This window comes from Massilia aurea (assembly GCF_014200505.1).
GTDB classification, from domain to species: domain Bacteria; phylum Pseudomonadota; class Gammaproteobacteria; order Burkholderiales; family Burkholderiaceae_D; genus Telluria; species Telluria aurea_B.
On record NZ_JACHBX010000003.1, the window covers coordinates 285884 to 401226 of the forward strand.

Here is a 115343-nt window from a genome sequence, read left to right on the forward strand (position 1 = left end):
TAGCGGCTACTGCCAGCGAAGACGGACTGGCAAATTGTTGTGTTGTCATGGTTTGCGCCCGAGACGGGCTTTAATTCGGCAAAGATTCGGTATGGGTAAAGCGTGTGGCTATTGTTTTTATGCCAAGCAGCAAACGCTCTACAGAGCGCTAGAACGTTTTTGGGCTGGGTTTGGATGACACGAAATGTGTTTTGGTGAAAATATTGCGGCTAAGTAAAAGCCGCAACTGGATCAGATCAGCGCGTGATGTGCGCTGCGATTGGCGACCTTTCGCTAACGTAGTGACACCTCAGGCATACAAGGAAAAGTCGCCGGTGTGGGAGTAGCGCCAGGCGACCAACGTATTTACATGACGAAAAAGAACGACATCAAATTCCTGCGCATCAATTATCTGGCGGGACCAAACATCTGGACCTATCGGCCCGTGATCGAGGCCTGGCTCGACATCGGCGAACTGGAAGACTATCCCTCGAATCTGCTCCCCGGGTTCACGACGCGCCTGACCACCTGGCTGCCGGGCCTGATCGAGCACCACTGCGGCGTCGGCTACCACGGCGGCTTCATCGAGCGCCTGAACGAAGGCACCTGGGCCGGCCACATCCTCGAGCACGTCGTGCTCGAAGTGCAGAGCCTGGCCGGCATGAAGACCGGCTTTGGCAAGACCCGCTCCACCGGCGAACATGGCGTCTACAAGATGGCCTTCCGCACGCGGGACAACGTCGTCGGCCGCGCCGCGCTTGACGTCAGCCATCGCCTGATGATGGCCGCCATCAACGACGAGCCGTTCGACCTGCCCGCCGCCATTGCGCGCCTGACCGACATGGTCGACCGCCTGTGCCTGGGCCCGTCGACCGCGCACATCGTGGACGCCGCCACCGACCGCCGCATCCCGTCGATCCGCCTGACCGACGGCAATCTGGTGCAACTGGGTTATGGCGCCGCGCAGCGCCGCATCTGGACTGCCGAGACCGACCGCACCAGCGCGATTGCCGAAGGCATCGCCAGCGACAAGGACATGACCAAGAACCTGCTCGCTTCGTGCGGCGTGCCGGTGCCGGAAGGCGCCATCGCGCGCAGCGCCGATGCGGCCTGGGAAGAAGCGGCCGACATCGGCCTGCCCGTGGTCGTCAAGCCGATCGACGCCAATCACGGCCGCGGCGTCTCGCTGAACCTGAACACCGAAGCCGAAGTGCGCGCCGCCTACGTGATCGCATCCGAAGAAGGCGAAAGCCGCTCGGTGCTGGTCGAGCGCTTCATCACGGGCAGCGAGCACCGCCTGCTGGTGGTTGGCCGCAAAGTGGTCGCCGTCGCGCGCGGCGAATCGCTGTGGGTGACGGGCGATGGCCGCCAGAACGTGGCCGAGCTGTGCGACAGCCAGATCAATATCGACCCGCGCCGCGGCGAAAGCGAAGAATTCCCGCTCAGCCCCGTCGAGCCGCGCAAGAGCGAAGAAAACCAGTTGCAGCTCAAGCGCCAGGGCCTCACGCCCGACACGGTGCCGCCGGCCGGCCAGAAGGTGCTGATCCAGATGAACGGCAACGTCGCCGACGACGTCACCGACCAGCTGCACCCGGAGGTCGCGCACGCCGCGGCACTGGCCGCGCGCATCGTCGGCCTGGACATCGCCGGCATCGACCTGGTGTGCGAAGACATCAGCCGCCCACTGGCCGAACAACGCGGCGCGATCATCGAAGTAAACGCCAGCCCGGGCCTGCTGGCCCACACCAAACCCGCCAGCGGCACCGCCCGCAACGTCGGCAAGGACATCATCGAACACCTGTTCGCACCGGACGACACGGCGCGCATTCCGGTGGTCGGCGTGACCGGCTCGCTCGGCTGCAGCCTGATCACGCGCCTGATCGGCTGCCTGGTCAACATCACCGGCAAAGAGGTCGGCGTGGCCAATGGCGAAGGCCTGTACCTGAATGCGCGCGTGATCTCGAACCGCGACAGTACGGGCGTCGAAGCCGGCCAGCGCATCCTGATCAACCGTAACGTTCAGACGGCGGTGTTCGAATCAAACGCCCGCTCGATCCTGCAGGACGGCCTGCCCTACGACCGCTGCACCGTGGGCGTCGTGACCGACATGGCGGGCCTGGCCGACCTGGCAGAGTTTCATATCCATGACGACGACGCGCTGCGCAACGTGATCCGCACCCAGGTCGACGTGATCCTGCCGGACGGCGTGGCCGTGCTCAATGCCGCCAACGAGCAGGTCGCGGCGCTGGCCGAACTGTGCGACGGCGGCGTGATCTTCTACGCCTTCGACGAACACCATGCGGTGCTGGCGGCGCACCGCGCGGCCGGCGAGCGGATCGTGTTCGTCCGTGACGGACGCATCATGCTGGCCGAAGGCGACGCGGAAACGCGCCTGAACACGCTGGATACGATGAAGCCGTCGACCGTGAAGTACCCCGAAAACGTGCTGGCAGCAGTGGCAGCGGCGTGGGCGCTTGGCGTGCCGAGCGACCTGCTGTGCGGCGGCCTGCGCGCGTTCGACGCGACACCAAAACAAACGACACATTGAATGACACTGCCCGGCAACCTGCCGGGCCTGGCGCCCGCCCCCGCGCATGTGCGCGCGGTGCACGGCCCGCGAAAGGAATGACGGTTTATGGAAGTATCTCGCGTACGGGCCCTGCGTGGCCCCAATCTCTGGAGCCACCACACCTCGGTCGAGGCGATCGTGACGTGCACGCCTGAAGAAGAATCGATTGGCGAACTGCCCGGTTTCGAATCGCGCCTGCGCGTGCGCTTCCCGCAGATCGGCGGCCTGCAGCCGTTCGGCCACTACGAAACGATCCCGCTGGCCCACGTGCTCGAACTGGTCGCGCTGCACCTGCAGGCCGAAGCCGGCTGCCCGGTGACGTTCAGCCGTACCACCGCCACGCTGGAAACCGGCACCTACCAGGTGGTCGTCGAATACAGCGAAGAAGACGTCGGCCGCCAGGCCCTCGAACTTGCGCAGCAGTTGATCGAAGCGGCCCGCAACGACACCCCGTTCGACGTGCCCGCCGCGCTGGCGCAACTGCGCGCGACGGATGAAGACGTGCGTCTGGGACCGTCGACCGGCTCGATCGTGCAGGCCGCCGTGGCCCGCAACATCCCGTTCCGCCGCCTGACCGAAGGCAGCATGGTCATGTTCGGCTGGGGTAGCCGCGCGCGCCGCATCCAGGCCGCCGAGATCGACGCCACCGGCGCCATTGCCGAATCGATCGCGCAGGACAAGGAACTGACCAAGAAGCTGCTCGACGCAGCCGGCGTGCCGGTGCCGCAGGGCCGCGGCGTCTCCGACCCCGACGACGCATGGGCCGCCGCGATGGAAATCGGCCTGCCGGTGGTGATCAAGCCAAAGGACGGCAACCAGGGCAAGGGCGTGACGGTCAACGTCACCACCCGCGAGCAGCTCGACGCCGGCTTCAAGGCCGCGAGCGAGTTCCGCGACGACATCCTGGTCGAACGCTACCTGCCGGGCCACGACTACCGCCTGCTGGTGGTAGGCGACAAGCTGGTAGCAGCCGCGCGCCGCGAACCGCCGCAGGTGGTGGGCGACGGCGAGCGCAGCGTGCGCGAGCTGGTCGAACAGGTCAACCTCGACCCGCGCCGCGGCGATGGCCACGGCACGTCGCTGACCAAGATCCGCTTCGACGACATCGCCATCGGCACGCTGGACCAGAACGGCTTGACGCCGGACTCGGTGCCCGCCATCGGCCAGCGCGTCGTCCTGCGCAATAACGCGAACCTGTCGACCGGCGGCTCGGCCACCGACGTCACCGACGACGTGCACCCTGAAGTCGCGGCGCGCGCGGTTGCTGCCGCCCACATGATCGGCCTGGATATCTGTGGCGTCGATCTGGTCTGCGACAGCGTCCTCAAACCGATTGAGGACCAGAACGGCGGCATCGTCGAAGTCAACGCCGCACCGGGCCTGCGCATGCACCTGGCGCCATCATTCGGCAAACCGCGCCCGATCGGCGAGGCGATCGTCGACACGCTGTTCAAGGACGGCGACGATGGCCGCATCCCGATCGTGGCCGTCACCGGCACCAACGGCAAGACGACCACCGTGCGCCTGATCGCACACCTGCTCACGGCGTCCGGCCTGCGCACCGGCATGACCAACACCGACGGCGTCTACATCGAAGGCCGCCGCATCGAAAGCGGCGACTGCAGCGGCCCGCGCAGCGCGCGCAACGTGCTGCTGCACCCTGACGTTGACGCCGCCGTGTTCGAAACGGCGCGCGGCGGCCTGCTGCGCGAAGGCCTGGCCTACGACAAGTGCCAGGTCGCGGTGGTGACCAATATCGGCTCGGGCGACCACCTCGGCCTGAACTACATCACCACGCTCGAAGACCTGGCGGTGCTCAAGCGCGTGATCGTGCAGAACGTGGCCGTGGGCGGCATGGCGGTACTCAATGCCGCCGATCCGACCGTGGCGGCGATGGCCGAACGGACGCGCGGCGACGTGACGTTCTTCGCGCAGGACGTGGGCAATCCGGTCATGGCGATGCACCGCGCCCAGGGCCGCCGCGTCGTCTTCGTCGAAGAGGGCTATCTGGTGGCGGCGCAGGAATCGTTCGTCGAACGCATCGACCTGAAGGAAGTGCCGATCACGCGCGGCGGCGTGGTGGGCTTCCAGGTTGAGAACGTGATGGCCTCGGTGGCCGCCGCCTGGGGCGTGGGCACGTCGTGGGACGCGATCCGCCTGGGCCTGAAGACCTTTGTCGGCGAGAGCGACAATGCGCCAGGGCGCTTCAACGTGTTCGATTACAAGGGCGCGACCGTGATCGCCGACTACGGCCACAACCCGGATGCCATTGCCGCGCTGGTCAATGCGGTGGAAAGCATGCCCGCCAAGCGCCGCTCGGTGGTGATCAGCGGCGCCGGCGACCGGCGCGACCAGGACATCACGCAGCAGACCGAAATCCTGGGCGCGGCGTTCGACGACGTGCTGCTGTACCAGGATCAGTGCCAGCGTGGCCGCGCCGATGGCGAAGTCATTGCGCTGCTGCGCGCGGGGTTGAGCAATGCGACCCGCACCGGCCACGTCGAGGAAATCAATGGCGAGTTCGTGGCGATTGATCGTGCCCTTTCGCGTTTGGAAGATGGAGACTTGTGCCTGATCCTGATCGACCAGGTTGACGAGGCGCTGGCGCATATTACGGCGCGGGTCAAGGCAGCGAGCTGAGTATCGTTGCTGTGTTACCGGGGGCGGGCGACGACGCGGTATGCTGCGTCGATGAATAGCCCGTCCCCGTCATCCCTCCCTGCCCTGCCCGGGGCCAGTGCCTGGCCGCTGCTGCGGGCATTGTTCAAGCGGCCCGCGCGGGTGTCGCCGCAACCGGTCCAGGCCAGTTATCGGCTGGACCGGATCGATGCGGATCACGTGCGGCGCTACAGCGATGCATTCGGCTTCCCCGCTGGCCCCGTGCCGCTGACCTACCTCTACCTGCTAGCGCAGCGCGCGCAACTGGCGACGATGCTTGATCGGGCGATTCCGTTTCGGATTGTCGGGTTGATTCATGTCGCGAACTCACTGACCATGCATTGTGAGGTTCGGCTCGAAGCAGCACTGACGCTGGTGACAACGCTGTCGATGCCGGAACCTCGGCCCAACGGCGCGGTCGAATGTCTGCTGGAAACGAAGGCGACGGACGGCGAGCAGCTGGTGTTCACATGTACCAGTCGGTATCTGATCAAACGCGGACAACGGACCAAGCGCACGGCACCGTCGCAGATCGTCGCGCCCATGGGCAAAGCCGACGAACAATGGGTCGTGCAAGCCGATGCGGGGCGACGCTATGCGGCGTTGTCGGGTGACTGGAACCCGATTCATCTGTGGGCATGGAGCGCGCGATTGATGGGAATGAAGCAGCCCATCATTCACGGCATGCACACCGTTGCCATGGCCTGCTCATTGCGCCAGCGGTCGACAGGCCGGGTGCCGGTGACAATCGATTGTCATTTTCGTAGCACTGTCCCGCTCCGATCGGTGGTCTCGCTGTCGCTTTCTAATGCTAGCGACCCGGCGGCATTTGCTGTCATCTGCAGGCAGCGGGTCGCGGTAGAAGGAACCATGGGTTTTATCTAGCACTTGGCACATTTCCAGACCAGTGCCAGATGGCGCATCAAAACTCGACGCAATATCACGAGAAGGTGATAATTGACTCCGAAGTATAAGGGCCATCGGCTTAGAGTGCCATTCAGTTAGCGGACCGTAGGGTGGGCGGCTATGCCGCACACGCGTTCAAACTAAGCTGATTTCGCGGCGCACTAAGGTTCAACAAACGCGTGGATGGGGAATCCATCCAACAGTAAGGTGCGTAACTGATCTGCACAGAAGACCATAAGTTGAATCAATGAAAACGAGTCAGCCACGGTCCACGCGCAGGCTAAGTACGTCGGTCCGCAAAAAATAGGAGATGCAAATGGGAAGAACTCTGGACGAAGTCATCAACCAACTGCCACCGGATCGGCAAGCCCGCATTGCTTCACTTGCCGAGAAAAAAATGGATGAGATGATTGCCCATGCCACAACGCTGACCGACTTTCGCAAAGCTGTTGGCAAGACCCAGGTAGAAATGGCGAAAGAACTAGGAATAAAACAAAACGCTGTATCACAACTTGAACAACGTTCCGATACCTACGTCTCGACCTTGCGTCGTTTCTTGCAATCTCTCGGTTTGACGTTAGAGCTTTCCGTCGTTTCTAAAAATGGTACGAGGATCAACCTACCGAACTTCCATCCATGGGAAGAGGCAGATCCGGATGTACCTGCTGCAAGGCCGGATAACGTTGCCATGGCATCTCCCATGGTGTCTGGGGATTCAGCCATCAAACAGCCTCGTGAAACGTTTACGAAAAAACAGACACGCTCACTATCGAAACCGCCGTCATCTGACCAAAAAGCTCCCACGCTCAAGAAACAGCGCACACGTATTTAAGCGCTCTGCCCTTTCCACAATAAGTGGTGCAAAAATCACTTAGGTGCAATGGGCGCCGTTTCATAGTTAATCCTTCGAACCAGTCGACGATGACCAGGGCAATTCGACTGAACGAACCGAGAAGCGAGGGGGCAGCGCAACGCGTCGCGTGCCAGATGCGGGAAATAACAGACTGGGCGAGGGCTCGTCCGGTATGAGACACGCCCCACCAATACTTCACGCTGTTGCTAGTCTGCCCCGCCTCGTCCGATTAAAGTGTAATTTAACGAACGCGCTTGCCAGACAAACTTCCTTGCCTCAGTGGGGTTTAGTGGCTCGGTTGAATGAGCTGCCAAATTGCGTAAACGTCGCAGTTCGTAGATTGCAGTTGCCTCAGCTTGAGAGAAAACGCCGGCATCCGTCAACCGAGCCACTGTTGTCAATATATCGCCGATTTTAAAGCGCAGAGTCTTGCCGCTAACTAGGCTCGCTGAAGCAATCCGGAAAATTGTCGCCTCCAATTCCTTCCAAGCTTCCATCACAACTCCGGTAGGATGTGCGTCAGCTTCTGTAATCGTACTAAACCAATTGCTTAAGATGGACGATTGTGTGAGAGGGTCAATACGCTCAGGCAGGTTGTGCTCATCCTGCACTGGGTCTTGATTCGTAGGCATGCTTTCGCCGGCCCCAGCAACAGTGCCGATTCCAACAGTACTGGCAACACCAGGCACATCTGCCGTCGCATCTATTCGGTGGGTCTCACCAGCTTCTGTATGGGAGAGTGCCGCACTGACATTCGCTTGCTCGACGTTAGCGAGGCCCTTACCGAATTCAGTCGAGATGCCCCCTGGCAATTCAAGCTTGGTAATCTTAGCGAGCAAGTCGCCCAGTTTCTTTCGAAAAATCAAAGACACTAAGACCACACAAACAGGCCACGCTAAAGAGGACACAATGCTGGACCAAAACTGAAGCCAATTCATATTTCACCAATACAAAATTAATGTCTTACCTTACTTATAACAGTTCATTTGAGTTGTTGGAAGGATCTTAACTGAGAGGGAGGGGTCAAAAGCTGGGGCAGGTCCGACCTCCGGACATGATCTCAACAGTCGATTAGTCTGAACCAGCAGGCACGGCGCCATGCTAATTTAAACAAGATACCATTGGCAGTGGCTAAGGCTGAGGTCGTGTCCGAATGTTAGACCGCCCCCCAACTGTGTCATATCGAATCCTTCGATTCAATCGATGATGACCAAGTCAAGACGCGTAGGCAGACCAGCGCCCCGTTCTAGCTGCTGATCAGACGTGATGCTCCCCGTGCTTTGACGAAGCAGCGACCCTTAGGACATGCGAAAAGGCTTAGCACATGCGTTGCAGCCCTTGCCGCGCGCGCAACATCAATCGCGGTAAAATACGCAGCTCTGGCCAGCCTCTGCCTCGCCGTACCCAATCCGAAGAAATGACCACCGTTCCCACTGAAATCAACGCCGCAGCCGTCAAGAACAGCGCGACCGACAAGCACACCCCGATGATGCAGCAATACCTGCGCATCAAGGCCGACTACCCCGACATGCTGGTGTTCTACCGCATGGGCGACTTCTACGAACTGTTTTTTGACGACGCCGAAAAAGCCTCGCGCGTTCTCGGCATCACGCTGACCGCGCGCGGCAAGTCCGAGGGCAATCCGATCAAGATGGCCGGTGTGCCGTTCCACTCGCTCGATGGCTATCTCGCCAAGCTGGTGAAACTCGGTGAATCGTGCGCGATCTGCGAGCAGATTGGCGACCCTGCGCTGTCCAAAGGCCCGGTCGAACGCAAGGTCATGCGCGTGGTCACGCCCGGCACGCTGACTGATTCCGACCTGCTGCCCGAAAAAGCCGAGCGCCCGCTTCTCGCCCTGTGCCTGCAAACCCAACGCAAGACCGTCACTGCGGGTCTGGCCTGGCTGTCGCTGGCCAGCGGCAATCTGCGCCTGATGGAATTTTCGGGTGACGCGCGCGCCATCGAGGCGCGTCTGGCGCATGAACTCGAGCGCATCGCGCCGGCCGAAATCCTGCGCGCCGATTGCGGCGACATGTTCGACGATGGCGCATCCACCGTGCACACCCAGCGCGTGCCGGAATGGCACTTCGACGTCGTCAAGGGCCATGGCGCGCTGCTCGAACAGTTGAAGGTCGCCACGCTCACCGGCTTTGGCGCCGATGGCTTGGGCGCCGCGTTCGGCGCGGCCGGCGCGCTGCTGCGCTATGCCCAGTCCACGCAAGGCCGCGGGCTGCAGCATGTGCGCGGCCTGGCGTGCGAAAACGAGAACGAATACATCGGCCTCGACGCCGCCACGCGCCGCAATCTGGAGCTGACCGAAACCATTCGCGGGCAAGAGTCGCCGACGCTGTTTTCGCTGCTCGATGGCTGCCGCACGGCGATGGGTTCGCGCATGCTGCGCCACTGGCTGCACCATGCGCGGCGCGACCAGTCGATCGCGCGCAGTCGTCACCAGTCGATCGCCGCGCTGCTGCAGGCGGATGCCATCGACAACCTGTCCCCGACGCTGGCGCAGGTGCCGGACATCGAGCGCATCACCACGCGCGTGGCGCTACTCAGTGCGCGTCCGCGCGACCTGGCAAGCCTGCGTGATGGCCTCAAGGCCTTGCCGATGCTGCGCGAGCTGGTGGCGCGTTGCTTCGTGCCGGGCGATACGTCGCTGCTGCGCGAGCTGCACGACGACCTGGCCACGCCCGCCGATTGCCTCGACCTCTTGGTACGCGCCGTGCTCGAAGAGCCTAGCGCGATGATCCGCGATGGCGGCGTGTTCGCGCGCGGCTACGACGCCGAACTCGATGAGCTGCAGGCGCTGTCCGAGAATGCCGGCCAGTTCCTCGTCGATCTCGAAACACGCGAACGCGCCCGTACCGGCATCGCCAACCTGCGCGTCGAGTACAACCGCGTGCACGGCTTCTACATCGAAGTCACCAACGGCCAGGCGACCAAGGTGCCGGACGATTACCGCCGCCGCCAGACGCTGAAGAACTGCGAACGCTACATCACGCCCGAACTGAAGGCGTACGAAGACAAAGCGCTGTCGGCGCAGGACCGCGCGCTGGCACGCGAGAAAATCTTGTACGACGACCTGCTGGCGCAGCTCGCGCCGCACATCGGCGTGCTGCAAACCATCGCGCGGGCGATCGCGCAAGCCGACGTGCTGGTGGCGCTGGCCAGCCACGCGCTGCGCCATGGCTGGTGCGCGCCGCAGCTGGTCGATGCACCCTGCCTGAACATCGTCGAAGGCCGCCATCCGGTCGTAGAAAACCAGATCGAGCGCTTCATCGCCAACGATTGCCGCTTCTCGAACGAACGCCGCCTGCTGTTGATTACCGGTCCGAACATGGGCGGTAAATCGACCTTCATGCGCCAGGTCGCGTTGATCACGCTGCTGGCCTATGTCGGCAGCTATGTGCCTGCGGCTGAAGCCACGCTGGGCCCGATCGACCGTATTTTCACGCGCATCGGCGCCAGCGACGACCTGGCCAACGGCCGCTCGACCTTCATGGTCGAGATGACCGAATCGGCCGCGATCCTCAACGGCGCCACCGAGCATTCGCTGGTGCTGATGGATGAAGTCGGGCGCGGCACGTCGACCTTCGACGGCCTGGCGCTGGCGTGGGCCATCGCGCGCCACCTGATCGACACGAGCCGCAGCTTCACGCTGTTCGCGACCCATTATTTCGAGCTGACCCAGTTGCCGGAGTCGTACCCGAGCGCGTACAACGTGCACCTGTCGGCGGTCGAACACAAGGACAGCATCGTGTTCCTGCATGCGGTGCAGGGTGGCCCGGCGTCGCAAAGCTACGGCTTGCAGGTGGCGCAACTGGCCGGCGTGCCGCAGCCGGTGATCAAGGCCGCGCGCAAGCACCTGGCGCGCCTGGAAGCGCAGGCCGCCGGTGGCACGCCGCAGCGCGACCTGTTCGCCGCGCCCCTGCCCGAACATGATATTGACGACGCCCCGGCGCCAGTCGTGGCGGAAGCCCAGGATGACGGCCTGCGCGACGCGCTGGACGCCATCGATCCGGACGCGCTGACGCCGCGCGAAGCGCTCGAACGGCTGTACGAGCTGAAACGGCTGGCTGCCTGATGTCGATCCCGCGTCCGGTCATTGTCCGCGCTGCTCTGCTGGCGACGCTGCTTGCTTGCGCCCCGCTGGTGGGCCAAGCCAAGGATAAGGATAAAGACAAGGAAGCGCGCCCCACGCACCGCTTCGCCGTGGTCGGCAATGACGCGCGTGCCGACAGTGACGACCGTCTGAAGCAAGCGCTGGCCGATTCGTCCGAAAAGTCGGTCTCGTTCGTGGTCCTCACCGGCATCAAGGGCGAGAACGAAAGCTGTGGCGACAAGCTGTACCTGCAGCGGCGCGACCTGTTCGAGCATGCGAAGCGGCCCGTGATCGTGTCGCTGTCGGGCAGCGACTGGACCGGCTGCCGTAACTCGGCCAAACGCACCAATGCGATCGAGCGCCTGAACCGCCTGCGCGAACTGCTGTACGGCGAGCCCGAATCGCTTGGCGCAACCAAGATCCACCTGACGCAGCTATCGGCCAGCCCGCGTTTTCGCAGTTACGCCGAAAACGCGCACTGGAAGGTGGACAAGGTGCTGTACGCCACCATCAATCTGCCGGCTGCGAACAACCATTTTCTGCCGGCCGCGGGCCGCAACAGCGAATATGAAGACCGGGCCGTGGCCAACCGCTTCTGGCTGAACCGCCTGTTTGCGATGGCGCGCAGCGACAAGGCGCAGGCACTGGTGCTGTTCTCGGAAGGCGCCGTGCGCCCGTTCCATCTCGATCAGCCGGCGGGGCTGCGCGGCTTGTTGCGCCGCGCACCGGTCGAGCGCGACGGGTTCGAGGCAGCGCGGCGTCAGATCCAGGCGCAGGCCGTCAAGTTCGATGGGAAGGTGCTGCTGGTCGATAGTGACGCGCCGGGTGGCCACAAGCCGCAGATCGCATGGAAAGGCAATCTGGGACAGCTGTCAGTGGGAACCAAGGCGGTTGAGGTGAATGTGATGCTGGGGAAAAATGCGGCGTTCACAGTGGTGGACGCGAAGCAGTAGAACAGAAATTACAAGCGCGGCCACCGCGTGATGCGGTGGCCGCGCACCAACCGAATTACTGCAGCGGCTGGGTACGGAAGTGGTCGCCATCATCGCTGTCATCGATCTCGTGATGATGACCGCCAGCGCCGTGCACGTGACCGTGCTGGATTTCTTCGGCGGTTGCAGCACGCACGTCGACCACGGACAGGTCAAAGCGCAGCGCCATGCCGGCCAATGGATGGTTGCCATCCAGGACGACCTTGTCGTCAGCGATTTCGGTGACGGTGAAAATCACCGGCTCGTCGTCGCCGTTTTCGGCCACGCCTTCGAACTGCATGCCGACTTCGATCGGTTCCGGCAGGCGCGAACGCTCTTCAACCTTGACCAGCTCTGGCTCGTAGTCGCCGAACGCGTCGTCTGGCTCCACCTGGATCGTCGAGGCGTAGCCGGTTTCTTTGCCGTCCAGCTCTTCTTCGATCTTCGGCAGGGTATTCTCGTAGCCGCCGTGCAGGTACACCATCGGCTGGGAGCCCTCCTCGATCAGATTGTTCTGGGCATCCGACAGTTTGTAATTAACCGTCACGACTGTGTCTTTAGCAATCTTCATCGTCCATCCTTTCATTGTGAGCTGCGGATTATACTCTCGATGGGTTCAGGCCCCGCTTCGGCTGGTTATAATGTCGCATGAAAAAATTACCGCTTTTGGGGAATCTTTCCCCTGCTGAATTCCTGCGCGATTACTGGCACAAGAAGCCGCTGCTGATCCGTGGCGCCATCCCCGGCTTCAAGCCGCTGCTCAAGTTCGAGAAGCTGGCCGAGCTGGCCGCGCTGAACCACGTCGAATCGCGCCTCGTGTCACTGCGCGACGGCGAGTGGGACATGCAGCATGGCCCCCTCGCCGAATTGCCGGCCCGCAGCGAGCCCAACTGGACGATGCTGGTCCAGGGTGTGAACCTGCACGACGAGCGCGCCGACGAGCTGCTGCGCCAGTTCCGCTTCGTGCCCGATGCTCGTCTGGACGACCTGATGGTGAGCTTCGCCACCGATGGCGCCGGCGTCGGCCCCCATTACGACTCGTACGACGTGTTCCTGCTGCAGGCGCACGGCAAGCGCCGCTGGCGCATCGGTGCGCAGCAGGACTTGACGATCATCGAAGGTTTGCCGCTCAAGATCCTGGCCAATTTCGAGGCCGAAGAAGAATTCGTGCTCGAGCCGGGCGACATGCTGTACCTGCCGCCACAGTACGCGCACGACGGCATCGCCGAAGGCGAATGCATGACCTATTCGATCGGTTTCCGCTCGCCGTCATTCCAGGAACTGGGCGAATCGTTCCTGCAATTCATGGCCGATTCGATCGACCTGCCGGGCCGCTACGCCGATCCCGAATTGCAAGAAGCAAAGAACCCGGCCGAGATTCCAAAGCACATGCTCGCCACCGTCACCGAAGAACTCAACAAGGTGCGCTGGGATGAAGAAGACGTCACCATCTTCCTCGGCGAGCACATGTCCGAGCCGAAGCACAATGTGTTCTTCACGCCGCCCGCCAAGCCGCTGACTTTCGGCCGTTTCATGGAAACGGCGGCCAAGCGCGGCATCAAATTGTCGAGCAAGACGCTGATGCTGTACCGCGGCAAGAACGTGTTCATCAATGGTGAATCGCTGGCCGCCGGCCGCGCCGACAAAGTGGTGCTGGACGTGCTGGCCAACGATCGCCGCATCGATGGTGCCACGCTCGGCAAGGCCACTGACGACGTCACCGAATCCCTGTACGCCTGGTACCAGGACGGCTGGGTCGAGCTGGGCTGACCATGGATGCGCGCGCCATCCCGTTCGACACCCGGCGCGACTGCGAGGCGCAATTTCTCGCCGTCGTGGCGGCCGCGCAGCACAGTCTGCGCCTGTTCGATCCGGATGGGGCGGTGTTTGCGCTGGGCACGATCCAGGTGGATGCGGCGCTGCGCGCCTTCCTGCAACGGGGCGGCACCTTGCGCCTTGCGCTGCACGAGCCGGGCCACATCGAGCGTCACTTCCCCCGCTTCCTGCGTCTGCTGCGTGACTATGGCCACGCCTGCGAATGCCGCCAGAGCCCAAAAAACCTGCGCCAGCTGACCGACTCGTTCTGCATCGCCGACGAGCAGCACGTGGTACGGCGCTTTCACAGCGACCACATGCGTGGCGAAGCCAATTTCGACGATCCGCGCGCTGTCGATGTTCCCCACCATCGGTTCGAGGCGATCTGGGAAGCTTCCCGGCCCACGCTGCACCCGACGACGACCGGGTTGTAAGGACGCCACGAAAAGCACAATTAGTTGCCCAAGAGTTAATTCTCAGGTGTTTCAGTATTTGCGTAGCATCTTGTAACAATATGAAGCTTATCAAAGCGGAAAATTCTTACACCAGAGCATGTGTTAGCTATTGCGAAACTGTAAAATTGTCTATAATATCAATCAGGAAGGTTCCGTTGCGCCCGTGGCAGTCTTGCTATTTGTGAAGGCACGAGAATTCCATCGAGAAATAATTACCGGTAATTATTATTCGTATCAAGTAGTTCTACTTTTGTAAATACTAAGGAAAAAACCATGAAAAAATCCCTGCTGATCGCATCCCTGTTCGCTGTTACCCTGGCTGCTTGCGCTAAGAAAGAAGAAGCTCCAGTCGCACCAGTGACCGAAACCCCAGCTGCTGTCGTCGCTCCTGCTGACGCAACCATGCCAGCTGCTGACGCAACCGCTCCAGCTGCTGCTGCTGCTGACGCTGCTGCAACCGACGCAGCTGCTGCTGCTTCGACCGCAACCGACGCTGCTGCCGCTGCTCAGACCTCGGCTACCCAAGCTGCTGACGCTGCTGCTACCACCAAGTAATTCGTTACTCGGTATGAAGAAACCGGCCTGCGGGCCGGTTTTTTTACGTCTGTCGCTTTCGAACGCGTGGACGGGAAACCCGTCCACCCTACTGAATACGATGACAACAAGCATAAAAAAACCGGCCAGTTGGCCGGTTTCTTGTTGCTGCAACGAGGATTACTTGAGCTCGTTGTTCAGCAGTGTCAGGATCTTGGTCGTCGTCGGCGATGTTTCTGCCTTGCCGTCGTTGGTCTGCACCGACACTTCGCTCACGTTCGCGCCCTGTGCGGCCTTGACCAGCACGCGGTAGCGCTGCGCTTCTTTCGCGTCGTCTTCCGACTTGCCGAACGTGAACAGGCGCTTGAAGAAGCCGTCCTTGGTCTCGCCTGCATCCGGATCGACGTAGCGCACGAAGTAGATACCCTGCACGCGGTCGCGGTCTTCGACAGTGAAGCCGACGCGATCCAGTGCCAGGCCGACACGGCGCCATGCGCGATCGAAGCCTTCATCGACCTCGACCTTGTCACCCACCAGCTTGGCGTGCTGCGGCGCCAGTGGCGCGTTGGCAACCATGGCTTCGGCCGGGGCGACTTCTTTCGCGCCGGTCAGCAGAGCGACGATGCGGCTCAGGTATTGCGATTCCAGGCCCGGATCATTGGGACGCACGGTCCAGGTCGTGGTTTCGCTTTGTGGGCCGGTCAGGACTTCTTCGGCGCCGCGGTGGCTGACCCAGATCTCGGTCGAGCCATCTGGCAGGCGCTCGAGGCGCGTGCGGAACTTGTCGCGCTCGCCGGTCGAGTAGGCGCTGTCGAACACGCGACCAATGGCACGGCGCACGAAGTCTTGCGGGATCTTCGAGCGATTCTCGACCCAGGCGGTTTCCATGGTGCCGGTGGTGGCCGATTCGGTTTCGAGTGCGAAGCCCTGCTCTTCCCAGAACTGGCGCAGTTGCGGCCACAGCTGTTCAGGCGTTTGCTTGACCACCAGCCAGCGCTGGTCGCCATTGCGTTGCACGCTGACGGCGTCGGTCGAGATCGGACCGATCGGCTGGCCGGATGCCGAGACACCGGCCACCGCAGGCACGCCGCCGGCAGCGGCTGCGGCCTGGCCCTGCTGGAATTCGGATGCGGTGGCGACGCCACGGCCGTCCGGGATCGCGTAGCGGTTGTCGCGCTGCAGCTTGGTCAGGTCGGGCGGCACGTCCAGCGGTGCGGCCTTCTTGGTGCCTTTGTAGTCGACTTTGTCGCCACTGAAAATCGTGGTGCAGGCTGCCAGGCTGAACGCGATGACCGTGAGCGAGAGCACACGGGCGGCGGCAGGAGCGTTGATCAGGGATGCGCCGTTTGAATTCTTAGTCTTGCGAATAGTCATGTCGTTCGATATCAGGTCAGTAACCCGAACCCTCGCGGGTTCAGGATGGGGAATGAACGCCGGCTTCCACCAGGGCGGCACGTACGATCTCGTGGTATTGGGAGGACAGCGGCGCGAGCGGCAGGCGCAGGCCCGCCGGCATCTTGCCCATCTCGGCCAGCGCCCATTTGACGGGCACCGGATTCGGTTCGACGAACAGCCTGGCGTGCAGGCCGAGCACGCGGTTGTTGATCTCGAGCGCGCGCGCGATGTCGCCGCTCATGGCGGCCACGCACAGCTCGTGCATCGCGCGCGGCGCCACGTTGGCGGTGACCGAAATATTGCCGGCGCCGCCGCAGAACATCAGCGCCATTGCGGTCGGATCGTCGCCCGAATACACGGCAAAGGATTTATCGACCATCTTGAGCAGCTCGATGCCGCGCCCGATATTGCCGGTAGCGTCCTTGATGCCGACGATGTTCTCGATCGGCGCCAGGCGCGCGACGGTCTCGTTGGCCATGTCGGCCACGGTACGGCCTGGCACGTTGTACAGGATGATCGGCAGGTCGACGGCTTCGGCGATCGTGCGGAAGTGGCGATACATGCCCTCTTGCGTCGGCCGATTGTAGTACGGCACGACCTGCAGGGACGCGTCTGCGCCGACGCTCTTCGCGTGACGGGTCAGCGCGATGGCTTCCACGGTCGAATTGCCGCCGGTGCCGGCGATGACAGGGATGCGGCCGGCGACATGGTCGACGGCCAGCTTGACGAGTTCGCAATGCTCTTCCGGCGACAGGGTCGCCGATTCGCCGGTCGTGCCCACGATGACGATCGCGTCGGTACCTTCGGCGATGTGCCAGTCGATCAGCGCGCGCAGGGAATCACGATCGACGGTGCCATCTTCGAACATCGGGGTGACGATTGCTACGATACTGCCCTTAATCATAATCTTTGGACCGTGCCATTCATTTAAAAATCTGATTGTAGCGGATAGCCCGCCCCTATGGTTCATTCCTGACCACAATATGGTCGAGCCAGGCCTCGGTTTTGCGGTACGCATGACCGGCGGCGCACAGGCGCTGCACCTGCGCCGGATGGGGCCGCTCAACGTGGCCATCCTCGTAGGCCAGCACCTGCAGGCCGCCATCCTGGGCCAGCGCCAGCAGTTCGCCGGGCGCGAGCAGGAACGCCGGATTCGACGGTTTCCCATACACCTCATTACCTTGCGCGAAGGTTTCGTAGATCAGGATACCGTCGGGCCGCAGGCTGGCCGCGATCTGCGCAAACAGCGGCCGGTGCAGGTAATTGGTGACGACGATGACGGCAAAGCGCCCGGCGTCGAATGGCCAGCTTGCACCATCGGCTTCGAGATCGCAGGCCAGTGTCGTCACGCCCTCGCCTGCGCTGGCAGCCAGCGCCGCCGGATTGCGGTCGACGGCCAGCACCTGAAACCCTTGCGCCGCGAGCAGCCGCGTGTGGCGCCCGTTGCCGCAGGCCAGATCGAGCGCTTCGCCTGGCCTGGCCAGCGGCGCAAAGCGCGCCACCCAGGGCGACGCGGGCAAGGCCGCCATATGTATGCCGGTGCTCATCGGCTCAGAGCAGGAAGAACGTGAACGGCGTGGCCGCCAGTTGCACCAGGTAGCCACCCAGCGCCATCACCGGCGTGAGCCAGTAACCGACGACCCGGAGCATCACCAGCGCCAGCACGATGAAGAAGCCGTATGGCTCGATGCGCGCGAACGCGTAGGCCGCGCGGTGCGGCAGCATCGCCGTGACGACCCGGCCACCATCGAGCGGCGGGATCGGCAGCAGGTTGAAGGCCATGATCAACAGGTTGGTGACGATGCCGGCCTGCGCCACCTTGTGCGGGAATTCTTCACCGACCTGGAAGAATACGAGCAGCACACCCAGGATCAGCCATAAGACGGCCATGATGAAGTTGGCAAACGGGCCGGCCAGCGCCACCCACGCCATGTCACGCTTCGGATTACGCAGGCGGCCGAATTCGACGGGCACCGGCTTGGCGTAGCCGAACACGAAACCGCTGAACAGGAACATCACGATCGGGATCACGATGGTGCCCCAGATATCGACGTGCACCAGCGGGTTGAGGCTCATGCGCCCCTGCGAATAGGCGGTGTTGTCGCCAAAGTACTTGGCGGCGTAGGCGTGGGCGGCTTCGTGCAGCGTAATCGCAAACAGGACCGGCAGCGCATACACCGCGATGGTGCGAATCGTTTCTTCCATGGGGGCTGATTCTATCAGAGCGCGGCGCGTACTTGACCGGTGGAATACTTAAGGCAGCCTTGCAGGCTACAGCCCGCCTGATTACAGGCCGAACGCCGCCGGGTCGCCCCTGCCCTCACGAATCAGCACCGGCTCGGGGCCGGTCAGATCGATCACGGTGGTCGCTTCCAGCATGCCGGCGCCGCCATCGATGATCAGTTCGATCTGCTTTTCGAGGCGCTCGCGCACTTCATCGGGATCCGACAGCATGTGCTCGTCGCCCGGCAGTTGCAGCGTGGTGCCGATCAGCGGCTCGCCCAGCTCTTCGAGCAGCGCCAGCGTGATGCGGTTTTCGGGCACGCGCAGACCGATCGTCTTGCGCGACGGGTGCGACAGGCGCCGCGGCAGCTCGCGCGTGGCTTCCAGAATCACCGTGTACGGACCTGGCATCGTGGCCTTGAGCAGGCGGTATTGCGTATTGTCCACGCGCGCATATTGCGCCACTTCGGAGAGGTCGCGCACCAGCAGCGTCAGGTGGTGCTTGTCATCGACGCCACGGATACGGCGCAGCTTCTCGACCGCGTTCTTGTCGTCCAGCCGGCAGACGAGTGCGTATGCGGAATCGGTCGGCAGCGCGACGATGCCGCCAGCGCTGACGATCTGCGCGGCCTGCTTGATCAGGCGCGCTTGCGGATTTTCAGGGTGAATCTGGAAAAACTGGCCCATGGATGTTGTCCTTGTTATTGGTTAGGCAGCGACTGGAGCGCGGCAATACGCTGCTCCATCGGCGGGTGGGTCGAGAACAGCGCGCCCCAGCCGCCGCCGCTGCCGGAGATGCCCGATGCCGACATCGCTTTCGGCAACGCGCCCGGCGCGAAGCCGCCCAGGCGGGCCAGCGCGTGCTGCATCGGCACCGGGCTACCCATCAGTTTGGCGGCGCCGGCGTCGGCGCGGAATTCGCGCTGGCGCGAGAACCAGGCCACGATGATCGAGGCGAGCAGGCCGAACAGGACTTCGCAGACCATCACGGTCAGGAAGTAGCCGATGCCGGGCGCGTCGCCCTCTTTACGGAACAGCAGCTTGTCGACAAAGAAGCCGACCACGCGCGCGAAGAACACGACAAAGGTATTGACCACACCCTGGATCAGCGTCAGCGTGACCATGTCGCCATTGGCAATGTGGGCGACTTCATGGCCCAGGACGGCTTCGACTTCATCCTGGTTCATGCTTTGCAGCAGGCCAGTAGAAACGGCGACCAGCGCCGAATTCTTGAAGGCGCCGGTGGCGAACGCATTCGGCTCGCCATCATAGACGGCGACCTCGGGCATGCCGATGCCGGCACGCTCGGCCAGGCGGCGCACGGTGTCCACCAGCCACTGCTCGGTGGAGTTGGCCGGTTGTTCGATCACGCGGGCGCCGGTCGACCATTTGGCCATCGGTTTGCTGATTAGCAGCGAGATAAACGAACCGGTGAAGCCGATGACGAGCGACATCACGGCCAGCGAAGCGAAGTCGATGCCCTGCGCCGAGACGGCGCGGCCAAGACCGAGCACGTTCATGACCAGCGACAGCACCAGAACGACGGCGAGATTGGTGGCGAGGAAAAGAACAATGCGCTTCATGGCGGACAACTCCTGAATTAGTGACAGGATGCCAATATTGGGCTTCCTGTCGGAAAATTCAAGGGCGGACTCGCCTGCCTCACGATCTCCAGCACGTCGTTCCCGCGAAGGCGGGAACCCAAGTCCGCTGCGGGCCGATCACATGATGGCGACCACGTACGCTGAACTTGGGTTCCCGCCGGCGCGGGAACGACGTGCGGGTAGCTTGGATGCAGAAACCTCAGCGGCACTCCTTCAGGAAGAAGCGCAGCATTTCCTTTGACGCCGACGGCCCTGCCGCATCGGTATGCGATCCGGCCGCGTTGCCGCCGGCCCAGGCATGTCCTGCGCCCTGCACGACCCACTGCTCCGCCATCGCCCGGCCCGCGTCATCGCGCCAGACACTGCGGCGGCAACGGCGCCCACCATGGGCGGCATCGTCGTGGCGCACGCTCAGTGGCGCGGCGTGCAGGCCGGCGTGAGCGCCCACATACTGCTGCAGCACGGCGTCGCCATTGGCCGGCGCCACCACGTGATCGGTACTGCCGTGGAACACGATGACGGGCACCGCTTCGCGCAAGGCGCGGCCCTTGGCCGGTTTCTTCATGGCCTGCAAGCCGGTGATCATGTCGCGCCCGCTACCGGCCGGCAAGCCGGAGTGCACGCCCACTGCCGCGAACAGGTCGGGATATTCGGCGCCCAGCACGGCCGCCATCGCCCCGCCCGCCGACATGCCGGCCACGAATACCTGGGCCGGATCGGCGCCGTGCTCCTTGACGATCTGCCGCGTCAGCCCGGCGATGATGCCCGGCTCGCCCGCATCGCGCGCCTGGTGGCCTGATTCGAACCAGTTCCAGCACTGCGTGCGGTTCGACGCGCTGTCCTGCTCCGGATACAGCACGAGGCAGTTCGCTTCTTCAGCGAGGCGATTCATGCCGGTGCCGAGCGCGAAATCGTCGGGATTCTGCGTGCAGCCGTGCAGCATGACGATCAGCGGGCGCGGCGCGGTCGCCGGCTGCGACGGGATATACAGCTTGTAGCGGCGGCGGCCGGCGGCGTTCGAAAAGACGCCTGCCGTGAAGGTGCCACCGGCGACGTCGTCCATGACCGCCACATCGTCATTTTGAGGCACGCCAATGCCGACACCGACGCCGGCGGCGCGCATGGCCGCCTGCCCCTTGCGCAGCTGGGCTTGCCAATCGGGCGCCGGGTTGATGTCCACAAATGCCGTGGCGTCCTTGCTGGCGGGCGCGGCGCCCTGCCCCTGCCCCGGCATCAGGCCGGCCTGCGCCAGCGCTTGCTGGATCGTGGCGGTGGCCGAGGCCACATCCTTGTTCTGCACGAGGCGGGCAGAGGCCATCATCTTGTTCATGAATTGGTCGAGCGATTTCATAGCGTTCCAGTCTAGGTAAGGGTGCGATCTGCCAGCGCGGCGCGCACGGCAGGTGATGCAACAAAGGCGCCCAGGACCTGGATCGAAGCGATCGCATTCCGGGCAAGTTCAGGTGATACGTTGTCTTCGATGACCGCCAGGCCCAGCACATGGATATCCAGTTGCTGCCCTTCTGCCACCAGTTGCTCGAGCTCCTGCACCGAGTAGCGGTACAAGCCCATCACATAGCGCTTGCGCACGATGGTCTGGCGGATCACGTCGGCGTGCTGCGTGAGCAGATTGCGAATGGCCGTGCGCACCAGGTCGGTACGGTTGGAATAGAACCCTTCCTCGACGAGCAGGTCGACCTGGGCCAGGTCGACCAGGCCGACATTGACCGTGACCTTGTCGCTGTCAGGGAGTTTCTGTTGGGGTAAAACTGCTTTCATCGTGCTCTCCATACGCGGCATATACTCCAATTGGAGTATAAAACGGCTTTTACAAGAGCTGATGGGCAAATTCTTTATAAAAACAGGAAAGCAACAGGCGTGACGCGGCCAGCCGCAGGAGCGGCTGGCCGTACAGTCAAGCGCAAGGGAGTGTTAGAACCAGTCGTGCCAGACCGGCGTCACGCCGGATGGCAATGGTGGCAGCTCGGCGAACTCGACCCGCGATTCGCCGGGGGCGTGGAAGTCGGTGCCGCGCGATGCAAGAAAGCCATAACGGCGCGCAACTTCGGCATAAGTGCCGTATTGATCCGGCGTGTGGCTGCCTGTGACCACCTCGATGGCGGTGCCGCCCAGTTGACGGAACTCATCGAACAGTGCGCCCTGGGCCGTGTCGCTGAAGCGGTAGCGCCCCGGGTGCGCGATGACGGCGATACCGCCCGCGCCCTGGATCCAGCCCATTGCTTCGCCGAGCGTGGCCCAGCGATGCGGCACATAACCCGGCTTGCCTTCGGTCAGGAAGCGGCGGAACACGTCGGAGGTCGTCGTGCAGACGCCGATCTCGCACAGGTAGCGCGCAAAGTGGGTGCGCGACATCAGGTCGGGATTGGCGACATAGCGCAGCGCGCCTTCATACGGCGTAGGAATGCCGGCCTGCTCCAGCTGCGCCGCCATTTCGCGGGCCCGTTTTTCGCGCCCGTTGCGGGTTGCTGCCAGGCCGGCGATCAGCGCGGGGTTGTTTTCATCGACCTGCAGGCCGACGACGTGGACCGTCTCGTTGGCCCAAGTCACCGAAATCTCGACGCCCGCCACGAAACGCATGCCCAGCGCCGTGGCCGCCTGCCGCGCCGCCTTCACGCCGCTGATTTCGTCATGGTCGGTCAGCGCCCATACATTCACGCCGCTCTTGCCGGCGTAAGCGGCCACGTCCGCTGGCGCAAGGACGCCGTCGGAAACATTGGAATGGCAGTGCAGGTCGACTTTCAGCATGGGATATTCAGCAGGCGGGATGGACACTCCATTGTACGCGCATCAATCTGTCGGTGCAGCGAGGAAGTCTTCGATCATGCGCGCCAGCAATTCGGGCTGGTCGTGGTGCAGCATATGCCCCGCCTGCGGCACCATGCGCGCCGTGACGTGCTGCAAATAGCCCATGCGGCGGTCGACTTCGGCGCGCGCCTGCTCCTTCGCGCCCATCCAGCGCCACATATCGGTGTCCTCGGCCTCGACCCACAGCACCGGCGCCGTGATAGCCGACCACGCCGCCATCATTTCGTCGACGTGGTACAGCAGCGGCCCCGTCATCTTGTGCGCCGGATCGCCCAGGATGCGCCACTGGCCGTCGCGATCCTGCTCGGACCAGTGCGCAGCAAGAAAGCTCGAACGCTCATACGACAGGCGCGGATTGGTCTTGCGCAGGCGCGCCGCCACTTCGTCCAGGCTCGCATAGCCACGCATCTCGGGTGGCGCGCGCAGCTCGTCGAGCCAGTTGGCCAGCCGTTTCGGATACTGGGCCGCTTTCGTGCCCGGCAGGCCAAAGCCTTCCAGGTTGATCAGCTTGCCCACGCGGTGGGGCCGCACGCCGGCGTACAGGCCGGCGATATTGCCGCCCATGCTGTGGCCGAGCAGGTTCACGGCCTGGTCCGGTGCGAAACGGTCGAGCAGCGCATCGAGGTCGGCCACGTAATCCGGGAACCAGTAGGTATCGGCGCCCGAACGGTCGCTGTGTCCGAAGCCGCGCCAGTCGGGTGCGATCACGTGCCAGTCGCCCGCCAACGCATCGACGACAAACTGGAACGACGCCGCCACGTCCATCCAGCCGTGCAGCATGAACAGCTTGGGCGCACCTTCGCTTCCCCAGTGGCGCACGTGAAGGCGCAGGCCGCGCACGGTGACAAATTCTGAACGTGAAAGTTTCATGAGGCCTCGAAAAAAGTACGATCGTTCAGGCAATTATATCGCCGGGCCGTTGAATTCGCGCAGCGTGGCCCCATCTGCCGGTCTTCGGGCGATGGCGAAGCCGGCGCTGCCCGGGGCATGGGGCGGTAAAATAGCGCCATTCCAACCTTCTGCGAGCGCATCCATGGCCATTTACCAGCTGGGCGAACATGCACCCGAGATCGATCCGTCGGCATTTGTTGCCGATTCGGCCACGCTGATCGGCAAGGTCACACTGGCGGCCAATACGTCGGTGTGGTTCGGGGCCACGCTCCGGGGCGACAACGAACGCATCACCATTGGCGAAAACAGCAATGTGCAGGAAGGCACGGTGATGCATACCGATATGGGCTATCCGCTCGACATCGGCCAGGGCGTGACGATCGGCCACCAGGCCATGCTGCACGGTTGCACGGTCGGCGACGGTTCGCTGATCGGCATCGGCGCGGTGATCCTCAACGGCGCCCGCATCGGCAAGGGTTGCCTGGTCGGCGCCGGCGCGCTGGTCACCGAGAACAAGACATTTCCGGATCACTCGCTGATCCTGGGTTCGCCCGCGAAAGTGGTACGGACACTGACACAAGAAGACCTGCTGCGCCTGCAGGGCAATGCCGCGAGCTATGTCGCGCGAGGCCAGCTATTCAATACACAGCTAAAGAGAATCGGATAAAGAATGACGACACCAGACACCACGCTTGACATCACGAGCACCACCGGCGACACGCTGCAAAAATTCATCTTCGACAACGCCGCCGTGCGCGGCGAGCTGGTCGAGATTTCCGACACCTGGCGCGAGATCCAGGCGCGCCACGGCTACCCGAGAGCGGTGCGCTCGGTGTTGGGCGAGATGGTGGCCGCCTGCGCCCTGCTGTCGGCCAACCTCAAGTTCAATGGCTCGATCGTGATGCAGATCCACGGCGACGGCCCGGTGCGCCTGCTTGTCGTCGAATGCGACGCCGACCTGCGCATGCGCGCCACGGCCAAGCTGGCACCGGACGTTGACGTCACCGACGACGCGACGCTCGGCCAGCTGGTCAATGTGCAGGGCACGGGCCGCTTCGTGATCACGCTCGACCCGCTCGAAAAGATGCCGGGCCAGCAACCGTACCAGGGCATCGTGCCGCTGGATGGCGACGACGTCGCCACGGTCATCGAAAACTACATGCTGCGTTCGGAGCAGCTCGACACGCGCCTGTGGGTTGCCGCCGACGACAAGGTCGCGCGCGGCATGCTGCTGCAAAAGCTGCCGCGTCACAGCGGTGGCGAAGACCAGACCAAGCAGGCATCCGAAGCGGAAGACCTGGAAACCTGGAACCGCGCCGCGGCGCTGGGCGGCACGCTCAAGCACGAAGAGCTGCTGTCGACCGACATCTCGACGCTGCTGCACCGCCTGTTCTGGGAAGAGACGATCCGCGTGTTCGACCCGATGCACCCGCAGTTCCATTGCAGCTGCAACCGTGAAAAGGTCGGCAATATGCTCAAGATGCTGGGCCAGCAGGAAGTCGAAACGGCGCTGGACGAGCTGGGCGAACTGGGCATAAACTGCGATTTCTGCGGCAAGCACTATTCGTTCGACAAGGTCGATTGCGCGCAGCTGTTTGCCGTCGATACCGCAGCCCAGACCTTGATCCCGCCGAGCGGCAGCACGCACTAATAGCACGCACTAATACAACTCACCAGATTGTCGACAGGCCGGCCTTGCGCCGGCACTGTCGGACTATTCAGGGCGCTTCGGCGCCCTGTTCTTATTGAGCGGCCTGCAGCGGCGCGGCCTGCTGCACATCGGCTGCGAATTCGTAGGTAATCAGGCTGTCGTTGTCCCACTCCTTGCTGCGCACCGGAACGATAAAGCTGTGATGATCTTCGCTCAGCGTCAGTAGCCTGGTGCGCTCACCCGATGTCAGGCGCGCTGCCTCGAGCCGCTTTGGCGCGCGATAGTACAGCGCCGTCATCGGCGCATGACACATCCCGCCGACGACTGCCATGGCGGTGCGCGCCACAATACCGATCTCATCCTTCATCACTGCCCACGCCACTTCGCATTCAAGCCGCATGTCGCCCAGCCGGCGCGCGTTGTCCGGCACGCCGGGACTGCGCACACGCGGACGCCAGCGCATCCGCGATTTTTTACGGTTCAAAACCAGGTCGGCATTGTCATCGAATGCTTCCTGGCTACGCGGCAAAATGAACGTCGCATCGCTGTCGAGCGCGAGCGGGAGGTCCACCGTATCACCGGACAGGCGCAGGGCCAGGCCGTCCGGCGACCGGGTCGTGCCATCCTGGTTCTTCAATTCAAAGCGCAGACTGGCGCTTGGCGCGAGGCCATGGTGCTTGTCGAACGCGTCCAGCCCACGCGACATGATGCGGTAGGGGCGTAGCTCAGGGTCCTTGACGCCGCTGACTTCGACCTTCGTTTCCATACTGGCTTCGGGTGCCGCTACCTGCGCCCATGCCGGGCCGGAAAGTACCAGGACCAGTGCCACTACCGCGCGTTGCGACGTCATGTGATGACCTTTATTATCAGAAACAAATCAGTCTACGCGACTGGCGCGCGCCAATTCTCACCCTTCGTCACACGCCTCGTACCATCCTGCGGCGATTCGGCTGTGGTGGTAAGCTGATGTTTGTTTGATACTGTTGCATTTTCAGACAGTGGCACCAAATACATCTCACTGACTAATGGAGAAATACACATGAACATCGATATTGGCATCAACACCGAAGACCGCGCAAAAATCGTCGAATCGCTCTCGACCGTCCTGGCCGACAGCTACATGCTGTACCTCAAGACCCACAACTTCCACTGGAACGTGACCGGTCCGATGTTCCAGACCCTGCACGTGATGTTCCAGGAGCAGTACACCGAACTGTGGACCGCACTGGACGACATCGCCGAGCGTATCCGCGCACTGGGCCACTTCGCACCAGGCACCTACAAGCGTTATGTGGAACTGTCGACCATCACCGAAGAAACCGACGTGCCGTCGGCCAAAGAGATGATCCGTCAACTGGTCGAAGGCCAGGAAGCCGTGATCCGCACCGCGCGCGCTGCCGTGCGTATTGCTGACGAAATTGACGATTTCCCGACCGCCGACATGCTGTCGACCCGCATGGAAGTGCACGAGAAAAATGCATGGATGCTGCGTGCATTCCTGGAGCAAGGCGCAGGCCACGAGCAGGGCGACGCATCGTCGCAGTCGAAAGAGTAAGCATTAACGCGGCCTTTGCAGGCCGCTGTAGTCGTGCTCAATGAGTTAGCGTAGAAACGTCGTTCCAGCGAAGGCTGGAACCCAAGCACGTCGCGCAACCGGTAACCTTAAAAGTAACCGGTCTGCATGCAAACTTGGGTTCCCGCCTTCGCGGGAACGACGTTTTTTTGTGTGCGTGGCGAAACGTTTTACTTCCCGCCACTCATGTGCAGGTCGACGACCTTCATGATCTCAAGCGTGAGATCCATATCGAACTCCCCCGCCGTCATTGCCGCCTGCAGCGCGTCGCGCGGCATGCCCACGCTGGCGGCCAGTTCGCCCAGGGCGGGCGCTTGCGCCACTGCCTGCAGGGCTGCGGTAATCAAGGCGCCATCGCCATCTTCGAACGCTTCGGCCAGGCAGTCTGCGATCGCGTCGAGCGAATCGAGGCTGGCGGGATCGATCGGGGTAGTTTCTTCGGTCATGGTGATAGGTTCAGTGTGCGGCAGCGCCGGTTGGCTTGGCGCCCGGTTTCGGCGGTGGCGGTGGTGGCGGCACGGTCATCGATTCGACCGGGATTTCGTTCTTGCGCAGCACCTGCACGAAAATCTCGTTCTGCTTAATCATGCCCAGGTCATAACGCGCACGCTCTTCGACGGCGCCCGTACCTTCGGTCAGGTCATCGACTTCAGAGTCGAGCTTGCTGTTGCGCGCGGCGAGCTGCTCGGTCTTGATGCGCGTGGTTTCGACCTGGTTCTGCATGTCGGCCACGGACAGCCAGCCGCCCTTGCCAAGCCAGAGGGGATACTGGATCAGCACGAGCAGCGCAGCCAGGACAATCGTGATCAGGCGCATGGTGAGAAACGAAGGAGATAAAAAAGCCGACGCGCGGGTGGGATGGTCCCATCCCGCGCGCCGGCCCCAGAGGATTACTTCAGGTTGTAGAACGCGTCACGGCCAGGGTAGCTGGCGATGTCGCCCAGGTCTTCTTCGATGCGCAGCAACTGGTTGTACTTGGCCATGCGGTCCGAACGCGACAGCGAACCGGTCTTGATCTGCAGCGCGTTCAGGCCCACGGCGATATCGGCGATGGTCGAATCTTCGGTTTCACCCGAGCGGTGCGAGATCACGGCGGTGTAGCCGGCGCGCTTGGCCATCTCGATGGCGGCGAACGTTTCGGTCAGCGTGCCGATCTGGTTGATCTTGATGAGGATCGAGTTGGCGATGCCCTTCTGGATGCCCTCTTTCAGGATCTTGGTGTTGGTGACGAACAGGTCGTCGCCCACCAGCTGGACTTTCTTGCCCAGTGCGGCGGTCAGGGTAGCCCAGCCTTCCCAGTCGCCTTCGTGCATCGCGTCTTCGATCGAGATGATCGGGTACTTGTCGCACCAGGTCGCGAGCATGTTGGTGAAGTCCTCTGCCGACAGGCTCAGGCCGCCTTCGCCTTCGAGCACGTAGCGGCCATCTTTATAGAACTCGCTGGCAGCGCAATCCAGGCCCAGCGCGATGTCCTTGCCGGCAACGTAGCCAGCCTGCTCGATCGCTTCCATGATCAGCTTGATGGCTTCTTCATGGTTGGCCACCGACGGGGCGAAACCGCCTTCGTCGCCAACTGCCGTGTTCAGGCCGCGTGCGTGCAGGATTTTCTTGAGCGTGTGGAACACCTCGGCGCCGTAGCGGATGGCTTCCTTGAACGATGGGGCACCCACCGGGATGATCATGAATTCCTGGATGTCCAGGTTGTTGTCGGCGTGCGCGCCGCCGTTGATGACGTTCATCATCGGCACCGGCATCTGCATCGCGCCCGAACCGCCGAAGTAGCGGTACAGCGGCAGGCCCGCTTCTTCGGCAGCGGCCTTGGCCACGGCCATCGACACGGCCAGCATGGCGTTGGCGCCCAGGCGGCTCTTGTTTTCGGTGCCATCGAGATCGATCAGGGTGCGGTCCAGGAACGCCTGCTCGTTCGCGTCCAGGCCCATGATCGCTTCGGAGATCTCGGTGTTGATATTTTCGCAGGCTTGCAGCACGCCTTTGCCGAAGTAACGCTTCGGATCGCCGTCACGCAGTTCGATCGCTTCGCGCGAGCCGGTCGATGCGCCCGACGGCACTGCCGCGCGGCCCATCACGCCCGATTCGAGCAGGACGTCGCATTCGACGGTGGGGTTACCGCGGGAATCCAGGATTTCGCGGCCGATGATATCAACGATAGCACTCATGTTTCTCAGTCTCCAGAAGGTAGGTAATCTTGGGGGGACCACCGTGCTCCGGGTCCCTCAGGGATACCCGCAACACGGTGCATCCAAACCTGAACGGTTACTTGAAGTCGAATTCCAGGAACGGCGACTTCTTGACGACGCGGTCGATCTCGACCAGGGTCGTCAGGAGCTCTTTCATGCGCGCCAGCGGCACTGCATTCGGACCATCCGACATTGCATTGGCCGGATCCGGGTGCGTTTCCATGAACAGGCCGGCAATGCCCGACGCCACGGCGGCGCGCGACAGCACAGGAATGTGCTCGCGCTGGCCGCCCGACGACGTGCCCTGCCCGCCCGGCAGCTGCACCGAGTGGGTCGCATCGAACACCACTGGGCAATTTGATTCGCGCATGATGGCCAGGCCACGCATGTCCGACACCAGGTTGTTGTAGCCGAACGAGGCGCCGCGCTCGCAGGCCATGAAGTTATCTTCTTCGAGGCCTGCGTCGCGCGCAGCGGCGCGCGCCTTGTCGATGACGTTCTTCATGTCGCCCGGGGCCAGGAACTGGCCTTTCTTGATATTGACCGGCTTGCCCGAACGCGCGCAGGCGTTGATGAAGTCGGTCTGGCGGCACAGGAACGCCGGCGTTTGCAGTACGTCGACGATGCTCGCGACATGCGGGATCATTTCGGCGTCATGCACGTCGGTCAGCACCGGCACGCCGATTTCGCGGCGCACGTCGGCCAGGATCTCGAGACCCTTTTCGATGCCGGGGCCGCGGAACGATTTGCCCGACGAGCGATTGGCCTTGTCGAACGACGACTTGTAGATGAATGGAATACCCAGTGCCGCGGTGATTTCCTTGAGCGTACCCGCAGTGTCCATCGCCATCTGGCGCGATTCGATCACGCAGGTGCCGGCGATCAAAAAGATCGGGTGCTCGAGGCCGACGTCGAATCCGGCGAGTTTCATGCTGCGTCTCCTTGGAGTGCTGGTGCGGCCAGTTCAACGTTGGCGGCAGGATTGGTGTTCGATGCCTGGTGCGCCAGGGCGGCCCGGATGAACGACGTAAACAGCGGGTGGCCGTTGCGCGGCGTCGACTTGAACTCGGGGTGGAACTGCACGCCCATATACCAAGGGTGCGAGTTCGCGCCGGTGCGTGGCAGCTCCATGATTTCGCACAGGTCTTCGTTCGGCGTACGCGCCGACACCGTCAGGCCGGCAGCCTCGACCTTTGGCAGGTAGTGGTTGTTGCCTTCGTAGCGATGGCGGTGACGCTCGGTGACGACGTTGCCGTAGATTTCAGCGGCCAGCGTGCCCGGGTTGACGGCGCAGGTCTGCGCGCCCAGGCGCATCGTGCCACCCAGGTTCGAGTTGGTGTCGCGCTTTTCGACCTTGCCGTCGTGGTTCTGCCACTCGGTGATCAGGGCGACGACCGGCTGGTCGGTCTCAGGGTCGAACTCGGTCGAGTTGGCGTTGGCCAGGCCCGCCATATTGCGTGCGTACTCGATCAGCGCGACCTGCATGCCCAGGCAGATGCCCAGGTACGGGATCTTGTTTTCACGGGCATAGCGGGCAGCGGCGATCTTGCCTTCGACGCCGCGCTTGCCAAAGCCGCCCGGCACCAGGATCGCATCGTACTTGGCCAGGTGGTCGCAGCCACGGGTTTCGATTTCTTCAGAGTCGAGGTACTCGATGTTGACGCGGCTTTCGGTGTGGATGCCGGCGTGGCGCAGCGCTTCGGTCAGCGACTTGTACGACTCGATCAGGTCGACGTACTTGCCGACCATGCCGATCGTGACTTCGTGCTTCGGATTCTCGAGCGTATGGATCAGCTTGGTCCACATCGACAGGTCAGCTTTTGGTGCGTCCAGACCGAGCGCTTCGAGGATGATGTCATCCAGGCCCTGGTCGCACAGCACTTGCGGCACCTTGTAGATGGTGTCGACGTCCCACACCGAAATGACGGCCTGTTCTTCGACGTTGGCGAACAGCGAAATCTTGGCGCGCTCGTCGTCGGGGATCGGGCGGTCGGCGCGGCACAGCAGCGCGTTGGGCGAGATGCCGATTTCGCGCAGCTTCTGCACACTGTGCTGGGTTGGCTTGGTCTTGAGTTCGCCGGCCGAAGCGATGAACGGCACGAGCGTCAGGTGCACGAATGCGGCGCCCTTGCGGCCCGAACGCAGCGACAGCTGGCGCGCCGCTTCGAGGAACGGCAGCGACTCGATGTCGCCGACGGTGCCGCCGATTTCGACCAGCGCCACATCGACGCCTTCGGCGCCGCGGCGGATGTAATCCTGGATCTCGTTGGTGATGTGCGGGATCACCTGCACGGTCTTGCCGAGGTATTCGCCACGACGTTCCTTGCGGATCACCGATTCATAGATCTGACCCGTGGTGAAATTATTCACCTTTTTCATGCGGGTGCTGATGAAACGCTCGTAGTGGCCAAGGTCGAGGTCAGTCTCGGCGCCGTCGTCGGTGACGAACACTTCGCCGTGCTGGGTTGGACTCATGGTGCCCGGATCGACGTTGATGTACGGATCGAGCTTGAGCATGGTGACTTTGAGACCGCGGCTCTCGAGGATTGCGGCGAGGGAGGCGGCTGCAATCCCTTTGCCCAGGGAAGAGACGACGCCGCCAGTGACGAATACGAATTTGGTCATTGTGCTGATGGTGCCGAACGGCACACGCGGGAAATAGAAATTATACCTTAAAGCGGCAAATATCGCCTCATATCAAGGCGTTAACTTCTCTGGCAACACTGTCGCTGGCCGATCACAAAATCACAAATTACCACCCATTCTGAGTGCTTTTTAATTTCAGTTGGGCAATAATCGGGGCCAGTAACCTCGAACTTCACGTCAATGGCAACACCGGTCGAGATCATCGGCTGGCCACCTATTCCCGGTGCTGGACCGCGCCGCATTCACACATTTCACGCAGATCACACATGGGCAACTTCATCAAACTCAATATCGGTACGCGACTGGCAGCAGGGTTCGCACTGACCCTCATGATGACGGTCATTATCGCGACCGTCGGCGTCTGGCGCCTGAATCAGGTCGCGCAGGAAACCCAGATCATTCTGGCCGAGCCGCTGGCGAAAGAACGCATGATCGCCGAGTGGTACACGCAGATTTTTGCCGCCGTGCGCCGCACCGCCGCCATTGTCAAGAGCAGCGATGGCTCGCTGACCGCCTACTTCAAGGAAGACGCGGCCGCCACCGGCAAGCTGTCGGCCGATCTGGTCAAGAAGATCGAACCGTTGATCAGTGGTGACGAGGAAACGGCCCTGTTCAAGTCGGTGATGGAACACCGCGCCGCCTACAGCAAGGCGCGCGACGGCGCCATCAAGGCCAAGGCCGATGGCAACACCGAACTGGCTGAACAGATCCTGACCCAGCAATTCACGCCGGCCGCCAAGGCCTATGAAGAACGCGTCCATGATCTGGTCAACCTGCAGCAACAGCACATCAGCGACAGTGCAGCAATGATTGCCGGCACCGCATCACGTGGCAAGGTCGTCATCGGCTCGCTGGCGGCCGGTGCCCTGCTGCTGGGCGGCGTCTTCGCCTGGCTGCTGACCCGCTCGATCACCCGGCCGCTGCGCCGCGCCGTGCAGGCTGCCGAACAAGTTGCCGCTGGCGACCTGACCGTGCGCATCGACAGCAGCGCCAGCGATGAAACCGGCGCCCTGCTGCGCGCGCTGGGCAATATGAATGACAGCCTGGCCAAGATCGTCGATGAAGTGCGCACCGGCACCCAGACCATCAGCGGCGCCTCGGGCGAAATCGCCGCCGGCAGCTTCGACCTGTCGAGCCGCACCGAACAGCAGGCCGCCGCGCTGGAGGAAACCGCCGCCTCGATGGAAGAACTGACGGGCACCGTGCGCCAGAACGCCGACAATGCGCGCCAGGCCAACCAGCTCGCCATTGCCGCCTCGAGCGTGGCGACGCAGGCCGGCGCCTCGGTCGACCAGGTGGTCGCCACGATGGGCTCGATCAACGAGTCGTCGCGCAAGATCGTCGACATCATCAGCGTCATCGACGGCATCGCGTTCCAGACCAATATCCTGGCACTGAATGCTGCCGTGGAAGCAGCACGCGCCGGCGAACAGGGCCGCGGCTTTGCCGTCGTCGCATCCGAAGTGCGCACGCTGGCGCAGCGCTCGGCGGCCGCCGCCAAGGAAATCAAGGGCCTGATCGGCGACTCGGTCGACAAAGTCGACACCGGCACCAAGCTGGTCGACCAGACCGGCGCGACGATGCGCGAAGTAGTGGACTCGATCCGCCGCGTGACCGACATCATGGGCGAGATCTCGTCGGCCAGCCAGGAGCAGATCACCGGCATCGACCAGGTCAACCAGGCCATGGGCCAGATGGACAACGCCACCCAGCAGAACGCCGCACTGGTCGAGGAAGCCACCGCCGCCACGGCGTCGCTGCAGGATCAGGCCAAGCGCCTGGCGCAGGTGGTCGACGTGTTCAAGCTCGACGCCGCGCACACGACACCGGTCGTGGTAAGCGCGCCCGTCAAGCGTCCGCCACCGGCACGCCCGGCGCTGAGCAAGCCTGCGCCGCGTGCGGTGGCCAAGCCTGCTGTGGTGTCTACCCCCGTGCCTGCCGAAGCGCCAGTGAACAAGCCGGCAGAAAAGCAGGCAACGAAACCAGTCAGCAAGCCGATCGCCAAATCAGCCAGCAAGCCGGTCGCCACCACCAAGATGAATGAAGCGGAGTGGGAAGAGTTCTAAGCTTCCAGCTGTTGCCATCAAAAACCGCCGTCCCCGCTCCGGGCACGGCGGTTTTTTACTTCCTGATCGTATCTTTCAACAACGTCGCACATCCGCACGAAATTCACTAACAAGTTAACACATTTGTGCAAATGTGATACTATTTAGAAAGATCAACTCCGGTCTCACGCAATGGCGCGGTCACGTGTCGTTGCTTGTCGTTCCCACGGCATGTCACGGGCATCCTTGCCCTGAGTTCCTCTCCGGAACTGCCCTACCACGCGCCCCCGCTGCGCGCACTTCGCCCCTTCCGGGTCGCCCATCGCGTTCACGAACGCCACGATTTTGCAGGTGCTAATTTGTCTCCAACAACAAACCGCATGCCAACGGCATCGCCACATCTCCCCTCTTCCCAACCGGGCATCCTCGACAGGCTGTGCGACAAGCTCGGAATTCCCCGCTCACTGCTGTGGGGCTTCGTCGGCCTGCTGATCTTCATGATCGGCGATGGCGTCGAACTCGGCTACCTGGCGCCCTACCTGGCCCAGAAAAACATGGTCGAAGCCGACATTGCAGTCCTGTTCACCGTGTATGGCGTGACGGTGGCGATCGGTTCCTGGTGTGCCGGTGCGCTGTCGAATATCTGGGGGCCGAAGAAGGTCATGCTGATCGGCGCCGGTATCTGGGTCGTGTTCCAGGTGGTGTTCCTGACATTCGGCGTCGGCCAGATGAGCTATCCGATGATGCTGGCCGGCTACGCTCTGCGCGGCTTCGGCTATCCGCTGTTTGCCTACGGCTTCCTGGTCTGGATCGTGGCCGCCACGCCAGCCAAAAAGCTCGGCCTGGCAATGGGCTGGTTCTGGGTGGCCTATGCGGCCGGCCTGCCGACCCTCGGCGCGCTGGTGGCGAGCTTCTCGGTACCGCTGATTGGCGCACTGGCCACGTTCTGGCTGTCGCTGGTCCTGGTGATTGGCGGCGCCGCGCTGGCCCTGCTGTGCGTGAAGGATGCCGCCGGCACCAAGCGCCTGGCGCCAGTCGGTGAAAAGCCGCTGACGTCACTGATGGGCAGCGTCTCGATCATGTGGGAAGAGCCGAAGACCTCGCTGAGCGGCGTCGTACGCACCATCAATACCGCATCGATGTTTGGCTTCTTTATCGTGTTGCCCGGCTTCTTCATGGATGTCATCGGCTTCACGCTGGAGCAGTGGCTGCGCCTGGTGACCGTCATTTTCGTGGCCAATATTGCCGGCAACATCATCTCGAGCCGCCTGGCCACACGCTTTGGCCTGCGCAACACGGTAATCTGGATGGGCGCCGTCGGCAGCGCCATCACGACGCCGCTGTTCTTCTACATGCCGCAGCTGTTCATCGGTAACTTCTACATCGCCGCGCTGTTCGGTGCGATGTACGGCATGACGCTGGGCGGCTTCGTGCCCCTGTCGGCACTGATGCCACTGCTGGTGCCGAAAAACCGCGCCGCCGCATTGTCGGTGCTGAGCTTGGGCGCGGGGGCTTCGACCTGGGTCGGGCCGGCGATCGTTGCCATCTTCAGCGCGTCGCTGGGCGTGGCCGGCATCATCTGGATCTTTGCCGGCCTGTATGCGCTCAGTGCGTTCCTGATGATCCCGCTGCGCGACCCTGAAGAACTGCGTGACGACAAGGTAGCCAAGCGTGCTTCGGCGCCGGTCGCGACTGCACCCGCTGCGGCGCACTGACGGGATCAGAAGCCCATCTGCATATTGCCTTTGATGCCATCCTTGATGACGCTGCCAAGCTTCTTGGCCGCGTCGCCGTGCCGCGAGAACTCGGCATTGACCGACGTTGATTTGTCGAGCTTGAGTTTTGCACCCGCGCCCGTGTACAGCCCCGTATCGGACCCGGCATTGAGTCTCTGACCGGCGCCGTTGAAAGCCCCCATATCGGACCCGGCATTGATGCCGCGCTTGACCTCGCTGTAGGCAATCCCTGCCTTGGCATAGGCCGACAGCCGCGCATCCTCGGGCGTCGATACCTTGACGGCCAGATGGTTGCTGGAGCCTTTCTCGCCAAGCCCCTGCGATGCACCCTCGGCCCTGCCCTGCTCGTCCCGATACAGGCCGCGGTCGGGCAGATTGACGTAACCGGCCTCGATCGCGACATGCGGGGCGACCTTGATGCCGCCGATCAACCGCGGATCGCGCCGAAAGCCCTTGAACACGTGGTCATTGGGCTGGGCGGCAACGTCGGCGCCGTACACGCGCGACGCGCTCTTGCGCGTTCCGGCAAACGGGTCGGGTTCGTGCAGCTCATCGGCCTTGAGTACCGCCGGGCCGGCTGGCGTCTGGATTGGCAGCAGTTCCTGCGCCTGCACCGCACACGCGGCAAGTGCGCCAACGGCCAGCGCCATGATCCGGGTCATTGTCATCTTCATCCCTCCAATGGACAGACCCGAAGCTTACGCCGGAAAGCGTCTGGCGCGGCATGCGCCCTGCATGACTTGGTAACAAGTTGTCGCGGCGGCCTGCACGGCAAGCCCGTCTGCATAGGGCGATACCCCATATTATCCACACCACGGGTCGTGCACGGCACACGACCAAGATTCATGAGATCTCTTGATAATAGGTATCATCTACGCTGTAATACCGTGTTGGAGAAATGCGACCGAATATCCGTTGCATTGAATAAGGCCATGCAAACTCGACTGGAGCAGTGGTTACATGTCAGTACTAACGTCATTTCCGGACGCCGCGTCCGCGCTGTCCCTCATGTTCGGATTGACTCAGGACGCGCGTCTGCTGAGGCTCACGACGCCGCTGGGCGCCGACGTCCTGGTTGCCGAATGCGTGCGCGGGGAAGAAGGCCTCAGCCAGGGCTTTCAGTTCAGGATTGCTGCGCTGTCGACCGATGCCGCGATTTCGCTGAAGTCGCTGATCGGGCAACCGGTGCTGTTGGAACTTCTAACGACCGCCGGTCGCGACGCGTTACGTCCGTTCCACGGCCACGTTACCACCGTTGAATTGACGGGCGCGAACAGTGGCCTGGCGCGCTACCAGTTGACGATCGAGCCCTGGTCGGCCTTCCTCTCGCACGGACGCGACAGCCGGATATTCCAGGACATGACGACGCCCGATATCCTCGATGCGGTATTTGCGGGATACAGCGGCAAGGGGAAACTGGTCCCGGCCTGGCGTTTCGATCTGCAGGACCGCGACGTTTATCCGAAGCGCAGCGTCACCACGCAATACCTCGAAAGTGACCTGGCCTTTGCCCAGCGGCTGATGCACGAGGAAGGACTGTTCTACTATTTCGAGCATGCGGGCCAGGCCGACACCCCGGCGCTGGGAACGCATACCATGGTGATCGCTGACCACAATGGTGCGTTCGAAGGCGACCGCCAGGGCAGCATCGCCTTTTCACAACCCGGCGCCACGATGCGCCAGGATACCTTCGACCGCTGGCGCACCGAACTGCGTTTGCAGCCGAATGCCGTCGAGCTCGTTAGCTGGGACTACCGGTCACTCGATACCCGCCCGGTGAACGCTGCCAGCACGCCCGGCGCCGGCCAGGCCGAACTTACCACTCGCGACGTTCCGGGCGCGTACGCATACGCATCGCGTGCGCAAGGCCAGCGCATCGCCGAGCGCCAATTGCAAGCCTTCGAGGCGAACAAGGAAATCCACGTTGGCGCGGGCACCGTGCGCACGCTGCGGCCAGGCACGCTGTTTACCCTCACCGGGCAAGCCACGCTTGATACGGCGGCCAGCGACGACGAGCGCAGCTTTGTCGTCGTGCGCGTGGTCCACCTGATGCACAACAACCTGAGCGCGGAGATGCGCACCGATATCGACGCACGCCTCGGCGTGGGCCTGCTGGCTGCTGCAATCGACCAGGAGCAACGCACCAGCCTGCACGCGACCGGCAAGACGATCGGGCAGCGGCCAACCTACCGCAACCGGATCGACGCTATCCGCAGCAAGGTACCGTACCGCAGCAGCGGGCGTGACGCGCACGGGTGCGTGCTGCATCCGCGCCCGACCGTCATGGGCCAGCAGACTGCCATCGTCGTCGGCCCGCCGGGAACGGCGATTCACACCGACCGCGATCACCGGGTGAAGGTGCAGTTCCATTGGCAGCGAGGCGTGCGCAGTCACAACCGGCTGGCGCACCCGCAACCGGACGGCCATACCGGCGCGCCGGGCGACGACGGCGCCAGCACCTGGGTCCGCGTAGCAACGCCGATGGCGCCCGTGGCGGGAGCCAACTGGGGCAGCAGCGCGCTGCCCCGGGTCGGGCAGGAAGTACTCGTGGATTTCCTGGATGGGAATATCGACCGGCCGGTGGTGATCGGTGCGCTCTACAATGGCCGCGGCCAGGTTGACGCCCAGCACAATCAGGTGGCAGCGGGCGCAGGCGCCGCGACCGGTAACGCGCCGGCCTGGTTTGCCGGGCAAGCTGGCGGGCATGCGCATCCGGCCGTCCTGTCAGGCTTCAAGACGCAGGCACTTGGCGCCAGCCAGAGCGGCAGCGGCGCCTACAGCCAGCTGGTGCTCGACGATAGTCCGGGACAGGCGCGCGTCAGCCTGCAGCACCATGCCAACGCTCACCAGGGGACGGCCGAGCTCAATCTGGGCCACCTGGTGCACCAGGCCGACAATCAGCGCCTGGCGGCGGCGGGCTTCGGCGCAGAACTCAAAACCGAGCACAGCGTCGCCATGCGCGCTGGCAAGGGATTGTTACTGTCGACCGATGCGCGCGGGAGCGCCGCAGGAACACAGCTCGATTCGCACGAGGCGGTCACGCAGATTGAGGAAAGCCTGCAACTCCAGACCGATCTGGCCGAACTGGCGAGCAAGCACAACGGCACGGGATCGGGCGCGGCTGCAGGTGCGGGAACGGGTACGGCAGCAGGTGCAAGTACGCTGCGCGTCAGCGATGCGATGGCGCGTAGCTGGGATGCCCTGCAGGGCAAGACCAGCGGTGGCGCTGCGCCGCAGCCCCAGTCCACAGGGGTGACTGAGGCAGGCGCGGAGCCAGGCTACGCGCAGCCGCAAATGCAATTGAGTTCGCCGGCAGGCATTGCTGCTACCACGCCGATGCATTCCATCTTTACTGCTGGCATGACGAGCGCACTGAACGCGGGACACGACATCAATCTGGCCGCGCAGGGCAATACGTTCGCCGCCGTCAAGAACGGGATCACGCTGTTCACATACGGCAAAACAACTGCAGGCGACAAGCCGAACCAGGAAACAGGCATCCGGCTACATGCAGCAAGCGGCAAGGTCAGCAGCACAAGCGCGACAGCCGAAACCCGGCTGACCGCCGACAAGGCCATCACAGTCGCCAGTGTCACGGCATCGGTCAACATCAAGGCCAGGCAGCATGTCCTGCTCAATGCGCAGGGTGCGCAGCTGAAACTGGAGGGCGGCAACATCGAATTGTTCAGCCCGAAAAAGGTGGAGTTCAAGGCCAGCATGAAGGAACTCACCGGGCCGCATGATGCCAGCACCGGTCTGCCGGCCCTGTCCAAACCCGCCGAGATTTTTAACGAAGCCTTCGTGGTCCGGAACGAAAAGACCGGCGAGATCATGGCCCATGTCCCCTACCGCATGGAATCCGCCAGCGGCGTCGTCCTCGAAGGGATCACCGACTCAATGGGCCGCACCCAGCGCCTGTTCACACCAAAACCCGAAGACATCCAGTTATTCCTGAAAGACCAGGATTGAATTTTCAGTAGAAGCAGACACGATGACCGATTCCGCCGCCGCAACGCCACCGAAGCCACACGCCGTCGCCACTACCACGCCGGCCGCCGACACCTTTACCGAAGCCAAGCTCACGGAGGGAGGCGGCATGTTGATTTACTGGCCGGAAAAGCATGCCTTCCTGGCCTGCTATCCGGACGAACACCGCGCCCTGCTGGTGGAAGCGGACGACCACAGTGTCAAGATCGCGGCCTTGCAGGACGCGAACCGCGCCGTTACCGCCGCATCGATGAAGTTGCGCGAAGCGCATAAATCGAACGTCAAGCCCGACATCGACGCGGCTGAAGCGGCGCTGAAGAAAGCGCTCAGCGAAATGGCGGCCGCGAGCGACGCGGTCAAGAAAAAGCTCGAGCCGTTGCAGAGCCTGGACGCCAAGGAAGGCGTCAAGATGGTCGAAATGGTGACGTTCAAAAAGACCAGGAACTACGACAAGAAGGCGACACCGATCTATGTGAAAAGCACCTCGCTCAAGAGGATCCTGGCTGACAAGCGGATCTATCTCATCGACGGGGAAAAAGCCAAGCGCAAGGAAGCCAATTTCTTCAAGAACTACAGACCGAACGTAAGAGAGATCAAGCATCGCCTCAACGAGGTAGTCCATGATAAAACCAAATTTTCGAAAGAGTGGAAACTAAAACCAGAAGATGCGGAAGCATATACCGGCGTGCTGACGGACTGGGCGCGCACGATGAATGCCGATAATGCCACCTTTTTTGAAGGCAAAAAGGGCGAATTAGAGAAACGCTTTGGGCTCGACCCAAACAATCCCGAGCGCAAAGTTGATTTATCGGCGGAAGCGCAGTTGTTCCGTTATTGCGCCGGTGCCGGGCTGGAAGTGCACTTCAATCCTTTCACCGGCAACCTGCGCGACGGGCGCGACAAGACGTGGACGAAGCGTGCCCTGCGCGGCCTGAAATCCGGAGAATTCGGTATCAAGGGAAATGCCCATGCGTCATTTGCGATTGGGGAGGCCAAAGTTCGCACCGAGATCTATTATCCGCATTTTGCCGGCTTTCACGTGCAGCCGAAGATCGGCGATCAGATCTTCGAGATGGGATATATCCGTCTGTATGCCGATGTGGTACTGTCCGGCGCCGTCGGTGCGAGCCTGGCCGTGGAGACCGATATCGGGATCAGTTATACCGCCGGCAAGCAGCAGATTCGGGGCGTTCCACCTGCAAACCGCAACAAGCCAGGCGTCAAGATGCGTGCCGGGGCAAATGCGGGCCTGGACGCCTTCGCCGGGGTGCGTGCATTGGCGGATATCAAGGGAGAGCTACAATGGCTCAACCCTGAAGGTAATGTCAGTGACGGTAAGCCGGTGACAGTCAAGCCGGGTGACGCCATCGGCGAATTCAAGACAGTGGCAAAGGTGGGTCTCGGTGGAGCAGCTAGCTTGGGCGTTGGATTTACTGGCGCTTTCAAGATCCAGGTCGACAAGGGCCGTTTTGTAATCACCGCTCGGGCCGGCGCCTGTTTTGGAGTGGGCGGCGAAGGGGCCCTGAGCGGCGAAGTAGGATATGAAACGATTATGGAATTCTATAAGTTCGTATCGTACCAGCTGAAGCGGGCCGATTACAAAAAGATTGCGCACCTTATGGATCAGGAAGTCTACGATTATTATTCCAAAGTTTACTACCTAGTCATTGTCAAGAAGGGCAAGCTTGCTGACTACGCAAACAAGATTGGCAATGCAGTCGACTCCGAGTATAACCAATTTAAGAATGAACTCGAAAAAGAGATCGAAAATGGCACCGCAGGTGCCAAACAGTTCATGAACAATATCACGGAGGAGCTGATCAAAAAGACGGGCAGTTGGTTTAGCTATGCCCCTCCAGAAGCTATGGGTCAGATCAATCGCCACTTAGCGTCGATCGGCATTAGCGCACATCCATCGCTCAGCCTAGAGGCCTCACGACTGATGGCGATGTCGCTCGGATCACCTCAAACCATGAATCAGCTCGCGACAATCGCTGAGCGTATGACCCCTGTCCTGGGCGACAAACAAAATCAGGCGCTGGGCTTTGCACTGATCGATAACTGCTTGAAGGGAACCCGGTATGCGAATGCTCTTGCAAAAACGGAAGAGCGACTGGCTGGTGCCCAGACGCTGGTGAGCAAACCGTATATCTGGAACACGGAACCGGAGTTTGTTGTGGCACATATGGGCATTGACGACGCAATGTATTCGTAATTTTCACATCAATGAGCGACAGACGGGCATCGCCTTATGCCGCTTTACCCGCGTCCAAAGAATCGTTTCAGTCATTTGCGCAAATTTACAAAGTGCAAATGCATGTTCAATTCTGCTAATTTACTACGCAACGAAAGCCGACATACTCCTGCCCTGAAAACTTCGTGTAAGGAATCTCTTTTTTGCCACCTCGCGGTTCATCGAGGAGCAAGGGCCAGCTTCCGGCTTTGTCCGCAGGATTCATACCATTTCGCTGCATATTCATGTAGAGATGACCTAAGTTACCGCGCGCAACCCGCTCTTCCCCCGATGGAGGGCCCTTTGGATTCTCGCGTGGCGAAGTGGCATAATAATCGACCGCATACCAGTCATTCGCCCATTCTCCATTGACGCCGAAATCGTGAAATCCAGCGGGATTGGGGGGAAATTGTCCAACTCGAATGCGACCGCCGTCTTCTTTCTTCTGGTCGTATGAAGGGAAGTTCCTGCCTTTTTCCTCCTTCCCGTTATCAGTAGGAAATAGATTCCGCTTGCCGCCGCTACGCGCGGCGTATTCCCACTGCGCTTCGGTCGGCAAATCCATGGCCAACCCAGCTTGTTTCCCTATCCACTGGCAATATTCTTTTGCTCCATACCAACTCACCAGTGCAGGGTGATCAGCCGTCCTTGAACTAAGGAAGAGCTTGTGCTGGTTCGCGCGTGGAAGCCTAAGCGCTGCAGAAAAGATATCGAATTCTCCATAGGTCACAGGATACTTGCTCATTGAGAAGCTAGTGAGTTTCACCTTGTGCAGCGGTTTCGACTGCGGATAACCATCGAATGGCAAGCCCTCTGGATTGACTTCGTGACCCCAATCTCCCATGTCAAACGTGCCTGCGCGCATTCTGATCATGTTTTTTTTCGTCCGAGCTACGAGGCTTGCGATCTGCTGTGAGGTAGGTGCAGGATCACGGACGTTACCATCCTCCAGAACTTCAACGCCGGAGTCTTCTTGAAGTTTGGTGTCAGCGAGAACGCCGGCCTGCAGGACAACTAGGGATATGGCGAGAACGAGATGTATTTTTTTCATAATTTACACAATGAATTGGAATGCATAACTATGCCGAGCGTCAGAGCTTCTCGTGGACCATGAGAACGTCTCTCTTGGCAACTCGATGGTGCCGCCAGACGTGGGTGACCACGATAATCGGGTTTATCATACCGGCAATCAGCGCAAACCTCGTACACAACTCGACAGCGTCGAAATTTCGCCCAGCGCTTGCCAGATACCTTTGATCTACACTGACGTCAATTGATCCTGCGTGGCCCGTTTCCAGGGAATCGCTTCAGCTGTCTGCGCAAGGGCACCGAACGCGAGAGACATGTCCAGTTCGGCTAGTTGACGACGCAACGAAAGCCGATATACCCCTGCCCCGAAAACTTCGTGTAAGGAATCTCTTTTTCGGAACCTTGCGGTTCAGCGAGGAGCAAGGGCCAGCTTCCGACTTTGTCTGCAGGATCCATTCCAACTCGCTGCATGTTCATGACCAGCTGGCCTAGGTTACCGCGCGCGACCCGTCCCTTCCCCGATGGAGGGCCCTTTGGATTCTCGCGGGGCGAATTGGCATAATAGTCGACCGCATACCAGTCATTCGCCCATTCTCCATTGACGCCGAAATCGTGAAATCCAGCGGGATTGGGGGGAAATTTTCCAACTCGAATGCGACCGCCGTCTTCTTTCTTCTGGTCGTATGAAGGAAAGTTCCTGCCTTTTTCCTCTTTCCCGTTGTCAGTAGGAAATAGATTCCGCTTGCCGCTGCTACGCGCGGCGTACTCCCACTGCGCTTCGGTCGGCAAATCCATGGCCAACCCAGCTTGTTTCCCTATCCACTGACAATATTCTTTTGCTCCATACCAACTCACTAGTGCAGGGTGATCAGCCGTCCTTGTACTAAGGAAGAGCTTGTGCTGGTTCGCTCGTGGAAGCTTGAGCGCGGCAGAAAAGATGTCGAATTCTCCATAGGTCACAGGATATTTGCTCATGGAAAAACCTTTGAGCTTCACCTTGTGCAGCGGTTTCGACTGCGGATAGCCATCGAATGGCAAGCCTTCCAGATTGATCTCGGGGCCCCAATCCCCCATGTCAAACGTGCCTGCTGGCAGTTTGATCATGTTCTTTTTCGTCTGCGCCGCGAGGCTTGCTATCTGCTCTGAAGTAGGTACAGGATCGCGGACGTTACCGTCCTCCAGAACTTCAATACCGGAATTTTCCTGAGGCTTGGTCGCGGCTCGAACACTGGCCTGCAGGGCAAGTAAAGCAACAACGAGAACGACATTAGTTTTTTTCATCACATTGAGCTGGAATGCATCAATTATCCGGAGTGGCAGGGTTTGTCACTAACTACAAGAACAGCGTTTTTCGCGGCTCGATGGCGCCAACAGACATAGGTAGGCACAGTAAGCGGGTTTATCATACTGGCAATCGGCGCATTAGTTATCCACAGCTAGACTGCATTGAAATTTGCGCATGACTTGCCAGACAATATTGTTCGACACTGCCCCGATTTATTTTTGCACGACCCAGTTTTATGGAATCGCTTAAGCCGTCTGTGCAAATACACCAAGTAAAAGAGGCGTATCCGGTTCTGCTAGTTACCCACGCAACGGAACCCGATGTATTCCTTGCCTGAAAATTTCGTATAAGGAATATTTTTTTTGGCTGCTAGCGGCTCCTTAAGGAACAATGGCCAAGTGCCGGTTTCGCCTGCCGGATCCATGCCTTCTCGCTCCATGTTCATAATAAGCTGCCCCAGGTTACCGCGTACCACTCGCTTCTCTCCCGATGCTGGACCTTTTGGATTACTGAGAGGCGAATTCGCGTAATAGTCGACGGCATACCAGTCATTGACCCATTCGCCATTGACGCCGAAATCGTGGAATCCAGCGGGATTGGGGGGGAATTTTCCAGTTTGAATGCGGCCGCCATCTTCTTTCTTTTGGTCGTACGATGGGAAATTCCTGCCCTGTTCCTCCTTCCCATTATCAGTAGGAAACAAATTACGCTTGCCGCCGCTACGCGCGGCATATTCCCATTGGGCCTCGGTCGGCAAATCCATTGCCAACCCAGCTTGTTTTCCTATCCACTGACAGTATTCTTTCGCCCCATCCCAACTCACTAACGCGGGGTGAGCGCCCGTCCTCGATTTTTGGATGCTCTTGCGCTGGTTCACACGTGGAAGCCTAAGTGCTGCAGAAAAGACGTCGAATTCTGCATAGGTCACAGGATACTTACTCATGGAGAAGCTATTGAGCTTCACCTTGTGGAGCGGTTTCGACTGTGGATAGCCATCGAATGGCAAGCCTTCCGGATTGACCTCGGGACCCCAATCCCCCATGTCAAATGTGCCTGCCCGCATTTTAATCATGTTTTTTTTCGTCTGTGCCACGAGGCTTGCGATCTGCTGTGAAGTAGGTGCGGGATCACGGACGTTACCATCCTCCAAAACTTCAACGCCGGAGTCTTCTTGAAGTTTGGTGTCAGCGTGAACGCCGGCCTGCAGGACAACTAGGGATACGGCGAGAACGAGATGTATTTTTTTCATAATCTACACAATGAATTGGAATGCATAACTATGCCGAGCGTCAGGGCTTCTCGTGGACCATGAGAACGTCTTTCTTGGCAACTAGATGGTGCCGCCAGACGTGGGTGGCCACGATAATCGGGTTTAGCATACCGGCAATCAGCGCAAACCTCGTACACAACTCGACGGCGTCGAAATTTCGCCCAGCGCTTGCCAGATACCGTTGATCTACACTGACGTCAGTAGATCCTGCGTGGCACGTTTCCAGGGAATCGCTTCAGCTGTCTGCGCAAGGGCACCGAACGCGAGAGACACGTCCAGTTCGGCTAGTTGACGACGCAACGGAATGCCATGCTTCTCTTCCCAGAAAACTTCGTGTATGGAACCTCTTTTTCAGCGCCGCGCGGCTGGTCCGAGAACAAAGTCCAGGTATCGGATCGTTCCACTGGCTCCATGCCACTTCGCTCCATGTTCATTACAAGCTGCCCCAAGTTACCGCGCACAACCCGCTGTTCTCCCGATGCCGGTCCCTTTGGGTTACTGAAAGGCGAATTCGTATAATAGTCGGCTGCATACCAGTCATTCACCCATTCGCCACTGACGCCGAAGTCGTAGAATCCAGCAGGATTAGGCGGGAATTGTCCTACTGGAAGGCGCCCGCCGCCTTCTTTTTCCTGGCCGTACGACGGAAAGTTCCTGCCCTGTTCCTCCTTCCCGTTATCAGTAGGGAACAAATTCCGCTTGCCGCCACTACGTGCTGCATATTCCCATTGTGCCTCAGTGGGCAGATCAATAGCCAAACCAGCCTGCGTACCTATCCACTGACAATATTCCTTCGCCCCGTGCCAAGTTACGCCCGCCGCGTGATTGGCTGTTCGCGTTCTCAGATAGGACCTGTTCTGATTTACCGGTGAAATCCTTAGTGCTGCAGAAAAGACATCGAATTCTCCGTAGGTCACAGGATACTTACTCAGGGAGAAGCGATTGAGCTTCACCTTGTGCAGCGGTTTCGACTGCGGATAGCCATCAAATGGCAAACCTTCCGGATTGACCTCAGGCCCCCAATCTCCCATGTCAAACGTCCCTGCCGGCAGTTTGATCATGTTCTTTTTCGTCCGAGCCACGAGGCTTGCGATCTGCTCTGAAGTGGGTGCAGGATCACGGACATTGCCGTCCTCCAGAACTTCAATACCGGAATTTTCCTGAGGCTTGGTCTCGGCTTGAACGCCGGCCTGCAGGGCAAGTAAAGCAACAACGAGAACGACATCAGTTTTTTTCATCATCCATGCCATGAATTGGAATCCATTAACTTCCCGAGCAACAGGGCTTCTCATCCGGCGCAATGGCACAGATGCTCATGCCAATCCCGCCTGTCCTGGCAGTCATGCCGGCCCCCAATAATCAGCATGCCGGCGGCGCAGTTGTGCCAGGTCCGGCGCGAAGTCGAGGGCGGCCGCTGACCGTGCCAGAGCCTCGTCGGCCTGACGCTGCGCCACGGCGCGCAGGTGCGGATCGCCGCAGCGGCCCAGCTCGCCGCACACCCACTGCAGGTGCAACGCAATTTCCAGCACCCCGGCGCCATCGCGGGCCAGCGGCGGGAAGATATCGTTGAACATGTCGTCCAGCGACAGCGGCGGCACCTCGACGCGCTCATGTTCGGGCTCGACGCCGAAATCGGGATGGGTCCATGCATCGAAGATCCGGTAGACCGCATTGAGCACGACGATGGCAGTGCCCGGATCGTTGATGCCGGCCGACAGCGCGCGGCTACCGATCTCGGTCAGCACGACCAGCCCGAAGCCCGGGTCTTCGTCGAACTGGCGCAGTGGTCCAATGGTAAATGCCTTGGCGATCAGGTCCGGTTCGATCGTACCGGCGTCTTGCCCATCGGGTAGCACGTACCCGATCGGGCGCGAGCAGACGATCAGCGCGCCGGGCGCAACGGCCAGCGTGATGCGCAGCTTGCGCTCGGCGGCGATGCGCTGCAGCGCATCCATGTCCACCCGCTGCAGATAGCCACTCGCCTGGCTGTGAAAGGCCAGGCCGGCCGGTGGGCCGAAGGCCACCATGCCGCCCATGCAAGGCAGCCGGGTGCGGCGCGCCATCGCTTCGGCGGCCGCACGTTCGACCCTGGCAATCACGGCGCCCAGGCGCCCCAGGCGCGCGATGCTGTCGACCCAGCGCACGAACACGAGCACGACAATCACCAGCGTGAGAAGGGTCAGCACGAACAGCGTGAAGCGGCCTGGCTTGCCAAAGTAATCGTTGGTCGTCGCGCTCAGGCCAATGATGGCGAAGATGAAGGCGCCGACAAAGATCGACAGCGCGTTCTGCGAGACGTCATCGGCAATCACCAGCGGAAACGCGCGCTCGGTGGCCGACTGCCCGGTCGACGCATAGGCAGCCACCATCGAGGCGACAGCGAACGTGGCGACGCCCAGCATGCTGGCGGCGATCACCTTGAGCAGGTCGACGATCGAGCCTTGCGCGATTTCCGGCACCTTCCAGTCGATCGGGATGCTGTCGACCAGGTGCGCCAGCGCCACGCCGGCAACGGAGAGAACGCAGGCGATCATGGGTTTGACCCACAGCCGCTCGCGCAAGCGGTTCATCACGAATTGCATCCGGGCCGGCAGGATCATGGTGGTCAGTCAACTCCTCTATTCAAAGCGTGGTGTGGCAAGCTGCTCCGGCAGTGTAGAGCAATGATCAAAACCACCATATTTAAGTACGACACGTCGGCACGCCGGGGTGTGTTGACACGCCATCCCGGCAGCGCCATACTTGCCCGATGTTAGCGTTATCAGTCAACGCCGGCATCACTATAAAAATATCTGGAGACAATCAATGTTCAAGCGCGGGCCTGAGACACCTGTGGCGACGGGCGGCAACCTCGGCTGGCGAGAAAAGATCAGCTATGGCGTGGCCGACATGGGCTTCAATTTTTATTGGGCCAATATTGCCACCTTCCTGCTGATCTTTTATACCGACACATTCGGTATCTCGGCGGCGCAGGCGGCCACCCTGCTCGCCTCGATCAAGCTGATCAACGCCTTCACCGACCCCGTGATCGGCGCCTTTGCCGACCGCACCAATACCCGCTTCGGCAAGTTCCGGCCCTACCTGATCTGGATGTCGATCCCGCTTGGTGCCGCGGCCGTGCTCACCTACACCACGCCCGACCTGGACGCCAACGGCAAGCTGCTGTGGGCCTACGGCAGCTACCTCGCGATGATGGTCTGCTACACCTGCGTGAACATTCCCTACAACGCGCTCTCCGGCGTGATCTCGAACGACCCGCAGGAACGCTCGACAATCAACGGCCTGCGCTTCATCTTCGCCTTCGCCGGCAGCACGCTGGTGACAGCCGCCACGCCGGCGATGGTGGCATGGCTCGGCGCCGGTGACGACGTGCGCGGCTGGCAGTTGACGATGCTCGCGTGGAGCGTGGCGGCATCGGTCATGTTCCTGATTACGTTCCTCAATACCCGCGAGCGCGTGCTCCCCCCGCCCGGCCAGAAGAGCGACGTCTGGCGCGACATCCGCGACCTGGCGTCCAACCGGCCCTGGGTCGTGCTGTTCGTGCTGGCCCTGGTGATCATGGTGACGATCACGCTGCGCACCACGACCTCGGCCTACTACTTCAAGTACGTCGTCGGCCGCCCCGAGCTGATGGCGACCTTCGTGCCGACCTATATGGTGTTTGCCGCCGTCGGCGCGGCCTGCACGCCGCTGCTCACGCGCTTCATCGACAAGAAGCTGCTGATGATCCTGTTGATGAGCTGCACCGCCGTGCTGTCATCGCTGTTCTTCCTGATCCCGGCCGACCGGATCGACCTGATGTTCGTGCTGCAGGCGGGCCTGGGCCTGGTGCTCGGACCCAAGTCGCCGCTGGCGTTCTCGATGTATGCCGACACCGCCGACTACAACGAGTGGCGCACTGGCCGGCGCGCCACCGCGATGACCTTCGCCGCCGCGACGTTCTCGCAAAAGCTCGGCACCGCGGTGGCGGTCAGCGTCATCGGCGCCGTCTTTACCTGGCTCGGCTACGTGCCCAATGCGGCGCAGAGCATCGGCTCGCAGGCCGGCATCGTCTGGCTGATGTCGTTCGTGCCGGCCGCCTTTGCGCTGGTGGCCGTGCTGGTGATGTGCTTGTATAACCTCGACGCCAAGGCCTTGGCGCGCATGGGCGCCGAACTGGCCGCGCGCAAGGCGGCGCCATGATTCCAATGGAGATTGCCCCGATGCTGTACCCGCAAGACGACCGCTATGTGCTCACCAGCCCGACCGCCATGCCGCAGGCAGGCGGCTTCCTGTGGAACCGCAGGATGATGATCCAGACGACCTGCCGCGGCTACGCCACCGCGCAGTTCATGCAACCCGAGCCCGGCAAGTACTCGCACGGCCCGAACATGGAAGCAAAATCGTTCATGCAGCCGGAGCAGAATTACTATGCCCACCATCCGGGCCGCTTCGTCTACGTGAAGGACGAAGACACGGGCGAGCTGTTCTCGGCGCCGTACGAACCGGTACGCGGTGGGCTCGATCGCTTCGCGTTCTCGGTCGGGCGCACCGACCTGCAATGGACGATCGAAAAGCTCGGCATCCGCATCGACCTGACGCTCGCGTTGCCGGTCGACGACGTGGCCGAACTGTGGACGGTGGCCGTCACCAATCTGACCGAACGCGCGCGCCGCATCAGCATCTACCCGTACTTCACGGTTGGCTACATGTCGTGGATGAACCAGTCGGCAGAGTACCGGCACGACCTTGGCGGCATCGTCGCAACCTGCATCACGCCGTACCAGAAGCTGGATGACTTCTTCAAGAACCGCCTGCTGAAAGACCGCACGGTGCTGCTGTGCGAGCAAGCGCCGGACGCCTGGGAAACCGGGCAAAAGGTCTTTGAAGGCGAAGGTGGCCTGCATGCGCCATCGACGCTGGCGCCCGCCCTGCTGCCCTGCGGCGACGCGCGCTACGAAACGCCGGCCGCCGTTGTCCAGTACCGCCTGGCCCTGGCGCCCGGCGAGGCCGCCACCCGCCGCCTGCTGTTCGGCCCTGCGTTCGACGATGCCGAGATTGCGCTGCTGCGCCAGCGCTACCTCAGCGAGGAAGGCTTCGCCGCTGCCGCGCGCGACTACGCCGCCTACATCGCCGAGGGCGACGGCGTGCTGCAGATCGTCACGCCCGACCCCGAGCTGGATAATTTTGTCAACACGTGGCTGGCGCGCCAGGTGTATTACCACGGCGACGTCAATCGCCTCAGCACCGACCCGCAGACCCGCAACTACCTGCAAGACAATATGGGCATGGTGTTCGTCAAGCCGGCCGCTGCCCGCGCTGCCTTCCTGCATGCGCTGAGCCAGCAGGAAGCCAATGGCGCCATGCCGGACGGGATCCTGCTGTTCGAGGGCGCCGAACTCAAATACATCAATCAGATCCCGCACACCGATCACTGCGTCTGGCTGCCGGTCTGCCTTCAAGCCTATCTCGATGAAACCGGTGACAGCGCGATTCTCGACGTGCCGGTCAGCGCGCACGGCGGCGACGTCAAATCTGCGTTCGAGCGCATCTGCCTTGCGATGGACTGGCTCTTGCTGCGACGCGATGCGCGGGGCCTCTCCTACATCGAACAGGGCGACTGGTGCGATCCGATGAACATGGTCGGCTACAAGGGCCGCGGCGTCTCGGGCTGGCTGACCGTGGCCGCCGCCTACGCGCTGAACCTGTGGGCCGACGTCTGCGCCGCGCGAGATGATGAGGCGATGCAGGCGCGCTACCGCGATGGCGCCGCCGCCATGAACGCGTCTGCCAACGCGCACCTGTGGGATGGCAGCTGGTTCGCACGTGGCATCACCGACGACGACGTCAAGTTCGGCGTGGCGGCCGATACCGAGGGCCGCATCTACCTGAACCCACAAAGCTGGGCATTTTTGTCGGGCGCCGCAAACGATGCGCAGCGCGCGCAGATGCTGCCCGAGATCGACGCGCAATTGAAGACACCCTACGGCGTGCAGATGTTCGCCCCGCCCTATAGCGCCATGCGCGAAGACATCGGCCGCGTCACGCAAAAGCATCCCGGCTCGGCCGAGAATGGCGCGGTCTACAACCACGCCGCCGTGTTCTACATCTTCAGCCTGTACACGATTGGCGAGGCCGACCGCGCCTTCGACGCGCTGCGCAAGATGATTCCCGGCCCGGACCTGGCCGACTACCTGCAGCGTGGCCAGCTGCCGGTATTCATCCCCAACTACTACCGCGGCGCGTACCACGAGTACCCGCGCACGGCCGGGCGCTCGAGCCAGTTGTTCAACACGGGCACCGTGGCCTGGGTCTATCGCTGCCTGATCGAAGGCCTGTGTGGCTTGAAGGGTGATGCGAATGGCTTGACGGTCAATCCGCAACTGCCGTCCGGCTGGCCCGGCATGACGGTCACGCGGCGCTTCCGCGGCGCGACGTTCGAGGTGGATATACGGCGCGGCGCAGTCGGGCGCGTGACGGTGACGTGTGACGGCGTCGAACTGGCTGCGGCCCGCATCGACAAGATCGACGCGGGCCGCACGTATCGCTTGCAGGTACTGGTGCCCTAGATCACTGCATCGTGTAGGTCTGCTGCGCCGTATCGACGGCAGCGTTGCGCGCCGCGTCCCAGTACGTGAAGGTGTAGCGCACCACGTTGCCGATCGCCAGACCGCCTGCCGTGAACGTGTTCACGCCATTGGCCAGCTGCATGCGCACGTTCTGCTGCGCGCCGTTGTTGACCGTGTAGTGCACGTCGGCCCAGCTGCCGGTGGTGGTGCGGAACTGCAGCATCGTCGACGACGTCTGGCTCACCGACGTCGGCCCGGTCTGCACTGGCGGCGTCGTAGTGCCGCCACCGCCCGACTCCCAGACGATATCGTCAAGCGCGAACTGGAAGCTGGATGTGGGCAGGCTGCCGTCGATACTCGAGATCATGAAGATGTCGTACAGGGACTGCGCCGCCACCAGGGGCCCGAGCAGCGTCGAGACGGGAATCGACGCCTGCGCCCACTGCCCGTTGCGCACGAGCCCATAGGCGGTGGTGTTGGCCGGGAAGTTCACCCAGTTCTGGTTGGTGAACGTGTCGCCCACACCGATCCGGAAGCCCACGTTGGCCGGAATCTTGATGCGGAACTTGACCGTGCCATTGGTGCGGTAGTTCGACAGGTCGCGCACCTGGCGCGCCTGGATGCCGCCGCCGAACCACTGGCCCGGCGCCGTGTAGTTCCAGGCGATGACGTTGCTGCCTTCGTACGGCGCCGTGTTGCCGGCGCCGCTGGACGCTGCATTCCACAGGAAGATATCGGAACTGGTGCCCGCCACCAGCTTGGCATTGACCGCCGTGTTATCGGTAAAGATGCCGAACTTGCCCGCTACTTCGGGCGCGCTCTGGTTGCCCAGCTTGACCTGCCCCTTGCCATCGAGCTGGTACACGCGCACGTAGTCGACATACATCGTGCCCGGCAGCGGCGCCGTGACCTGGCTGGCATTGGCCGCATCGGTGAAGTTGCCGCCCACGGCCATGTTCAGCAGCAGGTAGAACGGCGCCTGCAGCGCGCTCGAATTGACCGGCAGCGGCGCGTTGTACAGATTGTGCTCGACGCCGTTGTCGACGACCGAGAAGCGCATTTCGCTCTCGGTCCAGTAGAAGCGGTAGGTGACGAAACGGTTGGCCAGCGACGTGGTCGGCACGTGCCAGTTATCGGTCTGCCACGCGGTCGATGCGGCGCAGCTCTCGTTGCCGGACACGCAGGCGGCCTGCTGCCAGGTGATCACGTTGGCGCCGACGAAATGGTTCGACGACGGCGCCCCGCCCTCGGCCCGCACCGCGGCCTTGTGCCCCATCTCCATCATGTCGATCTCGCCGTTGCGCGGCCAGGTCTGCGGACTCACGCCCAGCAGCCAGGCAGCGGGCCACAGGCCGGTGCCAAGGTTCGGCGTGGCCATGCGCACCTCGATCATCCCGTACTGCACCTGCACCTTGTTGCGCGAGTCGAGCCGCGCCGATGTGAACAGATTGCTGCCCACGGTCTGGCTGCGTGCCTGGATCGCCAGCGCGCGCGTGCCCGATTCGAACGGCACGTTGGCGATGGTGGCGTTGTTGGGACTGTAGTACTGCAGCTCGGCATTGCCATAGCCGCACAGGCCGATCTGGCAACCATTCCCGTCCTGCAGGTTCCAGACGCCCGTATTCACGCTGGTACCATTGAATTCTTCGGACCATAGCAGCTGGCCGATGACGGGATTGGTGACGCTGGCGATTGCCTGCGTACTGCATGCCAGCGCAAGGCCGGCGACGAGCAGCTGGAACGGCTTCCATCTGGAGCGGGGTTGCTGGGGTAGATGACTCACGTTGACTCCTCTTTTCTCACGACAAGAAAATGTGGCCGTGCCGGATTGCCGTGCCACACGCCGCCAACTTTGCGTTGGTCTCGAATGGTTTTGGTGCCGAATACCGGATTGGAAACGTTTCCATACTCGTGTGAAAAATATAGTCCGATTTTGGTGGAGCGTCAAACACATCTGCATGTCGCGCATCGGTTTATCCGATACGCATATATCGCTTTACCTTGCGCTGGCGAGGCAGTGCCTAGTAGCCCACACCGCGCACGCCGCCGGCGGCGCGCAGCGATTCACCGGTGACCCAGTGCGCGTCGCTTGAAGCCAGGAACACGGCCACCGGCGCGATGTCTTCCGGCTCGCCGAAGCGGCCGAGCGGCGTCCCGGCAATCAGCATCTTGCCGAAATCACCGTCAAAGTTGCCGGCGGTGGCGGGCGTGTTCGTGTGGCCCGGCAGGATGGCATTGACGCGGATGCCGCGCGGTCCCAGTTCACGCGCCAGCGCGAACGTCAGCGTATCGACGGCGCCCTTGGTGGCCGCATAGACGCTCGACGCCAAATACGGGTCGGTGCTCAGGATCGAGCTGATGTTGATGATGCTGCCGCCATCCTTGAACACCTTGAGTGCTTCGCGAATCGCCAGGAAGTAGCCAAGCACGTTGACATTGAACTGCTTGTGGAACGCGTCCTCGGTCATCTCGGCCACCATCTCGAAGACGGCCACGCCGGCATTGTTGACGAGGATGTCGAGCGTGCCGTAATCGGCCTTCACGCGCTCGAACAGGTTCGCTACGTCGGCTACCTTGCTCATGTCGGCCTGTAGCGCGACTGCCTTGCCGCCGGCTGCCTCGATCGAGGCGACCACCGCATCGGCACCCGCCTTGCTGCTGGCGTAGTTCACGATGACGGTGGCGCCCTGTGCGCCGAATGCGCGGGCAATGCCGGCGCCGATGCCGCTCGATGCGCCGGTGACGACGGCGATTTTGTTGGTCAGTTTCATGGTGTGTCCTTGGTCGATGTGTCCCGAAGCCCAATGGCTCCGGCGACCAGGACGATGCTACGCAGGCGCGGCGTGCACCGCATGCCGGTTCTTCGCGCATGCTTGCCTATTCTTCTCAAAGCCCGTTGCGCCGGCGTGGCCGGTGCTATATTCGGGCATGGATAAAGCGATCACCGATGCGACAGGCGAAGCAGGCAACGTATCGATGGATGCGCTGCGCGCCATTGCAATGAGCGCGGGCGACACCTGGACCGCGACCGGTCTGCCGCGGGTGGCGATGGTGCGCGCCGAAGCGTGTTCAAACCAGGTCTATGGCCCGATGCTGCACCTGGTGCTGCAAGGGTCAAAGAGCCTGTCCATCGGCGGCCAGGTCGTGCACATCGAAGCGCCCGGCTACTTCGTCGTGCCGGTGGCCTTGCCGGCGCTGGGCCAGGTCACCGCGCAATCAGGCACGGCGCCGTATCTCGCCGTGAGTCTGGCGCTGGACCCGGCCATTATTGCCGCCATGCTGGCCGACCTGCCCGCTGCCGGCAAGGTCCCGCATGGTGCCGACGTCGGCGTGGCGCAGGCGGGCCCGGATCTGATCGATGCCTGGCTGCGCATGATGCAGCTGGTCGCGCGGCCGGACGACGTGGCGATGATGGCGCCGCTGATCGAGCGCGAGATCCTGTTTCGCGTGCTCCAGGGGCCGCATGGCGATTTGCTGCGCCAGATCGCGCAGGCCGACAGCCGCCTGTCGCAGGTGCGCCGCGCGATCGACTGGATTCGCGAACACATGGCGCAGCCGCTGCGGGTCGGCCCCCTGGCGGCGCTGGCCGGGATGAGCGTCGCGGCCTTCTATCGCCACTTCAGGGCAGTCACCGCGATGACGCCGATCCAGTACCAGAAAAGCCTGCGCCTGTTGAAGGCGCGCCGGCTGCTGCTGTTCGAGCCGTTCGACGCGGCGTCGGTGGCATTCACGGTCGGCTACGAAAGTGCGTCGCAGTTCAGCCGCGAATACGCGCGCATGTTCGGCCTGCCGCCGATGCGCGACGTGGCCCGCTTCAGGACACCGGCGCAGAGCGCGCCGGCAGGCAGCGCCTAGGCGCGGGCGAGAATCTGCGCCACCAGCTGCGCTGGCGTATCGCGGATGTCGAGCGTAATGCCCGCTTCGTCCGGCTGCAGCGGTTCGAGCGTTGCCAGCTGGCTGTCGAGCAGCGATGGCGGCATATAGTGGCCAGGGCGATTGCTGACGCGCTCGGCCAGCAGGCTGCGCTCGCCGGCCAGGTGCACGAAGCGCACGTCGCCGCCGGCGCCCCGCAGCAGGTCACGGTAGCTGCGCTTGAGCGACGAGCATGACAGCACCGCCCCACCCTCGCGCCGCGCCAGCAGGTCGCGCAGCGTCACGAGCCAGTCGTGACGGTCGTCGTCGGTCAGCGGCGTACCGGCCGACATCCGGGCGATGTTCACGTCGGAGTGGTACGCATCGCCTTCGATGAATTCCACGCCGAGCTGGTTGCCCAGGCGCGCGCCGATCTGGCTCTTGCCGCAGCCGCTCACGCCCATGATGACCCAGGCCGTTCCCTTGTTATCGCTCATTGGTTCTGTCGTCATTGCCTCATGTTACCGCTAACAAACATACCGCGATTGTGCGCTCGCGGCCTGGAAATGTAAACCCGCTGGCCGTGCACCCATTTTGGGCGGTCGCGCCTACGCAGTGCGTAGTTCGCGGGCGTCGTGCTGCCGTCCTGCTGGCCTGGCGGCATGGTCCATCGGCTTCGCCGTCGACTTCGTGCATGGCACGCGCCTTGCTGAGGTAAAGCGTGACCACGTAGATTCCCACCACTTTCTGGAGCAGCCAACATGATTTCATGCCGTGAAGATGTCACCAAACTGATCGTATCCGCGAAAGTCCGCAAGGGCATCAAGTGGCGCGACGTGACCGAGGCCACGGGCCTGTCGAAGGAATGGACCACGGCCGCCTGCCTGGGCCAGATGACGCTGACCAAGCCGCAGGCCGAAGCGATCGGCAAGCTGTTCGAGCTGTCCGACGAAGCGATCGCCTGGCTGCAGATCGTGCCCTACAAAGGCTCGCTGCCGACGGCCGTGCCGACCGATCCGCTGATCTACCGCTGGTATGAACTGGTCAGCGTGTACGGCACCACGATCAAGGAACTGATCCACGAAGAATTCGGCGATGGCATCATGAGCGCGATCGATTTTTCGATGGACATCCAGCGCACCGAAGACCCGAAAGGCGACCGCGTGAACGTGGTTTTGTCGGGCAAATTCCTGCCCTATAAAACTTACTGATCCCGCTTACGCGCTCTCGCGGTCGCGCAGCGTGAAGCCAAGGTCGATGCGCCGCTCGGCCGGCTCTTCGCCCTTGATCACCTGCAGCAGGAGGCCCGCGGCTTCGAAGCCGATCTGGTAGCGCGGCGTGTCGACCGTCGTCAGTGACGGCATCATCCAGGCCGACGCGGGCAAGTCGTTGAAGCCGCATACCGCGATGTCCTGCGGGATGCGGATGCCTTGCCGCTGGCAGTGGAATACGGCGCCGTGGGCCAGGTCGTCGTTGCAGCAAAAGACGGCGTCGCAGTCGGGCCGCAGCGCCATCAGCTGCGCCATCAGGCCGGCGCCCAGCGCGATCGTCGAGCGTTCCGGCACCATCAACTCCAGGCCAGGATCGGCCAGGCCCGCCGCCGCCATCGCGGCGCGGTAGCCGTCGGCGCGGCGCAGCGTGCGCTCATCGAGCTGCGCGCCGATGAAGCCGATGCGTGTGTAGCCCTTGGCGATCAGGTGGCGCGTCATGGCCATGCCGGCCTCGTACTGCGAAAAGCCGACCGACAGCACGGCCGGGTCATCGGACAGGTCCATCATGGCCACCGCCGGCACCTTCGATGCCGCCAGCATCTTGGCCACGGCGGGGCTGCGCACCTGGCTCGAGAACAGGATGCCGTCGGGGTTCGACTGCAGATAGGTGCGCAGCAGCTTTTCTTCTTCGAGCTGCGAATAATAGGTATTGCCGATCAGGAGCTGGTACTGGCCGGGCGCGACGGCGTCGTGGATGCCTTCGAGGACGGCAGTGAACACGGCGTTCGACAGCGACGGCACCAGCACCACGATCACGTGCGACTGCGACGAGGCCAGCGCCCGCGCGGCGCGATTGGGCACGTAACCCAGCTCGGCCACGGCTTGCTCGACCTTGCTGCGCGTGGCGTCGGACACCAGCTTCGGCTGGCTCAGTGCGCGCGAGGCGGTCATGATCGACACCCCTGCCATGCCCGCGACCTGCTCGAGCGTCGCACGCCCCGTCCCCCTGCCCCGGCTTCGGCTTCGGCTTGTCTTGTCCATGCTGTTCCCGTGATATTTACGCAATGACCATTCTATCAATGCGGCGGCCTGCCGCTACAGGAAAGTTGGGGGCCAGAGGAAAAGCCGGGGTCAGCAGAAATCCCTGCTGCGCGTATCGAGCCCACCGAGCAGGTGCGACAGATCCACCAGCCGCTTGGCGACCAGGTGGCGCACCTCGCCCTCGCGCTGCCAGACGCCGTAGACCCCGAGCAGCGGCGCGCTTAGCACCTCGCGCCGCTGCTGCTCCACCAGCGACGGCCACACGATCACATTGACGTTGCCGGTTTCATCTTCCAGCGTCAGGAACAGCACGCCCTTGGCGGTGCCGGGCCGCTGGCGCACCGTCACCAGGCCACAGCCGCGCGCCAGTTGGCCGTTCTGGAAATCCATCAGCGTCGCTGCGGGCAGGAAGCGCTGCGCCAGCAGGCGCTCGCGCAGCAGTGCCAGCGGATGGCGGCCCAGCGTGAGGCCCTGCGCGCGGTAGTCGCCCACGATCTCTTCGCCTTCGCTCGGCGCCGCCAGCACCGGCGCTTCTTCGCGCGGCACGGTCGGGCGCAACAGATCCTTGTCGGGCGCGGCGCCGGATGCTTCCCACAACGCTTCGCGCCGGTGCCCCGCCAGCGATTGCAGTGCGCCGGCCGCCGCCAGCACCTGCAGGTCGCTGCGGTCCAGACCCGCGCGGCGCGCCAGGTCGGCCACATCGGCAAACGGCCGCACGGCGCGCGCCTGCTCGATGCGCTCGGCCGCATCGACCCTCATCCCCCGCTGCAGCGACAGGCCGAGGCGCACCGCCGGCTGGCGCGTGCGCTCGTGCGGATCGTATTCTTCCAGTGCCGAATCCCAGCCGCTGACGGCGACATCGACCGGCCGCACCTCGATGCCATGGCGGCGCGCGTCCTGCACCAGTTGCGACGGGCTGTAAAAGCCCATCGGTTGGCTGTTGAGCAGCGCGCACAGGAAGGCGGCCGGCTCGTGGCACTTGAGCCACGAACTGGCATACGCCAGCAGCGCGAAGCTGGCCGCGTGCGACTCGGGAAAACCGTATTCGCCGAAGCCCTGGATCTGGCTGAAGATCGCTTCTGCGAATTCCAGCGTGTAGCCGCGTTCGAGCATGCCCGTCGTGATGCGCTCGTAATAGTGTTCCAGCCCGCCCTTGCGCTTCCAGGCCGCCATCGCGCGGCGCAGCTGGTCGGCCTCGCCCGGCGTGAAGCCCGCACCCAGGATCGCCACCTGCATCACCTGCTCCTGGAAGATGGGCACGCCCAGCGTGCGCTCGAGCGCCACTTTCATTTCGGCGCTCGGATACACGACCGGCTCGAAGCCCTGACGGCGCCGCAGATAGGGATGGACCATGCCGCCCTGGATCGGGCCGGGGCGCACCACGGCCACCTCGATCACCAGATCATAGAAGACGCGCGGGCGCATCCGCGGCAGCATGCTCATTTGTGCGCGCGACTCGATCTGGAACACGCCCACCGTATCGGCCTGGCAGATCATGTCGTAGGTGGCCGTATCGTCGGCCGGGATGTCCTGCATCTCGAACACGTTGCCGTAGCGCTGGCCGACCAGTTCCAGCCCGCGCCGCATCATCGACAGCATGCCCAGCGCCAGCACGTCGACCTTCATCAGCCCCAGTTCTTCGAGATCGTTCTTGTCCCACTGGATGACGCTGCGGTCGGCCATCGCCGCGTTCTCGATCGGCACCAGGCGCGAGAGCTTGCCGCGCGCGATGACGAAACCGCCGGGATGCTGCGACAGATGGCGCGGGAAGTTCAGCAGCGATTGCGCAAGCGTGGCCCACTGGCGCGACAGCGGCGCCTCGGGATCCAGGCCGCTCTCGGCCAGGCGACCCAGCAGGTCGGCGCGGCTGTCGAACCAGTGGTGGGTCTTGGCCACCTTCTCGACGATACCAAGGTCGATGCCCAGCGCGCGGCCGCTGTCCCGCAGTGCGCTCTTGGGGCGGTAGCTGATCACCACCGCCGCCAGCGCCGCGCGATCGCGCCCGTATTTGTTGTAGATGTACTGGATGACTTCTTCGCGCCGCTGGTGCTCGAAATCGACGTCGATGTCGGGTGGCTCGTTGCGCTCGCGCGAAATGAAGCGCTCGAACAGCAGGCTGGCGCGGGCCGGATCGACCTCGGTGATGCCCAGGCAGTAGCAGACGGCCGAATTGGCGGCCGAGCCGCGGCCCTGGCACAGGATGTGCTGCGAGCGGGCAAAGCGCACGATGTCGTACACCGTCAAAAAGTAGTGCTCGTAGCGCATCTCGGCAATCAGCGCCAGCTCGTGCTCGATCTGCGCCTGCACCTTGGCCGGGATGCCGTCGCGAAAACGCCGGTGCGCGCCGATCCAGGTTTCGGCGCGCAAAAAACTCGCGGCCGTGTGGCCGGGCGGGACCACTTCGTCCGGGTATTCGTAGCGCAGTTCGTCGAGCGAGAACGTGCACAGGCGCGCCACGCGCACCGTTTCGGCCAGCACCTGGGGCGTGTACAGATTGGCCAGGCGCAGGCGCGAGCGCAGGTGCTGCTCGGCGTTCTGCGCCAGCCCGTAGCCGCAGTCGGCCACCGCCTTGTTCAGGCGCGTGGCGGTGAGCGTGTCCTGCAGCGGTTTGCGCGAGCGCACGTGCATGCACACGTGGCCGAGCGCCACGATCGGCAAGCCGTGCTGCCAGCCGACTTCTTCAACCGTGGCGCGGTGCGCATCGTCGAACGCGCGGTGCAGCGATGTGAGACCGAGCCAGGCGCGGCCCGGGAAGGTAGTCGCCATCCACGCCGCCTGCGCGTGCAGGCGGTCGACGTCCTGCGCCTCGTGCCCCGGATACGGCGGCAGCAGGATCGCCAGGCAATCGGGCATGTGGCGCAAGTGCGCGTTCTCCGGTGCCGGGTCGGCCAGGTCATCGGGGGTCAACAGGTACGTCCCCTTCTCGCTGCGCGTGCGCCCGAGCGTGATGAATTCGGACAGGTTGCCGTAGCCCTCGCGGTTCTGCGCCAGCAGGATCAGTGACGGCGCCGGGCTGCCATCGGGATTCTGCAAATGGAAGTGGGCGCCGATGATGAGCGGCAGGCCGGCCTCTTTTGCCTCGGCATGCGCGCGCACGACGCCGGCCAGCGAGCATTCGTCAGTGATCCCCAGCGCGAAGTACCCGAGCTGCACCGCGCGCAGGACCAGCTCCTCGGCATGCGACGCCCCTTGCAGGAACGAGAAGTTCGACAGGCAGAACAACTCGGCATACGGCGGCAGGGTCGTGGCTGCGGGGGGTTGGTTGGTCGGAGGCTGTGTCACGCCGGGCTCATGTCAAATGACAAATACTGTATAAAAACACAGTATAGCCGACCTTTTTGACAACAAGCGCGTTATTTACCGAAGGAAATTAATTATGCAAGCGACTTGATAATACAAAGTTATACAATCAGAACGTTGTGTTAATGCCACATTGCAACGGTAATCGAAGGATCCATTGATAGTATCCGAACATCCTTCGGAGAAACCAGTGCTCAAACTCAAAATCATGCCCCGTTCCGTGTTGGCCAGTCTGTATGGCAGCACCATTCTTGCTTCCCTTGCCCTCGTCCCTGGCGCCGTCCAGGCGCAGACCGTACCCGCCATCACCACTGACGCCGTCGTGCCAAGCGTGAGCGTCGTCGGCTCGCGCCGCGTCGGCGCTGCCTCCAGCACCGATACCCCGGTGGCGATCGACTTCATCCCGATGACGAAAGCGGCCGAACAAAGCGGCCAGTTCGACCTCGCGCAGGTACTGAGCAACCTGTCGCCGTCGTTCAACTCGACGCGCCAGACCGGCGCCGACGGCGCCGACCTGATCGACTCGGCCGCCCTGCGCGGCCTGGGTTCGGACCAGACCCTGGTGCTCGTCAACGGCAAGCGCCGCCACACGGTCGCGCTGGTGAACCTGTTCGGCGCGCGCAACCGCGGCAACACCGGCACCGACATGAACGGCATCCCCGTGATGGCGATCCGCGAAGTGCAGGTGCTGCGCGATGGCGCCGCCGCCCAATACGGCTCGGACGCGATTGCCGGCGTGATCAACATCGACCTGAAGAAAAGCCTGGGTTGCGAATCGGTGGCCGGCTACGGCCAGTACACCGAAGGCGATGGCGAGAACTGGCAAGCGTCGGCCTACTGCGGCGTGGCCCTCGGTGGCGGCGTGCTGGGCATCACCGGCGAATACTCGGACCGTGGCCGCTCGAACCGTTCGGAGCCCGGCAACCCGCGCATCATCGGCGACACCAAAGCCGACAACCAGACCATTTACCTGAACGGCGAATTCCCGGCCGGCGCGGGCGGCAAGTTCTACTTCACCGCCGGCGTGCAGCAGCGCGACGCGTCGTCGGCCGCCTTCGGCCGCGAAGGCCTGGGCTCAGAAGATATCCCGTCGCGCAATTCGGCCGCGATGTACCCGGACGGCTTCGTCCCGTTCATCAACGGCAAAGTCGATGACCGCTGGGGCACCGTCGGCTACCGCTGGACGGCCGGAGAATGGAATGCCGACCTGTCGCAGACCTACGGCTACAACCGCCTGAAGTACAACATCGCCAATACGCTCAACGCCTCGATCGCCAACCTCGATCTGCTTGGCGGCGGCCAGGGCCGCAGCGCCGACCGCTTCTACGCAGGCGCGTTCTCGTTCCGCCAGGCGACCACCAATGCCGACATCAGCCGCTTCTACAGCGACGTATTCAAGGGCATGAACGTTGCCTTCGGTCTGGAGCACCGCCGCGAGAACTACCAGATCTTCGCCGGCGAAGCCGGTTCGTACATCGACGCCGACGGCGTGGGCATCGGCGGCAATGCTGGCAGCCAGGGCTTCCCGGGCTTCCAGCCGGGCGACGAAACCGACACCGACCGTCACAGCAACGCGGCTTACGTCGACATCGAAACGGATCTCACCGACCGCCTCAAGATCCAGACCGCGCTGCGCTACGAGCGCTACTCGGACTTCGGCTCGACCACCACCGGCAAGCTCGCCGCCGCCTACCGCCTGGCACCGGACCTGCTGCTGCGCGGCTCGGCCAGCACTGGCTTCCGCGCCCCATCGCTGCAGCAGGCCTACTTCTCGTCGACCTTCACCGACTTCGTCAGCGGCCAGCCGCTGGACGTCGTGCTGGCGCCGAATGGTGGCCCGGTGGCCGCTGCCGCCGGCATCCCGCAACTGAAGGATGAAGAATCGAAGAGCTACACGCTGGGCCTGACCTGGTCGCCAACGCAGGCACTGTCGGTCACGGCCGACCTGTACCGCATCGACATCGATGACCGCATCGTGCTGTCGGGCCGCTTTGACGCCGACAACTACCCGGCGCTGGGCGCGACGCTGCAGCAGCTGGGCGTGGGCCAGGCGCAGTTCTTCGTCAACTCGGTCGACACCAAGACGCAGGGCCTGGACCTGACGGTCTCGCACCGCGCCAACGTGGCCGCGGGCCGCCTGACGACGTTCCTGGCCGCCAACTTCAGCAAGACCGAAGTGCAGCGCGTGAAAGCGCCAGCCGCACTGGCAGGCTTCGAAGACGTGCTGCTGTCCGAGCGCGAGCGCCTGTTCATTGAAGAAGGTGCGCCGCGCCGCAAGGCCACGCTGGGCTTCGACTACGTCCAGGGCAAGCTGGAAACGGCGCTGCGCGTGATCCACTTCGGTCCGCAGACGCTGGGCACGTTCTCGGGTCCACCGGTGCCGAACCAGAAGTACGAAGCCAAGACGTCGGCCGACTTGGCCTTCACGTGGGCCTTCACCGAGAAGACCCGCCTGACGGTCGGCGGCACCAACATCTTCGACGTCAAGCCAACCGTGCAGGATGCGAACGAGACCGACAACGGCTTCAAGTACGAGAGCGTGCAGTTCGGCCTGAATGGCGCGGCGCTGTTCGCGCGCCTGGCGCACCGCTTCTGATCTGATTTGATCGCGCGGTGAAACAACGGCCTGCAAGCGATTGCAGGCCGTTGTCGTTTACACCCGCTGCAGCGGCCTGCGCCTGCGCGCCGCCAGCCACCCCGCAGCAGCAATCCCGCATAGCGCCAGCGTCCCCGGCTCCGGTACCGTGTTCGGCGCCGTAGCGGATGCCGTGAAGGCGTCCATGGCCCACTGCGTGCCGCTGCTGTTGTAGATCGTGAGCGTGTCGATGCCGCGCCAACCGAGTTCGATCCACTGCGGCGCGAACGTGTCGATCCCGTACGACACGTCGGTCGCGAACAGCAGCTGGCCGGCACGGCTGCCCTCGAACGAAAGTTCCTGTTCATACCAGGCCGACGTGAAGAACGCGCCGATGAAGTCGAAGCCGGCCGCATTCGAGATCGTGACGGTGCCGCCCCCGTGGTTGAAGGCGACGTTGGCCGCCGAGACGACGCCGTTGGCAAAGCCGCTGTCGGGATAGGCATCGGCGCCGATGACGCCGGCGCCGGTCCAGTTGAAGCCCGCATAGCCGTCGGCGATGACCGCGGTCTCGCTGCTGGCCAGGTCGTCAAAACCAATGACGTCGGCGTGCGCACTCACGCAGCATGCCGCCAGCAGGAACGAAAGGATAGTGTGTTTCATAGGGTGCTCCTTGACATGAAAACGTGGCGGGTTACTGGCGCACGAGCGCCGCGATGTCGGCGTCGCTCAGCGCCGAGCCGTAGATGCGCAGATCGTCCATCGCGCCCCGGTATGGCGCGTCCCACCAGTTCACGCCCAGCGCAAACACGCCGCTGGTGCCGGTAAACACGTTGGGGAAGCCCGCGCCGCTAAATCGCTTGCTGCCGTCGACATACACGTTGACCGCGCCATTGCGCACGGTGAAGGCCACGTGCGACCAGCGGCCGACAGGGATCGTCATGCCAAGACCGGCGTCGTACCAGGCCGTACCCGACCACAGCATCGATGCGCCGCCCACGCCCCCATGGCCCATCGGCAGCAGGCTGACCCAGGATTCGGTCGTGCGCGCGCCAAAGAAGGTCGTGGAAAACGCCGTCAGTGCCGCCGGCTTGAGCCACAGCGCGACGCTGTAGTTCTGGCTCGCGATGAGGCCATTGGGCAGCCGCACGCCGCTCTCGCCGTTGAAGACGGCCGCCCTGCCCTTCACACCGGCCTCGAAGGCGATGCTGCCGCCTGGCGCGTCGATCCGGTTGCCGGTCACGCTGCCGGCGCCGAAGATGCCGTTCGCGTCGGCCAGGTTGCCATCGAAGGTGTAGTGGGCCAGCAGGCCGCCGGCCTTGCGCACGGTGACGACGAAGCTTTTGGTGACCACCGTATTGCCCTTGGCGATGCGCGCCGTGAGCGTGACATTGACGTCCCCGCTGGCCGGACTGGTGACCACCCCGGTGTTGCTGATGATGGCCGGATTGGACGACGTCCAGGTAATCACCGCGCCGCGCGTGCCGCGCGTGGGCAGCGCAAGATTGGCCGTGACGGCGCTCGTGTTGCCCAGGCTGAGTTCTGCGGCAACGGCATTGACCACCTGCGCCTCGGTGCGTGGCGGCAGCCGGCTGCCGAAGAGTGAAACGCCCTCGCGCGAGACCGCCGAGAAGGTCATCGCAGGGCTCTTGGCCGTTTCGTCCCAGCCGCTGATGAAGACGCCCTTGTACGGCGAGGCGCCGGGCAGGCGGATCTCGATCCCGTTGCTGCCGGTGAGCAGCCAACTGCCGCCCACGGCGCCCGTGATCGTGCCGTCGGCGTTGAGTGCGATGGACTGCGACTTCTTGATGGCGGCCGAGATGTCCTTGCCATGGTTGACCAGCATGTAGTCGCCCTGCACGAATTCGCGCCGCACGGCGCCCAGCGTCTCGCCCGTGTAGCGGCGCGGCGCGACGACCGGCCAGCCGTCCGCATTCATGAACAGTTGGTGCGTGCGAATTTCATGCTGCTCGCCGCGCTCGGGGAAACGCGCATGGAAGATCAGGAAGTGCTTGCCGCTGGCCGGATCGACATACGCCGAGTTGTGGCCGGGCGAAACATAACCGGTGCCGATGCCGGTGCCGGCGTCACCCAGGCTTCGCTCGAACAGGAAGCTGCCCATCAGCTTGACGCCGTAGGGCGCGATCGATGCGTCGTCGAACAGCGGCTTGGTGGGATCGGATCGGACAGCCGCCATGTCGTTGCCCTGCGCGTCGACGTACGGCCCGTCCGGATTGAGCGAGCGCGCGACACGCATATTGTAGCCACCGGTCGAATCCAGCCCGCCGAAGGACGTGAACAGGTAGTAGTGCGACGTGACTGGGCTGTACATCACGTAAGCGCCTTCGATGCGTGCGTGGTTGCCGCCCATCAGGCGCTTGCCGTAGCCCTGCCCCGGCAATGGCATGCCGGTCGAGGGATTGAGCGCCAGGATGAAAATCCCGCCCGAATACGAGCCGTACACCATCCACAGTTTGCCGGCGCGATCCGAAAAGACGTGCGGATCGACGGCATTCGGATGTTTCAGTGCGTCGTAGATCGTGCCGTCATGGCTGGGCTGGCCCCACATGCCCGATTTTAAAATGATGCCCTTGTCGACATAAGGACCTTCGATATTATTCGCTACCGCAATGCCCAATGCGGAACGTGGCGAATCGCCCTTGCAGGCGTTGTAATACATATAGAATTTTCCATCCGGCATACGCTTGACATCGGCCGCCCACAGTGTGGACGACTGCGCCCAGCTGAATGTTTCAGCCAGCTCGGTGAATACATTCGATGCGCCATTGAGAAATAATGGATTGCTTGCGGTGACACCGTCGCTGACCTGCTGCCATTTCATCAAATCACGCGATTTGGCAGCCGCCAGGTGCGAGCCGAACACATAAAACATGTCGTCCACCTTGATGACCGATGGGTCGTGCACGGCTGCATTCTGGAAAACGACCGGGGTGGGCGCGGCCTGGGCGGCGGCGAATGAAGGAAGCATGGCCGATGACAATACGGCCCATGTTCCAAATGAGGAAAGGGTGTGATGCACGCTGGTCTCCGTTATATTTATTTGAATGTGCATTCTGATGATCGAATGCTGGAAACGAGAATGCGATATTTTTAATGTGTTTGCAACCAGATTGCATACGCTTGTTCAGCGCGTTTCTTGAGATAAATATTTGCGATAACTTAAACAGTGAAATTGCTTATAAAACCGATTGAAAGAATATCGCAGCCATTTCTGCGATATGTTTTTTTCGCCAGAATCGTTTTAAATCCACGAAAAAGTAATCGCCTGGTTTTTTACGCAAGAATGGGTGTTGGCGCCGTACCACAGGGTATTAGCGTACGCGATGTGTCAAAATGCCCGCTTTCCAGCGAGAACACCATGCACAAACTGATTGCCGAATTGATGCGGCTGTATCTTCCCGCCGATGTGCTGCCGTCCGACATCCTTGCACTGCCGGTCAGCCTGACGGGCGGCGACGGCCAGACGCGCGCGATGATGATCCCGTTTCGCAAGACCAAGGGCGCCGACAGTGAAGCGCACTGGACGAAGCTGTGCGAAGTGGCGAATGCACTGCAGACGACGCTCAAGCTGCCCGCGCCTGCAGTGAGCATCTCGGGTGGCGATGCGTATTATTTGTGGCTGTCGCTCGCCGCACCGGTGCCGGCCGAGCGCGCGCAGGCATTTCTCGAACGCCTGCGCGATGCGTACTTCCCCGAGGTCGAGCTGGCGCCGGACGCGGTGCGCGCGCCGGTCGCCCTGCCACCCTGCCTGCACCCGCGCACCGGCAAGTGGGCCGCCTTCATCCACCCGGGCATGGGCGCGTCGTTTGCCGATGAACCGGGGCTGGACATGCAGCCGCCGCCGAACGGGCAGGCTGGGTTTCTGGAAGGGTTGGAGAGTATCGATGCAGAGCAGTTCGAGCACGCATGGCGCCTGCTCGAACCGGCCGCGGTGAGTGCGCCGGTGCATGCACCCGCGCCCGTGCCTGCGGCTTCATCTACACCTGCGCCGCCGGCAGGCCTGCTGCTGAAAGACGCGACGCTGGAGGACATCGTGCGCCACCTGCACGCGAAGAATATCGAGCCGACTTTCCGGCATTTAGTGGCGTAGGGTGGACGGGTTTCCCGTCCACGCGTTCAAACAGTCATCGCGATGTGGCTACGCAGGCTTGGTTTGAACGCGTGGACGGCGCAGCCGTCCACCCTACTTGGTCACCGTGATCAAGGAGCGCTTGCCGCCCTTGAACCCGTACAAGGTGATCGTCCCGTCACGCACATCGCCGCGGGCATCGAACGCCACCGGGCCGGTTACGCCCTTGTAATTGGCTTTGGCCAGGAACGGCAGGTATTTCGCCGGGACGGCCGATCCGGCCTTGACCATCGCGTCGGCCATGACCATCGTCGCGTCGTACGCATACGGCGCGTTGATCTGCACATCGATGCCGAAACGCTTCTTGTAGTCGGCGCGGAACTTGTCCATGCCGGCCTTGCCTTCACCGCGCACGCCGCCCGCTTCCGCGCACACGACCTGACCGTCGGCCATGGTGCCGCCGGAGAGCTTGAAGATCTCGTCCGAGCAGATGCCATCGCCGCCCATCATGCGCACGTTCATGCCCAGTTGCTTCATCTGGCGCAGCATCGGGCCGGCCGTGGCGCTCAGGCCACCGAAGAAAACCATGTCCGGCTTGTTGGCGCGGATGCGGGTGACGATGGCGCTGAAGTCGGTCGCCTTGTCGTTGGTGAATTCGCGCGCGACGATCGTGCCGCCCTGCTGTTGCAGGCTCCTGGAAAACTCCATCACCAGGCCCTGGCCGTAAGCCGTGCGGTCATCGACGACGGCCACGCGGCGCACCTTCATGGCGCCGGTCGCGTAACGGCCCAGGGCCTGGCCCAGCTGCACGTCGTTGGCAATCGTGCGAAACGCGGTATTGAAGCCCTGCTGCGTGTATTTCGGGCTGGTGCTCGATGGCGAAATCTGCGGGATGCCGCCGGTGTGATAGATCTTCGACGCAGGAATCGTGGTGCCCGACGTCTGGTGCCCGATCACGCCATTCACCTTGGCATCGACCAGCTTCTGCGCCACGCTGGTGGCCTGTTTCGGGTCGCCCGCGTCGTCTTCGGCCACCAGCTGGAACGTCACCTTGCGGCCAGCGATCGTGGTGCCGCGCGCGTTGAGGTGTTCGATCGCCATGCGCGTGGCGTTCTCGGTGTCCTTGCCAAAGTAGGCCACCGGCCCGGTGATCCCGGCCACGTGGCCGATCCTGACGATGTCCTGGCTTGACGCCAGACCGGCGGTTGCCGCCAGTACGCTGGCGGCCAATATGTTCTTGTTCATGGGTTCCCCGGTATGCAAACAGGCGGACAAAAAGCCGCCAAACCGGTTATTTTACCGTGCACTCAGGCAGCTGTCTGCACAGGGGTCTTGAACGTGACGGTCGCCATCAGTCCACCCAACCGCTCGGACGAACCCAGCGTCAGCACCGCGCCATGGCGCTCGGCGATTGCCTTGATGATGGCCAGGCCCAGGCCACTGCCGGCCGCCTCGCTGCCGGCCACGCGGTAGAAGCGGTCGAACACGCGTTCGCGTTCGTCCGGCGGGATGCCGGGGCCGCTGTCTTCCACTTGCACTGCGACCGTCCCAGCGCCGCTGAGCACCGAGATGTCGACGGTGCCGCCGCCCGGGGTGTACTTGACCGCGTTGTCGACCAGGTTGCGCAGCAGGATCTGCAGCGCGTCGGGCTGGCCGTCGATGCTGGCCGGGTCGGCCTGCTGCAGGCCCAGGTCGACGCCCTTGGCAGCAGCCACGCCCGCCAGGTCGGCGGCCGTGCGGCGCGCCAGGTCGGCCAGGTCCACCGGCCGGGTCTTGGCAGCCATGCCTTCGGCGGCGGTGGCCTCCTGCCGCGCCAGGATCAGGAGCTGTTCAACCAGGCGCGTGGCGCGGTCGATGCCGGCCGTCAGGCGGCTCACTGCCACCTGGCGCGCTTCTGGCGTATCGGCGCGGTCCAGGCTTTGTGCCTGCAGGCGCAGGGCCGCAAGCGGCGTGCGCAGTTCGTGCGCGGCATCGGCCACGAAATGCTGCTGGGCCTCGAACGCAGTGCGCACACGGCCAAACAGCAGGTTCAGTTCTTGCACCAGCGGGCGCACTTCGTCCGGCAAGCCGGTATCGGAAACGGGCGACAGATCGTCGGCCTGACGCGACGCCACCTGCGAGCGCACACGCGCCACCGGTTGCAGCGAGCCGCTCACGACCCACCACACAACCAGCATCAGGATCGGCATCATGACCGCGATCGGCCCCAGCGTACGCAGGGCCAGGTTGCCCGCCATATTGCGGCGCACGGCCAGGTCCTGCGCGACCTGCACCGTTTGATTCGAGGTCTGGATCGAGAACACGCGGTAGGTCGTGCTGTTGGCGCGCACGTTCGAAAAGCCCAGCACCGCACGCTGCGGCAGACGCGCGCGCGAGACGCTGTGGAACATCTGGGCGCCGTCGGGGGACCACATCTGCACCACCATGTCGTCGTTGCCGCCGGCGCTTTCGGCCTCTTGCCGCGCGCGCGCTTCGTCGTTCGACAGCGGTGTGCTCGAGCGCAGCGACAAGGCCATCTGCTGCATGTGGTAGTCGAAGATCTGGTCGGCGTCGTGCAGCGCGGTGCGGTAGGCGATCGTCGCCTGCGCCACCGCCGCGATCGTGATCGCCGCGAGCAGGAACCAGAGCAGGCGCCCGCGCAGCGAGTGCGTCATCTTCATGCTTTCGGCACCATGTAGCCGACGCCGCGCACGTTCTGGATCAGGTCACTGCCCAGTTTCTTGCGCAGGCCGTGGATATACACTTCTACCGCGTTGCTCGAGACTTCATCGCGCCAGCTGTACAGCTTTTCTTCGAGCTGCGCGCGCGAGAGCACGGCGCCGGGCCGCGCCACCAGCGCTTCGAGCACGGCCCACTCGCGCGCCGACAGCGACACCTGGGTGCCGTCGACCATGATTTCGCGCGTGACCGGATTGATCGTGATGTTGCGGTATTCGAAAATCGGCTCGGCGCGCCCGACAGCACGGCGCAGCAGCGCGCGCAGGCGTGCCAGCAGTTCGTCGAGATCGTAGGGTTTGAGCACGTAGTCGTCGGCGCCGGCATCCAGGCCCGCGATGCGCTGGGCCACCGAGTCGCGCGCGGTGGCGACCAGCACCGGGGTGCGGTCCTTGCGCGCGCGCATCGAGCGCAGTACTTCGAGGCCGTCCTTGCGCGGCAGCCCCAGGTCGAGCAGCACCAGGTCGTAGTTCTGGTTCTGCAGCAGGGCCGTGTCGGCCATTTCGCCGTCCTTGACCCAGTCGACTGCGTAGTGCTCGGCCCTGAGCAGGTCGAGCACCACTTCGCCGATCATCGTATCGTCTTCCACCAGCAGCAGCCGCATACATCCCCCGTTGTAAAAGTGCGACCCGAGGACGCTACGCTATCTTAACCAATTAACCGATCCGCACCGGGATGAAGATTTTTTCACCGCCGCGCTGGATCAGCAGCGCCACCGACTTGTTGGCCTTCGCCACCATCTCGCGCACCTGGACCACCGACGTCACGGGCCGGCCGTTGACCGAGATGAGCACGTCGCCAGGTTCGATGCCGGCCATTTCAGCGGCGCCCGAAGCATCTTCGATCAACAGGCCAGCAGCGATGCCGCTCTGGCGACGCTCGATCGGCTCCAGCGGCCGCAACGACAGGCCCAACTTGGCGCTGTTGTCGACAGTGCTCGCCACGTCTTCCATCTGGCCGCGGCGCGGTTTCTCGGCAGCGTCGGCCAGCGTCGCATCGATGCGCACCAGCTTACCGTCGCGCCAGACGTCCATCGCCACCTTGTCGCCGGGTTTGGCCAGCGTCATCATGGCCGGCAGGTCGCCCGACGAGACGATCGGCGTGCCGTTGGCCGTGCGAATCACGTCGCCGGATTTCAGACCCGCACGTTCGGCCGGGCTGCCACGCTCGACGTTGCTCACCAGGGCGCCCTCAACCGATTCGAGCTTGAACGAATCAGCGAAGCTCTGGCCAACTTCCTGCACCCCCACACCGAGCTTGGCATGCTGCACCTTGCCGGTGGCGACGATCTGGTCCTTGATGCGCACCGCGAGATCGATCGGGATCGAGAACGACAGACCCTGGTAGCCGCCGGTCTGGCTGTAGATCTGCGAATTGATGCCCACCACTTCGCCGCGGGTGTTGAACAGCGGGCCACCCGAGTTGCCGGGGTTGACCGCAACGTCGGTCTGGATGAACGGCACATTGCTGTCCGAGATCGAACGACCGGTGGCGCTGACCACGCCGGCGGTAACGGTGCTTTCGAGACCATACGGCGAACCGATGGCCAGCACCCACTCGCCCACCAGGACCGATTTGGATTTGCCGATCGGCGCCACGGGCAAGCCCTTGGCGTCGATTTTCAACACAGCCACGTCGGTGCGCGGGTCTGAGCCCAGGACCTTGGCGCGAAACTCGCGGCGATCCTGCAGCTTGACCGTGACTTCGTCAGCGCCCTGCACGACGTGTGCGTTGGTAAGGATGACGCCGTCCGGGCTTACGATGAAGCCCGATCCAGCGCCGAAAACGGGCGCTTCACGACCACCGCGCTCGCCACCGGAGCGCGGGTCCTGAAACTGCTTGAAAAACTCATACAACGGATGGCCCGGGTCGAGGCTTGGCATGCCGCCGGCACCGCCGCCACCACGGGCGGCCGTCTTGGTGCCGCCAACGACGCGGATATTGACCACTGCCTTGCCCTGTTGCGCGGCGATGCGCGTGAAGTCGGGCAGCGCCACGGTCGACGACGGTGCGCCCACGGCAGCAGCCGGTGCAGCGCCAGGGGCGGCCGCGACGACAGCCGGCACGCTCGGCGCGGCGGCATTGGCAGTAGCGTTATTGTGATTGACAGCGATGGCACCGACCGCGCCGCCGATGACGCCCGCGGCACACAGGGCCAGCGTCAGGCGTTTGGCAGTGATGGCAGTAACGGCACTTGGGTTCGACATGGATGTGCTCCTGATGAAAATTCGGTGAATCGGTGTTTGAGATTCGATGAGGCTAGTGTCGCGCAGCCGTCTTAGACCATACTTAAGTTGACAGGCAACACCCCTTAGACGCGCCTTAATGCACACGCCTTGCGGCTGCACAGACACGAGGCCCGCCAGATAGGACAAGGGCGCCCCGATGCTGCAGGCGCCCTCCGTTCAAACCGTTACTGCATCATCTGCGCCATTTCAGGCAGCGCGCTGTTCCAATGCCTGGACGTTGTCGCCGCTGATCGTGGTACCGGCAGCATCGCCGATGGCGATCTTGCGTGGCTTGAGCGCCTCTGGCACTTCACGCACCAGTTCGATGGTGAGCATGCCGTTGTCGAACGACGCGGTGGTGACCTTCACGTGGTTGGCCAGCTGGAAGCGCTGCTCGAAATCGCGCGCTGCGATCCCACGGTGCAGGAAGGTGCGCTGGGCGTCGTCCTTCTGCTTGCGGCCGGTGACGTGCAGGCTGTCACGCTCGGTGATGATCTCGACTTCGTCGCGGGTGAAGCCGGCCAGCGCCATCACGATGCGGTATTGGTCTTCGCTCACCAGTTCGATGTTGTACGGTGGGTAGCTTGGCTGCGACTCGGCGCGTTGCTCGAGCAGGCTGGCCAGGCGATCGAAACCGATGGCGGAACGGTAGAGAGGGGTCAGGTCGTAAGTACGCATGATGTCTATCCTTGTAAAGTTAAGCGATAAGGGTGCGGACCTCAGTTGAGCATCCGCTGGTACCAATCTAATGCCATCCATCGCGAAATCAAGACAAGCAAAATACGGAATTCAAAATATTTTTCCAAATTTTGTTTGCATGATGTATCAAGGGAAATTCAGCCCGACGGGCGGTGCTACACTGCCCGGCTTCCCTTCCCTGCCTTTTCCCATGACCGCATCCCGCACCTTCTTCGCACGCGCTGCCCGTCCGGCGAGCGCTTTGGCCCTGACTCTGGCCCTGGCACTGGCCCTGCCTGCCTCGGCCCAGCTTCCCGCCGTCGGCGACGCGCCGTACCCTGGCACGATCGCGCTGCATGTCGACGCGAGCAATCTGTCGCAGCAAGTCTTCAGGATGCGCCTGTCGATGCCCGTGCAGGCTGGCCCGATGACGCTGCTGTATCCGCAGTGGGCGCCGGGGAACCACGGCCCGAACATCCCGCTGACCCAGCTCGCCGGCCTGAAATTCCGCGCCGGCGGCAAGCCGGTCGAATGGAAGCGCGATCCGGTCAACGTGTATGCGTTCCACGTCGTGGTGCCGGAAGGCGCAACGACGCTGGAAGCCGAATACCAGTTCCTGTCGCCGCTCGATACGACGCAGGGCCGCATCACGATGACCGACGACATCCTCGGCGTGCAGTGGCAGTCGGTGGCGCTGTACCCGGCCGGCTATCAGGCGCGCCGCATCACCGTGCAGCCGACGCTGCGCCTGCCCGCCGGCTGGCAGTTCGCCAGCTCGCTGGCGGTCGAAGCACGCACCGGCGACGAAGTGCGCTTCAAGCCGCACGATCTCGACACGCTGGTCGATTCGCCCCTGTTCGCGGGCCGCTACTTCAAGCGCATCGACCTGGCGCCGGGCGCGAAGCAGCCGGTGATGCTCAATGTCGTGGCCGACAATCCCGAAAACCTCGAGGCCAAACCGGACCAGATCAAGCTGCACCGCGCGATGGTCGACCAGGCGCTCAAGCTGTTCGGTTCGCACCACTATCGCCAATATGATTTTCTGTTTGCGATCTCGGACGAATTCGGCGGCATCGGCCGCGAGCACCAGCAGTCGAGCGAGAACGGCGTCAAGCTCGGCTACTTCACCGAGTGGAACCGGAACGAGGCGGGGCGCGAGCTGCTGCCGCACGAATTCGTCCACTCGTGGAACGGCAAGTTCCGCCGGCCCGCGGGCCAGGATGTCGCCAACTTCAACACGCCGCTGCAGAACGAACTGCTATGGCTGTACGAAGGCCAGACCCAGTTCTGGGGCAAGGTGCTCGCCGCGCGTTCGGGCCTGGTGTCACAAACCCACGCGCGCGATGCGCTGGCAGCCGACGCGGCGCGCTACGACGCGACCCAAGGCCGTGACTGGCGCGCCGTGCAGGACACCGTCAACGATCCGATCATCAACGGGCGCCGTCCGATCGGCTGGGGCAACTGGCAGCGCAGCGAGGATTACTACACCGAGGGCATGCTGATCTGGCTCGATGTCGACACGATGATCCGCGAGATGTCGGGCGAGCAGCGCGGCCTGCAGGACTTCGCGCGCGCCTTCTTCGGCATCGACAACGGCAGCACGCAGACCACCTACTACACGTTCGATGACGTCGTGACCGCCCTGAACAAGGTGCAGAAATACGACTGGGCGCCGTTCCTGCGTTCGCGCCTGGACGGCCACGGTCCAGGCGCCCCGCTCGATGGCCTCAAGCGCGCCGGTTGGAAGCTGGTTTATGGCGACACGCCAAGCGACGCGGCGCGCGGCGCGGAAGAGCGCAACAAGACCACCGACTTCACGTACTCGCTGGGCTTCCAGGTGCGCGCCGATGGCGGCGTCACGGGCGTGATCTGGGACGGCGTGGGCTTCCGCGCGGGCCTGGCGGCCAACACGACGATCGTCGCGGTCAACAACCGCGTCTACAAGGGCGACGTGCTCAAGGCAGCAGTGCGCGCAGCGAAAGATGGCAAGGCGCCGCTCGAACTGCTGGTACGCAAGGGGAACAACCTGCGCACGATTTCGCTCGATTACCGCGACGGCCTGCGCTATCCGCGCCTGGAACGCATTCCGGGCACGAAGGACCGGCTCGAGGTGTTGTTCAAAGCGCTGTAGGGTGGATGGCTGCGCCATCCACGTGTTCAAGGATCGGCTGAGCAAAGGCCACGCCTGAGTAGGGTGGATGGCTCCGCCATCCACGCGTCCAACGATCGGCAAATCCAACGCGCACGTCACGCTTGACGTGCGACATCCCATCATCCCCTGCTGCCGCATACGCTCGGCAGCATGTCCCATTTTCGCCGCGTCCGCTCTGGCCGGACTTATTTCTTCACACTGGTCGCCTTCCGCCGTCGCCCCATCCTGTGTGACGATGCGATCCGTGCATCCTTGCGCACCGCATTCGAGCGGACGCGCCTGCGCCGTCCCTTCACGATCGACGCCATCGTGCTGATGCCGGACCATCTGCATTGCATCTGGACGCTGCCGGATGGCGATACCGACATCTCGACGCGGTGGGCACAGATCAAGCACCATGTTTCCTTTTCATGTCGCGATAACTATAACGATATCGTGCCTACCGAGTCACGCCGCCGTCGTGGCGAAGCCGCGATCTGGCAACGTCGTTTCTGGGAACATCAGATCAGGGATGACGACGACATGACGCGCCATGTCGATTACATTCATTACAACCCGGTCAGGCATGGTCACGTCACCAGTGCAGCGCAGTGGCCGTATTCATCGTTTGGGCGGTTTGTGAAAAACGGGATTTATCAGCCGGATTGGGGTGGCACCGAGGCAGCGCGGACGATGATGCTGGAGTAATCGGCAGCGTCGGTTTTTTACCGCGTGGACAAGTGCGGTGATTTGATGCCAACGAGCACCGCGTGGACGGCGTAGCCGTCCACCCTACCGCTAAGCGCCATCTATCCGTTCAACGTGTGCGATGATAATCAACATATCGACTTCCCCGTCTTTGCCATGCATCGCTTCAGCGCCAAGCCTTACTTGCAACGCGTGTGGGCCGACTTCGGCAACGAGGTCGGCTTCGATGACTTCCCGTTCAACATTCCTGCCGTGCGCGAATTGCAATCGATCGAGTTCCACGCCGACGTGACCTTCTTCGTTGGCGAGAATGGCAGCGGCAAGTCGACCATGCTGGAAGCGATCGCGCTGGCACTGGGCTTTGGCATCGAAGGCGGTACGCTGAACAACCGCTTGCTGAACACGTCCGGCGAGCACACCCGGCTGGCGGATCACATTCGGATGTCGCGCAGCACGCGCAGGCCTAGTGACGGCTATTTTCTTCGGGCCGAGAGCTTCTACAATCTCGCGACCTACCTCGACCAGATGCCGCAGACCACCGGCTATGGCGGCAAGCAGCTGCATGCGCGCTCGCATGGCGAAGCATTCATGAGTGTGCTGCTCGACAAATTCAGAGGCAATGGCCTGTACCTGCTCGATGAACCCGAGGCGGCGCTCTCGCCCACACGCCAGCTGGCAGCGTTGCGGGCGATGCATCAACTGGTGCAGGATCAGTCGCAGTTCATCATCGTGACGCACTCGCCAATTCTGCTTGCGTATCCTGGCGCGAAAATTCTGGCATTCGACGGCAACGGCATTGCCGAGATCGCGTATGAGGACACGGAACATTACGCCGTGACGCGCGACTTTTTGAACCACTATCCGCGCCGGCTGGAACAGTTGCTGGCGCCGGATTGAGCATGGTGATTTAACCGGTCGACGCTATTCTCGGTTCATCGAGTGCGGGCCAGGACTACTTCCATTCACCACGCTGGTTCACCAGCGTTTTCTTGCCCTCGGTGACCACCAGCCGGCCATCGGCGTACACGGTGTAGTTCACGCGGCCCGAGCGAAATACATAACCCTGGAAGGCGCCGGGCGTGACGCCATCGGCTGCCATCGAATGCATGGTCTTGCCACGCAGCTTGATTGCCTTGCCGGTTTTCTTGCTGGTGCCGGTGTAGCGCACGTCGTCGCAGGTGACGTTGCCCTCTTCGCACTGCTGCACGATCTTGACCGTAAAGCCGGACGTTTCAAGCGTTTGCTGCGTGGCGGCGTGGGCCGAAGCGGCGACTGCAAAGGCGGCCAGGGCGGCGAGATGAATGGGTGGTTTCATGGATTCTCCTGTCGACTGTCGATCACTGAAGTATGCCTGACCGGGCCAAGCGGTCCGTTCGCTGGCGCGCGCTGGCGACGCGTCGACAGGCATCGCCTCAACCGAACAAGCCATGCAGAAACCAGCGCGGCGCGGCATCCTCGCCCGAGCCGTTGATGCGTTCGCGGTAGATCCAGTACAGCGCGTGGTCCTTGCCTTCGGCGATGAAGTAATCGCGCGTTTGCGTCTGGCTCCACCACCCCGCCTCGATGCGTTCGGGATTGGATGCCACCCGCAACGGCGAGCCATAGAATGGCCGGTGGTCGCGCATCAATAGCGCAAGCGGCTTGGCCAGCAGCCAGCTTGGCCGGGGCAGGCTTTGCACATCGGGCGGCATCTGCGCGGCGCGTACCGCCGCGCTGACTTTCTGGTGCACCGGCACCCAAGCGTTGGCGATCTCGGGCCGGTAGTCGGCATGCGGCAGCGCCTGCAGCACGTTTTCAGGGCCCAGGCGCGCGACCAAGAGTTCGATCATGCGCATGCGGTCTTCTTCGCTGCCGCCGGGATCGGGAAACAGCGAGTCGGTCGGCGGCGCCATCGCCTGCAATTGCTGCGCTTCGAGCCGGATGCCGATCACGGGCGCGACGAGTTCGAGCTTACCCAGGCGTTCGCGCAGCAGCCGCATCAGGTGTTCGTCGCGCCACGTGGGTTCGGCCAGTGCTACCTCGACCGCCGTGGGCGGACACGCTACCCTGCCCCGCTCGTGCTCGAGCAGCAGCAGGATGCGCTCGACTGCCAGCTGGCGGGCGCACAGCCAGCCCGTCATCTGCAGTACCAGGTGATGGGCGCCGGCCAGCAGCAAGTCGGCGTGTTCGAGCCGGTCGAACAGTTCGAGCCGGGCCTGGAAGCGTTCGGGCGGCTCGATCCATTGCAACAGTTCGGGACTGTGGCCATACGCGGCGTCGAGCATGTCGAGCAGCGCGCGCCCGCAGCGCCGCTGCAGGCCGGGCCGGGGCAGGCGCTGCAATTCGTCCAGCCGGCGGCAACCGAGACCATCGAACCAGGCCGCGAACGGCCGCGCCGGTGGCAGCAGGCTCACTGGCAGGCGATTGAGCCGCCGCACGAGCGAATCCATCTTGACCGCGCGCCCCGCATTGCGGCGCGCCAGCAGCCAGGCGCCGCGCGCGGTGGGCGCGCAGGCAATGCAACCCGTAAAGCCAAGTGTGCGCAGATTGGCGCGCACCTGCGCGCACAACTGCCGGATGCCGCCGAACAGGCGCAGGCTGGCGCCGATGTCGAGCAGCAGCGTGGCTTCTTCGGCCAGCGCCACTTGCGGCGTGTACTGCAGCATCGCCATCGCCACTGCTTGCAAGGCCTCGGCCTCGCGCTCGTGGCTGCGCTGGACGATGCGCGCATCGGGCATCAGCATCAGCACGCCACCACGCCGCATGCCGGGCAGCACGCCTTCGATGTGCGCCGCCTTCGACAACGCCATCACCCGCTCCTGTTCCAGAACCACGATGCCGGGATCACCCGCAGCAGCATTGTCAGCATCGGCGCCATCGGCACCGCCGCCGTTGCTACTGCTATTGCACCAGCGTGGGCTGAAGACTTCGAGCGGTAGCTGGGGCAAATACAGGCCGATCCAGAGGCGCATGGCGTTGCAGTAGTGAAGAACCAAGGGGCAGGAACAGCGGCGCGTCGCGCTGCGGTCCCCGGCGTTTGATGAAGTCGACCGTCATGCCGCCGGCGGCCGGACGCAGCGCAAGGCGCAGCGGCGCGGGCGACGCATCCTGCGCGGCAGACAGGGGGCGGAGCATGAAGAACAGGGTTTCGCCACCCTGCGCCGCCAGGTGCAGGCGGCGCAGGCTGTCACTGCGCACGTGGTTGGCCCAGAACAGCAGCGCACCGCAACTGCCGCTGCGCAAGACCTGCTCGGCCGCCCACAGCGCATCGGCGCTGCGCGTCGAGCGCAGCCACAGCAATTGGGATGGATCGAGACCCAGCGCGGCCAGCGCCAGCGCCTGGGGTGGATGGGGTGGTTGCAGCAGCACGATGCGGCGCGATGCGCAGGCGGCCAGCGCCGGGCGCAGCAGCCGCATTTCGCCGATGCCGGGTTGTTGCAGCAACAGGTCGACCAGAGTGCCGCCGGGCCAGCCACCGCCCGGCAACTGGCCCGACAAGGTGGCATGACCCGTGTCGATGCAGCGCGTGTCGGCATGCGCCAGCTGCGAGGCGCGCCACAGCGATGGGTGCAATGCCTCTGGTGCAGCAAAGATGGAAGAAGGATTCATGATAGTGATAACAATGCAAGTACTGTATAAACGTACAGTACTCGTTGAAACGGGGCTTGGCAAGAGCTTTTCATTTTGTCTACGGTGTCGACACCTTGTAGATCAGCTCTTTGGCGCCATATATATTCTTCGTATCCTGTGATCATGGAGTTGTTAATGAGCAACGCAGTGAGTGCCAAGACGAGTACCGATCTTCTGCTGAAGAAAGCCGGCATCATCGAACGCTGCTGCAACCGCGCCCGCGAAGAATACGAGCGCGACCCCACGACGTTCACCGACGACATCACGCGCCAGGATGCGGCCACGCTCAACGTGATCCGGGCCTGGGAAGCGGCGATCGAGATGGGTGACTACGTGATCGGCTGCGCGCGCCTGGGACCACCACAGGACGAGCGCGAGGTCATCACGCTGCTGGCCGGGCATGGCTGGATCGCGCCGACCGTGGCCGAAAACCTCAAGCGCACCGGCGAATTCTGCCGCGCCGAATGGGATTACCAGGCCGCCCCCCTGCCCGCCCTCGTCACGATCATCAAGCGCGGCCTTGGCGATTTCACCGATTACGCAGCAGCGCTGACGAGCGGCGCGCGCGCTGTCGGCCAACCCTGACCATGTCTTGTCAGTGCGCCAACGGTGCGCCTGCTGGTATCATGCGCCTCTTTTGGGAGCGGGATTCTCTGGCGCCGGATGCGCCGGGTCGCCGCTTTCGCACTGACCAATCAAAACAACCATGACCCAACAGACCAATTTACCCGGCTTCTTCAGCCGCTTGTCGATCGCCTTCGGCGCCCTGTTCAAATCGCTCGGCGACGCCGAATTTGCCGCGCGCGTGCGCGATGACGGCGTCGGCCCGACCGCGGCTCCGGCACCGGTACCTGCCCCGGCACCGGCACCTGCACCTGTCGTGAAACCAGCGCCAGCGCCGACGCCCCTGCGCGCGCCGACGCCGGATTCGGCCCTGCAACTGCTGAGCCTCTTCCAGCGCGAAGCGCGCCTGATCGACTTCGCCCACGAAAACCTCACCAGCTATTCGGATGCCGACATCGGCGCCGCCGCACGCGTCGTGCACGAAGGCTGCGCGCGCGTGCTGCGCGAGCACTTCACGATCGAACCGGTGCGCAGCGAGGCTGAAGGCGCCCGCATCACGCTGAACGAAGGCTTCGATGCCGCCAGCGTGCGCCTGACCGGCAACGTGGTCGGCACGGCGCCGTTCAACGGCACCCTGAGCCATCGCGGCTGGCGCGCCGCCAGCGTCACGCTGCCGCAACTGGCCGAGCGCCACGATGCGCGCGTGCTTGCCCCGGCGGAGGTGGAACTGTGAACGACATCGTGAACGACCCATTGAACGAATCGTTGAACCATGCCGCCGAGCCGCGCTACGCCATCGGCATCGACCTGGGCACGACCCATAGCGCGCTGTCGTACGTCGACCTGCAGGCCAGCGATGGCGAACAGGCCGTCGATGCCGTGCTGCCGATCCCGCAACTGACTGCGCCCGGCACGATCGAAGCGCTGCCGCTGCTGCCATCGTTCCTGTACCTGCCGCACCCGGACGAACTACCGGCGGGCGAACGCGCGCTGCCATGGAGCGACACCGAAGAAACTGCGATTGCCGGCGAGATGGCGCGCAACCGCGGCGCGACCACGCCGATCCGCCTGGTTTCGTCGGCCAAGAGCTGGCTGTGCCACCCGGGCGTGGACCGCCGCGCCGCGATCCTGCCAACGGACGCGCCGGACGAAGTCACCCGTGTGTCGCCACTGGATGCATCGACCCACTACCTGCGCCACCTGCGCCAGGCCTGGAATGCTGCACACCCCGAAGCACCGTTCGACCAGCAATCGGTCACGGTCACCATCCCCGCCTCGTTCGATCCGGGCGCGCGCGAGCTGACGCTGGACGCCGCGCGCCTGGCCGGCTTTACGCCGACCCTGCTCGAAGAGCCGCAAGCGGCGCTGTACAGCTGGATCCAGGGCAGCGGTGGCCGTTGGCGCAAACAGGTCGCACCGGGCGACATCATCCTGGTGGTCGACGTCGGCGGCGGCACCAGCGACTTTTCACTGATCGCGATCCTCGAACGCGACGGCAAGCTCGAACCGCACCGCGTCGCCGTGGGCGACCACATCCTGCTGGGCGGCGACAATATGGACCTGGCGCTGGCCCACTTCGTGGCCCGCAAACTTTCGGCCAATGGCACGCAGCTCGACGCCTGGCAGATGCGCGCACTGACCTACGGCTGCCGCAGCGCCAAGGAAGCGCTGCTGGCCGACGCCAATGCGACGACGCACCCGATCGTGGTGCCAAGCCGCGGCTCGAAACTCATCGGCGGCTCGATCCGCACCGAACTCACGCGCGACGAAGTCACCGCCTTCATCACCGACGGCTTCTTCCCGCGCGTGGAAGCTTCAGCGCGGCCGACCGTGCGCGCCCGCGCCGGCCTGACCCAGCTTGGCCTGCCGTATGCGCAGGATGCCGCGATCACGCGCCACCTGGCCGCGTTCCTCGCGCGCCAGGCCGGCGCCACCGCCGAACTCGAAGGTTTCACTGGCCGCGTCACGGCCGACCACACCTTCCTGCATCCGAGCGCGGTGCTGTTCAACGGCGGCGTGTTCAAGTCGGGCATCCTGGCCCAGCGCGTGATGGACACCATCAACGACTGGCTGTACATGGAAGGCGCCGAACCGGCGCGCATGCTCGAAGGCGCCGACCTGGATCTGGCCGTCGCGCGTGGCGCGGCCTACTTCAGCTACGCACGACGTGGCGGCGGCGTGCGCATTCGCGGCGGTACGGCGCGCTCGTACTACGTTGGCGTCGAGTCGTCGATGCCGGCCATCCCGGGCATGGAACCACCACTCGAAGCCCTGTGCGTGGCGCCGTTTGGCATGGAAGAAGGCAGCGAACTCGAACTGCCGGGCCAGGAATTCGGCCTGGTGATCGGCGAGCCGGTCACGTTCCGCTTCTTCGGCTCCACCACGCGCCGCCAGGACCGCATCGGCGACGTGCTCGAATTCTGGGGCCCGGACGAGTTGCACGAAATGAACGAGATCCAGGCCACGCTGCCGGCCGATGGCCGCGCAGCAGGTGATGTCGTGCAGGTAAAACTGCATGCGCTGGCGACGGACGCCGGCACGCTCGAACTGCTGGCAGTGGCGCGTGACGGCCAGCGCTGGAAGATCGAGTTCGACGTGCGTACGGCGGCCGGGGTCCAGTGACCTGGCTCGTCGGCATCGATCTGGGCACCACGAACACGGTGCTGGCCTACGGCCGCAATGGCCCTGGCGGCATCGAGTTATTCCAGATCGATCAGTTGGTGGCGCCCGGCGAAGTGGCCGGCGCACCGCTGCTGCCGTCGATGCGTTACCACCCGGGGCCGGACGAACTGGCGCCGGGCGCCCTGCAACTGCCCTGGCAGCAGCCGGATGTTGCCGGCGTCGAGCACGTCGCGCTGGGACGCCTGGCGCGCGTGCTCGGTGCGGCCACGCCGGGCCGGCTCGTCACGAGCGCCAAGAGCTGGCTGTCGCACGACGGCGTCGACCGCATGGCGCCGATCCTGCCGTGGGGTGTCGACACCGACGTGCCCAAGGTCTCGCCGGTGGCTGCCAGTGCCAGCTATCTTGCGCACCTGCGCTCTGCATGGAATGCGCGCTTTCCCAAACAACCCCTCGAACGCCAGCAGATCGTGCTCACGGTGCCGGCGTCGTTCGACGAAGGCGCCCGCGCGCTGACGCTCGAAGCGGCCAGGCTGGCCGGCCTGCCACAGGTCGCGCTGCTGGAAGAACCACAAGCCGCGCTGTACGACTGGCTGTACCGCCATCGCGCCAGCCTGGCCGACGATCTGGGCGATGCGCGGCTGGTACTGGTGGCCGACGTGGGCGGTGGCACCACCGACTTCAGCCTGGTCAAGGTCGATACCAGGGATGGCGAGCCGCACCTGACGCGCATCGGCGTGGGCAACCACCTGATCCTGGGTGGCGACAATATGGACCTCGCGCTGGCGCACCTGATCGAAGCGCGCATGGCCCAACAATCCGGCGACCACAATAGCAATGACGCCGCGCGCACGCGCCTGTCGGCTGCGCGCCTGGCCCAGCTCACGGAACGCTGCCGCGCCGCCAAGGAACAACTGCTGGCAGAGGACGCGCCCGAGTCGGTCGCCGTCACGCTGCTCGGCGCCGGCAGCCGCCTGATTGGCTCGGCCCGCAAGGCCGACCTGCTGCGCAGCGACATCGAGCGCATCGTGCTCGATGGCTTCCTGCCGCTCAACGCCGCGCAGGACGAACCGACGCGCGCCCGCGCCGGCATCGTCGAATTTGGCCTGCCGTATGCAAGCGACCCGGCCATCACGCGGCATCTGGCGAGCTTTTTGCGCCAGCATGCAGCGGCGTCGCGCGAGGCGCTCGGCCTGGATGGCGGCGCGATCCCGATTCCGGATACGGTGCTGCTCAACGGCGGCGTGTTCAGGGGCGCCGCACTGGCCAGGCGCCTGGTCGACACGTTGAGCGGCTGGCGTAGCGCCCCAGTACGCGTGCTGCACAACGAGAATCCCGATATCGCCGTCGCCCGTGGCGGCGTCGCCTACGCGCTGGCGCGCCAGGGCCTGGCGCCGGCGATCGACAGCGGCGCGGCCCGCAACTACTACCTGCTCCTCGACGGCGAAGCACGCGCTGGCCTGCTGCGCGCCGTCTGCCTGCTGCCACGCGGCACGCCGGCTGCCACGGACGTCACGCTGGCAAACCGCAGCTTCGCGCTGCGCGTCGGCCGGCCGGTGCGCTTTCACCTGGTCTCGACGATTGCCGATGCCGGCGCGGCGCCGCAGGCCGGTGATCTGGTCGATCTCGACCTGGCCGACGTGGTGCGCCTGCCGCCGATTGCGACGGTGCTGCGCAAATCAGGGTCGGGCACTACGGCGGAGATTCCCGTGCACCTGGTGACGACGCTGAGCGAAACCGGTTCGCTCGAAGTGCATTGCGTCGCCGAAGACGGCGGCGGGCGCTGGCAGCTCGCGTTCCAGTTGCGTGGCAATAGCGATGATGACGGCGATATCGACGTGCCGGACGAGGCCCTGCCCGCGAACCTGGACGCGGCGATCGACAAGATCGAGCGCGTGTTTGGCGCCCGCTCGAAACAGGTCGAGCCGAAAGAAGTCAAGCAACTGCGCGCTGGCCTCGAACATCTGCTCGGCCCACGCGAAAGCTGGACCACACCGCTGCTGCGCCGCCTGTTCGATGCCCTGATGGCGCGCGCGAAAGGCCGGCGCCGCTCGGTCGAGCACGAGCGCGCCTGGCTGAACCTGGCCGGCTACAGCCTGCGCCCCGGCTTCGGCCACCCGCTCGACGAATGGCGCATGGAACAGTTGTGGGCCCTGTTCGAAGCGGGCGTGCAGCACCACAAGGACAGCCAGGTGCGCGCCGAATGGTGGACGCTGTGGCGCCGCGTGGCCGGCGGCCTGTCGCTCGACGCGCAACTGCGCGTGCTGGACGATTTCGCCTTCAACCTGCAGGCCGATGCCGCCGAGCGTGGCCGGCGACCCGTCACCCTCGTCGATGGCAGCGAAGAAGACCTGCTGCGCGTGGGCGCGTCGCTCGAACGCATCCCGTCGGCCTACAAGGCCGAGATCGGGGAATGGCTGTTCAAGCAGATCGCCGATATCCCCGCCGGCGGCAAGCTCGATGCCCGCGCCAGCGCGCGCTACGGGCGCTATCTGTGGGCGCTGGGCCGCGTGGGTGCGCGCCAGTCGTTCCAGTCCAGCGCGCACGAAGTAGCGCCACCTGACGTGGCCGAGGGCTGGCTGCGCCAGCTTCTGCTGCTCGACTGGCGCAAGGTGGAGCCGGCCGGCTTTGCCGCCGCCCACATCGCGCGCATGACGGGCGACCGCTCGCGCGACATCGATGACGCGGTGCGCGGCGACGTGCTGCGCCGCCTGGCAGCCAGCGGCGCGCCAGCAGCATGGACGGCGATGGTGCGCGAGGTCGTGGAACTGGATCAGGCCAGCGAAGCGCGCATGCTGGGCGATGCGCTGCCGCCGGGCCTCAAGCTGCTGCGTTAAGCGCGGTCTATCGACGCATCACGCTTCCAGCTGCCCGATCAGGATCAGCGAGACCGGCTTGCCGGTACGCGGATGCAGTGGCTCGCGCATGGCGGTGACCCGCAGCCCGTTTGCCGCGAACAGCGCGAACCAGCCCGCGACTGTGCGGAAGTACCACGGCGGCGCATCGGCGAAGTCGCTGGAAAAGCCCGCCCAGCTGCCGCTGCGCCAGCCGTCGACATACGGGGCATCGCCGCACGCCATGAGCGGATGCACGGTCTGCACGACCAGCGAGCCGCCCTCGCGCAGATAGGTCGGCGCCGCGCGCAGCAGGCCATCGACCGCCTCGTTGCCGATCAACGAGAAATTGCAGACCGCGACATCGAGCGCCAGCGCCAGCCGGCCCTGCGCGATCTGCTCGAACGACAGCACGCAAAAGTCGCCGCCGCCAGCGGCATTGGCTTTCTCGACCAGCGCGGCAATCGCATCGACACCGACCATTGCCACGCCGGGTAGCGCGCGCACCAGCCAGCCTTCGCCGCAACCGAGATCGATGCCGGTGGCCGGATCAAGGCTGCGCACCGCATCGACGATGGCGGCATTGGTGACCAGCGTGCGCGTTTCAATTTCACCGTCGCGCACTGCGGTGGTCCAGGGGTCGACGTTGCGCGACCACGCGTCGAGAACAGCGGCATCGGTAAGACCTGGCATGGGCTCCTCCTGTCATGACGCCATTATGCCGCAGGCAGTCATGGCACACGGTGAACGACAGCCATCCACAGGATCGGATAGACTGGCCGCCGACTCCGCCAACGCACCCGCCCCTGCCGCCCATGAAACCATCGCAACACCTGCCCATCCTGCTCGTCGCCGTCCTCGCTGCCGCCATTACCTTCGCGCTCATCAAGCGTCCGGCCGACGAAGCGCCCGCACCGCCGCCGCTGGTGTCGCTCGAGAAGATGGGGCATCTGGTGTCGCTCAAGATGAATTATTCGGACGTGATCGAATTCACGCAGCCGAATGCCGTGGACATCCCGTGGTCGCAATGGGAAGTCCGGCTTGGCAGCACCCGCGTGCTGCTGGTCGCGCGCGGCGACTGCACGCTGGCCACCGACCTGCGCCAGGCGCGCTACGAAGACATCGACAACACGGCGCGCACGCTGACGGTCGTGCTGCCGGCGCCCTCGCCGCTGCAGGCGCGCATCAACCACGAACCGCGCGACAAGGGCGGCTCGTACTTCTATGCGATCACCGACCAGGGCTTGCAGGCGTTCATTCCGTCGGCGCAAACGCGCACCACGGCCATGAACAACGTGCTGGCCACGGCGCAGAAAGCGGTGCAGGCCGCGTGCAGTCAGCCAACAATACTGAATACCGCGAGGGACAACGCAGCCACCGTGATGCAGGCCACGCTGCTGGCCACCGGCTGGACGCCGACGGTCGTGTGGGAAGCAAGCACCGGTCAGGCAAAGCCCGTCACGACGCCATAATCTGTTGTAAAAAATTCCCACTTAGAAACAAAAGATTACACCTGTGATGACGCAAGCGGCCTGACCCTTCGTGTAAAATCGTCTGAGCAGGTTATCGGAACAAATCAACTATATAGAGGTGACAACACCATGCGCGTCTTCCCATCCAGCGGAAAAACCCTTGTCTTTGCTCTCGCGGCAACCGTTCTTTCCACCAGCGTCTTCGCCCAAACCTGGCCAAGCGACACCGTGACCGTCGTCGTGCCATGGCCGGCAGGCGGCCCGTCGGACATCGCGGCGCGCCCGCTGGCCAAAGGCTTGACGACCGCGCTGGGCAAGTCGTTCGTCATCGATAACCGCGGCGGCGGCGGCGGCAATATCGGTTCGGCAGCGGTCACCCGCGCCAAGGCCGATGGCCAGACCATGCTGATCACCTCGAGCGCACCAATCGTGATCAACCCGAGCCTGTACAAGAAAATGGCGTTCAACCCGGCGACCGACCTGATCCCGGTCACCAACCTGCTGCGCGCGCCGCTGGTGCTGGTTGCCCACCCATCGGTCCCGGCCAAGAACGTCAAGGAACTGCTGGCACTGATCAAGTCGAAGAACGGCCAGTTCTCGTACGCATCGGCCGGTAACGGTACCCCACAACACCTGACCGGTGAAATCTTCCGCGGCGTGACCAAGCTCGACATGGTCCACGTGCCATACAAAGGTTCGGCGCCGGCGATTTCCGACCTGCTGGGCGGCCACATCCCGATCATGTTCGACAGCACCATCGCGATCATGCCGCACATCAAGAGCGGCAAGGTCAAGCCAATCGCCATTTCGGGCAACAAGCGTTCGCCACTGTTGCCGGATGTACCAACCTTCGCCGAAGCTGGCCTGCCAATCGAATCGTATGCGTGGTACGGCATGTTCGTGCCAGCCAAGACGCCGAAGGCCGTGATCGACAAGATCAATGCCGAAACGCAGAAGGTCATGAAGTCGCCTGACTTCCAGCGCGTGCTGGCCGACACCGGCACCGAGTACGTGGGCGACACGCCTGAGAACTTCGCCAAGTTCGTGCAGGCTGAGACCACCAAATGGTCGAAAGTCGTGAAAGACAGCGGCGCAACCGTCGACTGATTGTCAGCGATTTGGTAGTGCCCTGAAACGGGTGACGCGGCTTTGCCGGGTCACCCGTTTTTTTTGGCGCAGTCAGCGTTAAATAGAGACTAGCTTTGAACTGACGAGCAGTCCAGTGGTCCAACCCCTGTCCACAGCGTCAGGAGTCGATCATGAAAGCGCCGCGTTTCAAGGGCTGGTTCGCAAAACTGCCTTCGCTGAACCAACCCCAGCGCCGGCAAGTGCTTGATGCCCTGCATCCTGCCGCCGGGCTCGATCAGGTAGTCGCGCTCATCAGTGAGGCCAGAGCGCCAGGCCGCTGCTGCCCCAGATGCGGCAACGAGCGTTGCTACCGGCACGGGTTCGCCAACGACTTGCAGCGCTACCGCTGCTGTGCTTGCGGTCGCACCTTTAACGACCTGACCGGTACGCCCCTGGCGCGGCTGAGGCTCAAGGCCAAATGGCTCGCGTATTCGCAGGTGCTTCTCGATTCACTCCCCGTGCGCAAGGCGGCAGACCGGGTCAGCGTACACCGCACCACGGCCTTCCGCTGGCGCCACCGCTTCCTGCATTGGGTCAAGCTCGACCGACCCGCGCTCCTGAATGGCATCGTCGAGGCTGACGAAACATTTCTGCTCGAATCACAAAAAGGTTCACGCACACTTGACCGGCCACCTCGCCGCCGCGGCGGCCGCGCTGCCACACCGGGCATTTCCAGCGAACTCGACTGCATCCTGGTCGCCCGCGACCGCGAGGGACGCACGGTCGATGCCGTTACTGGCCGCGGTGCACTCACGGCTGCGCAACTCGACCGTAACTTGCTGCCCAGGCTCGATAAGGAGGCGTTGCTGGTCAGTGACCGCCATGCGGCCTACCGCGCATTCGCACGCAAGCATCGGATCGCGCACGAGACGGTCAACCTGCGCGCCGGTGTACGTGCGAGGCGACTGGGCAATCTTGCCATCCACGTGCAGAACGTCAATGCTTACCATCAGCGTTTCAAGACCTGGCTACAGCGCTTTCGCGGCGTGGCGTCGCGCTACCTGCCCAATTACCTGGGCTGGCGCTGGGCGTTGGATGGAGAGCGAATTATTTTTCCAGAACAAGTGCTTCGCATTGCTATCAGCGTCATCAACAGATAACACTGATTGCGCCTTTGCGTCGGCATTGTGCTTGCCGTAGCAATCGCATTGCCCTCACAACTCGTCATGCCGCTTATCCCAACAGTGCCTTATCGTCTCTAAAAAAATACAAAAAATATATTATTTACGATGTCTAATTATTAATGTAATCTCCATAACAGTATTGTCATCGTCCTGTCATAAAAGTGTGCAGTTCCTGCCGTTCGGACAGAAATTGCTTGGCGATCATTTTGGAGAAAACAGCATGCCCGACTTTCGCTTATCAGGCAGTCCCCGCTCGGTTGTCCACTTTCTGGGCACGATCATCATCTGTCTGCTATGCGCGCACGCGGCAGGCCTTGTCCTGCGGCTGGGGTTCGGACACGATGTCGCCCATGGTCTGGTTCCCCTGTTTGATGTCGATGCCGAAGGTAATGTTCCAACGTTTTTCTCGGTGTGCCTCGGACTATGCAGTGCCGCCCTGTTTGCCCTGATTGCTCTGGACGCGAAAAACCGCGGTGACCGGGATGCCGTCTACTGGACCGTCCTGGCGGTCGGTTTCCTGTTTTTGTCCTACGACGAATGCTTCCAGGTACATGAAAAAATGACCGGACCGATGCGTGCGATGTTGGGAGGCTCCGATCCGGCAAATGGCGCGCAACTCGGACTGATGTATTACAGCTGGGTCGTGCCTGGCTTGATAGGCGCATTCGCCGCCTCGCTGTTCTTCCTTAAATTCATGTTGCGTTTGCCAGCTGCCACCCGCCGTCGAATGATCCTGGCGGCATGCCTGTTCCTCGGCGGTTGCCTCGGTATGGAACTGATCAACGGCAGTGTCATGGAAAGCCAGGGTGACAGTCTGCTCTATAACGTGCTCGTCATGGTGGAGGAAGGACTCGAAATGACCGGCATGGCTACCCTGATTTATGCCATGACGAGCCATATTGCTGCAAGCTGCGACAAATTCGAGATCAATCTGCATGCCGCTGAAACGGCAATGTCGCAACAAGCGGCAACGGTGCAGCAAGTGGCTCCGGTGCAGTACACCTGAGCCACTGCTGTGGTGGCGGACTTCATTACTTCGTGCCGGCCTTTTTAAATGTGTGGCGAAGTTTATAAGTAGGCCACAACCGTTCTTTATCGGTCTCATCCAGAAACCGATGACGCCAGCGCAGCGCAGTATTGCTGTGCACGCCAACCTGCGCCGCTGCTGCCCGAACCGATCTGGCTTCGCGCAGCATGACAATGTAATCGAGCCACTTCTCGCGCAGCCTGAGCCGCGCCAGTGGCGTACCGGTCAGGTCGTTGAACGTACGCAGGCATTGGCGGCAGCGAAAGCGCTGGCGGTTATTGGCCTGGCCATGCCGGTTCAGTTGGCGGCAAGCGCAATGCGGGCAGCAGCGCTCTGTCGACCTGCTGTCTGCGATGAGGGCCGCGAGCCGGTCAAGGCTCCCCTGCGGCTGCGGGACCATCATTGCCCTGACCGGCCGGGGATAATCGAGCAATACGCGATGCGGGCCTGATTTCACGAACCTGAAAGATATCACGGTGCCTCCCTTGTCATAGTCGGAGTTCGACACTTGCCTGGCGCTCCGGTTCAATCTTCCTCATCGCGATGCACATCAGCTCCGTTCAGGCGCCTTCCACTCCCCTTCCAAGACATTGCTCCACCGCTACCGAACACCATGGCTTTTCGATAACGACTAACATCTTTATCAACGTCGTGACCGCTATCGGCACCCTGCCACCACATTCAAGGAGCAAGCATGCATTCGGAAGACAAGAAGGTCGAGAACCAGACCACGCAAGACATGGCGCCATCGCGCCGCCGGTTCGTCGGCACCGTGGCCGCCGGCGTTGCCGCCTCGGCCGCCGCCGTGCCGGCCCTGGCCCAGCAAGCCGCGGGCGGTAACCAGCCGGCCGCAGGCGCCGCGCGCGAAGCGGCCAAGCGCTATCCGCGTCCACCGTTCCCGAATCAGGATCAGCCATGGCCTGCCCTGGCCAGCAAGATGACACCGCGCCCTGACCATGGCGAAACCACCTATCGCGGCAGTGGCCGCCTGGCCGGCCGCAAGGCGCTGATCACGGGTGGTGATTCGGGCATCGGTCGCGCTGCCGCCATCGCGTACGCACGCGAAGGCGCGGACGTGGCGATCGGCTATCTGCCGGCCGAAGAGCCGGATGCACGTGAAGTGATGCAATTGATCCGTGACGCCGGCCGCAAGGCAGTGGCCGTGCCGGGCGATATCCGCGATGAAGCGTTCTGCAAGAAGATGGTGGAAACCGCCGTGCGCGAACTTGGTGGCCTGGACATCCTGGTCAACAATGCTGCGCGCCAGCAGAATCACGATTCGATCCTCGACATCACCAGCGAACAGTTCGACTGGACGATCAAGACCAATGTGTATGCGGTGTTCTGGATCACGAAGGCAGCGATTCCGCACATGAAGCCAGGCAGCGTGATCATCAACACGTCGTCGCAAACGGCCTACGATCCGCCGGAAAAACTGCTCGACTATGCGTCGACCAAGGCGTTCGAGGTGGCGTTCACCAAGTCGCTGGCCAAGCAGATGGCCTCAAAAGGGATTCGGGTCAATGCGGTGGCACCGGGCCCGGTATGGACGCCGCTGCAACTGGCGGGCGGCAATTCACCGGAGGGTCGTGCGAAGTTCGGGGAAGACACGCCGATGAAGCGTCCAGGCCAGCCAGCAGAACTGGCGGCGACCTACGTCACGCTGGCGTCGGATGAATCGAGCTACACCACCGGCCATGTGTATGGCGTGGCGGGTGGTGGCGGGCAGCCGTAAGCGCCCACTAGCATGTCCGCCCGGTCTCCCCGGGTGGACTAGACAACCTGCGTGCTCAGCGGCGACGCAGCAGACGCACCAGCAGCGCCGCGAACGGGCGGGTCGGGATCCGGCGGCCTAGCGGCCCCGCGTTGTTGCAGCGTGAGGTGACGGTCATGATTGTTCTCCAAAGTATTGCTTTGCAGATTAACCATTGCCGCCCAGCTCTTCTGTACGCTGGTTCGCATAGTCTTACCTGCTGGCATCAGGCCACTCCATGGCCGTGCGATTACGCAACACTCACATAGTTTCCAGCACAGTCATTGCGCGTTTGAGCTTGTCTGTATGAGGTGTGATGCCATCGCAGGTCATCACCAGCTCATGCGTGGCGCGGGTCATTGCCACATACAGCAGGCGCGCTTCGTCTTCGACGATATCCTCTTCTTTCAACTCGGCGCCAAGGCCCGGAATGCCCACCAGTGAAAACTCCAGCCCCTTGCTGCTGTGCATGGTGATCACTTTGACGCTGTCGTGTACCGGCGAAAATGCCGCGCCTTTTACCTGCGGCCACTGGAACGGAATGTCGCGGCGTTTCAGCACCTCGGCCAGCACTTTACCGACGCCATAACGCCGATAGATCAGCGCCATCTCGCCCCATGGCGTGCCAGTCTTGCTGGCCGCAACGAGTTTATCGGCCAGGAATTCAGCTTCTTTCTGCAGACTTGGCAGTTGCACCAGAATCGGCTTCGGGCCATGCCGGCCTGTGCTCATCGGCTGGACCGTGGGCGCTTCATCATCCTCGGTATTGTGCGCGGTGAGCAGCTCGGCGGCAAAGGCGCGCGCCACCGCCAGGATTTCGGCGGTGTTCCGATAATTGAGTTTCAGGATGGTGGTGCGCCCTGCTGCCTGCACGCCGACACTCGAGAACGAGAATTTCAGCTTCTTTGCCGTGTGATAAATCGACTGTGCATCGTCATACAAGACCAGCAGCGATTTGGTTTCAGGATTGACCATTTGAACGATCAGTTTGAACCACGCTGGCTTGAAGTCATGCCCCTCGTCGATCAGTACGGCGTCGTACTGCCCCCGGGGAATCAGATCGCTGTCCACGCCCCGGATCACGCTATCGATGCACGCCTCGAAATAAGCATCCAGATCGGCTGATTTGGCGGGCTTGTCGACGTGATAGGTGTCAAGCTGGCGCATGCACCACGCGTGGAAATTGATGGCCACGATTTTATCGCCCAACCCCTTTTGCTCGATCATGGCGGCCAGCTTGGCCGCCAGCGTCTTGTTATAGCAAAGGATCGCAATCGGCCGCTGGCTCAGCTTTGCGAGGTGCTCGGCGCGATAACCCAGGATCAGCGTTTTGCCGGAACCCGCCACGCCGTGAATCACGCGATGTCCTTCACCCAGGCTGCGCGCCAGTTGCTCTTGCTGCAGGTCCATGACACGGATGAGGTCCGGGATTTCCGTACTGATCTGGCCATGTTCTTCGCACAGATCTGCCTGAACGCCAATACGCACCTCAGGAAACATATGCCAGCGCACACGGTCAATTTGCGGCAACGACAGCTTCATCTTGAACTTGATGGGGAACATTCCCCATAACCGTGCCTGAAACGCTTCGTCATCCACACTCTCCGTCATCTCGTCCTGGCAAATAACGAGGTGCGCCGGAAGAACCTCGCCCAACGCCCCATCGTCAAATTGCTTGCGCGTGATATTGCTCAGGACCACACCACAACCATAGGGGAAGAAAAATTTCCCTTTCAAGCTGCCCGATGGCCAGATCAGCATCGGATCGCCCTCCAGCTTGTTGGTGACCGCATACAGATACTGGCGCGCCTGCTCCAACGGATTCAAGACCTGCTTGGTACCGGCATCGGTGACGATCACGGCGTGCTGCTTGTCGATACTGACCAGGGTGCCGAGGCGCCAGTCCTTCACTTCCAGCACCAGCAAGCCGCGTGCGGGATGAAACACGATGAAGTCGGGATGCTGGTTGCGCGCGCCGATGCTCACGTCATACCAGCACAGGTAGTCATCTTCGAGTTTGTCTTCGAGGCGCACAGCGAAGCGCCGTTCACCAGAGGTCATGCGCGCCGTGCTGGCGCTGAGTGATGGGATGAGAATTGCCATTAACGTATTCCTGTCGATCCATCAATGTAGCCGATCATTCCAGGGCAAACCGGTAAAAATAGTATTTCTGTAATGCATTAGTATTGTTTGTTGCATTTTGCCGTCGCCAGAGAATGTACCCGGCCCGAAGCGCTGGCGCGCGCGCCCCAATCCAATAGCGTCCTACCATGGCGTGACAGGGCGACGGCTGGTCCAGATCGGGTTGGCCGCGGGCACTGTTCACAACGTTACATGGAGGAACATATGGGCTACGCAGATCGCGACAAATATGGCATGTACAAGGACAGCTCCATCGCAGGTCCGGGACCATCGCTGATGGGGGCTGACACCTTGATTGGCGAAAATGTTGTCAATGCCAACGAAGAAGACCTTGGTGAGATCAAGGAAATCATGCTCGACATGCAGACCGGTCAGGTTGCTTACGCCGTGCTGGCTTTCGGCGGCTTTTTGGGCATGGGCGAGAAACTGTTCGCCGTGCCATGGCAGGCGCTGCACCTGGACACGGTCAACAAGCGTTTCGTGCTGGGCGTCGAGAAAGACCGCCTGAAATCCGCGCCCGGTTTCGACAAGGACGCGTGGCCCGACATGGCTGACTCGATCTGGGCCGGCGACGTCCACGATTTCTATGGCACCGACCCACAGCGTTCGGGCGCACCAACCATGGGATCTGGTGTCCCGACGGCTGGCATGGGCGGCGCGGCCACCGGCAGCAGCACCTACGCTGGCGGCGCAATGGGCTCGAGCATGGGTTCGAGCATGGGCGCAGGCTCGGCGGGTTCGGCCAGCGTGGCCGGATCGGGCAGCAGCATGAGCGACTCCTCGCTCAATCAGGGCTCGGGCGCGAGTCTAGATCCACGCGCCGGCAACCTGGGCGACGACGATGATCTGAGCCGGATCCGGGGCAGCAATATCGGGTAACTGAACGACGACGCTGCATGGCTGCGCCAGGCTGACAACCAAGCTGTCAACCAAGCTGTCAGCCATGCACCGTCATTACCGCTGCATCGACTCCCACACCTTCTGCAAGCGCTTGGCCGACACCGGCATCGGCGTTCTCAGCTCCTGCGCGAACAGCGACACCCGCAGTTCTTCCAGCATCCAGCGGAACTCGATCATGCGCGGATCGTTGTTCTTCGAGCCCATATTCTTGAGCGTGCGCTGGAACTGCGCCGCCGCCGACTGCCACTCCGCCATCAGCTGCGCATCGCGCGTCGGATTACCGCGCAGCTTCTCCAGCCGCACATTGATCCCCTTCAGGTAGCGCGGGAAGTGCGCCAGCTGGCTGTACTCGTTGTCCGCGATGAAGCGCTTGTGCACGAGCGCCTGCAACTGCCCCATGATGTCCGCCGACACCGCCTGCGGCAGCGTTTGCACGCGCTTGGGCATGCCGTGGAATTCAGCCAGCACCTGGCCCGCCAGGCGCGCCACTTCGTTGATCAACAGGCCAATGCGGCCCTTGCCCTGGTCACGGCGCGCGTTGAACTGCGCCGCATTGAGCGGCAGCGGATCCTGCAGGCAGGCGATGTCGATCGCCTTGGCCACAATCTGGTCGCGCAGGTCTTCCTGCGAACCCAGGCTCATGAACTGCATGCCCATGCCCTGCAGGCCGGGGATGTTCTTCTCGGCGAACTTGAGCTGTTCCTTGAACTGCAGCGCGAACAGGCGACGCAGGCCCACGCGGTGCGTGCGCGCCGCCACGTTCGGGTCGTCGAAGACTTCCAGATCGCAGTGCGTGATCTTGTCGACCAGCGCCGGGAAGCCGATCAGCGTCAGCTTGCCCTGGTTGATCTCCAGAAGCTCCGGCAAGTCGCCAAACGTCCACGCGGTCAGGCCCGTGTGCTGGCTGCTGGTCGATGCCCCTTTGGCCGAGGCCACCGCCGGCGCGGCCGGCTGGACGCCCTTGCCCTTGGCCGTTGGCGCTGCAGCGGGTGCAGCTGCAGCTGCAGCTGCACCGGAACCGACTGCGCCAGGCCGCGCCAGCCGCGCGAGCGAGCTGCTCGACGCCGGCGCCGACTCGGCCATCTTCTGGAAGCTCTCGCGCGCCTGCCCGCCCAACTCCGCCTGGAGCGTGGCCAGATTGCGGCCCATGTCCAGCTGGCGACTGTGCTCGTCGATCACCTTGAAGTTCATGAACATGTGCGCTGGCAGCGTCTCGATCTTGAAGTCGGCCGTCAGTACCAGCGTGCCGGTCTGCGCGCGCACATCGGCGATCAGCACGTCGATCAGGTCGCCACGGCCGAACGTGCCGGCCGCGTGGATACGCTCGACGAACTTCGCCGCGTAGTCCGGCAGCGGCACACAATGGCGGCGCAGCTTTTGCGGCAACGACTTGAGCAGCAGGTGCACCTTTTCCTTGATCATGCCCGGCACCAGCCACGCCGCGCGCTCCTGCGGAATCTGGTTCAGTGCGAACAGCGGCACGGCCAGCGTGACGCCATCGCGCACGCTGCCCGGCTCGAAGTGGTACGACAGCCCCATCTCGATGCCGGTGACGGTCATCGTCTTCGGGAACAGCTCGGTGGTGATGCCGGCCGCCTCGTGCCGCATCAGTTCTTCGCGGTTCAGGTACAGCAGCTTTGGGTTCTCGCGCGCGACGTCCTTGTACCACTTCTCGAAGCCGGCGCCATTGACGATGTCGCGCGGGATCTCGCTGTCGTAGAAGGCCGCGATCAGCTGGTCGTCCACCAGCACGTCCTGGCGGCGCGACTTGTGCTCGAGGTTCTCGATGTCCTTCACCAGCTTGTGGTTGTGGATGTAGAACGGCAGGCGCGTTTCATAGTCGCCCGCGACCAGCGCGTCGCGGATGAAGATCTCGCGCGCTTCGGTTGGATTGCGCTGGCCGTAGTTGATGCGGCGCGCGCCGTAGATGACGATGCCGTGCAGCGTCGCGCGTTCGAGCGCCGTGACCTGCGCCTGCTTTTTCTCCCAGCGCGGCTCGCCCCAGGATTTTTTCAGCAGGTGCGCGCCGACCTTCTCGACCCACTCCGGCTGGATCTGCGCGATCGTGCGCGCATACAGGCGCGTGGTTTCGACCAGTTCGGCCGCCATGATCCAGCGCCCTGCCTTCTTGCCCAGCGTCGAGCCGGGCCAGATGTGAAACTTGATGCCGCGCGCGCCCAGGTAGATGCCGGCCTGCTCGTCCTCGGCCTTGAAGCCGATATTGCCCAGCAAGCCGGTGAGCAGCGAGATATGCAGCTGCTCGTAGGTCGCCGGCGACTCGTTCAGGCGCCAGCCCTGCTCGCGCACGATGGTCAGCAACTGCGAGTGCACATCGCGCCACTCGCGCAGGCGCACCTGCGACAGGAAGTTGGCGCGGCAGTTTTCCTGCAACTGGCGATTGGTTTTCTTGTGTTCGATCGCGTCTTCGAACCAGGCCCAGATCTTCAGGTAGCTGAGGAACTCCGAGCGCTCGTCGGCGAATTTCTTGTGTTTCTCGTCGGCCTGCTGCTGGTATTCGATGGGACGGTCGCGAGGGTCTTGCGTCGACAGGGCCGAGGCCACGATCAGCATCTCGGTCAGGCAGCCGTTGTCGAGCGCCGCGAGGATCATGCGGCCCACGCGCGGGTCGAGCGGCAGCTTGGCCAGCTTGCGGCCCAAGGGCGTGAGTTCATTGGTGTCGTCGACCGCGCCAACTTCTTGCAGCAGCTGGTAGCCGTCGGCGATTGCACGGCCTTGCGGCGCCTCGATGAACGGGAACGTCTCCACGTCCGTCAGGCGCAGCGCCTTCATGCGCAGGATGACGGCGGCCAGCGACGAGCGCAGGATTTCGGGCTCGGTAAATTTGGGACGCTTGAGGAAATCGTCTTCTTCGAACAGGCGGATGCAGACGCCATCGGCCACGCGGCCGCAGCGACCGGCGCGCTGATTGGCAGCCGACTGCGCGATCGGCTCGACCTGCAGCTGCTCGACCTTGTTCCTGAAGCTGTAGCGCTTTACACGCGCCAGGCCCGTGTCGACCACATAGCGGATGCCCGGCACCGTCAGCGACGTTTCGGCCACGTTGGTCGACAACACGATGCGGCGCGCATTCGTCGTGCGGAACACGCGATCCTGCTCTTCGACCGACAGGCGCGCGAACAGCGGCAGGATCTCGACATGCGGCGGATGGTGCTTGCGCAGCGCGTCGGCGCAATCACGGATCTCGCGCTCGCCCGGCAAGAACACGAGCACGTCGCCCTGCCCCAGGCGGCACACTTCATCGACGCCGTCGACGACAGCGTCCATCAGGTCGCGCTTGTCGCGCGCGGCTTGCGCTCTCGGCGCGAGGTTCGGTGCAGCATCTGAGGCCTGTGCAGGCTTGGGCGTATTGACACCCGCGACCGGATCGCGATCGACCGCGCGATAACGCACTTCAACCGCATACAGACGGCCCGACACCTCGATCACCGGCGCCGGTTTCAGGTCCGCCCCATCGCCCTTGCCGAAGTGGCGCGCAAAGCGCTCGGCGTCGATCGTCGCCGACGTGATGATGATCTTCAGGTCAGGCCGGCGCGGCATCAGCTGCTTCAGATAGCCGAGCAAAAAGTCGATGTTCAGGCTGCGCTCGTGCGCCTCGTCGATGATGATCGTGTCGTAGTTGCGCAGCAGCGGATCGGTCTGCGTTTCGGCCAGCAGGATACCGTCGGTCATCAGCTTGATCGACGCGCCCTTTTGCAGCGTGTCGTTGAAGCGCACCTTGAAGCCCACGTGCTCGCCCAGCGGCGTGCCCAGTTCCTGCGCGATGCGCTTGGCGGTGGACGACGCGGCGATCCGGCGCGGCTGCGTGTGGCCGATCAGGCCCTTACTGCCGCGGCCCAGCTCCAGGCAGATCTTCGGCAGCTGGGTTGTCTTGCCCGAACCGGTTTCACCCGAGACGATGACCACCTGGTTTTCCTGGATCGCCTTGGCGATTTCGGCGCGCCGGCCCGAGACCGGCAAGTCTTCGGGGAAGGTAATCGGCGGCAGCGGGTTGCGCTCGCGCGGCACCTCCTCGCGGTGCGGCCGCTGCTGGCGTGGCTGCCCCTCGCCACGCGCGCGGCGTGGACGTGGTTGGGCAGATGCAGGGGCCGAAGTAGCGTTGGAGGTGGCGTCTACGGCGCGCGCCGGTCGTTGCGAAGGCTTGTTACTCTGTTCAGACATTGATTTTTACAAGGTTTTGGTGCGCACATCGCGCAGCGAATTATAATGCGGCAAATGGAAACTCCTACCCAATTCGTCCAGTGGCTGCGCTCGGTCGCGCCGTACATTCACGCATTCGGCGGCAAGACCTTCGTGGTCGCCTTCCCCGGCGAGCTCGTTGCTGCCGGCGCACTACCGGTACTGGCGCAGGACTTGTCACTACTGGTTGGCCTGGGCATCCGGATCGTGCTGGTGCACGGCTCGCGTCCACAGGTGGCCGAACAGCTCGATCTGCGTAACGTCGAGGGGCGCTTTCACAACGGCGTGCGCGTCACCGACACCGCCGCCCTCGAATGCGCGAAAGAAGCCGCCGGCGAACTGCGTCTCGATATCGAAGCCGCCTTCAGCCAGGGCCTGCCCAACACGCCGATGTCCAACGCCCAGATCAGCATCGTCTCGGGCAACTTCGTCGTCGCCCGCCCGCTTGGCGTGATCGACGGCGTCGACTTCGAACTCACGGGCGTCACGCGCAAGATCGCCGCCGAGAAAATTCACCCGATCCTGCAGACCGAAGACAACCTGGTGCTGCTCTCGCCGCTGGGTTTCTCGCCCACCGGCGAAATCTTCAACCTGACACTGGAAGACGTCGCCGCATCGGCCGCCATCGCGCTGCACGCCGACAAGCTGATCTTCATTACCGAAACGCCGATGATCGTCGACGCCGCCGGCACCGAGATCCGCGAGCTGTCGTCGCACATGGCCGAAGCCGTGCTGCAGGCGGGCTTTTTGTCCGACTCGGCCGCGTTCTACATGGAGCACGCGATCAAGGCCTGCAATGCCGGCGTCGATCGCGCCCATATCATTCCGTTCGAGATGGACGGCTCGGCGCTGCTCGAGGTCTTCACGCACGATGGCGTGGGCACCATGATCAGCCACGAGAACCTCGAAAGCCTGCGTCAGGCCACAATTGAGGACGTTGGCGGAATTATCAAGCTCATCGAGCCACTCGAAGCCGACGGCACGCTGGTCTATCGCGGCCGCGAGCTGATCGAACGCGAGATCGACCAGTTCTCGGTGATCGACCACGATGGCGTGATCTTCGGCTGCGCCGCGCTGTATCCGTTCCCCGAATCGAAGATGGGCGAGATGGCCTGCCTGACCGTGAGCCAGGATGCGCAGACGCAGGGCGACGGTGAGCGCATCCTCAAGCACATGGAAAACCGCGCCCGCGCGGCCGGCCTGACCAAGCTGTTCGTGCTGACCACGCGCACGTCGCACTGGTTCAAGAAGCGCGGCTTCGTGCCGGCCACGGTGGACGACCTGCCGAAAGACCGGCAGCACATGTACAACTGGCAGCGCCGCTCACAGGTCTTGATCAAGACTTTATAATACGCGTCTTACATGAACGAATCACCGAACGAATAACAGGAGTACTCGATGGCCCGCACCGTCCACTGCATCAAACTGAACAAGGAAGCCGAAGGCCTGGATTACCCACCGGTCCCTGGCGAGATGGGCAAGAAGCTGTACCTGCAGGTGTCGAAAGAAGCCTGGCAGGCATGGCTCAAGCACCAGACCATGCTGATCAACGAAAACCGCCTGAACCTGGCCGACGACCGCGCGCGCAAATACCTGGCGACGCAGCTGGAGAAGCACTTCTTCGGCGAAGGCGCCGACCAGGCAATGGGCTACGTGCCGCCACCGGTGTAAGCCAAATAGCACACGCCCGCATTCAACCACTGCACTAAAAACCGTCATTCCCGCGCAGGCGGGAATCCAGGTCAGATGCCTGCCACTTCGATCAACGAAGTCGGTATGCTGGAAAACCTGGATTCCCTCCTTCGCGGGAATGACGTTTTATGGCTGCGGGTTCAATCAAATCATTACATCTTTTTGCACTGGCGCAGCTCGCAGCGCGCCATGAACACCTGGCCATTCTGGCACTGCATCCGGTAGACCTCGATCGGCCCCGGCTCGGTCACCAGGCCCGCGCCCTGCGTGCTGGTGCAGGCCTGCGCCTTGGCCAGCTTTTCGACCGTGTGCGACGACTCCCCGACCTTGAACGGCGTGCGCTGGATCGCCGTCACGTCGGTCGACGCCGCCGGCGCCACAACGGCAGGCTCGGACAGGTCAATCGAACTGCCAAAGACAGAACAACCTGCCAGCAAGGCAGCGAGCGAAGAAACGGACAGCAGCAGCGCACGATTCATGGTCGGGTTTCTGGTTACAGCGAAAGGATCTTGACGCCGTCCGCCGTGCCAAGCAGGCAGACATCGGCGCCGGCTTTGGCGAACAGGCCAACGGCGATCACGCCGACGATCTGGTTGATGTTTTCTTCCAGCGCCACCGGATCGGTGATCTTGAGGCCTGCCACGTCGATCAGCTCACCGCCGTTGTCGGTGATGAACGGCTGATCGGTACCAGCCTTGAGGCGCAACTTTGGCTGGCCGCCCAGCGCCGCCAGCTGGCGCATCACCGAAGCGCGCGCCATCGGGATCACTTCGACCGGCAGCGCGAATGCACCCAGCGTCTCGACCAGCTTGGAGCCGTCGGCGATGCAGACGAATTTCTTTGCCACCGACGCGACGATTTTCTCGCGCGTGAGCGCTGCACCGCCGCCCTTGATCATCGCGCCCTGCGCGTTGATTTCGTCGGCGCCGTCGATGTAGACGGCCATCGACTCGACGTCGTTCAGGTCGAACACGGGAATGCCGTGGCCGCGCAGGCGGCTAGCCGTGGCTTCGGACGACGCGACGGTGCCCTTGATGCGGTCCTTGATCTTGGCCAGTTCGTCAATGAAGAAGTTGGCGGTCGAGCCGGTGCCCACACCGATGATTTCACCCTCGACCACGTAATCGATGGCGGCGCGCGCTACGGCTTGTTTCAGTTCGTCTTGAGTCATGATGCTTCGGTAAAAAAGGAATACGCCATTCTAGCGGATCGGCGCCGCCCTTTTTCCAAAATTGGCGGGGCTGCGCCGCCAAATTCAGGCCTGCCAATGCGCCATGCATTGCCATTCCCGCACGGGTGCATCAAACTCGGCCTTTACTTGGTATTTATCTGGCATACATACAATGAACATCTTCACCAGGAAGCGCGTTGTCATCGCCGTTGCCGTCCTCGCCGCTGTCGCCGTTGCCGTTGCTGTCGTCAAGCGCAAGGACGACACCGTACCGCCATCAAAATACCGCAGCACCGTCGTCGATCGCGGCGCCATCAACCAGACCGTGACCGCCACCGGCACCATCAATCCGGTCGCCCTGATCAATGTCGGCTCGCAGGTGTCGGGCACCGTGGCCGAACTGAATGCCGACTTCAACGACCGCGTGAAAAAGGGCCAGGTGCTGCTCAAGCTCGAGCCGACCATCTTCAATGCCCAGGTGCGCCAGGCCGAAGCGAACATCGCGTCGGCGCGCGCTAGCCTGCGCCTGGCCCAGGCCACGTTCGAGCGCAACGAGCAGCTGGTGGCGCAGAACTTCCTGTCCGGCCTCGCGCTCGACCAGTCCAAGCGCGAGATGCAGGTCGCCCAGGCCAACCTGACGCTGGCGCAGGCGCAGCACGACCGCGCCAGGGCGGACCTGAACAACAGCGTGATCCGCTCGCCGATCGACGGTGTCGTGATCAAGCGCACGATCGACCTGGGCCAGACCGTCGCGGCATCGTTCAACACGCCGAACCTGTTCCAGATCGCCCAAGACCTGACCAAGATGCAGATCGATACCAGCGTATCCGAAGCCGACGTCGGCCAGCTCAAGGACGGCCTGCCGGCGCGCTTCGTCGTCGACGCCTATCCCGACCGCGAATTTGCCGCCATCATGCGCCAGTTCCGTCTTGCGCCGAACGTCGTGCAGAACGTCGTCACGTACAACGTGGTGCTCGACGTCGACAACGTCGACGAACTGCTCAAGCCCGGCATGACGGCGCAGGTGCGGCTGGTGGTGGCGAATCGTCCGGACGTGCTGCGCATCCCGACCACCGCGCTGCGCTTCCGGCTGTCGGAAGAAGAGCAGGAGGCCGAGCGCAAGCGTAACAAGGACGCCAAGCCGGTCGCCGCTGCTGCTCTCCCGGCGCCTGTCAAGGACGACGACATCGCGTTTCGCAACGCGAGCGACACCACGCGCATGTTCAAGATTTACAAGCTCGACGCGATGAACCGGCCGCAGCCCGTCGACATCCGCGCCGGTCTGTCGAACTTCCGCTATACCGAAGTGGTATCGGGCGACCTGAAGCCGGGCGACCGCGTCGTCACCCGCTCGCTGGCCACGCCGGACAATCCATGACCGGGCCGCTGATCGACATCCGCGCCGTGGTCAAGACCTACCTGAGCGGCGCGGTCGAAACCCCGGTGCTGCACGGCGTCGACCTGCGCGTGGAGCACGGCGACTTCGTGTCGGTCATGGGCCAGTCGGGTTCCGGCAAATCGACGCTGATGAATATCCTGGGGTGCCTGGACCAGGCGACCGGCGGCACCTATCTGCTCAATGGCGTCGACACGCGCACGCTGGGCCGCGCCGAACTGGCCGACATCCGCAACCGCACGATCGGCTTCGTGTTCCAGAGCTTCAATCTCATCAAGCGCATGAGCGTGGCGGAGAACGTCGCCCTGCCCCTGATCTATGGTGGCATGGGCCGCGCCAAGGCGCAGGCGCGCGCGGTGCAGGAGCTCGAGCGCGTGGGCCTGGGCGAGTTTGCCAGACGCACCCCCAGCCAGCTGTCGGGCGGCCAGCAGCAGCGCGTGGCGATCGCACGCGCCCTCGTGACCGATCCGCCGCTGCTGCTGGCCGATGAACCCACCGGCAACCTCGACACCCACACAAGCGACGACATCATGACCAGCTTCGGCACCCTGAACCGCGAGCGCGGCATCACGATCGTGCTGGTGACGCACGAACCCGATGTCGCCGCCTACAGCCGGCGCCTGGTGCGCCTGAAGGATGGCCGCGTGCTGTACGACGGCCCGGCCGCCGAAGGCCTGCAACTGGCAAGCAGACAGGCGGGAGCTGCGCGATGAACCTGGTCCAGGTCCTGATCGAGTCGTTCCGGTCGATGGCGGCCAACCGCCTGCGCACGGCCCTGACGATGCTGGGCATCGTGATCGGCATCGCGTCGGTCGTGCTGCTGCTGGCACTGGGCGACAGCATGCAGCGCTTCATCAGCAAGCAGTTGCAGATGCTGGGCACGAACATGGTCTACGTGATGCCGGGGGGTGACCGCACGGCCGCCCAGCGCGCGCGCGAAGGCAAGGTGGCGGTGCTGACGCAGGGCGATGCCGAAGCGCTCAACGCGCTGCCCAGCCTGACCGGCGCCGCGCCGGCGCTGCAGGGCAACTTCAAGGTCACCGCCGGCAACGAGAACGCCAGCAGCATGGTCATGGGCGTGACGCCGGCGATGTTCACGATCCGTAACTGGAAAGTCGACCAGGGCACGCTGTTCAGCGAAAGCGACGTGCGCGCCAGCGCGCGCCTGGTGGTGATCGGCCAGAAGGTGGCGGACCAGTTCTTTTACCGCGCCGATCCGCTCGGCCAGTTCCTGCGCATCGAGAACGTCGCGTTCCAGGTGGTGGGCGTGCTGGCCGGCGAAGGCCGCCAGACCGACGGCACCGACCTGGCCGAACAGATTCTCGTGCCGATCACGGCGGCCAGCGCCAACCTGGTCAAGTCGCCATTCCCGCAGAACGTCCATTACATCAACGCGCAGGGGCGGCCCGGGGTGGCGATGACGGACGCGATCGAGGACATCAAGGAAGTCATCCGCAGCCGGCACCGGATCCGCGTCGACGATCCCGACGACTTCCGGGTGCAGAACCTCAATACGATCGCCGAGACGGCCAACAAGATCACGGCCGGCGTGGCGCTGCTGCTTGGGCTGATCGGCGCGATCTCGCTGCTGGTCGGCGGCATCGGCATCATGAACATCATGCTGGTGTCGGTAACCGAGCGCACGCGCGAGATCGGCATCCGCATGGCGATTGGTGCGCGGCCCAACGACGTGCTGATGCAGTTCCTGGCCGAGGCGGTGGTGATCTGCCTGGCCGGTGGCCTGGTCGGCATCGCGATCGCGGCCGGCGGCGCGGTCTTGATCACGAAGTTTGCCGACTTTGAAGTCTATCTCACCATCAGCGCGGTGATGGTGGCGTGCGGGTTTGCCACGGCGGTGGGCGTGTTCTTCGGCTTTTATCCGGCCCGGCGCGCTTCGCGCCTGCTGCCGGTGGATTGCCTGCGCTACGAATGACCGCAGCGCAGCAGGCTACCCATCCTGCCTGCTGCGCTTGCGGGGCTTGACCGACTTTGCCGCCACCGCTGGCGCGCCGTCGGTCGCCGCCTGCGCCGGGGTGTGCGTGTTCTCGTGCACATGTGACGACATGATCGCCTGCATCTGCTCCTCATCCTCGCTCGACATCACGGTCAGCACCTCGGCCTCGTCGCACCCTTCCGGCGCCAGGTATGCGTGCCCCATGCTCGAGTCGAAGTAGATCGACTGCCCTTCCCTGAGCACCACCGGATCGTAGAACTCGCTGTGCAGCACGACCGCGCCCTTGAGCACGTACGTGAATTCTTCGCCCGAGTGATGCACCAGCTGCCCGAACTGCTTGACCGACTTGGCGCGGATGCGGGCGATCACGGGAATCATCCGCTTGCGGCGCAGCTCCGCGCACAGGTAGTGGTAGTCGTAGTTAGGCGTCTCCACCCGCACCGCACTGGCCAGGTCACCGATGCTGCGCCGTGCCGTCACCGGTGTCTCTGCGCCCTTGTCTTCTTCAGCAAACAGCTCCGACATCCGCATGCCGAGCTTTTGGCTCAGCTGGTACAGCTTGTCGTAGCTGAGCGTCAGCTGGCCGTGCTCCACCTTCGACAGCGTGGAGACCGGGATGCCGCTGTTTGCGCTCATTTCTTTCAGCGTCCACCCCTTGCGGCTGCGCAGGCCGCGGATCAACGCGCCAAGGGTCGGGGATTCAGAGGTCATGGACGGCAATCATAAAGTGTTGACATGGTTTCCGATTGGGTAGATATTTCTCTAATCAGAGAAAAATACTCGGATCAAGCTTTATTTTATAGGCTGGCCCGATCGACCGCAATCAACCGTATGGATAGGGAGCCTTGATGAGATTTCTGAAGATGGTCTTGATGAGCATTGTCTGGAGCGCCGCCGCCTCCGCGCAGCAGGCGCCCCAGGCCCCGGCAGTGCCGCCCTCGCCTGCAGGCACGAAGCCAGCGGCGACGCCGCCATCCGGGCCGCCGCCAACACTGGTTGCGGCGCCCCGCGCCGACAATGGCAAAACGCTCGACAAGACGGATGTCGACACCTGGCTCGACGGCTACATGCCATTCGCGCTGAACAAGAGCGACATCCCCGGCGCGGTGGTTGTCGTGGTCAAGGACGGCCAGATCCTCACCGCGCGCGGCTTCGGTTACGCCGATGTCGACAAGCGCACACCGGTCGACCCGGAGCGCACGCTGTTCCGGCCCGGCTCGGTCTCCAAGCTCGTGACCTGGACCGCCGTCATGCAACTGGTCGAACAGGGCAAGCTCGATCTGGATGCCGACATCAACGGGTACCTCGATTTCAAGATTGCCCCGCGCGCCGGCAAGCCCGTCACGATGCGCCAGATCATGACCCACACCGCCGGCTTCGAAGAGTCGGTAAAGTACCTGATCGTCTACGACAAGGCGGATATCCGCCCGCTCGGTGAACTGCTCAAGGAGCGCGTCCCGGCGCGCATCTTTGACGCCGGCACCACGCCGGCCTACTCCAACTACGCCACCTCGCTGGCCGGCTACATCGTCGGGCGCATCGCCGGCATGTCGTTCGACGACTATGTGGAGCAGCGCATCTTCGCGCCGCTGAACATGCGCACCGCGAGCTTCCGCCAGCCACTGCCACCTGCACTGGCGCCGCTGGCGGCTACCGGCTACAGCAAGCCGGGCCAGCCATCACTGGGCTTCGAAGTCGTCAATTCGGCGCCGGCCGGCGGCCTGTCGGCCAGCGGCACCGACATGGCCAACTTCATGATCGCGCACCTGCAGAAAGGCCAGTTCAACGGCGCGCGCGTCCTGTCCGAGGCCACCGCCAACGCGATGCACAGCAGTTCGCTGGACAAGATCAACCCCGCGTCCCTGCTGCCACCGCTCAACCGCATGGAACTGGGCTTTTTTGAAACCAACGTCAATGGCCGCAGCGTGATCGCCCACCTGGGCGACACCGAAGCGTTCCACACGTCGCTGCACCTGTACATGGACGATGGCGTCGGCCTGTACCTGTCGGTCAACAGCAGTGGGCGCGAAGGCGCCTCCAACCCGCTGCGCAGCGCCCTGTTCCAGGACTTCTCGGACCGTTACCTCCCCTCCACGCTGCCGCCCGATGGCCGCGTCGACGCCAAGCTCGCCGCGCAACACGCGCAGATGATGACCGGCTCGTGGGAAAGCAGCCGCCGCGCCGAGACCAACTTCTTCGCCATCTTCGACCTGCTTGGCCAGGTCAAGGTGGCCGTTGACGACAAGGGCGCACTCGTCATCCCGGCCATGGTGGGGACCAATGGCCGGCCCCGCGAATGGGTCGAGATCGCGCCGTTCGTCTGGCGCGATCGCAATGGCGAAGACCGCCTCGCGGCGCACGTCGTCAACGATCGCGTAATCCGCTGGAGCATGGACTTCATGTCGCCGTTCATGGTCATGGAGCCCGTCCCGGCCGGGAAGAACGGCGCCTGGCTGCTGCCGGCCGTTGGCGCGGCGCTGGCCGTGTTCGTGTTCGCGGTGCTGGCCATGCCGGCCGGCTGGATCGTGCGCCGCCGCTTCAAGCTGCAGCATGTGTTGACCGGCCCGGCGCGCAAGGCGGCGCTGGCCACGCGCATTGCGGCAGCTGCCTGCCTGGCGGTGCTGGCGGGCTGGGTGGGCATCGTGTCGGTGTTCGATATCAGCCTCAAATACGCCACTGCCTCGCTCGACCCGTGGTTGTGGCTCCTGCAGATCGGCGGCTTGCTGGCCTTCGTGGCGGCGCTGCTGGCCGGCGCGCGCAATCTGCAACTGGCGTTCGCGCCTGGCCAGGGTCGCCTGCGCCGCGTGTGGAGCGTGCTGTTCCTGGCCTCGGCGCTGCTGATCGCTTATGTCTGCCTGCGCTTTGGCCTGCTGTCCATGACGGTGGCCTACTGATGGCCTGCCTCACCGTGGCGATCGCCGTGGAGAAGCTGCGTTTGACCACGCCGTTTCGCATCTCGGGCTATCTGTTCGACGCGTTCAACGTCGTCGTCGTGACGCTGGGCGATGGCCGCCACAGCGGGCGCGGCGAAGGCGGCGGCGTTTACTACCTGGGCGACGATGTGCCGCACATGCTGACGCAACTCGATGGCGCCAGCGCCGCGATCGCCGCCGGTCCCACGCGCGACGAGTTGCGCGCGATCCTGCCGCCCGGCGGCGCGCGCAATGCCGTCGACTGCGCGCTGTGGGAGCTGGAGGCGGCGCGCGCCGGCGTGCCGGTCTGGCAGCTGGCTGGCAAGACCGCACCACGGCCGCTGCGCACGACCTTCACGCTGGGCGCCGACACGCCGCCGGCGATGGCCGCCACCGCGCAACGCCATGCCCAAGCGCGCTCGATCAAGATCAAGCTGACGGGCGACCTGGCACTCGACCTGGCGCGCGTGGCGGCGATCCGCGCCGCGCGGCCCGAGGTCTGGCTCGGCGTCGACGGCAACCAGGGTTTTACGGTAGGCCAGCTCGATGCGCTGATTGCCGGCCTCGTGGAACAGGACGTCGCCCTGCTCGAACAGCCGCTGGCGCGTGGCCAGGAGGCCAGCCTTGAAGGGCTGCGTTCTCCGATTCCGCTCGCGGGGGATGAAAGCATCCAGTCGCTGGACGATATCGCCGCCAGCGTCGGGCGCTACGACATCGTCAACATCAAACTCGACAAATGCGGCGGCCTGACCGAGGGCCTGCTGATGGCGCAGGAAGCGCGGCGTTTGGGCCTGCAGGTCATGGTCGGCAATATGGGCGGCTCAAGCCTGGCCATGGCACCGAGCTTCGTGCTGGGCCAGGAATGCGACATCGTCGACCTGGACGGCCCGATCTTTCTGGCGGCCGATCGCCGACCGGGCGTCAAGTACGTCGCGGGCAATGTCTGGTCGGGCCCCGACGTCTGGGGCGGCGCAGCGAAGGCCACGGCATGACCGGCACGATGCAGATGCAACCTACGTGGTTCGGCCATCCACGCGGCCTGACGGTGCTGTTCCTGACGAGAATATGTGGGAACAGTTCTCGTACTACGGCATGCGCGCGCTGCTGGTCTATTTCATGACCAAGGAACTGCTGTTCGGGCAGGCCCACGCCTCGTTCATCTACGGTGCCTACACGGCCGCCGCTTATTTCACGCCGATCCTCGGCGGCATGCTGGCAGACCGTGTCCTGGGCAAGCGGCGCGCCATCATCATCGGCGCCTCGGTCATGGCGGCCGGCCACTTCATGATGACCTTCGACGCTCTGTTCTACCTGGCACTGGCCACCATCGCGCTGGGCAACGGGCTGTTCTTGCCCACGCTGCCAAGCCAGGTCGGCGACCTGTATGCGCGCGGCGACGCGCGCCGTGGCTGGGCCTTCAATGTGTATTACGTCGGGATCAATATCGGCGGCTTCCTCGCGCCGCTGATTTGCGGCACGGTGGGCGAGCTGTATGGCTGGCATTACGGTTTCGGCCTGGCCGGCATCGGCATGCTGCTGGGCCTTGCCATCTATGTCGGCGGGGCGCGCTACCTGCCGCCCGAGACCCTGCCCGCCAGGTCCACCGTGACGACCGACGCACCGCGTGGCCTGGGCCGCGAAACGATCCTGGTGCTGATCGGGATCGGCCTGGCCGTTACGGTGTTTCGCGCCGCCTACGAGCAGGTCGGCAACACGGTCGCGCTGTGGGCCGACAGCGGTGTCGATCGTGCGGCCGGCGGCTTTCTGATTCCGATGACCTGGTTCCAGTCGCTCAATCCGCTGTTCGTGATGCTGCTCACGCCGCCCCTGCTGGCCTACTGGCACCGCCGGGCGGCGGCAGGCATGGACCAGGCACCGCTGCGGCGCATGGCGTGCGGCGCGCTGATCGTGGCGCTGGCCTATCTGCTGCTGGCGGCAGTCGGCTGGACCGCGAATGGTCAGGTCACGGGCTGGATCTGGCTCGTGCTGTTCTTTCTGGTGCTGACGATCGGCGAGCTGTTCATCCTGCCGACCGGCCTGGGCCTGTTTGCCCGCCTGGCGCCGCGCCATCTAGGCAGCACGACGGTGGCGGCGTGGTTCCTCGTCACCTTCTCCGGCAGCCTGGCGGCCGGCCTGGTGGGCAGCCTGTGGAGCCGCTTTGCCCCGGGCGCGTTCTTCGCCCTGCTCGCGCTGCTGTCGGCGATCGCCGCCGGCCTGCTGTGGCGCCTGCACCGGCCGATGCAGGCGGCGGACCGCCTGCACGCAATGACGCCCGCATCATCCGCACCCTAATCACAACGACTACCGGGAGAAATTCATGGCAACAGTAGCAGGCCGCATCGCAGTGACTTCCATGGCGCTGGCCATATCGAGTGCCTTATCGGACGCTTTCGCCGCAGACCAGGCCGCGCCGCAGGACGACGTCCAGCAAGTCGTCGTGACGGCGCAAAAACGCGCGCAGACGATGGTCGACGTGCCGCAGTCGATGTCGGTGGTGGGCGGCGACACGCTCGACAAGCACCAGGCCACCGGCTTTGCCGATTACCTGAAACTCGTGCCCAGCCTGCAACTGGTGCAAAGCACGCCCGGCGAAGGCCGGCTGGTGCTGCGCGGGCTGGACACGGGCGGCGTAGCGTCCACCGTGGCGGTCTACCTCGACGAAACGCCGTTCGGTTCGAGCAGTGGCCTGGCCAATGGCGCGATCCTGGCGGGCGACTTCGACACGTTCGACCTGGCCCGCATCGAGGTATTGCGGGGGCCGCAGGGCGCACTGTACGGCGCCAGCTCGCTCGGGGGCCTGGTCAAGTTCGTGACCAATGCGCCGGAGCTGGACCGCTTCGCCATGCGCGCGCGGCTGGGCGCGGCGACGGTCGACGGCGGCAAGGTGGCGTACCGCTCGAACCTGGTGGTCAACACGCCGCTCAGCGACACGGTGGCGCTGCGCATGTCCGGCTCGTACCAGAAGGAGCCGGGCTTCATCGATTCGATCGGCACCGCCGGCTCGGACATCGAACGCAATATCAACGGCGCCCGCAACTACGGGGGCCGCGCGTCGCTCCTGTACAAGCCGAGTACCACATTCGACCTGCGCCTGAGCGCCGTGGCGCAGAACATCGCCACCGATGCACCCGGCACCGTGGAGAGCGACCCGGACACGCTCGAGACGCTGTATGGCCGCCCGACGCAGTCACAGTTCGTACCGCACAGGCGCGACATCCACTACCGCGTGTTCAATGGCACCGCCAACTGGAACCTGGGCGCAGCCAGCCTGACCTCGTCGACCAGCTACAGCACGCAAAAGCAGTTCGCGCGTGAAGACGTCAGCTTCAACCTGAGTGAGCTGGTCGAAGGTGTGTTCGGCGTACCCAATGAGCTCTATCTGGGCCAGGAAACCGAACTGAAAAAATTCACGCAGGAGCTGCGCCTGAGTTCAAACGCCGGCAAGCGGTTCGACTGGCTGGCCGGCCTGTACTACACCGACGAACAAGGCGCGATCGCGCAGCGCTACCACGCCGTCGTGCCAGGCTCGATGACGCCGGCCAGCGGCCTGCCGCTGCTGGCCGACATCCGCCTGCGCTCGAACTACCGCGAGGTGGCGGCGTTTGCCAACACGACCATTCACCTCACGCCCGTGTACGACCTCGATGTCGGCGGGCGCTATAGCCACAACAAGCAGGACGCCCGCCAGACCGGCGACGGCGCGCTGGCCGGCGGCCCGGCCGACGACAGCGCCGATTCGTCCGAAGGGGTGTTTACCTATGCCGTGGCGCTCAAGCGCAAGTTCAGTGAACGCAGCGCCGTGTATGCGCGCGCGGCCAAGGGTTTCCGCCCGGGCGGGCCGAACGTGCTGCCGCCCAATCCCGGACCGGGCACGCCCGCCACCTATGATTCGGACAGCGTGATGAGCTACGAAGCCGGCCTCAAGACCCAGACAGTGGACGGCATGTGGTCCCTCGACCTGTCGGCCTTCCACATCAAATGGAAGGACATCCAGCTGCTGGCGGTGGTCAACGGGTTCGGCGTGAACACCAACGGCGCCGGCGCCACCGCGGACGGCGTCGAGATCAGCGCGGGCTTCCGGCCGATGCGTGGCTTGCGCCTGTCGGCCAACGGCGCCTGGAACAAGGCGCGCCTCGACGGTGCGACCGATCCGCTGGTGGGCGGCTTCAAGGGCGACCGCCTGCCCTTTTCGCCGAAGTACACGGCCGCGCTGCTGGCCGACTATCGCTGGACGATCGGCGACACCACGCCCGCCTACGCCGGCGTCTCGGTGCGCCGCATCGCGGGGCAGTTCGCGTCGTTCGACTTCGACTACCGCACGGCCAATGGCCGCCAGCGCGAGATCCCGTCGTACAACGTGTTCGATGCCCACGCTGGCGTCGAACTGGGCACCTGGACGGTTGAACTGTACGGCAAGAACCTGGGCAACAGCGACGGCAGGACGTCCACCGCATCGTTGCTGGCCAACGGCGGCTTCGTCCATCCGAATGGCGCGCTCGGCACCGGCGTGATCGCGCCGCGCACGCTCGGCTTCACGCTGACGAAGGAGTATTGATGGTGCCCGCACCGAACGACACACGCGCCGTCGGCCGCTGCCTGCTGTTTCTCGGCGACGTGACCGAATCCGGTTTCGCCAAGACCGCCTTTGGCCTGCGCGACTGGGCCGGTGAGCGCTGCGTGGGCGAGCTACGCCTGCCAGGTGCCACGGTGACCACCGGCCTGCCCAGCCTCAGCGCCAGGCAAGCCGCGGCGCAGGGTGCGACTGCCATCGTCATCGGCGTGGCAGCGCCAGGCGGCACGATCCCCGCGAGCTGGGTGCCGGCGCTGGCCGAGGCGCTGGCGGCAGGCCTGGACATCGTCTCGGGCATGCACGTGCGCCTCGACCAGTTCGCCGTGCTGAAGGAGGCTGCGGCGCGCCACGGCCGGCGCCTGATCGACGTGCGCACGCCGCCTGCCGACATCCCCATCGCCAGCGGGCGGCCACGCGCGGGCCGGCGCATCCTCACGGTCGGCACCGACTGCGCACTGGGCAAGAAATACACCGCGCTCGCCCTGGGTCGCGGCCTCGCCGCGCGCGGCCTGGACGTGACCTTTCGCGCCACCGGCCAGACCGGCATCATGATCGCCGGCAGCGGCATGCCGATCGACGCCGTGGTGTCGGACTTCGTGGCCGGCGCGGCCGAGATCCTCAGCCCAGCGGCGGCCCCCGCGCACATCGATGTGATCGAGGGCCAGGGCTCGCTGTTTCATCCCGCGTTTGCCGGTGTCTCGCTCGGCCTGCTGCATGGCAGCCAGCCCGACATGTTCGTGGTCTGCCACGACCCGGCGCGCAGCCACCAGCTCGGGTATCCGGGTTCGCCATTGCCATCGGTCGAGACCGTGATCGAGCAGACGATCGTGCTCGGACGCGTGACCAATCCGGCGATCCGCTGCATCGGCGTCGCGCTCAATACCGGCGGCATGGACGCCGCCGCCGCGCAGGCTGCCATCGACGCACATGCCCGCCGTTTGCCGTACCCTGTTGCCGACCCGATGCGTGGCGGCGCCGATTTCGAGCGCCTGCTCGATGCTTGCCTGGAGATGCCATGAACTGCCCTCGTCTTGTTCGCTCCATCCTGCTGGCGCTCGCGTGCGCTCCTGCGCTGGCGGCGCCGCCGGCCGGCTTCGAAGCCCGCGTCGAGACGCTGCGCCAGCGTGTGGGCACGCCGGGCCTGGCCATTGCCATCGTCGAAGACGGCAAGACGACGCTGGCGCGCGGCTTCGGCGTGCGTCAGCTCGGCGCGCCGGCACCCGTTGACGGCGACACGCTGTTCCCGATCGGCTCGACCACCAAGGCGATGACGGCGGCCGCACTGGCCACGCTGGTCGATGCCGGCAAGATCACGTGGGACGACAAGGTGACCGACCACCTGCCCGCCTTCCAGATGTACGACCCGTGGGTCACGCGCGAACTCACGATCCGCGACCTGCTGACGCACCGCGCCGGCCTGGGCTACGGCGCGGGCGACCTGCTGTTCGTGCCGCGCACGAACCTGTCGCGCGCCGAGACCGTGCGCCGCGTGCGCTACCTGAAACCGGCCACCAGCTTTCGCAGCACTTACGCGTATTCGAACCTGATGTATGTCGTGGCGGGCCAGCTGATCGAGCAGGTGAGCGGCCAGCCGTGGGAGGCCTATGCGCGCGAGCACGTGCTGCGCCCGAGCGGCATGCGGCTGTCCACCACCGACAACGTCGACAACTTCGCCACCGCCAACCGCGCCTTTCCGCACGCGCGGATGGATGGCGGGCTGCGTGGCGCGGGCACCCAGGTGCGCCTGGACGAGCGCGACGACCTG

General features: G+C 63.5%; 93 protein-coding genes (2 of these 93 running past the window's edge). 46 read left to right on the plus strand and 47 right to left on the minus strand.

What is annotated here, in order from left to right; genetic code table 11:
* Positions 1-49: the 5' portion of a cyanophycin metabolism-associated ABC transporter gene (locus HD842_RS15145; RefSeq protein ID WP_221290636.1), read on the minus strand. Its footprint begins 2231 nt before the window's first position; 49 of the gene's 2280 nt are visible here — the first part of the coding sequence; its start codon is at positions 47-49; its stop codon lies beyond the left edge, outside the window.
* Positions 50-349: 300 nt separating this feature from the next.
* On the opposite strand from HD842_RS15145, the gene HD842_RS15150 reads away from it, so the two are divergent.
* The 4 genes from HD842_RS15150 to HD842_RS15165 all read left to right on the plus strand — a co-directional run bounded on the left by HD842_RS15150 (position 350) and on the right by HD842_RS15165 (position 6944).
* Positions 350-2527 carry a cyanophycin synthetase gene (locus HD842_RS15150; protein WP_183555556.1) on the plus strand — a complete coding sequence of 726 codons (2178 nt, stop codon included), beginning with the start codon at positions 350-352 and terminating at the stop codon, positions 2525-2527.
* A gap of 87 nt (positions 2528-2614) precedes the next feature.
* On the plus strand, positions 2615-5188 hold the full coding sequence (cphA, locus tag HD842_RS15155; protein ID WP_183555557.1) for a cyanophycin synthetase: 2574 nt from the start codon (positions 2615-2617) through the stop codon (positions 5186-5188).
* Between the two features lie 51 nt (positions 5189-5239).
* The gene (locus HD842_RS15160) at positions 5240-6091 is read left to right on the plus strand and encodes a MaoC family dehydratase (protein ID WP_183555558.1); all 852 of its coding nucleotides are present in this window, start codon (positions 5240-5242) and stop codon (positions 6089-6091) included.
* Positions 6092-6428: 337 nt separating this feature from the next.
* On the plus strand, positions 6429-6944 hold the full coding sequence (locus HD842_RS15165) for an XRE family transcriptional regulator (protein WP_183555559.1): 516 nt from the start codon (positions 6429-6431) through the stop codon (positions 6942-6944).
* Positions 6945-7171: 227 nt separating this feature from the next.
* Here the strand turns inward: HD842_RS15165 and HD842_RS15170 are convergent, their stop codons facing one another.
* The gene (locus HD842_RS15170) at positions 7172-7903 is read right to left on the minus strand and encodes a hypothetical protein (protein ID WP_183555560.1); all 732 of its coding nucleotides are present in this window, start codon (positions 7901-7903) and stop codon (positions 7172-7174) included.
* A 479-nt stretch (positions 7904-8382) separates the two neighbouring features.
* Here HD842_RS15170 and mutS point away from each other — a divergent pair, with 479 nt between their 5' ends.
* Positions 8383-11052, plus strand: a complete 2670-nt coding sequence (gene mutS, locus HD842_RS15175) for a DNA mismatch repair protein MutS (protein WP_183555561.1) — start codon at positions 8383-8385, stop codon at positions 11050-11052.
* Positions 11052-12023 (plus strand): hypothetical protein, encoded by a 972-nt coding sequence (locus tag HD842_RS15180; protein WP_183555562.1) that lies wholly within the window; start codon positions 11052-11054, stop codon positions 12021-12023. The genes mutS and HD842_RS15180 overlap by 1 nt, the downstream gene beginning before the upstream one ends.
* 55 nt (positions 12024-12078) lie before the next feature.
* On the opposite strand, the gene HD842_RS15185 is transcribed toward HD842_RS15180, so the two are convergent.
* The gene (locus HD842_RS15185) at positions 12079-12612 is read right to left on the minus strand and encodes an FKBP-type peptidyl-prolyl cis-trans isomerase (RefSeq protein ID WP_183555563.1); all 534 of its coding nucleotides are present in this window, start codon (positions 12610-12612) and stop codon (positions 12079-12081) included.
* A 77-nt stretch (positions 12613-12689) separates the two neighbouring features.
* Here HD842_RS15185 and HD842_RS15190 point away from each other — a divergent pair, with 77 nt between their 5' ends.
* The 3 genes from HD842_RS15190 (at position 12690) to HD842_RS15200 (ending at position 14866) form a co-directional block, all read left to right on the plus strand.
* A complete protein-coding gene (locus HD842_RS15190; protein WP_183555564.1) occupies positions 12690-13811 on the plus strand; it encodes a cupin domain-containing protein in 1122 nt (373 codons plus the stop codon).
* A gap of 2 nt (positions 13812-13813) precedes the next feature.
* Positions 13814-14290, plus strand: coding sequence for a DUF7931 domain-containing protein (locus tag HD842_RS15195; protein WP_183555565.1), 477 nt, complete (start codon positions 13814-13816; stop codon positions 14288-14290).
* 294 nt (positions 14291-14584) lie between these two features.
* Positions 14585-14866: a hypothetical protein gene (locus HD842_RS15200; protein ID WP_183555566.1), complete on the plus strand. Its 282-nt coding sequence runs from the start codon at positions 14585-14587 to the stop codon at positions 14864-14866.
* A gap of 159 nt (positions 14867-15025) precedes the next feature.
* On the opposite strand, the gene bamC is transcribed toward HD842_RS15200, so the two are convergent.
* The 10 genes from bamC to HD842_RS15250 all read right to left on the minus strand — a co-directional run bounded on the left by bamC (position 15026) and on the right by HD842_RS15250 (position 23763).
* Positions 15026-16219 carry an outer membrane protein assembly factor BamC gene (gene bamC, locus HD842_RS15205; protein WP_183555567.1) on the minus strand — a complete coding sequence of 398 codons (1194 nt, stop codon included), beginning with the start codon at positions 16217-16219 and terminating at the stop codon, positions 15026-15028.
* Positions 16220-16259: 40 nt separating this feature from the next.
* Positions 16260-17144, minus strand: a complete 885-nt coding sequence (gene dapA / locus HD842_RS15210; RefSeq protein WP_183555568.1) for a 4-hydroxy-tetrahydrodipicolinate synthase — start codon at positions 17142-17144, stop codon at positions 16260-16262.
* Between the two features lie 55 nt (positions 17145-17199).
* Positions 17200-17787, minus strand: coding sequence for a class I SAM-dependent methyltransferase (locus HD842_RS15215; RefSeq protein WP_229424777.1), 588 nt, complete (start codon positions 17785-17787; stop codon positions 17200-17202).
* A gap of 4 nt (positions 17788-17791) precedes the next feature.
* Positions 17792-18445, minus strand: a complete 654-nt coding sequence (locus HD842_RS15220) for a site-2 protease family protein (RefSeq protein WP_183555569.1) — start codon at positions 18443-18445, stop codon at positions 17792-17794.
* 81 nt (positions 18446-18526) lie between these two features.
* Positions 18527-19150: an L-threonylcarbamoyladenylate synthase gene (locus tag HD842_RS15225; protein ID WP_183555570.1), complete on the minus strand. Its 624-nt coding sequence runs from the start codon at positions 19148-19150 to the stop codon at positions 18527-18529.
* Between the two features lie 14 nt (positions 19151-19164).
* On the minus strand, positions 19165-20046 hold the full coding sequence (gene htpX, locus HD842_RS15230) for a protease HtpX (protein WP_183555571.1): 882 nt from the start codon (positions 20044-20046) through the stop codon (positions 19165-19167).
* Positions 20047-20266: 220 nt separating this feature from the next.
* Complete coding sequence (locus tag HD842_RS15235) at positions 20267-21418, minus strand: extracellular catalytic domain type 1 short-chain-length polyhydroxyalkanoate depolymerase (RefSeq protein WP_183555572.1); 1152 nt, start codon at positions 21416-21418, stop codon at positions 20267-20269.
* 11 nt (positions 21419-21429) lie between these two features.
* Positions 21430-21846 (minus strand): CopG family transcriptional regulator, encoded by a 417-nt coding sequence (locus HD842_RS15240; RefSeq protein ID WP_229424778.1) that lies wholly within the window; start codon positions 21844-21846, stop codon positions 21430-21432.
* A 153-nt stretch (positions 21847-21999) separates the two neighbouring features.
* On the minus strand, positions 22000-22833 hold the full coding sequence (locus HD842_RS15245; RefSeq protein WP_183555573.1) for a 3',5'-nucleoside bisphosphate phosphatase: 834 nt from the start codon (positions 22831-22833) through the stop codon (positions 22000-22002).
* A 42-nt stretch (positions 22834-22875) separates the two neighbouring features.
* On the minus strand, positions 22876-23763 hold the full coding sequence (locus tag HD842_RS15250) for an alpha/beta fold hydrolase (RefSeq protein ID WP_183555574.1): 888 nt from the start codon (positions 23761-23763) through the stop codon (positions 22876-22878).
* A 163-nt stretch (positions 23764-23926) separates the two neighbouring features.
* On the opposite strand from HD842_RS15250, the gene HD842_RS15255 reads away from it, so the two are divergent.
* Both HD842_RS15255 and hslO read left to right on the plus strand, forming a co-directional pair.
* Complete coding sequence (locus HD842_RS15255) at positions 23927-24451, plus strand: gamma carbonic anhydrase family protein (RefSeq protein ID WP_183555575.1); 525 nt, start codon at positions 23927-23929, stop codon at positions 24449-24451.
* 3 nt (positions 24452-24454) lie between these two features.
* The gene (gene hslO / locus HD842_RS15260) at positions 24455-25435 is read left to right on the plus strand and encodes an Hsp33 family molecular chaperone HslO (RefSeq protein ID WP_183555576.1); all 981 of its coding nucleotides are present in this window, start codon (positions 24455-24457) and stop codon (positions 25433-25435) included.
* Between the two features lie 91 nt (positions 25436-25526).
* On the opposite strand, the gene HD842_RS15265 is transcribed toward hslO, so the two are convergent.
* Positions 25527-26285 carry a hypothetical protein gene (locus HD842_RS15265; RefSeq protein ID WP_183555577.1) on the minus strand — a complete coding sequence of 253 codons (759 nt, stop codon included), beginning with the start codon at positions 26283-26285 and terminating at the stop codon, positions 25527-25529.
* A gap of 189 nt (positions 26286-26474) precedes the next feature.
* Between HD842_RS15265 and HD842_RS15270 the strand changes: the two genes are divergently transcribed.
* Positions 26475-26990, plus strand: coding sequence for a Dps family protein (locus HD842_RS15270; RefSeq protein ID WP_183555578.1), 516 nt, complete (start codon positions 26475-26477; stop codon positions 26988-26990).
* A gap of 188 nt (positions 26991-27178) precedes the next feature.
* Here HD842_RS15270 and HD842_RS15275 read toward each other — a convergent pair whose 3' ends face one another.
* The 5 genes from HD842_RS15275 to HD842_RS15295 all read right to left on the minus strand — a co-directional run bounded on the left by HD842_RS15275 (position 27179) and on the right by HD842_RS15295 (position 31831).
* Positions 27179-27454, minus strand: coding sequence for a helix-turn-helix domain-containing transcriptional regulator (locus tag HD842_RS15275; RefSeq protein WP_183555579.1), 276 nt, complete (start codon positions 27452-27454; stop codon positions 27179-27181).
* A gap of 10 nt (positions 27455-27464) precedes the next feature.
* Positions 27465-27824 carry a cell division protein FtsB gene (gene ftsB, locus HD842_RS15280; protein WP_183555580.1) on the minus strand — a complete coding sequence of 120 codons (360 nt, stop codon included), beginning with the start codon at positions 27822-27824 and terminating at the stop codon, positions 27465-27467.
* Positions 27825-27898: 74 nt separating this feature from the next.
* Positions 27899-29185, minus strand: a complete 1287-nt coding sequence (gene eno, locus HD842_RS15285; RefSeq protein ID WP_183555581.1) for a phosphopyruvate hydratase — start codon at positions 29183-29185, stop codon at positions 27899-27901.
* A gap of 97 nt (positions 29186-29282) precedes the next feature.
* Positions 29283-30137 carry a 3-deoxy-8-phosphooctulonate synthase gene (kdsA, locus tag HD842_RS15290; RefSeq protein ID WP_183555582.1) on the minus strand — a complete coding sequence of 285 codons (855 nt, stop codon included), beginning with the start codon at positions 30135-30137 and terminating at the stop codon, positions 29283-29285.
* Entirely contained in the window at positions 30134-31831 is a 1698-nt protein-coding gene (locus HD842_RS15295) for a CTP synthase (RefSeq protein ID WP_183555583.1), read from the minus strand. Before HD842_RS15295 ends, kdsA begins: the two co-directional genes overlap by 4 nt.
* Before the next feature lie 287 nt (positions 31832-32118).
* On the opposite strand from HD842_RS15295, the gene HD842_RS15300 reads away from it, so the two are divergent.
* Together HD842_RS15300 and HD842_RS15305 are read left to right on the plus strand one after the other, a co-directional pair.
* Positions 32119-33918, plus strand: a complete 1800-nt coding sequence (locus tag HD842_RS15300) for a methyl-accepting chemotaxis protein (protein WP_183555584.1) — start codon at positions 32119-32121, stop codon at positions 33916-33918.
* 359 nt (positions 33919-34277) lie between these two features.
* Positions 34278-35612: an MFS transporter gene (locus HD842_RS15305; protein WP_221290640.1), complete on the plus strand. Its 1335-nt coding sequence runs from the start codon at positions 34278-34280 to the stop codon at positions 35610-35612.
* A gap of 5 nt (positions 35613-35617) precedes the next feature.
* Here the strand turns inward: HD842_RS15305 and HD842_RS15310 are convergent, their stop codons facing one another.
* Positions 35618-36301 (minus strand): outer membrane beta-barrel protein, encoded by a 684-nt coding sequence (locus HD842_RS15310; RefSeq protein ID WP_183555585.1) that lies wholly within the window; start codon positions 36299-36301, stop codon positions 35618-35620.
* A gap of 340 nt (positions 36302-36641) precedes the next feature.
* On the opposite strand from HD842_RS15310, the gene HD842_RS15315 reads away from it, so the two are divergent.
* Both HD842_RS15315 and HD842_RS15320 read left to right on the plus strand, forming a co-directional pair.
* Positions 36642-39602, plus strand: a complete 2961-nt coding sequence (locus tag HD842_RS15315; RefSeq protein WP_229424779.1) for a type VI secretion system Vgr family protein — start codon at positions 36642-36644, stop codon at positions 39600-39602.
* Between the two features lie 22 nt (positions 39603-39624).
* On the plus strand, positions 39625-41835 hold the full coding sequence (locus HD842_RS15320; protein WP_183555587.1) for a hypothetical protein: 2211 nt from the start codon (positions 39625-39627) through the stop codon (positions 41833-41835).
* 115 nt (positions 41836-41950) lie between these two features.
* Here HD842_RS15320 and HD842_RS15325 read toward each other — a convergent pair whose 3' ends face one another.
* The 5 genes from HD842_RS15325 to HD842_RS15345 form a co-directional block, all read right to left on the minus strand.
* Positions 41951-42904, minus strand: coding sequence for a formylglycine-generating enzyme family protein (locus HD842_RS15325; RefSeq protein WP_183555588.1), 954 nt, complete (start codon positions 42902-42904; stop codon positions 41951-41953).
* A 305-nt stretch (positions 42905-43209) separates the two neighbouring features.
* The gene (locus tag HD842_RS15330) at positions 43210-44163 is read right to left on the minus strand and encodes a formylglycine-generating enzyme family protein (RefSeq protein ID WP_183555589.1); all 954 of its coding nucleotides are present in this window, start codon (positions 44161-44163) and stop codon (positions 43210-43212) included.
* 299 nt (positions 44164-44462) lie between these two features.
* A complete protein-coding gene (locus HD842_RS15335) occupies positions 44463-45416 on the minus strand; it encodes a formylglycine-generating enzyme family protein (RefSeq protein ID WP_183555590.1) in 954 nt (317 codons plus the stop codon).
* A gap of 305 nt (positions 45417-45721) precedes the next feature.
* The gene (locus tag HD842_RS15340) at positions 45722-46687 is read right to left on the minus strand and encodes a formylglycine-generating enzyme family protein (protein ID WP_183555591.1); all 966 of its coding nucleotides are present in this window, start codon (positions 46685-46687) and stop codon (positions 45722-45724) included.
* 90 nt (positions 46688-46777) lie between these two features.
* Positions 46778-48037, minus strand: a complete 1260-nt coding sequence (locus HD842_RS15345) for a DUF2254 domain-containing protein (protein WP_221290641.1) — start codon at positions 48035-48037, stop codon at positions 46778-46780.
* A gap of 205 nt (positions 48038-48242) precedes the next feature.
* Here HD842_RS15345 and HD842_RS15350 point away from each other — a divergent pair, with 205 nt between their 5' ends.
* Together HD842_RS15350 and HD842_RS15355 are read left to right on the plus strand one after the other, a co-directional pair.
* Entirely contained in the window at positions 48243-49619 is a 1377-nt protein-coding gene (locus HD842_RS15350; RefSeq protein WP_183555592.1) for an MFS transporter, read from the plus strand.
* The gene (locus HD842_RS15355) at positions 49616-51985 is read left to right on the plus strand and encodes a GH36-type glycosyl hydrolase domain-containing protein (RefSeq protein WP_229424780.1); all 2370 of its coding nucleotides are present in this window, start codon (positions 49616-49618) and stop codon (positions 51983-51985) included. The genes HD842_RS15350 and HD842_RS15355 overlap by 4 nt, the downstream gene beginning before the upstream one ends.
* Before the next feature lies 1 nt (position 51986).
* Here HD842_RS15355 and HD842_RS15360 read toward each other — a convergent pair whose 3' ends face one another.
* Positions 51987-53768, minus strand: coding sequence for a glycoside hydrolase family 16 protein (locus HD842_RS15360; protein ID WP_183555593.1), 1782 nt, complete (start codon positions 53766-53768; stop codon positions 51987-51989).
* 238 nt (positions 53769-54006) lie between these two features.
* On the minus strand, positions 54007-54756 hold the full coding sequence (locus HD842_RS15365) for an SDR family NAD(P)-dependent oxidoreductase (protein ID WP_183555594.1): 750 nt from the start codon (positions 54754-54756) through the stop codon (positions 54007-54009).
* Between the two features lie 157 nt (positions 54757-54913).
* On the opposite strand from HD842_RS15365, the gene HD842_RS15370 reads away from it, so the two are divergent.
* On the plus strand, positions 54914-55840 hold the full coding sequence (locus HD842_RS15370) for an AraC family transcriptional regulator (RefSeq protein ID WP_229424781.1): 927 nt from the start codon (positions 54914-54916) through the stop codon (positions 55838-55840).
* On the opposite strand, the gene HD842_RS15375 is transcribed toward HD842_RS15370, so the two are convergent.
* Complete coding sequence (locus HD842_RS15375) at positions 55837-56334, minus strand: gluconokinase (RefSeq protein WP_229424782.1); 498 nt, start codon at positions 56332-56334, stop codon at positions 55837-55839. The genes HD842_RS15370 and HD842_RS15375 overlap by 4 nt on opposite strands.
* A 264-nt stretch (positions 56335-56598) precedes the next feature.
* Between HD842_RS15375 and cynS the strand changes: the two genes are divergently transcribed.
* The gene (cynS, locus tag HD842_RS15380; protein WP_183555596.1) at positions 56599-57048 is read left to right on the plus strand and encodes a cyanase; all 450 of its coding nucleotides are present in this window, start codon (positions 56599-56601) and stop codon (positions 57046-57048) included.
* Between the two features lie 6 nt (positions 57049-57054).
* Here cynS and HD842_RS15385 read toward each other — a convergent pair whose 3' ends face one another.
* Both HD842_RS15385 and HD842_RS15390 read right to left on the minus strand, forming a co-directional pair.
* Entirely contained in the window at positions 57055-58089 is a 1035-nt protein-coding gene (locus HD842_RS15385) for a LacI family DNA-binding transcriptional regulator (RefSeq protein WP_183555597.1), read from the minus strand.
* 90 nt (positions 58090-58179) lie between these two features.
* Positions 58180-61371 carry an error-prone DNA polymerase gene (locus tag HD842_RS15390; RefSeq protein ID WP_183555598.1) on the minus strand — a complete coding sequence of 1064 codons (3192 nt, stop codon included), beginning with the start codon at positions 61369-61371 and terminating at the stop codon, positions 58180-58182.
* A 208-nt stretch (positions 61372-61579) separates the two neighbouring features.
* Between HD842_RS15390 and HD842_RS15395 the strand changes: the two genes are divergently transcribed.
* Positions 61580-63985 (plus strand): TonB-dependent receptor plug domain-containing protein, encoded by a 2406-nt coding sequence (locus tag HD842_RS15395; RefSeq protein WP_183555599.1) that lies wholly within the window; start codon positions 61580-61582, stop codon positions 63983-63985.
* A 57-nt stretch (positions 63986-64042) separates the two neighbouring features.
* Here the strand turns inward: HD842_RS15395 and HD842_RS15400 are convergent, their stop codons facing one another.
* Together HD842_RS15400 and HD842_RS24380 are read right to left on the minus strand one after the other, a co-directional pair.
* Positions 64043-64627, minus strand: a complete 585-nt coding sequence (locus HD842_RS15400; protein ID WP_183555600.1) for a PEP-CTERM sorting domain-containing protein — start codon at positions 64625-64627, stop codon at positions 64043-64045.
* Positions 64628-64658: 31 nt separating this feature from the next.
* Entirely contained in the window at positions 64659-66953 is a 2295-nt protein-coding gene (locus HD842_RS24380; RefSeq protein ID WP_183555601.1) for a family 43 glycosylhydrolase, read from the minus strand.
* A gap of 390 nt (positions 66954-67343) precedes the next feature.
* On the opposite strand from HD842_RS24380, the gene HD842_RS15410 reads away from it, so the two are divergent.
* On the plus strand, positions 67344-68075 hold the full coding sequence (locus HD842_RS15410; protein WP_183555602.1) for a hypothetical protein: 732 nt from the start codon (positions 67344-67346) through the stop codon (positions 68073-68075).
* A gap of 93 nt (positions 68076-68168) precedes the next feature.
* On the opposite strand, the gene HD842_RS15415 is transcribed toward HD842_RS15410, so the two are convergent.
* From HD842_RS15415 to HD842_RS15435, 5 genes are all read right to left on the minus strand, one after another.
* Positions 68169-69299, minus strand: coding sequence for a branched-chain amino acid ABC transporter substrate-binding protein (locus HD842_RS15415; RefSeq protein WP_183555603.1), 1131 nt, complete (start codon positions 69297-69299; stop codon positions 68169-68171).
* Between the two features lie 62 nt (positions 69300-69361).
* Complete coding sequence (locus HD842_RS15420) at positions 69362-70714, minus strand: ATP-binding protein (RefSeq protein WP_183555604.1); 1353 nt, start codon at positions 70712-70714, stop codon at positions 69362-69364.
* Positions 70711-71373, minus strand: coding sequence for a response regulator (locus HD842_RS15425; protein ID WP_183555605.1), 663 nt, complete (start codon positions 71371-71373; stop codon positions 70711-70713). The genes HD842_RS15420 and HD842_RS15425 overlap by 4 nt, the downstream gene beginning before the upstream one ends.
* 52 nt (positions 71374-71425) lie before the next feature.
* Entirely contained in the window at positions 71426-72976 is a 1551-nt protein-coding gene (locus HD842_RS15430; RefSeq protein ID WP_183555606.1) for a Do family serine endopeptidase, read from the minus strand.
* Between the two features lie 228 nt (positions 72977-73204).
* A complete protein-coding gene (locus HD842_RS15435; RefSeq protein WP_183555607.1) occupies positions 73205-73675 on the minus strand; it encodes an Hsp20 family protein in 471 nt (156 codons plus the stop codon).
* 211 nt (positions 73676-73886) lie between these two features.
* Between HD842_RS15435 and HD842_RS15440 the strand changes: the two genes are divergently transcribed.
* From HD842_RS15440 to HD842_RS15450, 3 genes are all read left to right on the plus strand, one after another.
* Positions 73887-75806, plus strand: coding sequence for a M61 family metallopeptidase (locus tag HD842_RS15440; RefSeq protein ID WP_183555608.1), 1920 nt, complete (start codon positions 73887-73889; stop codon positions 75804-75806).
* 171 nt (positions 75807-75977) lie between these two features.
* Positions 75978-76514, plus strand: coding sequence for an REP-associated tyrosine transposase (locus HD842_RS15445; protein ID WP_183555609.1), 537 nt, complete (start codon positions 75978-75980; stop codon positions 76512-76514).
* Between the two features lie 156 nt (positions 76515-76670).
* Positions 76671-77411, plus strand: a complete 741-nt coding sequence (locus tag HD842_RS15450; protein WP_183555610.1) for an AAA family ATPase — start codon at positions 76671-76673, stop codon at positions 77409-77411.
* Between the two features lie 55 nt (positions 77412-77466).
* On the opposite strand, the gene HD842_RS15455 is transcribed toward HD842_RS15450, so the two are convergent.
* From HD842_RS15455 to imuA, 3 genes are all read right to left on the minus strand, one after another.
* Positions 77467-77829 carry a hypothetical protein gene (locus HD842_RS15455; protein WP_183555611.1) on the minus strand — a complete coding sequence of 121 codons (363 nt, stop codon included), beginning with the start codon at positions 77827-77829 and terminating at the stop codon, positions 77467-77469.
* A 97-nt stretch (positions 77830-77926) separates the two neighbouring features.
* Positions 77927-79465 carry a Y-family DNA polymerase gene (locus HD842_RS15460; protein WP_183555612.1) on the minus strand — a complete coding sequence of 513 codons (1539 nt, stop codon included), beginning with the start codon at positions 79463-79465 and terminating at the stop codon, positions 77927-77929.
* The gene (gene imuA, locus HD842_RS15465; RefSeq protein ID WP_183555614.1) at positions 79395-80102 is read right to left on the minus strand and encodes a translesion DNA synthesis-associated protein ImuA; all 708 of its coding nucleotides are present in this window, start codon (positions 80100-80102) and stop codon (positions 79395-79397) included. The genes HD842_RS15460 and imuA overlap by 71 nt, the downstream gene beginning before the upstream one ends.
* A gap of 156 nt (positions 80103-80258) precedes the next feature.
* Between imuA and hepT the strand changes: the two genes are divergently transcribed.
* The 4 genes from hepT (at position 80259) to HD842_RS15485 (ending at position 86143) form a co-directional block, all read left to right on the plus strand.
* A complete protein-coding gene (gene hepT, locus HD842_RS15470; protein ID WP_183555616.1) occupies positions 80259-80708 on the plus strand; it encodes a type VII toxin-antitoxin system HepT family RNase toxin in 450 nt (149 codons plus the stop codon).
* A 121-nt stretch (positions 80709-80829) separates the two neighbouring features.
* Positions 80830-81420: a DUF2760 domain-containing protein gene (locus HD842_RS15475; protein ID WP_183555618.1), complete on the plus strand. Its 591-nt coding sequence runs from the start codon at positions 80830-80832 to the stop codon at positions 81418-81420.
* Positions 81417-83309, plus strand: coding sequence for an Hsp70 family protein (locus HD842_RS15480; RefSeq protein ID WP_370660843.1), 1893 nt, complete (start codon positions 81417-81419; stop codon positions 83307-83309). Before HD842_RS15475 ends, HD842_RS15480 begins: the two co-directional genes overlap by 4 nt.
* Entirely contained in the window at positions 83306-86143 is a 2838-nt protein-coding gene (locus HD842_RS15485) for an Hsp70 family protein (protein ID WP_183555620.1), read from the plus strand. The genes HD842_RS15480 and HD842_RS15485 overlap by 4 nt, the downstream gene beginning before the upstream one ends.
* A gap of 18 nt (positions 86144-86161) precedes the next feature.
* On the opposite strand, the gene HD842_RS15490 is transcribed toward HD842_RS15485, so the two are convergent.
* Positions 86162-86833: a class I SAM-dependent methyltransferase gene (locus HD842_RS15490; protein WP_183555621.1), complete on the minus strand. Its 672-nt coding sequence runs from the start codon at positions 86831-86833 to the stop codon at positions 86162-86164.
* A 122-nt stretch (positions 86834-86955) separates the two neighbouring features.
* Between HD842_RS15490 and HD842_RS15495 the strand changes: the two genes are divergently transcribed.
* From HD842_RS15495 to HD842_RS15510, 4 genes are all read left to right on the plus strand, one after another.
* Complete coding sequence (locus HD842_RS15495) at positions 86956-87612, plus strand: DUF4230 domain-containing protein (protein WP_183555622.1); 657 nt, start codon at positions 86956-86958, stop codon at positions 87610-87612.
* 129 nt (positions 87613-87741) lie between these two features.
* Positions 87742-88719, plus strand: coding sequence for a Bug family tripartite tricarboxylate transporter substrate binding protein (locus HD842_RS15500; RefSeq protein ID WP_183555624.1), 978 nt, complete (start codon positions 87742-87744; stop codon positions 88717-88719).
* Between the two features lie 152 nt (positions 88720-88871).
* Positions 88872-89840, plus strand: coding sequence for an IS1595 family transposase (locus HD842_RS15505; protein WP_183555625.1), 969 nt, complete (start codon positions 88872-88874; stop codon positions 89838-89840).
* Positions 89841-90084: 244 nt separating this feature from the next.
* Entirely contained in the window at positions 90085-90870 is a 786-nt protein-coding gene (locus tag HD842_RS15510) for a hypothetical protein (protein WP_183555626.1), read from the plus strand.
* Positions 90871-90895: 25 nt separating this feature from the next.
* On the opposite strand, the gene HD842_RS15515 is transcribed toward HD842_RS15510, so the two are convergent.
* Positions 90896-91399: an IS1 family transposase gene (locus tag HD842_RS15515; RefSeq protein WP_183555628.1), complete on the minus strand. Its 504-nt coding sequence runs from the start codon at positions 91397-91399 to the stop codon at positions 90896-90898.
* Positions 91400-91585: 186 nt separating this feature from the next.
* Between HD842_RS15515 and HD842_RS15520 the strand changes: the two genes are divergently transcribed.
* The gene (locus HD842_RS15520; RefSeq protein WP_183555629.1) at positions 91586-92626 is read left to right on the plus strand and encodes an SDR family oxidoreductase; all 1041 of its coding nucleotides are present in this window, start codon (positions 91586-91588) and stop codon (positions 92624-92626) included.
* 279 nt (positions 92627-92905) lie between these two features.
* Here HD842_RS15520 and HD842_RS15525 read toward each other — a convergent pair whose 3' ends face one another.
* Positions 92906-94747 carry a DEAD/DEAH box helicase gene (locus HD842_RS15525; RefSeq protein WP_221290642.1) on the minus strand — a complete coding sequence of 614 codons (1842 nt, stop codon included), beginning with the start codon at positions 94745-94747 and terminating at the stop codon, positions 92906-92908.
* 243 nt (positions 94748-94990) lie between these two features.
* Here HD842_RS15525 and HD842_RS15530 point away from each other — a divergent pair, with 243 nt between their 5' ends.
* Positions 94991-95665 (plus strand): PRC-barrel domain-containing protein, encoded by a 675-nt coding sequence (locus HD842_RS15530; protein ID WP_183555631.1) that lies wholly within the window; start codon positions 94991-94993, stop codon positions 95663-95665.
* A 75-nt stretch (positions 95666-95740) separates the two neighbouring features.
* Here HD842_RS15530 and hrpA read toward each other — a convergent pair whose 3' ends face one another.
* Positions 95741-99865 (minus strand): ATP-dependent RNA helicase HrpA, encoded by a 4125-nt coding sequence (gene hrpA, locus HD842_RS15535; RefSeq protein WP_183555632.1) that lies wholly within the window; start codon positions 99863-99865, stop codon positions 95741-95743.
* Between the two features lie 54 nt (positions 99866-99919).
* On the opposite strand from hrpA, the gene argA reads away from it, so the two are divergent.
* Entirely contained in the window at positions 99920-101233 is a 1314-nt protein-coding gene (gene argA, locus HD842_RS15540; RefSeq protein ID WP_183555633.1) for an amino-acid N-acetyltransferase, read from the plus strand.
* Positions 101234-101281: 48 nt separating this feature from the next.
* On the plus strand, positions 101282-101554 hold the full coding sequence (locus HD842_RS15545) for an oxidative damage protection protein (RefSeq protein ID WP_183555634.1): 273 nt from the start codon (positions 101282-101284) through the stop codon (positions 101552-101554).
* Positions 101555-101727: 173 nt separating this feature from the next.
* Here the strand turns inward: HD842_RS15545 and HD842_RS15550 are convergent, their stop codons facing one another.
* Positions 101728-102054, minus strand: coding sequence for a hypothetical protein (locus tag HD842_RS15550; protein WP_183555635.1), 327 nt, complete (start codon positions 102052-102054; stop codon positions 101728-101730).
* A 14-nt stretch (positions 102055-102068) separates the two neighbouring features.
* Positions 102069-102746: a ribose-5-phosphate isomerase RpiA gene (gene rpiA, locus HD842_RS15555; protein WP_183555636.1), complete on the minus strand. Its 678-nt coding sequence runs from the start codon at positions 102744-102746 to the stop codon at positions 102069-102071.
* A gap of 172 nt (positions 102747-102918) precedes the next feature.
* Here rpiA and HD842_RS15560 point away from each other — a divergent pair, with 172 nt between their 5' ends.
* Genes HD842_RS15560 through HD842_RS15570 form a run of 3 tightly spaced genes read left to right on the plus strand, consistent with a single transcriptional unit; the run spans position 102919 to position 106075 of the window.
* Positions 102919-104124, plus strand: a complete 1206-nt coding sequence (locus tag HD842_RS15560) for an efflux RND transporter periplasmic adaptor subunit (protein ID WP_183555637.1) — start codon at positions 102919-102921, stop codon at positions 104122-104124.
* On the plus strand, positions 104121-104855 hold the full coding sequence (locus HD842_RS15565) for an ABC transporter ATP-binding protein (protein ID WP_183555638.1): 735 nt from the start codon (positions 104121-104123) through the stop codon (positions 104853-104855). The genes HD842_RS15560 and HD842_RS15565 overlap by 4 nt, the downstream gene beginning before the upstream one ends.
* Positions 104852-106075, plus strand: a complete 1224-nt coding sequence (locus HD842_RS15570; protein ID WP_229424783.1) for an ABC transporter permease — start codon at positions 104852-104854, stop codon at positions 106073-106075. The genes HD842_RS15565 and HD842_RS15570 overlap by 4 nt, the downstream gene beginning before the upstream one ends.
* Positions 106076-106090: 15 nt before the next feature.
* Here HD842_RS15570 and HD842_RS15575 read toward each other — a convergent pair whose 3' ends face one another.
* Positions 106091-106807, minus strand: a complete 717-nt coding sequence (locus HD842_RS15575; RefSeq protein WP_183555639.1) for a helix-turn-helix domain-containing protein — start codon at positions 106805-106807, stop codon at positions 106091-106093.
* 137 nt (positions 106808-106944) lie between these two features.
* On the opposite strand from HD842_RS15575, the gene HD842_RS15580 reads away from it, so the two are divergent.
* The 6 genes in view from HD842_RS15580 to HD842_RS15605 are tightly spaced (at most 25 nt apart) and all read left to right on the plus strand, a layout consistent with a single transcriptional unit that may run on beyond the window.
* Entirely contained in the window at positions 106945-108990 is a 2046-nt protein-coding gene (locus HD842_RS15580; protein ID WP_183555640.1) for a serine hydrolase domain-containing protein, read from the plus strand.
* A complete protein-coding gene (locus tag HD842_RS15585) occupies positions 108990-110000 on the plus strand; it encodes a dipeptide epimerase (protein ID WP_183555641.1) in 1011 nt (336 codons plus the stop codon). The genes HD842_RS15580 and HD842_RS15585 overlap by 1 nt, the downstream gene beginning before the upstream one ends.
* A 25-nt stretch (positions 110001-110025) precedes the next feature.
* On the plus strand, positions 110026-111300 hold the full coding sequence (locus tag HD842_RS15590) for a peptide MFS transporter (protein WP_221290643.1): 1275 nt from the start codon (positions 110026-110028) through the stop codon (positions 111298-111300).
* A 25-nt stretch (positions 111301-111325) separates the two neighbouring features.
* Positions 111326-113563: a TonB-dependent receptor gene (locus HD842_RS15595; RefSeq protein ID WP_183555642.1), complete on the plus strand. Its 2238-nt coding sequence runs from the start codon at positions 111326-111328 to the stop codon at positions 113561-113563.
* A complete protein-coding gene (locus HD842_RS15600) occupies positions 113563-114597 on the plus strand; it encodes a DUF1611 domain-containing protein (RefSeq protein WP_183555643.1) in 1035 nt (344 codons plus the stop codon). The genes HD842_RS15595 and HD842_RS15600 overlap by 1 nt, the downstream gene beginning before the upstream one ends.
* On the plus strand, positions 114594-115343 hold the 5' portion of the coding sequence (locus HD842_RS15605) for a serine hydrolase (protein WP_183555644.1). It continues 828 nt past the right edge of the window; 750 of the gene's 1578 nt are visible here — the first part of the coding sequence; it begins with the start codon at positions 114594-114596; its stop codon lies beyond the right edge, outside the window. The genes HD842_RS15600 and HD842_RS15605 overlap by 4 nt, the downstream gene beginning before the upstream one ends.

Excerpts from the sequence above, each read along its gene's own strand:
- HD842_RS15150 (WP_183555556.1), top strand. The coding sequence starts at position 350 with ATGACGAAAAAGAACGACATCAAATTCCTGCGCATCAATTATCTGGCG.
- cphA (WP_183555557.1), top strand. The coding sequence starts at position 2,615 with ATGGAAGTATCTCGCGTACGGGCCCTGCGTGGCCCCAATCTCTGGAGC.
- HD842_RS15160 (WP_183555558.1), top strand. The coding sequence starts at position 5,240 with ATGAATAGCCCGTCCCCGTCATCCCTCCCTGCCCTGCCCGGGGCCAGT.
- HD842_RS15165 (WP_183555559.1), top strand. The coding sequence starts at position 6,429 with ATGGGAAGAACTCTGGACGAAGTCATCAACCAACTGCCACCGGATCGG.
- HD842_RS15170 (WP_183555560.1), bottom strand. The coding sequence starts at position 7,903 with ATGAATTGGCTTCAGTTTTGGTCCAGCATTGTGTCCTCTTTAGCGTGG.
- mutS (WP_183555561.1), top strand. The coding sequence starts at position 8,383 with ATGACCACCGTTCCCACTGAAATCAACGCCGCAGCCGTCAAGAACAGC.
- HD842_RS15180 (WP_183555562.1), top strand. The coding sequence starts at position 11,052 with ATGTCGATCCCGCGTCCGGTCATTGTCCGCGCTGCTCTGCTGGCGACG.
- HD842_RS15185 (WP_183555563.1), bottom strand. The coding sequence starts at position 12,612 with ATGAAGATTGCTAAAGACACAGTCGTGACGGTTAATTACAAACTGTCG.
- HD842_RS15190 (WP_183555564.1), top strand. The coding sequence starts at position 12,690 with ATGAAAAAATTACCGCTTTTGGGGAATCTTTCCCCTGCTGAATTCCTG.
- HD842_RS15195 (WP_183555565.1), top strand. The coding sequence starts at position 13,814 with ATGGATGCGCGCGCCATCCCGTTCGACACCCGGCGCGACTGCGAGGCG.
- HD842_RS15200 (WP_183555566.1), top strand. The coding sequence starts at position 14,585 with ATGAAAAAATCCCTGCTGATCGCATCCCTGTTCGCTGTTACCCTGGCT.
- bamC (WP_183555567.1), bottom strand. The coding sequence starts at position 16,219 with ATGACTATTCGCAAGACTAAGAATTCAAACGGCGCATCCCTGATCAAC.
- dapA (WP_183555568.1), bottom strand. The coding sequence starts at position 17,144 with ATGATTAAGGGCAGTATCGTAGCAATCGTCACCCCGATGTTCGAAGAT.
- HD842_RS15215 (WP_229424777.1), bottom strand. The coding sequence starts at position 17,787 with ATGAGCACCGGCATACATATGGCGGCCTTGCCCGCGTCGCCCTGGGTG.
- HD842_RS15220 (WP_183555569.1), bottom strand. The coding sequence starts at position 18,445 with ATGGAAGAAACGATTCGCACCATCGCGGTGTATGCGCTGCCGGTCCTG.
- HD842_RS15225 (WP_183555570.1), bottom strand. The coding sequence starts at position 19,150 with ATGGGCCAGTTTTTCCAGATTCACCCTGAAAATCCGCAAGCGCGCCTG.
- htpX (WP_183555571.1), bottom strand. The coding sequence starts at position 20,046 with ATGAAGCGCATTGTTCTTTTCCTCGCCACCAATCTCGCCGTCGTTCTG.
- HD842_RS15235 (WP_183555572.1), bottom strand. The coding sequence starts at position 21,418 with ATGAAATCGCTCGACCAATTCATGAACAAGATGATGGCCTCTGCCCGC.
- HD842_RS15240 (WP_229424778.1), bottom strand. The coding sequence starts at position 21,846 with ATGAAAGCAGTTTTACCCCAACAGAAACTCCCTGACAGCGACAAGGTC.
- HD842_RS15245 (WP_183555573.1), bottom strand. The coding sequence starts at position 22,833 with ATGCTGAAAGTCGACCTGCACTGCCATTCCAATGTTTCCGACGGCGTC.
- HD842_RS15250 (WP_183555574.1), bottom strand. The coding sequence starts at position 23,763 with ATGAAACTTTCACGTTCAGAATTTGTCACCGTGCGCGGCCTGCGCCTT.
- HD842_RS15255 (WP_183555575.1), top strand. The coding sequence starts at position 23,927 with ATGGCCATTTACCAGCTGGGCGAACATGCACCCGAGATCGATCCGTCG.
- hslO (WP_183555576.1), top strand. The coding sequence starts at position 24,455 with ATGACGACACCAGACACCACGCTTGACATCACGAGCACCACCGGCGAC.
- HD842_RS15265 (WP_183555577.1), bottom strand. The coding sequence starts at position 26,285 with ATGACGTCGCAACGCGCGGTAGTGGCACTGGTCCTGGTACTTTCCGGC.
- HD842_RS15270 (WP_183555578.1), top strand. The coding sequence starts at position 26,475 with ATGAACATCGATATTGGCATCAACACCGAAGACCGCGCAAAAATCGTC.
- HD842_RS15275 (WP_183555579.1), bottom strand. The coding sequence starts at position 27,454 with ATGACCGAAGAAACTACCCCGATCGATCCCGCCAGCCTCGATTCGCTC.
- ftsB (WP_183555580.1), bottom strand. The coding sequence starts at position 27,824 with ATGCGCCTGATCACGATTGTCCTGGCTGCGCTGCTCGTGCTGATCCAG.
- eno (WP_183555581.1), bottom strand. The coding sequence starts at position 29,185 with ATGAGTGCTATCGTTGATATCATCGGCCGCGAAATCCTGGATTCCCGC.
- kdsA (WP_183555582.1), bottom strand. The coding sequence starts at position 30,137 with ATGAAACTCGCCGGATTCGACGTCGGCCTCGAGCACCCGATCTTTTTG.
- HD842_RS15295 (WP_183555583.1), bottom strand. The coding sequence starts at position 31,831 with ATGACCAAATTCGTATTCGTCACTGGCGGCGTCGTCTCTTCCCTGGGC.
- HD842_RS15300 (WP_183555584.1), top strand. The coding sequence starts at position 32,119 with ATGGGCAACTTCATCAAACTCAATATCGGTACGCGACTGGCAGCAGGG.
- HD842_RS15305 (WP_221290640.1), top strand. The coding sequence starts at position 34,278 with ATGCCAACGGCATCGCCACATCTCCCCTCTTCCCAACCGGGCATCCTC.
- HD842_RS15310 (WP_183555585.1), bottom strand. The coding sequence starts at position 36,301 with ATGACAATGACCCGGATCATGGCGCTGGCCGTTGGCGCACTTGCCGCG.
- HD842_RS15315 (WP_229424779.1), top strand. The coding sequence starts at position 36,642 with ATGTTCGGATTGACTCAGGACGCGCGTCTGCTGAGGCTCACGACGCCG.
- HD842_RS15320 (WP_183555587.1), top strand. The coding sequence starts at position 39,625 with ATGACCGATTCCGCCGCCGCAACGCCACCGAAGCCACACGCCGTCGCC.
- HD842_RS15325 (WP_183555588.1), bottom strand. The coding sequence starts at position 42,904 with ATGAAAAAAATACATCTCGTTCTCGCCATATCCCTAGTTGTCCTGCAG.
- HD842_RS15330 (WP_183555589.1), bottom strand. The coding sequence starts at position 44,163 with ATGAAAAAAACTAATGTCGTTCTCGTTGTTGCTTTACTTGCCCTGCAG.
- HD842_RS15335 (WP_183555590.1), bottom strand. The coding sequence starts at position 45,416 with ATGAAAAAAATACATCTCGTTCTCGCCGTATCCCTAGTTGTCCTGCAG.
- HD842_RS15340 (WP_183555591.1), bottom strand. The coding sequence starts at position 46,687 with ATGGCATGGATGATGAAAAAAACTGATGTCGTTCTCGTTGTTGCTTTA.
- HD842_RS15345 (WP_221290641.1), bottom strand. The coding sequence starts at position 48,037 with ATGATCCTGCCGGCCCGGATGCAATTCGTGATGAACCGCTTGCGCGAG.
- HD842_RS15350 (WP_183555592.1), top strand. The coding sequence starts at position 48,243 with ATGTTCAAGCGCGGGCCTGAGACACCTGTGGCGACGGGCGGCAACCTC.
- HD842_RS15355 (WP_229424780.1), top strand. The coding sequence starts at position 49,616 with ATGATTCCAATGGAGATTGCCCCGATGCTGTACCCGCAAGACGACCGC.
- HD842_RS15365 (WP_183555594.1), bottom strand. The coding sequence starts at position 54,756 with ATGAAACTGACCAACAAAATCGCCGTCGTCACCGGCGCATCGAGCGGC.
- HD842_RS15370 (WP_229424781.1), top strand. The coding sequence starts at position 54,914 with ATGGATAAAGCGATCACCGATGCGACAGGCGAAGCAGGCAACGTATCG.
- HD842_RS15375 (WP_229424782.1), bottom strand. The coding sequence starts at position 56,334 with ATGAGCGATAACAAGGGAACGGCCTGGGTCATCATGGGCGTGAGCGGC.
- cynS (WP_183555596.1), top strand. The coding sequence starts at position 56,599 with ATGATTTCATGCCGTGAAGATGTCACCAAACTGATCGTATCCGCGAAA.
- HD842_RS15385 (WP_183555597.1), bottom strand. The coding sequence starts at position 58,089 with ATGGACAAGACAAGCCGAAGCCGAAGCCGGGGCAGGGGGACGGGGCGT.
- HD842_RS15400 (WP_183555600.1), bottom strand. The coding sequence starts at position 64,627 with ATGAAACACACTATCCTTTCGTTCCTGCTGGCGGCATGCTGCGTGAGT.
- HD842_RS24380 (WP_183555601.1), bottom strand. The coding sequence starts at position 66,953 with ATGCTTCCTTCATTCGCCGCCGCCCAGGCCGCGCCCACCCCGGTCGTT.
- HD842_RS15410 (WP_183555602.1), top strand. The coding sequence starts at position 67,344 with ATGCACAAACTGATTGCCGAATTGATGCGGCTGTATCTTCCCGCCGAT.
- HD842_RS15415 (WP_183555603.1), bottom strand. The coding sequence starts at position 69,299 with ATGAACAAGAACATATTGGCCGCCAGCGTACTGGCGGCAACCGCCGGT.
- HD842_RS15420 (WP_183555604.1), bottom strand. The coding sequence starts at position 70,714 with ATGAAGATGACGCACTCGCTGCGCGGGCGCCTGCTCTGGTTCCTGCTC.
- HD842_RS15425 (WP_183555605.1), bottom strand. The coding sequence starts at position 71,373 with ATGCGGCTGCTGCTGGTGGAAGACGATACGATGATCGGCGAAGTGGTG.
- HD842_RS15430 (WP_183555606.1), bottom strand. The coding sequence starts at position 72,976 with ATGTCGAACCCAAGTGCCGTTACTGCCATCACTGCCAAACGCCTGACG.
- HD842_RS15435 (WP_183555607.1), bottom strand. The coding sequence starts at position 73,675 with ATGCGTACTTACGACCTGACCCCTCTCTACCGTTCCGCCATCGGTTTC.
- HD842_RS15440 (WP_183555608.1), top strand. The coding sequence starts at position 73,887 with ATGACCGCATCCCGCACCTTCTTCGCACGCGCTGCCCGTCCGGCGAGC.
- HD842_RS15445 (WP_183555609.1), top strand. The coding sequence starts at position 75,978 with ATGTCCCATTTTCGCCGCGTCCGCTCTGGCCGGACTTATTTCTTCACA.
- HD842_RS15450 (WP_183555610.1), top strand. The coding sequence starts at position 76,671 with ATGCATCGCTTCAGCGCCAAGCCTTACTTGCAACGCGTGTGGGCCGAC.
- HD842_RS15455 (WP_183555611.1), bottom strand. The coding sequence starts at position 77,829 with ATGAAACCACCCATTCATCTCGCCGCCCTGGCCGCCTTTGCAGTCGCC.
- HD842_RS15460 (WP_183555612.1), bottom strand. The coding sequence starts at position 79,465 with ATGCGCCTCTGGATCGGCCTGTATTTGCCCCAGCTACCGCTCGAAGTC.
- imuA (WP_183555614.1), bottom strand. The coding sequence starts at position 80,102 with ATGAATCCTTCTTCCATCTTTGCTGCACCAGAGGCATTGCACCCATCG.
- hepT (WP_183555616.1), top strand. The coding sequence starts at position 80,259 with ATGAGCAACGCAGTGAGTGCCAAGACGAGTACCGATCTTCTGCTGAAG.
- HD842_RS15475 (WP_183555618.1), top strand. The coding sequence starts at position 80,830 with ATGACCCAACAGACCAATTTACCCGGCTTCTTCAGCCGCTTGTCGATC.
- HD842_RS15490 (WP_183555621.1), bottom strand. The coding sequence starts at position 86,833 with ATGCCAGGTCTTACCGATGCCGCTGTTCTCGACGCGTGGTCGCGCAAC.
- HD842_RS15495 (WP_183555622.1), top strand. The coding sequence starts at position 86,956 with ATGAAACCATCGCAACACCTGCCCATCCTGCTCGTCGCCGTCCTCGCT.
- HD842_RS15500 (WP_183555624.1), top strand. The coding sequence starts at position 87,742 with ATGCGCGTCTTCCCATCCAGCGGAAAAACCCTTGTCTTTGCTCTCGCG.
- HD842_RS15505 (WP_183555625.1), top strand. The coding sequence starts at position 88,872 with ATGAAAGCGCCGCGTTTCAAGGGCTGGTTCGCAAAACTGCCTTCGCTG.
- HD842_RS15510 (WP_183555626.1), top strand. The coding sequence starts at position 90,085 with ATGCCCGACTTTCGCTTATCAGGCAGTCCCCGCTCGGTTGTCCACTTT.
- HD842_RS15520 (WP_183555629.1), top strand. The coding sequence starts at position 91,586 with ATGCATTCGGAAGACAAGAAGGTCGAGAACCAGACCACGCAAGACATG.
- HD842_RS15525 (WP_221290642.1), bottom strand. The coding sequence starts at position 94,747 with ATGGCAATTCTCATCCCATCACTCAGCGCCAGCACGGCGCGCATGACC.
- HD842_RS15530 (WP_183555631.1), top strand. The coding sequence starts at position 94,991 with ATGGGCTACGCAGATCGCGACAAATATGGCATGTACAAGGACAGCTCC.
- hrpA (WP_183555632.1), bottom strand. The coding sequence starts at position 99,865 with ATGTCTGAACAGAGTAACAAGCCTTCGCAACGACCGGCGCGCGCCGTA.
- argA (WP_183555633.1), top strand. The coding sequence starts at position 99,920 with ATGGAAACTCCTACCCAATTCGTCCAGTGGCTGCGCTCGGTCGCGCCG.
- HD842_RS15545 (WP_183555634.1), top strand. The coding sequence starts at position 101,282 with ATGGCCCGCACCGTCCACTGCATCAAACTGAACAAGGAAGCCGAAGGC.
- HD842_RS15550 (WP_183555635.1), bottom strand. The coding sequence starts at position 102,054 with ATGAATCGTGCGCTGCTGCTGTCCGTTTCTTCGCTCGCTGCCTTGCTG.
- rpiA (WP_183555636.1), bottom strand. The coding sequence starts at position 102,746 with ATGACTCAAGACGAACTGAAACAAGCCGTAGCGCGCGCCGCCATCGAT.
- HD842_RS15560 (WP_183555637.1), top strand. The coding sequence starts at position 102,919 with ATGAACATCTTCACCAGGAAGCGCGTTGTCATCGCCGTTGCCGTCCTC.
- HD842_RS15565 (WP_183555638.1), top strand. The coding sequence starts at position 104,121 with ATGACCGGGCCGCTGATCGACATCCGCGCCGTGGTCAAGACCTACCTG.
- HD842_RS15570 (WP_229424783.1), top strand. The coding sequence starts at position 104,852 with ATGAACCTGGTCCAGGTCCTGATCGAGTCGTTCCGGTCGATGGCGGCC.
- HD842_RS15575 (WP_183555639.1), bottom strand. The coding sequence starts at position 106,807 with ATGACCTCTGAATCCCCGACCCTTGGCGCGTTGATCCGCGGCCTGCGC.
- HD842_RS15580 (WP_183555640.1), top strand. The coding sequence starts at position 106,945 with ATGAGATTTCTGAAGATGGTCTTGATGAGCATTGTCTGGAGCGCCGCC.
- HD842_RS15585 (WP_183555641.1), top strand. The coding sequence starts at position 108,990 with ATGGCCTGCCTCACCGTGGCGATCGCCGTGGAGAAGCTGCGTTTGACC.
- HD842_RS15595 (WP_183555642.1), top strand. The coding sequence starts at position 111,326 with ATGGCAACAGTAGCAGGCCGCATCGCAGTGACTTCCATGGCGCTGGCC.
- HD842_RS15600 (WP_183555643.1), top strand. The coding sequence starts at position 113,563 with ATGGTGCCCGCACCGAACGACACACGCGCCGTCGGCCGCTGCCTGCTG.